The organism is Dyadobacter frigoris (genome assembly GCF_005280585.1).
Taxonomy (GTDB): Bacteria; Bacteroidota; Bacteroidia; order Cytophagales; family Spirosomataceae; genus Dyadobacter; species Dyadobacter frigoris.
Map to the genome: position 1 here is coordinate 1 of NZ_SZVO01000009.1, position 115,343 is coordinate 115,343.

Annotated in this window: 93 protein-coding genes; 45 read left to right on the top strand and 48 right to left on the bottom strand. The window is 39.7% G+C overall.

The features are described 5' to 3' along the window. A partial coding sequence (locus FDK13_RS18910; RefSeq protein ID WP_137341583.1) for a transposase occupies positions 1-216 on the bottom strand: 216 nt, incomplete at its 3' end. A 120-nt stretch (positions 217-336) separates the two neighbouring features. Between FDK13_RS18910 and FDK13_RS18915 the strand changes: the two genes are divergently transcribed. Continuing rightward, positions 337-579: a hypothetical protein gene (locus FDK13_RS18915; protein ID WP_137341584.1), complete on the top strand. Its 243-nt coding sequence runs from the start codon at positions 337-339 to the stop codon at positions 577-579. 42 nt (positions 580-621) lie between these two features. Here the strand turns inward: FDK13_RS18915 and FDK13_RS18920 are convergent, their stop codons facing one another. Then, the gene (locus FDK13_RS18920) at positions 622-1,560 is read right to left on the bottom strand and encodes an SDR family NAD(P)-dependent oxidoreductase (RefSeq protein WP_137341585.1); all 939 of its coding nucleotides are present in this window, start codon (positions 1,558-1,560) and stop codon (positions 622-624) included. A gap of 192 nt (positions 1,561-1,752) precedes the next feature. On the opposite strand from FDK13_RS18920, the gene FDK13_RS18925 reads away from it, so the two are divergent. The 4 genes from FDK13_RS18925 to FDK13_RS18940 all read left to right on the top strand — a co-directional run bounded on the left by FDK13_RS18925 (position 1,753) and on the right by FDK13_RS18940 (position 8,839). Further along, a complete protein-coding gene (locus FDK13_RS18925) occupies positions 1,753-2,670 on the top strand; it encodes an AraC family transcriptional regulator (protein WP_137341586.1) in 918 nt (305 codons plus the stop codon). Between the two features lie 927 nt (positions 2,671-3,597). After that, on the top strand, positions 3,598-6,801 hold the full coding sequence (locus FDK13_RS35485; protein ID WP_170982845.1) for a ligand-binding sensor domain-containing protein: 3,204 nt from the start codon (positions 3,598-3,600) through the stop codon (positions 6,799-6,801). A 56-nt stretch (positions 6,802-6,857) separates the two neighbouring features. After that, positions 6,858-7,754 carry a helix-turn-helix domain-containing protein gene (locus tag FDK13_RS18935; protein WP_137341587.1) on the top strand — a complete coding sequence of 299 codons (897 nt, stop codon included), beginning with the start codon at positions 6,858-6,860 and terminating at the stop codon, positions 7,752-7,754. Between the two features lie 161 nt (positions 7,755-7,915). Next, positions 7,916-8,839, top strand: coding sequence for an oxidoreductase (locus tag FDK13_RS18940; protein WP_137341588.1), 924 nt, complete (start codon positions 7,916-7,918; stop codon positions 8,837-8,839). Positions 8,840-9,214: 375 nt separating this feature from the next. Here the strand turns inward: FDK13_RS18940 and FDK13_RS36425 are convergent, their stop codons facing one another. Next, positions 9,215-9,349, bottom strand: a complete 135-nt coding sequence (locus FDK13_RS36425) for a hypothetical protein (protein ID WP_262711821.1) — start codon at positions 9,347-9,349, stop codon at positions 9,215-9,217. A gap of 318 nt (positions 9,350-9,667) precedes the next feature. Between FDK13_RS36425 and FDK13_RS18950 the strand changes: the two genes are divergently transcribed. After that, on the top strand, positions 9,668-10,024 hold the full coding sequence (locus FDK13_RS18950; protein WP_137341590.1) for a hypothetical protein: 357 nt from the start codon (positions 9,668-9,670) through the stop codon (positions 10,022-10,024). Between the two features lie 498 nt (positions 10,025-10,522). On the opposite strand, the gene FDK13_RS18955 is transcribed toward FDK13_RS18950, so the two are convergent. Further along, the gene (locus tag FDK13_RS18955) at positions 10,523-10,939 is read right to left on the bottom strand and encodes a hypothetical protein (RefSeq protein WP_137341591.1); all 417 of its coding nucleotides are present in this window, start codon (positions 10,937-10,939) and stop codon (positions 10,523-10,525) included. 165 nt (positions 10,940-11,104) lie between these two features. Further along, entirely contained in the window at positions 11,105-13,810 is a 2,706-nt protein-coding gene (gene ligD, locus FDK13_RS18960) for a DNA ligase D (protein WP_137341592.1), read from the bottom strand. A gap of 217 nt (positions 13,811-14,027) precedes the next feature. Here ligD and FDK13_RS18965 point away from each other — a divergent pair, with 217 nt between their 5' ends. After that, complete coding sequence (locus tag FDK13_RS18965; RefSeq protein WP_137341593.1) at positions 14,028-14,633, top strand: alpha-ketoglutarate-dependent dioxygenase AlkB family protein; 606 nt, start codon at positions 14,028-14,030, stop codon at positions 14,631-14,633. A gap of 16 nt (positions 14,634-14,649) precedes the next feature. Next, on the top strand, positions 14,650-15,102 hold the full coding sequence (locus FDK13_RS18970; RefSeq protein ID WP_137341594.1) for an NUDIX hydrolase: 453 nt from the start codon (positions 14,650-14,652) through the stop codon (positions 15,100-15,102). Positions 15,103-15,219: 117 nt separating this feature from the next. Here the strand turns inward: FDK13_RS18970 and FDK13_RS18975 are convergent, their stop codons facing one another. Continuing rightward, positions 15,220-16,230 (bottom strand): alpha/beta fold hydrolase, encoded by a 1,011-nt coding sequence (locus FDK13_RS18975; protein WP_137341595.1) that lies wholly within the window; start codon positions 16,228-16,230, stop codon positions 15,220-15,222. Between the two features lie 48 nt (positions 16,231-16,278). Continuing rightward, positions 16,279-17,064: an alpha/beta hydrolase gene (locus tag FDK13_RS18980; protein ID WP_137341596.1), complete on the bottom strand. Its 786-nt coding sequence runs from the start codon at positions 17,062-17,064 to the stop codon at positions 16,279-16,281. 322 nt (positions 17,065-17,386) lie between these two features. Between FDK13_RS18980 and FDK13_RS18985 the strand changes: the two genes are divergently transcribed. The 3 genes from FDK13_RS18985 (at position 17,387) to FDK13_RS18995 (ending at position 22,761) form a co-directional block, all read left to right on the top strand. Further along, on the top strand, positions 17,387-19,645 hold the full coding sequence (locus FDK13_RS18985; RefSeq protein ID WP_137341597.1) for a tetratricopeptide repeat-containing sensor histidine kinase: 2,259 nt from the start codon (positions 17,387-17,389) through the stop codon (positions 19,643-19,645). A 33-nt stretch (positions 19,646-19,678) separates the two neighbouring features. Further along, positions 19,679-21,631 (top strand): sigma 54-interacting response regulator, encoded by a 1,953-nt coding sequence (locus FDK13_RS18990; protein ID WP_137341598.1) that lies wholly within the window; start codon positions 19,679-19,681, stop codon positions 21,629-21,631. A gap of 218 nt (positions 21,632-21,849) precedes the next feature. Then, positions 21,850-22,761 (top strand): AraC family transcriptional regulator, encoded by a 912-nt coding sequence (locus FDK13_RS18995; protein ID WP_137341599.1) that lies wholly within the window; start codon positions 21,850-21,852, stop codon positions 22,759-22,761. A 39-nt stretch (positions 22,762-22,800) separates the two neighbouring features. Here FDK13_RS18995 and FDK13_RS19000 read toward each other — a convergent pair whose 3' ends face one another. The 3 genes from FDK13_RS19000 to FDK13_RS35845 all read right to left on the bottom strand — a co-directional run bounded on the left by FDK13_RS19000 (position 22,801) and on the right by FDK13_RS35845 (position 27,097). Next, positions 22,801-26,361 carry a PAS domain S-box protein gene (locus FDK13_RS19000; protein WP_137341600.1) on the bottom strand — a complete coding sequence of 1,187 codons (3,561 nt, stop codon included), beginning with the start codon at positions 26,359-26,361 and terminating at the stop codon, positions 22,801-22,803. 161 nt (positions 26,362-26,522) lie between these two features. Then, a complete protein-coding gene (locus tag FDK13_RS35840) occupies positions 26,523-26,681 on the bottom strand; it encodes a hypothetical protein (RefSeq protein WP_220417386.1) in 159 nt (52 codons plus the stop codon). Next, positions 26,663-27,097: an alpha/beta hydrolase fold domain-containing protein gene (locus FDK13_RS35845; protein ID WP_220417387.1), complete on the bottom strand. Its 435-nt coding sequence runs from the start codon at positions 27,095-27,097 to the stop codon at positions 26,663-26,665. Before FDK13_RS35845 ends, FDK13_RS35840 begins: the two co-directional genes overlap by 19 nt. A gap of 256 nt (positions 27,098-27,353) precedes the next feature. Between FDK13_RS35845 and FDK13_RS19010 the strand changes: the two genes are divergently transcribed. The 7 genes from FDK13_RS19010 (at position 27,354) to FDK13_RS19040 (ending at position 40,604) form a co-directional block, all read left to right on the top strand. After that, positions 27,354-27,950: an RNA polymerase sigma factor gene (locus tag FDK13_RS19010; RefSeq protein WP_137341601.1), complete on the top strand. Its 597-nt coding sequence runs from the start codon at positions 27,354-27,356 to the stop codon at positions 27,948-27,950. A 149-nt stretch (positions 27,951-28,099) separates the two neighbouring features. After that, positions 28,100-29,293: a FecR family protein gene (locus FDK13_RS19015; RefSeq protein ID WP_137341602.1), complete on the top strand. Its 1,194-nt coding sequence runs from the start codon at positions 28,100-28,102 to the stop codon at positions 29,291-29,293. A gap of 179 nt (positions 29,294-29,472) precedes the next feature. Then, positions 29,473-32,829, top strand: coding sequence for a TonB-dependent receptor (locus FDK13_RS19020; RefSeq protein ID WP_229216102.1), 3,357 nt, complete (start codon positions 29,473-29,475; stop codon positions 32,827-32,829). An 18-nt stretch (positions 32,830-32,847) separates the two neighbouring features. Next, positions 32,848-34,458, top strand: coding sequence for a RagB/SusD family nutrient uptake outer membrane protein (locus FDK13_RS19025; RefSeq protein ID WP_137341603.1), 1,611 nt, complete (start codon positions 32,848-32,850; stop codon positions 34,456-34,458). 133 nt (positions 34,459-34,591) lie between these two features. Then, a complete protein-coding gene (locus tag FDK13_RS19030; protein WP_137341604.1) occupies positions 34,592-36,841 on the top strand; it encodes an alpha-N-acetylglucosaminidase in 2,250 nt (749 codons plus the stop codon). 4 nt (positions 36,842-36,845) lie between these two features. Further along, positions 36,846-38,000, top strand: a complete 1,155-nt coding sequence (locus FDK13_RS19035) for an acyltransferase family protein (protein ID WP_137341605.1) — start codon at positions 36,846-36,848, stop codon at positions 37,998-38,000. 90 nt (positions 38,001-38,090) lie between these two features. Beyond that, positions 38,091-40,604, top strand: coding sequence for a glycoside hydrolase family 95 protein (locus FDK13_RS19040; RefSeq protein ID WP_137341606.1), 2,514 nt, complete (start codon positions 38,091-38,093; stop codon positions 40,602-40,604). Between the two features lie 228 nt (positions 40,605-40,832). Here the strand turns inward: FDK13_RS19040 and FDK13_RS19045 are convergent, their stop codons facing one another. From FDK13_RS19045 to FDK13_RS19055, 3 genes are all read right to left on the bottom strand, one after another. Next, positions 40,833-41,150 carry a hypothetical protein gene (locus tag FDK13_RS19045; protein WP_137341607.1) on the bottom strand — a complete coding sequence of 106 codons (318 nt, stop codon included), beginning with the start codon at positions 41,148-41,150 and terminating at the stop codon, positions 40,833-40,835. Positions 41,151-41,339: 189 nt separating this feature from the next. Further along, positions 41,340-42,266 carry an NAD-dependent epimerase/dehydratase family protein gene (locus tag FDK13_RS19050; RefSeq protein WP_137341608.1) on the bottom strand — a complete coding sequence of 309 codons (927 nt, stop codon included), beginning with the start codon at positions 42,264-42,266 and terminating at the stop codon, positions 41,340-41,342. Positions 42,267-42,279: 13 nt separating this feature from the next. Then, positions 42,280-43,281 (bottom strand): aldo/keto reductase, encoded by a 1,002-nt coding sequence (locus FDK13_RS19055; protein ID WP_137341609.1) that lies wholly within the window; start codon positions 43,279-43,281, stop codon positions 42,280-42,282. 192 nt (positions 43,282-43,473) lie between these two features. On the opposite strand from FDK13_RS19055, the gene FDK13_RS19060 reads away from it, so the two are divergent. Next, positions 43,474-44,367 (top strand): LysR family transcriptional regulator, encoded by an 894-nt coding sequence (locus FDK13_RS19060; protein ID WP_137341610.1) that lies wholly within the window; start codon positions 43,474-43,476, stop codon positions 44,365-44,367. Between the two features lie 80 nt (positions 44,368-44,447). Beyond that, positions 44,448-45,251 carry a helix-turn-helix domain-containing protein gene (locus FDK13_RS19065; protein ID WP_137341611.1) on the top strand — a complete coding sequence of 268 codons (804 nt, stop codon included), beginning with the start codon at positions 44,448-44,450 and terminating at the stop codon, positions 45,249-45,251. 75 nt (positions 45,252-45,326) lie between these two features. Here FDK13_RS19065 and FDK13_RS19070 read toward each other — a convergent pair whose 3' ends face one another. From FDK13_RS19070 to FDK13_RS36155, 3 genes are all read right to left on the bottom strand, one after another. Then, the gene (locus FDK13_RS19070) at positions 45,327-46,898 is read right to left on the bottom strand and encodes a carbohydrate-binding domain-containing protein (protein ID WP_137341612.1); all 1,572 of its coding nucleotides are present in this window, start codon (positions 46,896-46,898) and stop codon (positions 45,327-45,329) included. A gap of 227 nt (positions 46,899-47,125) precedes the next feature. Continuing rightward, positions 47,126-47,293 carry an ankyrin repeat domain-containing protein gene (locus tag FDK13_RS36150; RefSeq protein WP_374756105.1) on the bottom strand — a complete coding sequence of 56 codons (168 nt, stop codon included), beginning with the start codon at positions 47,291-47,293 and terminating at the stop codon, positions 47,126-47,128. Between the two features lie 32 nt (positions 47,294-47,325). Continuing rightward, the gene (locus FDK13_RS36155) at positions 47,326-47,430 is read right to left on the bottom strand and encodes a hypothetical protein (protein ID WP_310589950.1); all 105 of its coding nucleotides are present in this window, start codon (positions 47,428-47,430) and stop codon (positions 47,326-47,328) included. 207 nt (positions 47,431-47,637) lie between these two features. On the opposite strand from FDK13_RS36155, the gene FDK13_RS19080 reads away from it, so the two are divergent. After that, positions 47,638-49,050 (top strand): glycoside hydrolase 5 family protein, encoded by a 1,413-nt coding sequence (locus tag FDK13_RS19080; RefSeq protein ID WP_137341613.1) that lies wholly within the window; start codon positions 47,638-47,640, stop codon positions 49,048-49,050. A 27-nt stretch (positions 49,051-49,077) separates the two neighbouring features. Here FDK13_RS19080 and FDK13_RS36430 read toward each other — a convergent pair whose 3' ends face one another. Then, positions 49,078-49,200 carry a hypothetical protein gene (locus FDK13_RS36430; RefSeq protein WP_262711822.1) on the bottom strand — a complete coding sequence of 41 codons (123 nt, stop codon included), beginning with the start codon at positions 49,198-49,200 and terminating at the stop codon, positions 49,078-49,080. A 567-nt stretch (positions 49,201-49,767) separates the two neighbouring features. Here FDK13_RS36430 and FDK13_RS19090 point away from each other — a divergent pair. Then, positions 49,768-50,172: a T9SS type A sorting domain-containing protein gene (locus tag FDK13_RS19090; protein WP_137341614.1), complete on the top strand. Its 405-nt coding sequence runs from the start codon at positions 49,768-49,770 to the stop codon at positions 50,170-50,172. A gap of 78 nt (positions 50,173-50,250) precedes the next feature. Here the strand turns inward: FDK13_RS19090 and FDK13_RS19095 are convergent, their stop codons facing one another. From FDK13_RS19095 to FDK13_RS19105, 3 genes are all read right to left on the bottom strand, one after another. Next, positions 50,251-51,195, bottom strand: a complete 945-nt coding sequence (locus tag FDK13_RS19095; RefSeq protein ID WP_137341615.1) for a D-2-hydroxyacid dehydrogenase family protein — start codon at positions 51,193-51,195, stop codon at positions 50,251-50,253. Positions 51,196-51,343: 148 nt separating this feature from the next. Continuing rightward, entirely contained in the window at positions 51,344-51,619 is a 276-nt protein-coding gene (locus FDK13_RS19100) for an ArsR/SmtB family transcription factor (protein WP_170982846.1), read from the bottom strand. Between the two features lie 95 nt (positions 51,620-51,714). Then, positions 51,715-52,092, bottom strand: a complete 378-nt coding sequence (locus FDK13_RS19105; RefSeq protein WP_137341617.1) for a hypothetical protein — start codon at positions 52,090-52,092, stop codon at positions 51,715-51,717. A gap of 342 nt (positions 52,093-52,434) precedes the next feature. Here FDK13_RS19105 and FDK13_RS19110 point away from each other — a divergent pair, with 342 nt between their 5' ends. The 5 genes from FDK13_RS19110 (at position 52,435) to FDK13_RS19130 (ending at position 57,156) form a co-directional block, all read left to right on the top strand. Continuing rightward, complete coding sequence (locus FDK13_RS19110; protein ID WP_137341618.1) at positions 52,435-53,712, top strand: DEAD/DEAH box helicase; 1,278 nt, start codon at positions 52,435-52,437, stop codon at positions 53,710-53,712. Positions 53,713-53,896: 184 nt separating this feature from the next. Continuing rightward, positions 53,897-54,619, top strand: a complete 723-nt coding sequence (locus tag FDK13_RS19115) for a DUF1361 domain-containing protein (protein WP_229216104.1) — start codon at positions 53,897-53,899, stop codon at positions 54,617-54,619. A gap of 97 nt (positions 54,620-54,716) precedes the next feature. After that, complete coding sequence (locus tag FDK13_RS19120) at positions 54,717-55,448, top strand: class I SAM-dependent methyltransferase (RefSeq protein WP_137341619.1); 732 nt, start codon at positions 54,717-54,719, stop codon at positions 55,446-55,448. 26 nt (positions 55,449-55,474) lie between these two features. After that, positions 55,475-56,179, top strand: coding sequence for a pseudouridine synthase (locus FDK13_RS19125; protein ID WP_137341620.1), 705 nt, complete (start codon positions 55,475-55,477; stop codon positions 56,177-56,179). 119 nt (positions 56,180-56,298) lie between these two features. Beyond that, on the top strand, positions 56,299-57,156 hold the full coding sequence (locus FDK13_RS19130) for a hypothetical protein (RefSeq protein ID WP_229216105.1): 858 nt from the start codon (positions 56,299-56,301) through the stop codon (positions 57,154-57,156). Positions 57,157-57,214: 58 nt separating this feature from the next. Here the strand turns inward: FDK13_RS19130 and FDK13_RS19135 are convergent, their stop codons facing one another. Continuing rightward, positions 57,215-57,574, bottom strand: coding sequence for a cupin domain-containing protein (locus FDK13_RS19135; RefSeq protein WP_137341621.1), 360 nt, complete (start codon positions 57,572-57,574; stop codon positions 57,215-57,217). 300 nt (positions 57,575-57,874) lie between these two features. Here FDK13_RS19135 and FDK13_RS19140 point away from each other — a divergent pair, with 300 nt between their 5' ends. After that, positions 57,875-60,943 (top strand): sensor histidine kinase, encoded by a 3,069-nt coding sequence (locus FDK13_RS19140; protein WP_137341622.1) that lies wholly within the window; start codon positions 57,875-57,877, stop codon positions 60,941-60,943. Between the two features lie 294 nt (positions 60,944-61,237). Here FDK13_RS19140 and FDK13_RS19145 read toward each other — a convergent pair whose 3' ends face one another. Then, positions 61,238-61,858: a response regulator transcription factor gene (locus FDK13_RS19145; protein ID WP_137341623.1), complete on the bottom strand. Its 621-nt coding sequence runs from the start codon at positions 61,856-61,858 to the stop codon at positions 61,238-61,240. 375 nt (positions 61,859-62,233) lie between these two features. Between FDK13_RS19145 and FDK13_RS19150 the strand changes: the two genes are divergently transcribed. After that, complete coding sequence (locus FDK13_RS19150; RefSeq protein ID WP_137341624.1) at positions 62,234-62,863, top strand: response regulator transcription factor; 630 nt, start codon at positions 62,234-62,236, stop codon at positions 62,861-62,863. Between the two features lie 83 nt (positions 62,864-62,946). Here the strand turns inward: FDK13_RS19150 and FDK13_RS19155 are convergent, their stop codons facing one another. The 7 genes from FDK13_RS19155 to rimP form a co-directional block, all read right to left on the bottom strand. Continuing rightward, positions 62,947-63,789, bottom strand: coding sequence for a sterol desaturase family protein (locus tag FDK13_RS19155; protein ID WP_137341625.1), 843 nt, complete (start codon positions 63,787-63,789; stop codon positions 62,947-62,949). 172 nt (positions 63,790-63,961) lie between these two features. After that, complete coding sequence (locus tag FDK13_RS19160; RefSeq protein WP_137341626.1) at positions 63,962-64,558, bottom strand: OmpH/Skp family outer membrane protein; 597 nt, start codon at positions 64,556-64,558, stop codon at positions 63,962-63,964. Between the two features lie 288 nt (positions 64,559-64,846). After that, positions 64,847-65,653 (bottom strand): 5'-methylthioadenosine/adenosylhomocysteine nucleosidase, encoded by an 807-nt coding sequence (locus FDK13_RS19165; protein ID WP_137341627.1) that lies wholly within the window; start codon positions 65,651-65,653, stop codon positions 64,847-64,849. 9 nt (positions 65,654-65,662) lie between these two features. Then, on the bottom strand, positions 65,663-66,961 hold the full coding sequence (locus tag FDK13_RS19170) for an NCS2 family permease (RefSeq protein ID WP_137341628.1): 1,299 nt from the start codon (positions 66,959-66,961) through the stop codon (positions 65,663-65,665). Positions 66,962-67,208: 247 nt separating this feature from the next. Further along, positions 67,209-70,433 carry a translation initiation factor IF-2 gene (infB, locus tag FDK13_RS19175; RefSeq protein WP_137341629.1) on the bottom strand — a complete coding sequence of 1,075 codons (3,225 nt, stop codon included), beginning with the start codon at positions 70,431-70,433 and terminating at the stop codon, positions 67,209-67,211. Positions 70,434-70,511: 78 nt separating this feature from the next. After that, the gene (nusA, locus tag FDK13_RS19180; protein ID WP_137341630.1) at positions 70,512-71,753 is read right to left on the bottom strand and encodes a transcription termination factor NusA; all 1,242 of its coding nucleotides are present in this window, start codon (positions 71,751-71,753) and stop codon (positions 70,512-70,514) included. An 82-nt stretch (positions 71,754-71,835) separates the two neighbouring features. Then, positions 71,836-72,324, bottom strand: coding sequence for a ribosome maturation factor RimP (gene rimP / locus FDK13_RS19185; RefSeq protein ID WP_137341631.1), 489 nt, complete (start codon positions 72,322-72,324; stop codon positions 71,836-71,838). Positions 72,325-72,499: 175 nt separating this feature from the next. On the opposite strand from rimP, the gene FDK13_RS19190 reads away from it, so the two are divergent. Next, positions 72,500-73,597 (top strand): endonuclease/exonuclease/phosphatase family protein, encoded by a 1,098-nt coding sequence (locus tag FDK13_RS19190; protein WP_137341632.1) that lies wholly within the window; start codon positions 72,500-72,502, stop codon positions 73,595-73,597. A 94-nt stretch (positions 73,598-73,691) separates the two neighbouring features. Here FDK13_RS19190 and FDK13_RS19195 read toward each other — a convergent pair whose 3' ends face one another. From FDK13_RS19195 to FDK13_RS19205, 3 genes are all read right to left on the bottom strand, one after another. Beyond that, positions 73,692-74,051: a DUF4907 domain-containing protein gene (locus FDK13_RS19195; RefSeq protein WP_137341633.1), complete on the bottom strand. Its 360-nt coding sequence runs from the start codon at positions 74,049-74,051 to the stop codon at positions 73,692-73,694. A 3-nt stretch (positions 74,052-74,054) separates the two neighbouring features. Continuing rightward, positions 74,055-75,092, bottom strand: coding sequence for a Kelch repeat-containing protein (locus tag FDK13_RS19200; RefSeq protein ID WP_137341634.1), 1,038 nt, complete (start codon positions 75,090-75,092; stop codon positions 74,055-74,057). Between the two features lie 161 nt (positions 75,093-75,253). Next, on the bottom strand, positions 75,254-75,982 hold the full coding sequence (locus tag FDK13_RS19205) for a LytR/AlgR family response regulator transcription factor (protein WP_170982847.1): 729 nt from the start codon (positions 75,980-75,982) through the stop codon (positions 75,254-75,256). A gap of 164 nt (positions 75,983-76,146) precedes the next feature. Here FDK13_RS19205 and FDK13_RS19210 point away from each other — a divergent pair, with 164 nt between their 5' ends. Continuing rightward, a complete protein-coding gene (locus FDK13_RS19210) occupies positions 76,147-77,553 on the top strand; it encodes a DUF4270 family protein (RefSeq protein ID WP_137341636.1) in 1,407 nt (468 codons plus the stop codon). Between the two features lie 155 nt (positions 77,554-77,708). Here FDK13_RS19210 and FDK13_RS19215 read toward each other — a convergent pair whose 3' ends face one another. From FDK13_RS19215 to FDK13_RS19225, 3 genes are all read right to left on the bottom strand, one after another. Continuing rightward, positions 77,709-79,865, bottom strand: coding sequence for a T9SS type A sorting domain-containing protein (locus FDK13_RS19215; protein ID WP_137341637.1), 2,157 nt, complete (start codon positions 79,863-79,865; stop codon positions 77,709-77,711). Between the two features lie 40 nt (positions 79,866-79,905). Further along, positions 79,906-80,286: a YchJ family protein gene (locus FDK13_RS19220; RefSeq protein ID WP_137341638.1), complete on the bottom strand. Its 381-nt coding sequence runs from the start codon at positions 80,284-80,286 to the stop codon at positions 79,906-79,908. A 288-nt stretch (positions 80,287-80,574) separates the two neighbouring features. Next, positions 80,575-81,087, bottom strand: coding sequence for a lipocalin-like domain-containing protein (locus FDK13_RS19225; protein ID WP_137341639.1), 513 nt, complete (start codon positions 81,085-81,087; stop codon positions 80,575-80,577). 95 nt (positions 81,088-81,182) lie between these two features. On the opposite strand from FDK13_RS19225, the gene FDK13_RS19230 reads away from it, so the two are divergent. Beyond that, positions 81,183-82,046 (top strand): AraC family transcriptional regulator, encoded by an 864-nt coding sequence (locus FDK13_RS19230; protein ID WP_137341640.1) that lies wholly within the window; start codon positions 81,183-81,185, stop codon positions 82,044-82,046. A 113-nt stretch (positions 82,047-82,159) separates the two neighbouring features. Here FDK13_RS19230 and FDK13_RS19235 read toward each other — a convergent pair whose 3' ends face one another. After that, entirely contained in the window at positions 82,160-84,313 is a 2,154-nt protein-coding gene (locus tag FDK13_RS19235) for a sialate O-acetylesterase (protein WP_137341641.1), read from the bottom strand. Positions 84,314-84,722: 409 nt separating this feature from the next. Then, positions 84,723-85,817 (bottom strand): DKNYY domain-containing protein, encoded by a 1,095-nt coding sequence (locus FDK13_RS19240; protein WP_137341642.1) that lies wholly within the window; start codon positions 85,815-85,817, stop codon positions 84,723-84,725. A 400-nt stretch (positions 85,818-86,217) separates the two neighbouring features. Between FDK13_RS19240 and FDK13_RS19245 the strand changes: the two genes are divergently transcribed. Together FDK13_RS19245 and FDK13_RS19250 are read left to right on the top strand one after the other, a co-directional pair. Further along, entirely contained in the window at positions 86,218-88,593 is a 2,376-nt protein-coding gene (locus tag FDK13_RS19245) for an ABC transporter permease (RefSeq protein ID WP_137341643.1), read from the top strand. A 102-nt stretch (positions 88,594-88,695) separates the two neighbouring features. Then, entirely contained in the window at positions 88,696-91,164 is a 2,469-nt protein-coding gene (locus tag FDK13_RS19250; protein ID WP_137341644.1) for an ABC transporter permease, read from the top strand. 15 nt (positions 91,165-91,179) lie between these two features. On the opposite strand, the gene FDK13_RS19255 is transcribed toward FDK13_RS19250, so the two are convergent. The 5 genes from FDK13_RS19255 to FDK13_RS19275 form a co-directional block, all read right to left on the bottom strand. After that, entirely contained in the window at positions 91,180-91,653 is a 474-nt protein-coding gene (locus tag FDK13_RS19255; protein ID WP_137341645.1) for an RES family NAD+ phosphorylase, read from the bottom strand. A gap of 9 nt (positions 91,654-91,662) precedes the next feature. Further along, complete coding sequence (locus FDK13_RS19260; RefSeq protein WP_137341646.1) at positions 91,663-92,097, bottom strand: Xre family toxin-antitoxin system antitoxin; 435 nt, start codon at positions 92,095-92,097, stop codon at positions 91,663-91,665. A gap of 71 nt (positions 92,098-92,168) precedes the next feature. After that, complete coding sequence (locus FDK13_RS19265; protein ID WP_137341647.1) at positions 92,169-93,071, bottom strand: bestrophin family protein; 903 nt, start codon at positions 93,069-93,071, stop codon at positions 92,169-92,171. Positions 93,072-93,114: 43 nt separating this feature from the next. Further along, the gene (locus tag FDK13_RS19270; RefSeq protein ID WP_137341648.1) at positions 93,115-93,636 is read right to left on the bottom strand and encodes a GNAT family N-acetyltransferase; all 522 of its coding nucleotides are present in this window, start codon (positions 93,634-93,636) and stop codon (positions 93,115-93,117) included. Positions 93,637-93,718: 82 nt separating this feature from the next. Beyond that, a complete protein-coding gene (locus FDK13_RS19275; protein ID WP_137341649.1) occupies positions 93,719-94,342 on the bottom strand; it encodes an NUDIX hydrolase N-terminal domain-containing protein in 624 nt (207 codons plus the stop codon). Between the two features lie 124 nt (positions 94,343-94,466). On the opposite strand from FDK13_RS19275, the gene FDK13_RS19280 reads away from it, so the two are divergent. Beyond that, complete coding sequence (locus FDK13_RS19280) at positions 94,467-94,850, top strand: T9SS type A sorting domain-containing protein (protein ID WP_137341650.1); 384 nt, start codon at positions 94,467-94,469, stop codon at positions 94,848-94,850. A gap of 176 nt (positions 94,851-95,026) precedes the next feature. On the opposite strand, the gene FDK13_RS19285 is transcribed toward FDK13_RS19280, so the two are convergent. Beyond that, complete coding sequence (locus tag FDK13_RS19285; protein WP_229216107.1) at positions 95,027-96,157, bottom strand: serine hydrolase domain-containing protein; 1,131 nt, start codon at positions 96,155-96,157, stop codon at positions 95,027-95,029. Beyond that, positions 96,157-96,609, bottom strand: a complete 453-nt coding sequence (locus FDK13_RS19290) for an Lrp/AsnC family transcriptional regulator (protein WP_137341651.1) — start codon at positions 96,607-96,609, stop codon at positions 96,157-96,159. Before FDK13_RS19290 ends, FDK13_RS19285 begins: the two co-directional genes overlap by 1 nt. 123 nt (positions 96,610-96,732) lie before the next feature. Between FDK13_RS19290 and FDK13_RS19295 the strand changes: the two genes are divergently transcribed. From FDK13_RS19295 to FDK13_RS19305, 3 genes are read left to right on the top strand one after another with little or no spacing between them, the layout of a single operon-like run. Then, the gene (locus FDK13_RS19295; RefSeq protein ID WP_137341652.1) at positions 96,733-97,773 is read left to right on the top strand and encodes an N-acetyltransferase DgcN family protein; all 1,041 of its coding nucleotides are present in this window, start codon (positions 96,733-96,735) and stop codon (positions 97,771-97,773) included. Beyond that, positions 97,770-98,822 (top strand): dipeptide epimerase, encoded by a 1,053-nt coding sequence (locus FDK13_RS19300; RefSeq protein ID WP_137341653.1) that lies wholly within the window; start codon positions 97,770-97,772, stop codon positions 98,820-98,822. Before FDK13_RS19295 ends, FDK13_RS19300 begins: the two co-directional genes overlap by 4 nt. Continuing rightward, positions 98,822-100,159 (top strand): APC family permease, encoded by a 1,338-nt coding sequence (locus tag FDK13_RS19305; RefSeq protein ID WP_137341654.1) that lies wholly within the window; start codon positions 98,822-98,824, stop codon positions 100,157-100,159. The genes FDK13_RS19300 and FDK13_RS19305 overlap by 1 nt, the downstream gene beginning before the upstream one ends. Positions 100,160-100,249: 90 nt before the next feature. Here the strand turns inward: FDK13_RS19305 and FDK13_RS19310 are convergent, their stop codons facing one another. Beyond that, on the bottom strand, positions 100,250-101,155 hold the full coding sequence (locus FDK13_RS19310; protein WP_137341655.1) for a prohibitin family protein: 906 nt from the start codon (positions 101,153-101,155) through the stop codon (positions 100,250-100,252). 278 nt (positions 101,156-101,433) lie between these two features. Here FDK13_RS19310 and FDK13_RS19315 point away from each other — a divergent pair, with 278 nt between their 5' ends. From FDK13_RS19315 to FDK13_RS19325, 3 genes are read left to right on the top strand one after another with little or no spacing between them, the layout of a single operon-like run. Beyond that, entirely contained in the window at positions 101,434-102,741 is a 1,308-nt protein-coding gene (locus FDK13_RS19315; protein ID WP_137341656.1) for an alpha-amylase family protein, read from the top strand. Positions 102,742-102,785: 44 nt separating this feature from the next. Further along, positions 102,786-105,554 (top strand): family 78 glycoside hydrolase catalytic domain, encoded by a 2,769-nt coding sequence (locus tag FDK13_RS19320; protein WP_137341657.1) that lies wholly within the window; start codon positions 102,786-102,788, stop codon positions 105,552-105,554. 53 nt (positions 105,555-105,607) lie between these two features. Further along, positions 105,608-106,870: a Gfo/Idh/MocA family oxidoreductase gene (locus FDK13_RS19325; protein ID WP_137341658.1), complete on the top strand. Its 1,263-nt coding sequence runs from the start codon at positions 105,608-105,610 to the stop codon at positions 106,868-106,870. A gap of 15 nt (positions 106,871-106,885) precedes the next feature. Here FDK13_RS19325 and FDK13_RS19330 read toward each other — a convergent pair whose 3' ends face one another. Next, positions 106,886-108,490 carry a sulfatase family protein gene (locus FDK13_RS19330; protein ID WP_137341659.1) on the bottom strand — a complete coding sequence of 535 codons (1,605 nt, stop codon included), beginning with the start codon at positions 108,488-108,490 and terminating at the stop codon, positions 106,886-106,888. Positions 108,491-108,586: 96 nt separating this feature from the next. Beyond that, complete coding sequence (locus FDK13_RS19335; RefSeq protein WP_137341660.1) at positions 108,587-109,444, bottom strand: MBL fold metallo-hydrolase; 858 nt, start codon at positions 109,442-109,444, stop codon at positions 108,587-108,589. 314 nt (positions 109,445-109,758) lie between these two features. On the opposite strand from FDK13_RS19335, the gene FDK13_RS19340 reads away from it, so the two are divergent. Together FDK13_RS19340 and FDK13_RS19345 are read left to right on the top strand one after the other, a co-directional pair. After that, positions 109,759-110,436 (top strand): response regulator transcription factor, encoded by a 678-nt coding sequence (locus tag FDK13_RS19340; RefSeq protein ID WP_137341661.1) that lies wholly within the window; start codon positions 109,759-109,761, stop codon positions 110,434-110,436. Next, positions 110,433-111,806, top strand: a complete 1,374-nt coding sequence (locus tag FDK13_RS19345; protein WP_137341662.1) for a sensor histidine kinase — start codon at positions 110,433-110,435, stop codon at positions 111,804-111,806. Before FDK13_RS19340 ends, FDK13_RS19345 begins: the two co-directional genes overlap by 4 nt. A gap of 176 nt (positions 111,807-111,982) precedes the next feature. Here FDK13_RS19345 and FDK13_RS19350 read toward each other — a convergent pair whose 3' ends face one another. Then, on the bottom strand, positions 111,983-112,471 hold the full coding sequence (locus FDK13_RS19350; RefSeq protein WP_229216108.1) for a DUF7678 domain-containing protein: 489 nt from the start codon (positions 112,469-112,471) through the stop codon (positions 111,983-111,985). Positions 112,472-113,759: 1,288 nt separating this feature from the next. Between FDK13_RS19350 and FDK13_RS19365 the strand changes: the two genes are divergently transcribed. Continuing rightward, the gene (locus FDK13_RS19365) at positions 113,760-114,569 is read left to right on the top strand and encodes a hypothetical protein (protein WP_137341663.1); all 810 of its coding nucleotides are present in this window, start codon (positions 113,760-113,762) and stop codon (positions 114,567-114,569) included. A 73-nt stretch (positions 114,570-114,642) separates the two neighbouring features. Continuing rightward, entirely contained in the window at positions 114,643-115,335 is a 693-nt protein-coding gene (locus FDK13_RS19370; protein ID WP_137341664.1) for a DUF2461 domain-containing protein, read from the top strand. Positions 115,336-115,343 lie beyond the last annotated feature (8 nt).

Below are 115,343 nucleotides of genomic sequence, written 5' to 3' on the forward strand. Positions count from 1 at the left end.
AATCCCACGTAGTTTAAATTGCCTAAAATGATAGTAAATTGTCTGCCAAGCAGGATATTTGCTATCTATATTCCGCCATTGAACACCAGTTTCATTTAACCATAATATGGCATTTACTATGGTTCGCAAGGAATGTTTTCTTGATCTTTTGTTGTCAATTATTTTTTCTACAAATTGCCATTGAGAGTCAGTCATTTCTGTGAAATTCGTTTTCATTAAAACTTGTTTGAGGTGAGATTCAACAAGTTTAACGACTGGCTCTCATTGTTAGTTTAATACAATCCAAAACATACTCTTAGTTTACCATATTATAGTTTTGGTATCAAAAGTGTAGTTTTGGGTGACAGGCAGTTTGCGCTTATGGCTACTCCTGAAAAAGCCGTTTGTGACAAAATTGTTGCTACTCCCGGGGTGATATTGAGAAGTAAAATTTCGGCTGCCGGGTATCTTTTGGAAGATCTCAGAATGGATGAAAGCCAGTTGAAACAGCTTGATATCAGCATGATGGAGAGCTGGTTAGCGGATTGCCCAAAAAAAGACAGTTTAGCGACGATGATAAAAATGATAAAGGAACTATGATAAAAGATTGGCTTGATTCATACAAACCTGTAAATAGGGACTCTATTCCATAACACCGTCATTAAAGTGCCGTCGTACCGCTTCACAAGCATTATCCTGATAAGCCTCATTCTTTAAATCAGGAAAAATAGTACTTTGATCTACAACCGGCCCAACTAACACATTTTCTTCACTACCGTAAAATACGCCGCTTTTATACAACGGATTGGTTATTCCATCCACCAATCTTTTAGTGCCCGTTTCCAGTGAATGCGACAGACCCATCAGCGGAAAAATGAAGGGCATCAGCAAATTGTTGTAAAAAAACCTGAAAACCGGCGAAAATGTATCCGCCGTCCGGGTGTCTTGTGTGCTTCCCGGGCTCATACTGATCATTTTTATTCCGGGATGTTTTCTTGCCATGGCCGCCAACCACATTTCGCCTATATATTTTACCTGTCCGTAAATAATCATTCCGTCTGCTTTTTTGTCGTCAAAAAAAGAACCGTTCATGATTGTTTCAAATTCTTCCACAGAGGATGATTGCAATGGATGAAGTTTCATTTTCATTTTTGGTATTCCTCGTGACGCTTCGCTGCCAACAAATAGCGCTATCCTTTTTAATTTGTTGTTTTTGATCAGTTCTTCAAGTAAAACGGCATGACCCAGCACATTGGCTGCAAATATCTCCGTGACGCCATCCTTAGTCAAATTCATTGGATTTTTTCCGCCACCGCCGGCATTCATAATGAGTGCGTCTATTGGATTTTTCAAAGATTTTACCGCCAGGCGGACAGATTCCGGATCGGCGACATCCATCATGATAATTTCAAAAGTGCTTTTTCCTGTTTTTTGTTCGAGGTCGCTTTTTGCCTGTCGTGCTTTGTCTTCGTTACGACATGCGAGGTATACTTTTTCGGTTCCATTAAGCATGGCAAGTTGCTTTGCTGTTTCTTTCCCGATACCGGAATTAGCGCCGGTTATCATGATTGATTTATTCATAATTTAGTTTTTGATATATTTTGGCGGATGTAATTTCAGGACAAAATTAAGCAGAGTACATGATTTCGACTTGCCAGAAAATTTATTTTACCTGCTTGATCGTATGAATGTTTTTATTCGAAACTGAAAATTTTCAGGACGATTTGCATTGATAGGTATCGTATATTTGCTCAACCGATTACTATTTTATCAATGGATGCACTGAGCGAAATTCTGGAAATCATAAAACATAAAGGTGTTGTATATGAAAAAATAGATTTCTCGGCACCCTGGGGTATAGCGCTGCCGGATGATAATAATGCGCAGTTTTGGCGGCTGGTAAAGGGAAAGTGCATAGTCACAATTCCCGGTGAATCCATGATTGAAATGAAAGAAGGCGATACCGTTTTAGTACCCAACGGAGCTGCTCACTGGATAGCTGACAGCGCCGATAGTAAACGAATTCCTTCCTCCGAATTCCTGAAAGCGCGGGACAGTGGTAATCATTTATTTTCAGGTGCGGGTGAGAAAACCATTATGATTGGCGGTCATTTTGCGTTTGAAGACAAACCCGGACACCCATTTTTAAAGGATTTGCCAAAAGTGATTCATATTAATAATTTGGAGCCGGGCGTGAATAGCTGGCTCAGGATGACTTGCGACCTGATTTTTAATGAACTTGATCAGGAGCAGCCCGGAAGCAGGAAAATAATCAACAGTCTTGCTGATGCCATATTTATCCATATTATCCGTGCTTACCTGAAACAGTCGGGAGATGGCGGCGGCTTTCTTTCTGCGCTGAACGACGAAAGGATCAGCTCCGTATTAAAAATGATGCAATATGCTCCCGAGAAAAACTGGACGATAGAGCAGTTATCCAGACACGCAGGAATGTCCCGATCTTCCTTTTGCATAGCTTTTAAAAAACTGGTTGGAGAAACGCCTTTGGAGTATTTGACAAACTGGCGAATGATGAAGGCAAAAGAAATCTTGGCACAGGGTAATGAAAAAATCAGTGAAGTGGCCCTGAAAGTAGGTTATCAGTCAGAAGCAGCATTTAGCCGGATATTTAAATTGAAAGTCAATCAAACTCCGTCCTTTTTTAAACAGGAAAAAAAGTCTTTGCATTAGACAGTGCCACGATTTTCTTTGCCATCTGTTATGAGTATTCAGCTAAAATATTGTTCCGGGCGTTAATCTGAAAGCCGACTGCCAACTGCACTACAGCATAATTAGTGATTCGGTCTGATATTTATGATATTTACCAGACATATCAAAACAAGAAAACACCTTCCCGAATCATCAGAAAAGTGTTTTTGATTCAACCCGTACTTACATTGATTCCGTTACTGGTAAGCGTATCTTACGCAGATTGCTGGTTGTGTTCGGGCAAAAGCGTTCATACGGATTTACCGTTTAATAAAATTTAGAAATATTTCTATATCATTTTTGTAGAAATTTTACGGGTATATCGGTAATTGGTCCGTCACCTGAATAAATTGATTTTTAACTTATTTAGTTTGTGCGTTACGTTATGCCGCCTGACCAGGCCTGTTTGGGAGTTATACACGAGGTATAACTCGTTAAAATACCGGGATTGAAAAGTTTTGACTTGTAATATTTTTTTAATCTTAGATCAACTTTTACGTCACAAGTGGCTGTTAGTCGAAAAACACTACGTCAAAAAAAGCAATATCTCCAATGGAATTTATCATTTTACGGGAAATACGGGACAGATAAAACTGAATATTGCGGAAGGAAAAAGTGATCATATTAAAATCATCTTCCCGCGAAATCATTCGCCCCTCGAATCACTGAATACCATTATCGGAGCCGAAGAAATTGTCAGCTTGTTATTTGCTGTATTTTGATAAAGTACATGATAAGAATACTACGGCGCGCAGAACTCAACGTTTCTTAAATAATTAGAGAAAATTCTATGTTTATAGTGACTTTCTACAAAACCTGCGTAGAATATAGGACGGATTTGTAGATGAACTGTCGACTATAAACGTATCCAGATGTTACATACCAGCCTCCTCTAAAAAAAGAAACGTTATGAAAAAAGTTCTGCTTATTCTGATTATCCTCTCGTTTTATCTGCACACGGAGCAGGTAAATGCCCAAAAAAATTACACAGTCACACATTACACAGGTGACAATGGCCTGCCTCAAAACAGTATCAAGAGCATAGCTGCGGATTCCGAAGGTTATATCTGGATGGGTACCGAAGACGGCCTGGTACGGTACGATGGAAATCGGTTTTACACTTTCAACCGTTTTAATCTTGATATTACCAATACGCGTTCCATTTTTATTCAACCTGCGCTGAGAAACAAGAAGCCGGGTCGTGAGAAAGCTGCCTATGTGCATGGAAGAAACGCTGTGAGTTATGTTTATTTTCTAGGTGGTCAAGCTGTTAAAATTGAGAATGGAAAAGCTTCCCGTGATACAACTTATTACAATCAGGATTTAAATCGTTTTAAACCTTTAAGGAACGATACTTCCGATCTGTTTTTATCAACCGGCTTACCGAATTTTATTAATACAATGCACAAGCCTGGCCGATATCTGGTGCGGACGGGGAATGGAGATAATGATTTCTTTATCTGCGATAATAAGAAATTTACTTTTTATTCCGACTGGAAAAAACAGTACAGTTATGATTATCCGGTCAATAATCTTTGGAATTATTTTACGATTGGTGATAATCTTTACTATTTTAATGATGACAGCAAGGGCTTTAAAAGTTTTTCAGAAAATAGAATACTGAACCAGCCGCTTTCCGGAGATATCATCAAGCATCCGTTGTACAAAGGGCAAAAAATACAAATTAAGATTTACTGGAACAATGTGGCGGATCAGGTTTATCTTTATTTAGATAAATATTTATATAGGCTGGATGTAATAAAGGACGGAGGGTTTGGTGGTAAACGGCTAACTACCAAACTTTTGGTCGAAGATTTTGATCTGATTTCGCAAGGGATAGAAGAAGTTTATCAGGATGAGGCAACCGGAAAAATTTTCCTGGGAAGCGGTACAGAAGGCCTTTTTGTATTAAGTAAACATCAGTTTTTAACACTGAATATTAACGGAGATTTCAGGGAAAACGTCTTTTATGCACAACTGCCTTACGGAGAAAATGATATACTGACACCTAACGGAAAAATTGTAGGAAAGAATTTTATAACAGGTAAGGTAACCGAAAAGTCACTGTCTGTGCTATCCAATGCCAATGCTGCGGATAAACTTATTTTGGTGAAAGATAAAGACGGGACGCTGTGGACTAAGCGGGGAAATATATTGATTCATCTGGATGAGAAGAATAAAAAGGTCTTAAATACATGGAATTTTAAATATAACATTCAAACTATTTATCAGGATGGAAGGAATAAATTATGGTTGGGAGCTGACGCAGAAGGATTATTTACTATAAACCTTGATGATCCCAATGCAAGCCCCGTATTATTTCTGGGAAAGCCTTTTTTCAATACTACCGTCATAAAAAATCTCTCGGCTGACCGTTTGGTTGTAGGAACGCCATCCGGATTGTATACCGTTGATATTCATACGAAAAATCAGAAAATGGTGGAGGGAACAAAGGGGGTTCATATAAAGAGTATATATATTGATAAAAAAAAAGATATCTGGTTGACCGCACTTGAAAAGGGGCTCATGCTTTTAACGGAAAGCGGTAAGCTGGTAACATTTCCTCTGGATATAAACCGGTACCTTGCCAGTCCTCACTATATTATTCCTGATAATCTGGGTTATTTTTGGATCCCGACAAACAAAGGCCTTTTTCAGGTTTCCCAAAGGGACTTATTGGCATTTGCACAAGAGGCAATAAGCGATAAGGGGTTGAAAGTCAATCCTGATTATCCGGATACGGAGTTGTTTTACAGTTATCATTCCATGGACGAGGGGTTTAAGACCAATGAATTCAACGGTGGTTGTGAGCCCTGCGCAGTCAAACTTTCCAATCATTATTTTTCTTTACCGTCACTAAACGGATTGGTTTGGTTTCAACCTGAGAAAATCGGTAATGCCGAATCGACGGGACACATACTATTAGACAGGGCTGAGGTAAATAAATCAATATTACCTGTTTCGGGCGATACGATTCGCTTTCCGTTAAATCCTGAACAAATAAAGCTGCATTTTTCGACGGCTTATTTTGGGAATCAGTACAATCTCAAAATTTCATATGCCCTGGTCAGGGAAAATGCTGCGGTAAATCCGGGAGCCTGGATCCCTGTGGATGAAAAAGCTTTCAAAATAGAATTTTCCAATTTAAACTCTGGAAATTACACCTTGATCGTCAGAAAACTAAATGGCTTCGGAATAAATAATTACACGATCAAAAAGGTATATTTTATTGTACCGCTTTTATGGTATCAAACCTGGTGGGCCAATGTTTTGATGGTGATGCTGTTTATTGCAGCCATTTACATTTACTTTATATGGAAGCTTAGAAATGTACAAGTCGAAAATGCCAGATTGGAAGAAGTGGTAACCCGACGCACCACAAGGCTCAACGAGACTTTGAAGGATCTGGAAGAATCTAAAAATGAAATGTCGCAGCAAGTGCACATGCTTTCCCGGTTGTTGACTTCCATGACGCATGATATCCAGTCGCCGCTGAATTTTATAAGGCTTACATCCGGGAATATTCCCAAATTAATAGAAAAAGGCCAATTGAAAGATGTGGCAATGCTGGGTGAAATAATTTCCGATTCTTCCCGAAGTATGAGCAGCTTGCTGAGTGGGCTGCTGGATTATATCAAGGCCCATGTGTATGAAAACAGCCTGCATTTTGAAGAAATAAACCTGAAACTGCTGGTGGATGAAAAGCTGGAAATTTTCAAAAATATGATTACTGAAAACGGTTCGCAATTCAGGAACGAAATCAGTGATGATACCCAGGTTTATTGTGATTATCAAATGCTCGGGATCATGATCCACAACCTGATTGACAATGCCGCAAAGTTTACCCGGAAAGGAGAGATCAGAATTTATTTTAATATCAATAACGAAAATGGAAGAGAACTTGTGATTTCCAATACAACTGTGGGCGTGCCAAAGGAAATACAGGATATGATCAATGCACCGAAAAAGGAAAATGTAACGTTGTCAGCACTTCCCGGACAAACAAGAACAAGCCTGGGACTGCTGATTGTCAAGGAGATTGCGGCGCTTGTTGGTGTCGGTCTGAGAGTAACACAATCCAATGTCACCAGTTTTCATTTGATATTTAAATAATAGTACATTAGATTGTAAGAATATTTTTTGTTGTTTGATTTTCATACTATTGTATTATGAAAATGAAAGAGACAGCGAGCGTTTTTCACCAACGGCTATTACATGATAATTCTGATCCTGGCAAGTTTACGGTTTACAGGACCGAAGACCTTTGTGGCGTAACGCCATTACCTCATAGCCGACGTGATTTTTACAAGATTTCGCTGGTGACTAAGGGAGAAGGGATTCTTTCTTTTGCAGACAAAACTTTTCATCTTAAGGATGGCGTCCTGGTTTTTTTTAATCCGATGATTCCCTATTCCTGGAAGCCGTTATCGACAAACGACAGCGGCTATCATTGTTTGTTTACCGAGGATTTTATAAGCCATCAGCTCAAAGCGGAAAGTCTTTCGAGGTCGCCGCTCTTTCATGCTGAGGGAAACCATGTGTTGGTTGCGGATGAAAAAACCATCAAATTGTTGTCGGGTATTTACCAGCAGATGATCACGGAAATGAATTCCGGTTATGTACATAAATATGAGCTGCTGCGGAGTTACATCCAGATTATCATGCATGAAGCGCTTAAAATTGAGCCGCTGAAGGAGCAAAATTCGGGAAATTCGGCGGCGCGGATCAGCACGCTTTTTATGGATCTTCTGGAAAAACAATTTCCGGTTCTTTCTCCTCAGCATTCCCTCGATATTAAAAATGCCAATGAATTTGCAAACCGTTTGGCCATTCATACCAATCACCTGAACCGTGCGCTCAAAGAAACTACCGGAAATACTACGACCGAAATTATCTCAACAAGAATTATAAAAGAAGCCAAAGATCTGCTCCGGCACAGCAGCTGGGATATCGGAGAAATCGGATACTGTCTGGGTTTTGAGCATGCCTCCAATTTTAATATCTTTTTCAAGAAACAGACAGGGTTGTCTCCCAATCAATTCCGTAAACAATCTGTGCTAATATAGATTGCAGTTTTCTTCATGGTATAGACTGCGAATAATTTCCGGGCATGTTTTGATTTCATAAGTAAGTATTTGAATGGCATAAGTTCTGCGTTCCGGGAGCTGGTAAATTTGTATTGGCAAATAGGGGCTTATAATCCCGGGATTTAAAAAATGCAGAAATCATGAAAAACGAAAACAACCGGACAAACGAAAATAGCACAGATCAATCTGGCAGGACTGTTATAGTAACCGGTGCCAATATCGGTATAGGTTTTGAAACCGCGCGCGCATTATATGAGGCAGGTGCACACGTAATACTGGCTTGCAGAAATCAACAAAATGCGGAAGAAGCATTAGCAAAAATGCAGGAAAAACGCTGTAAAGGTTCTCTTGAAATAAATCTGCTTGATTTGTCGGGCCTGGAATCTGTAAAGGTTTTCGCTGAAAAATTCCTGCAAAATCATGATCGGCTGGATCTGTTAATCAACAATGCCGGTGTAGCAAATCCGCCGGATGCTAAAACGGCGGAAGGTTTTGAACTACAATTTAGCACGAATTTCCTTGGTCATTTTGCGTTGACTGCGTACTTGTATCCAGTACTTTCAACGACTGCCGGCTCACGGATTATTTCACTAAGCAGTATAGCATATCTGCATGGTCAGATTGATTTTGAGAATTTGAAGTCGGAAAAATCGTACGACGCTTCGAGGGAATATTGCCAGAGTAAATTAGCTGCAACGATTTTTGGAATTGAATTGCAGCGAAAATTAACGGCTGCGGGAAGTAATGTATTGTCTTTGATTGCGCAGCCGGGAGCCAACAATACCGGACTGGCAAGGCACATGAGCGAGGAAGCATATGATGCGGCCGTGGAACAAATGGGGCCGCTGATGGAGCCCTGGCAAGGTGCATTGTCGTCGTTATTTGCGGCAACTTCACCGGACGTTATCGCAGGTGGATTTTATCAGCCGGATCAGGACGGAGGATTGAGAGGGTTTCCGGTTCAGGCAGAAATTGATCAGGTTGCTTTAAATGAATCTGTTAACCGGAAATTGTGGTCGCTGGCGGAGCGATTTACCGGGCAACAATTTCCATTGGTTAATTGATAAAAGCGTGAAGTTGTGATCGTGAAATTTCTATAAGTGACGTAGGTTAGTTATCCCTGATGCGATTTGTACTTTTCTCGGCATTATTTCTTAACGTGTTCATGGAAATTTTCGGAAGTTCGGCTTTTTCCTGATTTAAAGCCTCTGATTCTATCCTTTTTTGTTCTGCATAAAAATCATAATTACCACCGTAAACGGTTATTCTCTGTTTGCCAGGCTCGAAAACTTTATGAAGAAGATTCAGCAAAGTTCTGTCATGGCTTACTACTAACAGCGTGTTTGTAGTGGACTTAATATAATCATAAAGAATATTTCTGTCTGCCGTATCTAAATGGTTGTTGGGTTCATCCAGTAAAACAATTTCAGGAGCATGGATCAGGATTCCGGCCAGAAATACTTTTGTCCGCTGTTAAGCGAATCCATTTTCTGATTCAAATCGAAAGATTCCAGATTGCAGTGCATTAACGCTTCTTTTGAACGTTCTTCAATGGCCCAATCGTTATCGGGCAATGCCAGATTTTTTTCTGTTACATTGCCATTTAGAATTTCCCGTAACGCAGTCAGTTTGTCTTCAATAGAAGAGCCTGAGCATAATTTCTTTCTTTTGAGAATGAATAATTATGGCAGCCTTGTAGCGGCGCCGTCTATTTTTCTGAAAGAAATTATATCTTACATTTAGGAATGCGTTTTGGTTGTTATGAATGCAAAGGTAATAAAAATCTCAAAAAAGCAGAAATTACGGCATTGGGAAGTGATCCGGGAAATTGATTTTTTTATTTTACTGCGCGCAAAATTGATATTATTTAATAGGTAGAAAGACAAGAAAATATGATCCGAAAAATTATTAGTATCATCGGTGGTTACGCGACTTTTGTTGTGACATCACTTGCACTTTTCAAACTTTCCGGACAAAAACCTCATGCCGATCCGACGTTGCTTTTTATGATATTTTCAGTGATTTATGGCGCGATTTTTTCATTCACCGCAGGTGTGGTTACTCAACTTATTTCCGGGACAAAAGATGTAAAACTAAATTATATTCTGGCTTTTATCATAGCCGGTTTTGCAGCGTTTTCAATGTTCAAATCTGATGGTAATCATTGGACGCAGATTCTTGCGATGCTGGTTTTTGCGCCTGCTTCGGTTTTGGGTGGTTTGTATTTTACTAAAAAGTATAAGCAGTAATGGTCGGAGGTTATGTCACCACTTCGTGGTTAAAATAATAGGGGCGGTCTGACCTTTCTACAATAATATCAGTCCTTCGGACTTGAAAAGTGGCATATTCGGACATGATAATCCTGAAAGGATGACATTAGTATAGAAATGATATTTGAAATAACTTAGATTAAACCCTGAAAGGGCGATATATTTTGGACATGATAATCCTGAAAGGATGACATTAGTATAGAAATGATGTTTGAAATAACTTCGGCCCAGCCCTGAAAGGGCGATATATTTCGGACATGATAATCCTGAAAGGATGATATTATCATAGAAATGATATTTGAAATAGCTTCGGCCCAGCCCTGAAAGGGCGATATGTTTCGGAGATGATAATCCTGAAAGGATGACATTATTATAGAAATGATGTTTGAAATAACTTAGATTAAACCCTGAAAGGGCGATATATTTGGTCCCAAAGATGCCAAGTTCACTTTATTAATTTCAGTGTTTCAAACAAAATTATTTTATCTTTTTAAAAGTGTAGCCCGGGCCATCTGCGAGGTTATAAATATATAGAAACATTGAACTAGTTGAAATTTGTAAATCCAGATTGCGTAAATACCAGTTATCAGGTCCGGGTTGGGCGTTGGTTTTGAGTTGCAGAGTATTATCGGTTTTTACAATCTCAAAATCAACGTTATCAATTTGTTTGCCGTCTTGCAGAAGTGTTATCTGATTGCCGGAAATAACCATTTGTACGTTCGGTATAGTCTTATTGGGGACTTGATACATTGCTGCGGTGAGCTTCCAGGTACCGTTAATCCATTTTTTTGCTTCTGAAACATTTGTGGTATATTCTCCCTGAGGAGTTACCTTATCATGGCAGCTGCTAATACCGGCCATCATTAATAGTAAATACAATAAAAGATTTTTCATGATTAGGTCTGTTTTTAGAGGAGACTACAACCGGCGCAAAATGGTTGGGATATAGATGTAAATAATATGATCTTTCTTTGGCGTGCAGCAAATTTATTTGATCCTAAAACAAAAATCATGGCCCATTTCTGAACCATGATTTTGTATTATGCCATTATTTCAAAATTACAACTGCTCCGAAATCTCTTCCAGGTCAATACCTTTTTCCAATACCGGTTTGAAAATATCACCTTCTGATTTTATTCTTTCAAGCGCGTTTACAATCGTAAAATCCTTCATTTGCAATCCTTTTTTTACCTCTGTCCAGTGCAGCGGCATAGACACCGTTGCACCGGGTTTTGGCCGTAAAGAATAAGGTGCTGCCAGCGTTGCGGCCGGATGGTTTTGCAGGTAATCGATATATAATTTTCCTTTCCTGTTTTTGGTCATTCTTTCGATGCTTGTAAAATCAGGTAACGTCTCATTGGCACTGGAAGCAACCCATTTGGCAAATAATTGGGATTGATCGTAATCATATTTTGCGCCAAGCGGAATGTAAATATGAATTCCCGTTGAGCCTGAAGTTTTACAGTAGGAGGCAACTTTGACATTATCCAGAATCTCTTTAATGACATTGGCCGTTTCGATTACCTGTTCAAAAGTATTGGTTTTATCAGGATCAAGATCCAGAATGCACCAATCAGGATTGTCTGGTTTCTGCACCGTGCTGCTCCAAGGATTTATTTCAATAGCGCCCATATTGACCATTAGCAGCAAACTGGCTTCATCGTTGCAGAGCATATAATTTTTCTCCTGATCGTCATCATTAGATCGGTAGGGGAATTGTTCAACCCAATCGGGCACTTTTCCGGTTACATCTTTTTGGTAAAAACTCGAACCCGTAATACCATTCGGAAAACGGTTAAGCGATTGTGGTCTGTTTTTCAGATATGGCAAAATGTAGGGTGCAACCTGATAGTAATAATTCAGCATATCGCGTTTCGAAATTTTTTCGTCCGGCCAGAATATTTTGTCAAGATTTGTGAATTTCAGTTCTCTGCCATTCACTTTTTTTGCCTGCGATTTCTCTGTTGGATTTAACAAAGTTTTTCTGTCTGATTTTTCAGGTGTCTTAATGATAGATACCATTTCTTTTTCATTTGCGAAGTTTTTAACCACTTCCTCCGTTGGTACTTCTATTTCTTTTACCACATCTTTTGGATCTTTATCTTCACGCATAGCTACAAATGAAGGATGGCGGAAAACGCCTTCCTCCGTGATTTCTGCAAAATTGATTTCACAAACCAGTTTTGGTTCAAGCCAGGTTGCCGACGCATCCGGCGGATTTGGCCTGAAGCGGGACGGTTTGTTGTAATCCGGAATTTGTTCAAAAGGACTCTTCTTTGTGGTCAGCGGCTTAAATAGTGTAAGGATTTCTTTCTGCTGTTTGTTATTAAATCCTGTCCCGACTTTACCAACATACCGCAATTTTCCATCCTGATAAGCACCCAAAAGTAAAGCGCTGAATAATTTGGAGGTTCCTTTATTGCGGGTATAACCGGCAATGACTACTTCCTGACGCTTTTGAACTTTTATTTTTAACCAGTTTTTTGAGCGGTCGCCTGGATAATATACACTGTCGGAACGTTTGGCAATAATGCCTTCCAGTCCCATTGTTTTGGCAACTTTAAAAAATTCAGCACCTCGGGCATCCATGCTGAATCCACTTTTTATGATGCCGTCTTCCGGAATCAATGTTTGCAGAATTGCCTTCCGTTCTTTGAGCGTCAGCTCCATCAGATTTCTCCCATTTAACCAAAGCACATCAAAAACATAATACAAAAGTTGCCCGTCCGCTTCGCTGCGCCAGTTTTGGAGTGAATTGAAATTGGAAATTCCCTTATCATCAACAACTACAATTTCACCGTCAATAACGGCCTCTATTCCCCAGTTTTTGACAGCATTAAATACCGGATAAAACTTGTCATTAAACGATTTATTATTTCTGGACCGAAGCTCAGTTTCAGATTTATTCAAAAAGGCCAATGCGCGGTATCCATCCCATTTTACTTCATATTCCCAGCCCGGGTCGTCAAAAGGTTTATCAACCAAAGTCGCTAACATGGGCGTAAGGAAGGCTGGGAATTTCTCTTTTTTAGTTCTTTTTAAAACTTTTTCAACGTCGATATCTGCTTCCGGAACCTCTGTACTATCAGGATCAATCTGTTTTTTTAGTTTTTTTTTGACAACCGTTTTTGACTCAGGTTTTTCCTCTTTTTCAGATTCTTTTTCTTCATCCGAACCATAAATGTTTTCACTCGTTGCGGTAATTTTGTCCAGGTCTTTTCCCGAAACTACCGACTTATTCATTTCCGTGATATTTTCGTCGCTGGCAAATTTGTCCAGGTGTTTGATAAGCAGCCAGGAATTGTCAGCCATGCCTTTGGTTTTTACCAGGGCAAATTCTCCTTTCAGTTTTTTGCCATGAAGGATAAATTTCAGTGAGCCGGATTGCAGCTCTTTCAATAATTTTTTTTCCTGATTATCTCGTCCCTTTACAGGTTCAATTGGTTCGTAAGTTCCTTCGTCCCAAACCATAACGGTTCCTGCTCCATAGTTGCCGTCCGGAATTATTCCTTCAAAATCTTTATAGTCGTAGGGGTGATCTTCCACCATCATCGCCAATCTTTTTACAGCCGGATCGGTAGATGGTCCTTTGGGTATGGCCCAGCTTTTTAATACGCCGTCCATTTCCAGACGAAAATCATAATGGAGACGAGAGGCTGCGTGTTTCTGGATTACATAACGCAAGGAAGCAGCTTTCGACTTGCCTCCCGTTGGCTCCGGCGTCTTGTTGAACAATCTCTTTTCTTTATACTTAACTAATGTCATGGTCGGTATATTTAAAGATTCGGATTTGATTCTGACCACATCGCAGAGCCGCTTGGGGAACATTGAATTTGCTGGCCCGGATGGGGTAACTTTTGCTTGAAAACTTTGTTTTTCGATTAAATGTATGTTGATGATTGAAACAAAAAATATGCCTGAGCTAAGAAGTGGAATGACTTTATCAATAAAATTGAAAGGACTAATCGAAAATTAAACCATTATGCAGCAGTTAAGTCTTTTTGATGCGAACGAAAGTCTGAGTTTTCCTGAGGATCTGCTGGAATATTTTCCGGGATTTTTAGCACCTCAGCAAGGTATTTCGCTTATGCATCAGCTCATTAAAGAAGTCCCGTGGCGACAGCAGATAATTCAGATGTTTGGAAAAGAAGTGATCACGCCACGATTGACGGCCTGGTTTGGAGATTCCAATAAATCCTATCAATTTTCAGGCACAAGATTTGACCCAGTACCCTGGACTTTGGCGTTATACAATTTGAAAGAAAAAATCCAGAAAGTAACGGGACTTCCCTTTAATAGTGTTTTATTGAATTTTTACCGGGATGGAAATGACTCGGTTGCCTGGCATAGCGACAATGAAAAGGAACTGGGTATTAATCCCCACATTGCTTCTGTGAGTATCGGACAAGCGCGTCAGTTTGAGTTTCGTCATAAAACGGATCACAGCCGAAAGTATGGACTAAGCCTTGAAAATGGTTCCTTATTGATCATGAAAGGTGATTTGCAGCACAATTGGGAACACCGGATTCCGAAGTCGAAAAAATTAAATAACGAAAGGATCAACCTTACTTTTCGTTCAATTATATAAAAACCAAAAAATCAGAATGGCCAAACAAAGCGCAGGAATCCTGTTATTCAGAATAAAATCAGAACCCGAAGTTTTCCTGGTGCATCCCGGCGGGCCGTTTTTTGCAAAAAAGGATCTCGGTGTCTGGTCTATTCCAAAAGGTGAATTTGATCATACTGAAACAGCTATTGACGCGGCAAAAAGAGAGTTTGAAGAGGAGACCGGGAAAGCACCGGAAGGAGAATTTATTCAGCTGAAACCTATCACACAAAAAAGTGGAAAAGTAGTACATGCCTGGGCTATCGAAGGAGATATTGATGCGGAAAATATTGTGAGTAATACGTTTGAAATGATCTGGCCGCCCAATTCAGGAAAAATGAAAGAATTTCCGGAAAATGATAAAGGGGAATGGTTTACGATTGAAGAAGCAAAATTAAAGATTAATGAACGGCAGATCCTGCTGCTTAATGAGCTTAATACTTTGATATAGTAAATCACTATTTTCTATTAAGAATAAAGCTAAATGATGCATGAAAAAGAGAGGAGCTGTTTCATCTTTAAATTTTTCATGCATCATTTTAGCAATTATCCTGACAAAAAAAGAAGGCTATTTCGCAAGGAAAAAGTCAAGCAAACCTTTTTGAACCTGATCTGTTGCTTCCTGCACAACCCAGTGCCCTGAACCCATAATTTTGACTTCACTTACATTTGTTGCTACCAATAAAGAATGTTCTTTTAAAAATGCAGCTGCGAAATATTCCCCGCCCATCGCGAGCAGAGGCATGGGAAGCTTCTTTTTTGCAAATTCAACATTATCAATCGCATCTTGTTTAAATGCACCAAACCAATGGAAACTTCCTGTTGTACCGCCGGGAACTGCATAGGCGCGTACGAACTCATCTGTTTCCTGTATGGTAAAAGGTTCTTTAACATGACCAACCATCGGCCAGAAATTAGTCAGGAATTCTCTTTCCTTACCATTAACAATACTCCCGGATGCTGGCCATCCAAAAAATCCAAACCACCAGGCGCTTGCGGAAACCTGGCTCCACACCGGTTCAATTCCAGGAAGTAGCGCATCAAGCAAAGCGATTTTTTTTACTTCGGAGGGAAATTGAGCGGCATAAGCGTAGGCTACCATCAAACCTATATCGTGACCAACCAGGTTAATGTTGTTATATCCAAGCTTTTTCATCAGCTCGTGAAGATCGGTTGCCATCGTTTTTTTGTCATAACCGCTTTCCGGCTTGTCGGATTCTCCTACGCCGCGCAAATCCGGTGCGATAACGGTAAAATGTTTGGAAAGTTCGGGTAAAAGCCTGTTCCACATAAACCAGTTTTGGCCGAAACCATGCACCAATAGCAAAGGTTCACCCTTTCCACCAATGACATAATGAATTTTTACACCGTTCACAACGGCTGTCTGATGTTTGAAATTCACTGGCGGATCCGCCGGCTTAGTATCTGCCGGGTTATGTTTATGATCAAAAACGGCTGCCTTGATTTCTTTTTCGGGAATGAAAAAGGTGAAAAAAAAGAAGGTGAAAAGTGAGAGATAAAGGGATGGGAATCTTCTGCCTGGAGCAATGGTTTTCCGGTGAAAGGTGGCTGGTTTCATAAGATGGATTTGATAAATGTGAAATATAATTGGTGCTTAAAAGTTAAGTCAGTTCTGCTTTTGCAACCATTTAAGCGCATAATCAGCAACTTCCTGCCAGCCATCCTGACCCAGCACAAAATGTGTCCTGCCTTCAAATTTTTTATAGTCCGTAACGGAACCGCTGCTTTTATACCGGGTGTAGTTGGCATAATTCAGCGAAGCCGGAATGGTATGATCGGCCGTTCCTGAAATCAGCAGGAGAGGAGCGTGCGGCTTTTCAAAGTCGATTTTGGCAATTTTGGTAATGGTGTCCCGCACAACCATTTTTGATTCAGGAATTGCCAGTTTGTAATATCCTTCTTTTTGAATTTCCATTGATAAGCCATTCGTAAAAGCATATCGCCATTGTCGGAAAGACATCAGAAAACTTTTATTTACGGGTGTGAAAAATCCCAGCGGCCCCCAGCCGGCAATAAGAAATGATAATTGAAATGTAATAATGCCCTGCGGGGGAACGGAATGAATCGCGACCGCCGCAGTTGCCAAATCACGCTGTAACAAGATCTGGCAGATAAGTCCACCGATGGAATGACCTATCAAAATGGGCTTTTCCGGTAAATCGGAAGCAATCTCTGCATAGTATTCTATAAGTTCGGATAGCCGCATGGAGGCTACCAGCGTATCAGGATGGCGGTTACGAAGATCTTCCGCCGTGGCATTTTTATTGGGCCAGGCGGGAGCCAACGTCCGGTATCCCTTATTTTCAAAATAAGTTTTCCATTCATCCCAGCAGACATTGCTGACAAAGGCTCCGGTAATAAACAGAATCGTTTTAGAAGGAAGGACTTTCATATCGGCTAAGTTGATTTGTCAGATAAAGACCAAAATGTATGCCCTGCTGGTAAACGGTTATATTACAGTTAGTTGTCGTGTTTATGTTAAAAAATGCAACGATATATCGTTTTTGATGAAGAAAACAGACGAAATAAAGTTTGACGGCACCAGGTAGTAATTTGAAGGTTGACGTATAATAATAATTTCAATGATTTTATTTAATATTACTATGTCTACATCAGCAAATTAGCACAGATTACAGTGCCGGTTAATAATTCGGACAATTTTTCCTGGTTTTTGGTATACTTTATGATTGAAATGCATAAATACTCTTACCGTTATGCTGAAATTCATTCCTGTTTTTTGCATTTTCTTTCTGTTGACCTGGACAGCGTCTGCGGATGTTCCTAGCTATTACGTTGTCAAAGATGCGGTACCTCTTTTATTACGTTTAAAAAATAGCAAGCCGGATACATCCAAAGTAACACTTCTATTAGAGCTGAGTTATCACTATATCCACCGACTTGAAAGAAGGCCGATTGACCTTGATAGTGCGATTTTTTACGCCAGAGCGGCTGAAAATTTAAGCGGGAAGCTTGGTTATTTCAAAGGGATCGGCCATGCTTATTTACTTTCATCGTGGATTTTTCCTCAAAAAAATAATTTTATTCAGGGCAAAGTATATGCTCTTAAAGCCGTGGATAATTTTCAAAAACATGAAGATGATATCTTAATGGCGGAGAGTTATTTTTCCCTTGCGGGTTTTTACTCAATGTTAAATGAAGAATTAAATGAACGGATCAGACTTGACCAGTTATCGTTGTATTATTTTCGAAAGGCAGGGTTTAAGGAAAAAGAGGGCCACGTTTTGAAAGAAATAGGTGATTTGTATTTGTTAAAGGATGATCTGGCCCAGGCTTTGGGAAGTTTAAAGCATGCTTTGCGAGTTTATAAATCTATTAATTATCCGCATTTGCAAGGGATTTATGATCTTTTGGGACGGGTTTATGCAGATTTGGGATCTCCGCGGGAGGGTTTGAAATATGGTTTGCTGGCGGTTAATACTGCAAAAAAAGTGCACGATACAAGCTTGCAGCAGTGTACCATTTACAATCGTGTAGGAATGACCTATTTTGATTTGGGGGACTTTGAAAAAGCCGAGAGATATTATTCGCATTCGTTGAAAATTGCCGAAGAATTCAAAGATCTGGAATCGATTTATGAAGTAGCTTCCAATAAAGCATTTACATTGATTAGACTTAACAGGCAATCTGAATCCTTGAAACTCTTAAATGATATTGTAAAAAAATATCCTGTCGTAAGTAACAAGGCACGAATGATGGTCGATCCCGTATTTATTTCAACTTTAATACAGCTGAAACAAAATGTGAAGGCGGAAAAGTATTGTGATGATTTACTGGAAATTGCCTCAAAGTCTTCATCCAATCAAGAGATGCTTAACAAAATTTACAGTATCATTATTCCATTTTACCTGGCAGCGCGGGATTATGCAAAATCCGGGAAATATCTGCCGTTGCATTTGGAACTGGCGAAAAAATCGAATAACAGAAAAAGTAAATATGCCAATTTTTTATGGCAATCCAGATTGGACTCAGCCAGAGGGAATTACGTTGCAGCCATGGCAAATTATCAGGAGTACAATTCATTAAAAGATTCTGTTTTTAACCAGACTAAAATACAGGAAATAAGTCAACTTGAAGTAATTTACGATATTGAAAAAAAAGATGAAAATATTGAACTGCTGACCAGGCAATCGCAGCTGCAAACAGGAATGCTTAAACAGGCTTCGCTCGTTCAGAAAATAACGCTGGTCAGTATTGCGATGCTGCTGGTCATACTTTCGCTGCTATACAACAGCTACCGGCTGAATCAGAAGATCAATCACAACATGCAGGTTCAGCAGGAAGAGATCAACCGGAAAAATATTTCGCTGAGTCATTTGGTAATCGAAAAAGAGTGGCTGATCAAGGAAATTCATCATCGGGTGAAAAATAATCTGCATATGGTTGCCGGATTGCTTGATTCTCAGTCTGAATTTTTAAAAACGGATGAAGCAAAAATGGCCATAAGCGATAGTCAGCACAGGATACAATCCATGTCCATGATTCACCAGAAATTGTATCAGACCGAAAATATGTCTACAATTGACATTTCTTCCTATGTACACGAAATGGTTGAATACCTGAAAGATTCTTTCGATTCGAAGCAGTCGATCATATTTAATCTTCAGATCGAGCGTGTTGAAATGAATATCAGCTACTCCATTCCGCTTGGGCTTATTCTTAATGAAGCGATTACGAATGCGATAAAATATGCCTTTCCCGGCGACAGAGGCGGAATTATTACGATCATTCTTGAACAGACAATGCCTGAAAATTTTATTCTCAGCATTTCTGATAATGGCATAGGGATAAATAATGATTTTGATATACAGAAAAACAGCACGTTCGGACTGGCCCTTATTCAGGGACTTTGTGATGACATTGATGGTAAATTGGTTATCAACAGCCAGAAAGGGACAGAGATCAGAATTAGTTTTATATATCAGCCCGAAGCTCATGCAGAATCTATTGCCTGAAAAATACCCAACTCCTAAATCTTAACGGAATAAATGAACCAGAAAATACTCATTGTTGAAGATCAGTTTATTGAGGCAAATCACCTTCGGTTAATGCTGCAAAGAGCCGGTTATGGTGTTTGCGGTATCGCGCGGTCGGTGGATCAGGCGGAAGAACTCGTGGAATCGGAAAAGCCAAATCTGGTTTTGCTGGATATATTTCTGACAGGGAAAAGAACAGGTATTGAACTTGCCGAAAAGCTTCGGGATAGCAATATCCCGTTTATTTATCTTTCCGCAAATTCCAACGAAGAGGTGTTGAACGCAGCAAAAGCAACGCATCCCAACGGATTTCTGGTAAAACCATTTAGAGAAAAAGATTTACTTGTTGCATTGCAAATAGCGGAATATCATCATGAAAACGGGCTTGAATCAAGACTTCGAAAGGAATCCTTTTTTCAAAAACAACTTACCGAAATTAATAGTGAAAAGGCCGGTTGGGAGCAAAAATTATTGAAAGTTGCCCAGGCATTGCAGCCGCTTATTCCTTTTGACTACATGGTGGCCGGTTACTCAGGAGAGGGGAAATTTATGTCTAATAATGCCCTTTTCTTTTTAAGAATTGGTTTTAATGAATACCAGGTTACGGGCATGGAAGGTTTGCAAATGGTTGCGAACCTGAAAATGGACGAGCTGAGCTCTTCACAGACAAAAACGGTTGTTGGTCCCGAAGTGACTTTTTTTAACGGGGCGTCTTTTAAAAAACTTTGCAGTGTACCGTCTATGCGTAAAGTTATTGCCGATACATTTCACATGAATGCGGTGTTGATTTTTCCGCTGCCCGAGATTTCTGATGAAGGAAAAATCTTTTTTTTCTCGTTTTACAGCCGCAGAAATGATACCTATGCGGAAGAGCATGTGGCGCTGTGTAATCGAATACAATCTGTTTTGACAAAGTCTGTGCAAAATATGCTGAAAGTTGAAACGGTGCCACCATCGGAAATTGATATAGCTTTTCCTCCAGAAATCTCGTCTCAAAGTCAGTCAGTCACTATTTTTGATGGGATTGTGGGGCAAAGCCATTTATTGCTGAATGTTTTTGATCTGATCAATCAGGTGGCGCCGGGTGATACTTCGGTTTTAATAACGGGCGAAAGCGGCACCGGAAAGGAAAGGATTGCTGACAGTATTCATGCACTTTCTTCCAGAAAAGGGAAGCCGTTCGTAAAAGTAAACTGTGCTGCGCTTCCTGTCAATTTAATTGAATCCGAGCTTTTTGGCCATGAAAAAGGTGCTTTTACAGGCGCGACAGAAAGAAGGGTCGGACGGTTTGAACAGGCAGATACCGGAACCATTTTCCTGGATGAAATAGGAGATATGCCTTTGGAAATGCAGGTGAAACTTCTGCGTGTTTTGCAGGAGAAAGAAATTGAGCGCATAGGAGGGAAATCTACGATCAAAGTTAATATCCGGATTATCGCGGCTACGAACAGAAATCTGGAAAAGGAAGTCGCAGAAGGCAGATTTCGTCTTGATCTGTATTACCGGTTAAATGTTTTTCCTTTACAACTTCCATCTTTGTCAGAGAGGAAAGAAGATATTCCTTCGCTTGTCGACCATTTTATACGTTATTATAGTCGGAAAACAGGAAGAAAAATTTCCGGTGTTTCGGATCGCGTAATGAAAAATCTGCTGGCTTATGACTGGCCGGGAAATATCCGCGAACTGGAAAATCTAATCGAAAGAAGCGTTTTGCTTGCCAAAGGGCTGGTCATTGAGGACGCTACACTGCCTTTGATGAGAACCAAAAAAACAACCAGTCAGGAAGAAGACGGACGGATGAAGACTATTTTTGAAAATGAGCGTGATCACATTATCGCTGTACTTAAAAAATGTAACGGCCGAATCCGTGGTGCATTTGGAGCCGCTGAAATACTGGATATTCCACCGACAACGTTAGGCTCAAAAATGAAAAAGCTGGGAATCAAAAGAGAATTTGTTTCCTAGAAAAATTTTCAAATTTTTTCGGATAAATGCTACGAGAAATTAAAGGAATTTAAAAAGCAATTTTATTTCGTTTGTTTGTCCGGGAGATAACGAAATATCGTTTTTAAATGATTGCGTTTTTGGTTTAAATATCTGTAAGTAAGTAATTTAAATATGTGGTATGCGCTTTGTCCATTAAATTAAAAGACAAAGCACAATTCCATCATTATTAGAACGTCATGATCACTTCTATTCCCCTAAACCGCCAGGATTACGCAAAATCCGGTAATAATTTCCGGTCAGTTATTCCTGCCAAACAGGAAAGAACTCCGCTTGAAATTCATCCCATTGATTCTGGCAGAAGTAAAATTTGTTCCGAAAATAATATTATGCACCGGCATAATCATTTTGAAATTGTATGGATTACTCAGGGAACAGGCCAGTTTGCTATCGACACAGAAAATTATGACATTTCTGAAAATCTTGTTTTTTGTCTGAACCCCGGGAAAGTGCACCAACTCAAAGGAGATGAAAATCTTAAAGGTTTTGTGTTTTCATTTCAAAAAGAATTTCTTTATACGGGAAGAGACGCTGTTAACGGGAATTTTTTCTACGATGAATCTTTTCGTGGTAACCTGGATTTTTCTGTCATCCGGATCAATTCTGACATGCAGATGGAGATAATGGGAATTGTCAGAAACATGCAGCGGGAACTGGCGAATATTTCATTTTTGCAGCATGACGTACTGAGGGGATTTCTATATATTTTTCTTATTTACCTTACCCGGCAGCGGGACTCTTCTTATACTTCCCCGGCAATGCCGCAAAGCTGCGGCCTGACGAAAAAATTCTTTTCATTGCTGGAAAATACCTATACCATCAATCACAGAGTATCTGATTTTGCGTCTTTGCTTTCCATAACACCAAACTATCTGAATGAAAGAGTCAAAAGGGATTCAGGATATTCGGCCAGTCACAATATACACCAGCGTATTATATTGGAAGCAAAGCGTTTAATTATCTGTAAAAATCTTACACTCAAAGAAACCGCCTATCATCTTGGTTTTGATGATACGGCTTATTTCAGCAAGTTTTTTAAGAAAATATCAGGTTTTAATTTTACAGATTTTAAACTAAAATTAACAAAATAACCTGTTTTTTAATTGCGGCTCATGGTAAGTCGAACAAACTTATTCAGGTAAATAAATAGTAAATACTGCGCCATTCTCCGGCTGGCTCGTGGCCGAAATTGCTCCACCGTGGTTTGACGCTACTTTTTCACAAATGGCAAGACCTATACCAGTTCCTGCAAATTCACTTCTTCCATGAAGGCGCTGGAAAACCTGGAAAATCCTGTCTGCATATTTTTGATCAAAGCCAATTCCGTTATCGGAAACTTTAATCCGGGAATAATTGGCAGCAGCTTTGGCAGGTTTAACATTTGTTGGTAATTGGTAAGCATGGATACTATCCGCGCTTATTTTAATTATCGGAGCAATATTTGGATGTTTGAATTTCAGTGCGTTGCTGATCAGATTTTGAAAAAGCTGACCCAGTTGAGATTCGTCTCCGTTAATGACCGGAAGCTGATTAACCGCAATTGCCGCACCCGTTTCCTCAATTGTTAATTCCAGATCTGAAAGCACTGCATCCACAACTTTTGAAAGGGGAATCCTTTCGGTGTTATCCTGTTTGGTTGAAATTCTGGAAAAAGTTAAAAGATCCTGGATCAGCACCGACATACGGTTTGCGGCAGTTTGCATACGTTCGATCAGGTGAATTCCTTCGCCAAGATCTTTATTGTACCTACTGCTGAGCAAGTTGCCAAAAGACTGGATTTTCCGTAACGGTTCTTGTAAATCGTGCGAAGCGATGTATGCAAACTGCTGAAGATTCTGGTTAGACTGGGTCAGAAGATAATTGGATTCCGCCAGTTCTTCATTGGTTGCCATATATTCTTCATTAATAGCAGCAAGTTCTTCATTGATAACTTCCAGTTCCTCCGTGCGTTCCTGGACCTGTTGTTCCAGACCTATTTGAAGCAATCTTTGTTCAGTAACATCCTGCGCTGTTCCACGCATCAGATAAGCTTTTCCTTCCTGGTTGAAAAACGCTCTTCCGCGTGCCTGTAATATTCTGCGCTGACCTGTGCTCTGGCTGGTTACAACGTATTCTTCCGCATAGTATCCGTCTGAATTATCTGCCAATGCGTCAGTGATACTTTGCTGAACCCTTGATCTGTCTTTTTCATCCATGACATTCATAAATTCCGTCAGCCCGATGTATTGCTTTTCAAATCCAAACCATTTCCCCATACGCTCCGAATACGTTACAGTCATGCTGACAGGATTAAGAAGCCATGTGCCAAGTTCAGCTAATTCGACAGCGTCCCGAAGACTTTCCTCTGCTTCTTCCAGTTTTTGCCTTGCCAGAACTTGATCAGTAACCTCCGTAGCTGTCACAATAATGCCATAACGGTCTCCATTTATATCGGTGAGCGGTTTGTAAATGTGGTTGTAATAACGGGTATAGGGTTTACCGTGTCGGATCAGTTCTATTTTTTCTTCGGGTTCGTGAAAAACATCTCCGGTATGTAAAACATGCAAAAGCCTTTCCATCGTAGGGCTATTGGCAAGTTCAGGAATAGCATCCATAACAACTTTTCCAAGAATGGATGCATCCTTTCCAACCATATCGATCATGACATCGTTGGCTGTTCTTATTCTCATTTCTTCGCCGATAAGTACGAATTTGGCAATTGGAGAATTATCAATAACACTTCGGGCAAACAGTTCGCTGTCTTCCAGTTGCTGCCTTGCCCTTACTGCTTCTGTCACATCGACACTCACATCCAGAATGGCAAAAACTTTTCCGTCCTTATCAAAAAGTGGAGTGTAGGTGAAATCGTATAAATTATGGGTCATTACGCCATGTTTCACAATATCGACCAGGGCAGCATCGCTTTTGTACATTTCACCTGATGTGAAAACCTGATCAAGAATTTTAAGGAATGCCTGATTCTGAAGTTCAGGCATCACTTCACGAAGTGGTTTTCCTGCAATGTCATTACCCTTTCCAATGATATTGATGAAAGCCTGATTGGGCATCTCCACAATCATATCCGCACCTGTAAAAACGACCATTCCGGCAGGTGCAGCTTCAAGGACAGCGCGTAATTTAGATTCACTTTCTTCCAGTGCTTTCCGTGCAAGGACCTCACTGGTTACGTCTGCCGCCATATCCATGACAGCGTAGATTTCACCATTTTTATTCCTTAAAGGTTTGTAGGTGTAATCGTAATAATAAGTGCCGATTTTACCATCAACCTCCAATTGTGCAGGTTCACTTTTGCCTACATAGGTTTCACCGGTTGTGAAAACATGATCCAGGATTTGTAAAAACGGTTGACCAATAAGCTCGGGAACAGCATCTTTTAAAGGTTTGCCCAGTAAAGATTTATCTTTCCCCCAATATTGAATCATTCTCTCATTGGCCACCTCAACAACCAATTCCCGACCGATCAACACGCAAGTTGCAACTGGCGCTTCTTCAATCAGTGAACGGAATTTTGCTTCGCTGGATTCAACTGCTTTTTTTGCAATAACCTGTGCAGTGACCTCGTTGGCCATAATGATAATTCCGGATATGTTATTGGATTTATCCCATAACGGAGTGTAAATGAAATCAAAATATCTATCTTCCGATATGCCGTTAATGATCAGTTTAGCCAAAACGTTAGTCCCGAAAAATGGTTCTCCGGTGTCATAAACGTTATGGAGTAATTGCATAAAACCTTGCTCCTGAATTTCGGGCAGTACTTCCAGAATGGTTTTTCCAATAGCGGATTTATCTTTTCCCCAGATTTCGAAAATTCTGTCGTTCCCAATTTCGAGGATCATATCCCTTCCTCGCAGCAAGCCAATCGCCATCGGAGATTGTTCCACCATTGTTTGAAAACGGGTTTCACTATTTTTCACATCGGTAATATCGCGTGCAATAGCCAGTACACTTTCTATTGAGCCATTTTCGCTAAATTCTGGAATCAGCCTCGAATGAAAAAAAAATTCTCCATGAGACGTGGCGCAGGAATTGTAATATTCCTGCGGTTTTCCAGTTTCGAAAATCTTACTCAAATTATACGGATCCGAAATGAAATCCGGCTTACCCATTTCGCCAATGGTTTTTTCTAAAATAAAATCATTGGAAATGCCTGTTTTTTCTTCGTAAGCGGCATTGGCAAATAACAGTTTTAAATCTTTATCCCAACGTGTTATAATATCCGGCGTGTTGTCAACCAGCGTTCTAATTTTTTCCTCGTTTTCGCGTAACAGCTGCCGGTTCTGTGCATCCTGCGATACATTTTGTGCAGTACCCAGAAATCTTTCCGGTTTTCCGTTTTTATCAAAATATGCTGATCCTTTACAATGCAGCCATCTGGTCTGTCCATCGATATTTGATATTACCCGAAATTCAACATTGTACGGTTTTCTTATATAACCATCCAGGGCCAGTTTTACACCTTCGTCAACCCGTTTTTTATCATCATGATGAATCAGCGACAATACCAGTTCATAAGGAACAATGTCTTCACCGGAAAATCCATATAAAACCTTCGTCCGTTCGCACCAGCGCACAGTATTATTTGATAAATCCAGTTCCCAGGTACCAACAGATGCGGCTTCAAGAGCCAATTCCAGTCTTTCTACTTCGACGTTGCTATTTGGGCTAAAAGGCTTGTTCTGGCCGTTCATTGATAAAAATAAATTATTGGTTACGGAAATAGTTGATCGTAAGGTTTGAATTTTTCGGTACCTGTTTACCGCCAATTATCGGTAAATCAATAAAAAATATTTTGTTATAAATTCCGTTCCAGAGCAGTACTATTCGTTTTCAATCTTATTCTATCGCCGGATTATTTTTTAAAAGCCTTTTTCAATTCATCAGCCGCATAAGCATGAGCTTCCTTTGCCAGGGGAACAATAATAGCCATTCCGAAAAACTCATGTGTTACACCTGAATAATTTTTGGAATCTACTTTATCATCAGCCGCTTTTAATTTATCAGCAAGCAATTGACTATTGCACTTTGCAATGGATCAATTTCATCTGTGATAATGGTTGTGGATGGCAATCCTTTTAGGTTAGCGTTAACAAGACTGATCCTTGGATCTTTCGCTTCTGCCATGTTGTTCAAATAATTTTTCACAAACCATTCCATCATGGGCTTAACCAAAGGTTTGGCCATCGCATTTTTCTGATAAGACTTTGTATTCATATCCGAACCGGCAACACGATCTTTTTTGGTTTTCCCAGCAAGTGAATCCGAAGTCGATCCTTTCTCGGAACCGCTGCCGCATGATGTTAAGAGGAATAAACCCAGCGCCGTGGCAAAAGATAATTTTACTGTTTTAACAAGGTGATTTTTAATTTTTCCGGTTGATGATTTAATAATTATTTTTAGGTTGATGAAAATGTTTTTTCGATACACTTACGCAAACAAGTGAAATAAGGATTAACAATATTATCAAAAATTTGAAATTGAAAAGGATAATGAAATGGTGTTTTGTCACCTGATGGTGAATATTCTCAACGGCTAAACTTGTTTGATATGCCAAAAATAAAATTTTATATAAATCTGCAATTCGTGTTTTTTGTAATAAGTAATTAATATGTTTGTATTATTTGCAAAATAAAATATTGACTCTTCTGAATTTTATTAGGTTTTATATTAATTGTAACCCGCTGTGTTAATTCAGGCTTTACATAACGAAAAAGAATTGCTTGTACTTGCTTCCCAGGCTGACCAGGGTGCATTTACAACACTTTTTCATATGTACAAAAATAAGCTGTATGCTTATGTTTTGAGGTTGACAGAATCAGAAATGCTTGCGGAAGATATTGTTCAGGATGTTTTTATGAAACTCTGGAACGATCATGATTCGTTAATTAATATTGATAATTTCGGCAGTTACCTTTTCAGGATGTCAAAAAATCATGTTATCAACCATTTCAAAAGAATGGCTCACGAAACCCTGATTATGGCTGAGCTATTCCACAAGAATCCCGTTGGGCATAACGAGACTCAGGAAATTCTTGCTTTGAAAGATATAGAAAAAATTCTTGGAGAAATTCTTGAAAAACTTCCTCCCCAACAAAAAGCAGTTTACTATTTAAGCAGGGAAGAGGGCAGATCCCACGATGAAATTGCCAATTTGCTTAAAATATCCCCGAATACCGTCAAAAATCACATTGTTCAGGCAATGTCTACAATTCGTATACAACTGCGAAAACATGCGGATACGATGTTACTTGTAGCCGCTATAATTTCCTTCAAAAAATAATTTTACTTTTTTTTCTCTCCTACTAGTCCCTTCGTCTTTCTTGTTTGTCTTTTATTTGGTGATACTTGATATTGTCTTTATTTATATTGGAGTAATATTGAAAATATCAGAATATTAAATAAGTATTTGACGAGATTCGTATATATATCATGCATTTAAACAGGATTTATTTTCTGACAGAAAAGTTTTTCAGAAATGCATGCAGCGTTGCTGAAAAGCAGGAGCTGGCTGTCTGGATAAAAGAAAATCCTGATGAAGGATTGTCCGGTATTCTGGAAAATGCCTGGGATGATTTTGATAGTCAGGCGAAGATGCCGGACCATGTTTCTGACAGGATACTGAGTACTATTTTCCCAACGGAAGAAAAATCCTTATCATATGAATTTAGCGACGAGAATGATATTTCTTCGTTTCATCTTTGGGCTAAAATAGCCGTCGCCGCAGTTTTGATTATGGCAATCGGTATGTACTGGTGGTCGGGTATCAGGGAGACGAATAAAATGGCAATGAAAAATATTCCGTCGACGCTTGTTGCAGATCTTCCTCCGGGTGGAAACAAAGCGATTTTAACCCTTGGCGACGGATCCAATATTATTCTGGATAGCGCAGGAAATGGAAATCTGGCAAGCCAGGGAAATACAAGTATCACAAAATCGGGAACGGGCGAATTAGTTTATAAATCCAATGATCAGGCTGCCGGGGCTGTGGTGTACAATAAAGTCAGCACACCAAAAGGAGGGCAATACCATATTGTTTTACCGGATGGTTCCAAAGTTTGGCTTAATGCAGCTTCCAGTCTGAGATTCCCAACTGCATTTACGGGTAAGGAACGCCGGGTAGAAATTACAGGAGAAGTGTATTTCGAAGTGGCGCATGACGCTAAAATGCCATTCATCGTAAAGGCCTATGAAGCCGAAGTTGCCGTACTGGGAACACATTTTAATGTGATGGCTTATCCGGACGAAAAGGTAATGAAAACCACGCTTTTGGAAGGATCTGTGAAAGTAAGCAGAGCGGGCAAATCCGCCTTGCTTGGTCCGGGACAGCAGGCAAGGCTTACAAATGCATCTGATAACATCAGAGTTTTGGATGATGTGGATACAGACAAAGAAATGGCCTGGAAAACTGGATATTTTCAGTTTGAGAATGATAATCTGGAAAGTATCATGCGTCAGGTTTCACGCTGGTATGATGTGGATATTACGTATGAAGGAAATGCAAGCCGGGAACATTTTACGGGACGATTACCCAGAAACGCAAATGTTTCCAAAGTATTGAAAATATTATCACTCAGCGGAGTAAAATTCAGGATTGAAGGAAAATCAATTATTGTAACACCATAACCCGGATAAGCTTATGACAAAATAGACACCTTTACATGTAGGAAAACTGGTGTTGTCTCTGAGGCTTTCTATAAAGCAAAAAAAGAACGGGAACGTTGCGACCGCTCCCGATTCTCAAAAGAGTCAGCATTACTTAACAATTATCTCAAACCGTTTAGTACCAACCCAAGAACAAAAGTATGAATCACAACTCTTTTATCCAAAAGAGGCGGGGGCCGTCGTATATAGCCGACAGGTATGCCCGCTTCCTGCCAACCAGAACTATTTTGGTTATGAAACTGATCTTTATTTTTTCGCTGGCTTTTTGTTTGCAGGTAAGCGCCAGCAGCTCTGCCCAGAAAATTACGCTTGTAGCACAAAATGCTTCTTTGGAAAAAGTGCTTAAAAACATTGAAAAGCAAAGCGGATATTCATTCTGGTACAAAACCGAGCTGATGCAAAAGTCGGAAAAAGTTACAATTTCGATCAAGGACAGCAGCCTGGAAGAGGCACTGGCCAAGTGTTTGAAAAACCAGCCTTTTGAATATTCGATCGTAGACCAGACGGTTGTGTTGCAACCCAAAAAAATATCCAAGATCGTGGAACCGGTGAAACAGATTCTGGAAGTGATTAAGGGACAGGTTCTTGGATCGGACGGGAAACCTTTGATTGGAGTAACCGTGGTCGTGAAAGCAAGTAAATTGGGAACAACGACGGATACCGAGGGTACTTTTACAGTGAACGCCACAGATACAGACGTGCTTGTTTTTTCCTATATCGGATTTAATACCAAAGAAGTGCTTGTGGGCAAGCAGAGTAATATTTCGGTTTCCATGACGGAAAGCAATACGACTTTGGGCGAGGTTGCTGTAATTGGATACGGAACGCAATCGCGCAAAACTTTGACCAGTGCCGTAACAACCGTGAAAGCGGAGGAAATGAATAAAGGAGCGATCACGGATGTGGGGCAACTTTTGCAGGGTAAGGTTCCGGGTTTGAATATTACAGCAAGTGGTGATCCGAACAAACCAGCCGCGGTCGTGCTTCGCGGTGCGTCTACTATCAACAGTTCACAAGGTCCCTTTTATGTAATTGACAACATTCCGGGAGCAGATATTTCCACGATTGCGCCAGATGATATCGCCTCCATCGATATTTTGAAAGACGCCGCAGCAACCGCTATTTATGGTAATCGTGCTGCAAACGGGGTAATTATGGTAACCACGAAAAAGGGTAAAAAGGGAGAAATGAAGATTTCATACAATGGTTATGTGGGGATCGAAAAAGTTTCGAACAAACTGGATATGATGAGTGGAGCCCAGCTTCGTGCTTTTCTTGACAAAAACGGAGTAGGTCTTTCCCCAAAAGATGATCTGGGAGCTGATACAGACTGGCAGTCCGCGGTTCAGAAAAAAACGGCGGTTTCAACAAATCATAACCTTTCTTTCAGTGGAGGAACAGAGCACAGTACGTATAGTGCCAGTTTGAATTATGTAAATAAGGAAGGGATTTTATTGAACAGTTCTTTGAAACGATTCATCGGTCGTCTGTCCCTTCAGCAATATGCCTTCAAGGATAAATTGAAGTTTGGATTAACGGTTACAAACTCAAACAGCACTGCGAACGATATTCCTTTCAGGAATACTGTTTTGCTGCAATCGGTTTCTTATCTGCCCGTTTCTCCAATCAAAAATGCAGATGGCAGTTATTTTGAAAATCAGGATCATACAGATTATTACAATCCGGTTTCGATGATCAAAAACAGCCAAAACAGTACAAAAACGAATAATTTGACAGGAAGTTTTACTACGGAAGTGAAGTTGCCTTTCGGGTTGATGTACAATTTGAATCTTTCCTATTTGAACACAACCTCGCTTGGCGGTACTTATTTCAACAAATATTTTACAGATCATTACAACAATATGTATGACAATCCGGAACCGGGTTTGGGATATCATACGCAGCAATCTTTTGGGGCCAACGGTCAGGCAAACAGAAGTTCATACCGTAATTCAAGCAAGATCCTTGAAACATTCCTGACCTGGAATAAAGAATTCGGCGATCATTCTTTGAATGTTGTAGCAGGTTATTCTTGGCAGGATTATATCATCGGTGAAGGTTTTCAGGTGACGACCAGTAATTTACCTGTTGACAATATTTCTTATAACAACCTTGCGCTTAGTAATCCTTACGGTGTTTCCGGTTTTCAGATCGGTTTTGGAGCGGATGGCGTGTATCAGCAAACACGTTTGATCTCTGATTTTGCGAGATTTAACTACAATTTCAAAAACAAATATCTTTTGCAGGGATCTGTGAGAAGAGACGGAAGTTCTGTTTTTGGGAAGAATAATCAATGGGGGTATTTCCCTTCTGTTGGGGCGGCATGGAGAATTACGGAAGAAGGATTTATGGCCGGACAGAAAGTATTCAGCGAACTTAAATTGCGCGGAAGTTATGGCGTGACGGGTAACGCAACAGGTTTTGGTGCATACACAACTCAGTTTTTGTCGGGTAGCTTAGGGACTTATTATTACAACGGAACACTCAATGCAGCACTTGGACCAACACAGGCTGCGAATCCGGATTTGAAATGGGAAAAAACAGCGACCAGCAACTTGGGAATTGACTTTGCAGTTTTGGGTGGAAGGTTGAGCGGTACATTGGAATTGTATAATAAAAATACAACCGGAATGATTTACTCTTACAGCGTAGATCCGATTTTGGTACCGACGGGAAAAATCACAACCAACGGCGGAAGTATCAATAACAAAGGAATTGAGCTAAGTCTGAACGCGGTTGTTTTTGATAAAGGTCCTTTCCGCTGGACAACCGGATTAAATCTTGCACATAATAAAAATACAGTAACAAGTTTGACGAACCCGCTTTTTGCAGGTGGAGACTCGGTACTTTTAGCAAATCCGGAAGGGTTGGGACAATCAAGTCATTCGCTTGAAATTCTGAAAGCGGGAAAACCTTTGGGACAGTTTTTCTCCTTGCAATATGCGGGTAAAAATGCAGATGGAGTTTCTCAGTTTGTAGGTGGTGATGGCCAGTTGACCACTACACCTTCTATCGGGGTTGATTATAAATACATTGGAAATGCACAGCCAAAACTTTTGGCAGGTTGGTCAAACAGCTTCCGTTACAGGAATTTTGACCTGAATATTTTCCTCCGCGGAGCATTCGGAAACAAGATTTTCAACGCGACACGTGCCGATCTTTTCAGACCAAACACAGCACAGTACACCAATATTCTGGTAGATGCCGGAGGAGAATCGATGGCTGATTACAATTCATATCAGTATTCTTCAAGGTTCGTGGAAAGTGGTAGTTACCTGAGATTTGATAATGCGACTTTGGGATATAATTTCAAAAACCTGGGTTCAAGCATCAAAAATCTTCGTGTCTATACTTCGGTTAATAACCTGTTTGTCATCACAAAATACAATGGTGTTGACCCGGAAATTAATCAGGGAGGTCTTGCGCCGGGAGTTGATTCCAACAACTTCTATCCTAAAACAAGAACTTTCCTTTTGGGAGTGAATGTATCATTCTGATTTTAAAACCTAGATATCATGAGAAAGTCATATATAAAAATAATTCTATCAGCAGTATTACTTGGGACGATGGTTTCCTGTCATGATCTTGACGTGCCGGTAACTTCGGAACTTACACCTGATGTTTTTCCAACGGATGCTGCTCAGTTTATCAGTGCCGCTGGACCTGCATATGTTGCTTTGAGAGGAAATATTTCAGTTGAATTTTTTCACCTGCAAACGTTGAGTACTGACGAAGCAATTTTCCCAGCAAAAGGCGGAAACTGGTACAATGGAGCAGAATTTAAGGATTTGCACTTGCATACCTGGACAAAAGATCACAGCACGGTTACTGGAAACTGGACCTGGTTGAGTACGATTATCGGAACGGTGAACCAGTCACTTTCCATTCTGGAAACTAATATGCCAGCCGGGACTTCAAAAACCCAGACATTGGCTGAACTGAAAATGGTGCGTGCGCTGGCTTATTTCTGGATGATGGACAGCTTCGGAAACGTTCCAATTATTACTACTTATGGAGATTATAGCGCACATCCAAATGCAAAACGCGCAGAAGTTTTTACTTTTCTGGAAACGGAAATAAAAGCAGTACTTCCGGATTTGAGTGATGTTGTTGATGTTTCAACTTATGGCCGTCCAACCAAATATCTTGCGCAGGCTTTGCTTGCCAAAATGTATCTGAATGCCGAAGTTTATACAGGTACTGCGCGTAATGCGGACTGTATCTCAGCGTGTGATGCGATTATCAGTTCGGGTAAATTTTCATTGGAACCGGCCGTTTCGTATCTGCAAATGTTTTATCCAAACAACGGTCCTCAGATGAAGGAATTTGTTTTTGCAATTCCTTTTGATGCAACGGCTACCAACAGTTTTCCTTTTAGAGCTACCAACCTTCATTCACGTTATGACGTGCCGAGAGGAATGGTTGCAAAGTTTAAAATGCCTTTTACACCGGATGCTGCGGTAAGTACATTACCTGAATTTTATAAATATTTCAACGATGCCAATGACATCAGAAATAAAGAATGGCTGACGGGTTTGCAGTTTTATGATGACGGGACGCCGGTTACGGTTACTACAACTAAAAAGGGGTATGACCAGTTTTATACCGGTTCTGATCCTTCGACGCCTTACACGTATCAAATCAATATTACACCGGAAGTGACTTTGAGACAAGATGTTGCGTCTTTTGATGTTGGTAATGACGAGCTGGCCTGGAATATGGGATATAGAAATATAAAGTTCCATCCGGATGCTACTTCTTTGAACAGAAACCAGAATAATGATGTGCCGATTTTCCGTTATGCGGATGCGCTTTTGATGAAAGCAGAAGCAATTCAGCGAGGCGGCGCGGCAACTTCGGGTGCAACTGCTTTGTCTCTTGTTAACTCGGTGCGAACTGCAAGATCTGCCGCAGCTTTGACGACGGTTGATCTGGAGGCTATTTATGGAGAAAGAATTCGTGAGTTCGCTTCTGAAATGTGGCACAGAAATGACATGATCCGCTTCGGGAAATTTGAAAATAAATGGGGTTATAAAACCAATGCGGACATTACGAAACGCATTTTCCCAATTCCTAATTCTGCACTTTTACTTAACCCGGCTCTGGTTCAAAATCCCGGTTATTGATTAATTTATTTCTCCGTATCCGTGACCGGATACGGAGAAAATTTTCTTTCGGTCTCTGTTTTTAGAGGCTTTTGAAATTCTACTATCGTTCTGATTCAATCTCAGCAACAGTTTATTTTATCAATATTACAAAATGAAAATCATTCGAAAAGGTTGTTTTTCTCTTCATATCGGAGGGGAGACGGGACGATTCTGCTTTCTGATTTTGCTATTATGTTTTACATTTTCATCAAAAGCACAAGGAATATCTGAAACAGGAAAGGGGCTGATTGGCAGAGTGATTCCTTCACATGCGTCTCATTTTGAAGTTGAGGAACTGGCAGCAAAATCAGGGAAAGACGAATTTGAAATTGAAAGTAAAAACAACAAGATAATTCTACGCGGAACAAGCGGCGTGGCCGTCGCATCCGCGTTGTATCATTACCTGACAGAATACGCACGCTGCCAGATTACATGGAATGGTACAAATCTTGATTTGCCGGAAAAGTTGCCTGTTGTGCCTTCTAAAATCAGAAAAGTGACCGTTTATAATTACCGCTATTATCTCAATTACTGCACCTTCAATTACAGCATGAGCTGGTGGGACTGGGAAAGATGGCAGAAAGAAATTGACTGGATGGCCTTGCATGGAATCAATATGCCGCTTGCGATAACGGGTGAAGAATATACCTGGCTGGAAGTTTATAAAGAGATGGGTTTCAGTGCCAATGATCTTAAAGATTTTTTTAGCGGACCGGCATATTTCGGCTGGTTCTGGATGGGGAATCTGGATGGCTGGGGTGGTCCGTTACCGCAAAAATGGATGGAAGGCCATAAAATTTTACAACAACAAATTGTAAAGCGTGAACGTGAATTAGGGATGAAAACGGTTTTGCCAGCATTTACCGGCCACGTTCCGGCTGCTTTTAAAAAGAAATTTCCGAAAGCTGTTTTAAAGTCGACCAACTGGACAAATGGTTTTGGTGATACCTACATTCTTGATTCCCAGGATCCTCTTTTTGCTGAAATCGGAAAGAAGTTTTTGGCCAAACAGACAGACTTGTACGGTACGGATCATCTTTATTCTGCCGATACGTTTAATGAAAATGAACCGCCAACAGATGATCCGGAATATCTGTCTAAGTTAAGTGAAAGAATTTACGACGGAATGAAACAGGCAGATCCGGAAGCAGTATGGGTCATGCAGGGCTGGCTTTTTTATAGTGACCGGAAATTCTGGAAGGCGCCGCAGATTGAAGCGTTGTTGAAAGCTGTTCCAGATGATAAAATGATTTTGCTGGACCTGGCGGCAGAAATTGAACCCGTATGGAAACGAACCGATGGATTTTACGGCAAACCATGGATTTGGAATATGCTCAATAATTTCGGAGGAAATGTCAATCTTTTTGGCCGAATGGAAGGTGTTGCCAGCGGTCCTTCGGCAGCCTGGAAAGATCTGAATAAAAAACGGCTGGAAGGAATTGGCCTTACGATGGAAGCCATCGAACAAAACCCGGTGATTTATGAACTGATGATGGAACATACCTGGCAAACAGAACCGATCCAGCTGGATGCATGGCTCAAAAAATATACCCGAAACCGATATGGAAACGAAGATGCGGATCTTCTTAATGCCTGGCAGATTTTGAGACAAACCGTTTATAATGGAAAGGAAATACGAGATGGCGCAGAATCCATTATTACAGGAAGACCAACGCTGGATTCGACGACAGTGTGGACAAGAACGAAATTGAATTATGCCCCCAAGGATCTTCTGCCAGCCTGGGACTTATTTATTAAATCTGCAAAAAATGGAAATAAAGCAGATGGTTTTCAATATGATCTGACGGACGTTTCCAGGCAGGTGCTCGCTAATTATGCGTTGGTAATTCAGAAGAAATGGGTGGCTGCATTTAAATCAAAAGATAAAAAGGCTTTCCAGAAATATAGTGCGCAATTTACGGATCTGATCAATGATATGGATTTGTTACTTGCAACCCGGAAAGATTTTTTGTTGGGCCCATGGCTTGCTGACGCGCGGAAATGGGGTTCAAACGCAGAAGAAAAGACATTGTATGAAAAAAATGCAAGAGATCTGATCACACTCTGGGGAGATGCTGATAGTCCGCTGCACGAATATTCGAACCGGCAATGGAGTGGTTTGCTTAATGATTTTTACAAGGTACGCTGGCAGAAATTTTTTGCCATGCTGGATTCGTCCTTGACAAACGGATCAGTTCCTGATTTTAAATCCTTCGAAAAAAATATTTCGCAATGGGAATGGGACTGGGTGAATGAGCAGAAAGTGTTCACGGTTACAGAAAAAGGAAATAGCGTGGAGATAGCATTGAAAATGCATGCAAAGTATCATCAGCAAATTGAAAAAGATTACCACAATAACTGACTACATGAACGATCCACTCAATAAAAATCAGGAATCCCAACGTTTAATTTCCCTTGACGCCTTACGTGGTTTTGATATGTTCTGGATCATTGGCGGTGAGCACATTATTCATGCGCTGGCTGAATTGACTGGTTGGTCTGTCTTAATCTGGATTTCAGCGCAAATGCACCACACTGTCTGGAATGGCTGTACTTTTTACGATATGATTTTCCCGTTATTTCTTTTTATTTCAGGTGTTTCCATGCCTTTCTCTTTTGGGAAAAAACTGATTGCAGCTAACGTAAAAAGTACTTTTGAACTTCCAGGAGATGTAAAAAGAAAGGTTTATGTGGATATGTTGAGAAGAACGATGATTCTCGTTTTCCTGGGATTGATCGTAAACGGACTTTTCAAATTTAACGGATACGAAAATACCAGGTTCGCCAGTGTTTTAGGAAGAATTGGAATTGCCTGGTTCTTCGCCGGGTTGATTTATCTAAACTGCAATCTGAAAAAGCAGGTTATCTGGTTTTGTTTTATTTTGATCGGTTATTGGCTTGCTATGATATTAATCCCTGTTCCCGGTTTTGGTGCAGGGGATCTGACAATGGAAGGCTCATTGGAATCTTATATTGACAGGGTTCTTTTACCCGGAAGACTGCATAGTAAAGTTCATGATCCCGAAGGGGTTTTATCCACAATTCCTGCTGTTGCGACTGGTTTACTGGGGATATTTACCGGTACCTTTATTAAAGAAAAACGCTATAATCCATTAAAAAGCGTGTATTTTTTACTTTTGGCATCTGTCTTACTCATTTTACTAGGTCTTACCTGGGATTGTGTTTTTCCAATCAATAAAAGATTGTGGAGCAGTTCTTTCGTATTATTTGCAGGTGGATATAGTATCGCTTTTTTTGCATTATTCTATCTTATTATCGACGTGTTGGGTTGGAAAAAGTGGACTTTCCCATTTCTGCTGATCGGGATGAATTCTATCGTAATTTATATGGCTGTTGAGGGTGTGCTCAACTTTGGATATACAGCTGATTTTATTTTTGGAGGATTAATAAACTTAGCTGCCGCACCGTTTCATGTTTTATTAAAAGCAATTTCAGTAATTATTATTGAGCTCATATTTCTCTATTTCCTTTATCGAAACAAGCTATTTTTGAAGGTTTAAATTATCTTCAAAAACATTTTTTAACCTTTTTGACAAAGTAGATCATAGCAAACTATGCCTTGTAGTTTGGAATAAATTTGTTCTTTTGGTATGAAATTGAGATTTACATTTAGCATTTTCTTTTTACTTTTTTCCTCTCGGTTGTTTGCTCAGCAGGATTTAAAACTTTGGTATAAACAGCCTGCAAGCAACTGGAATGAAGCCTTACCCATTGGCAACGGCAGAATCGGAGCTATGGTTTTTGGCCGGGTTAATGAGGAATTGATCCAGTTAAACGAAGAATCGCTTTGGTCTGGCGGACCCGTTAATACAAATCCCAATCCTGGTGCGGTTAAATATCTTCCTCAAATCAGAAAAGCCCTGGCCAATGAGGATTTTAAGCTCGCCGAAGCGCTGACAAAAAAGATGCAGGGGCTCTTTACGGAATCTTACGAGCCGTTAGGTGATCTTATTATCAAACAGAATTTTTCTTCAAATCCAACGGATTATAGGCGGGAACTTGATATTTCCAATGCATTGTCGCTGACGAAATTCACGGTTGATGGCGTTGAATACAGTCGCGAAATTTTCATTTCAGCCCCTGATCAGATTATGATCATAAAACTGAAAGCCAGCAAAAAAGGTGCGCTGAATTTTACTGCCTCAACACAAAGTCCCTTGGTTTACAATAACGTGGTCATTGCTCAGGATCAGATAGCTATGAAAGGTCAGGCACCATCGCATACAGATCCGAGTTACATGGAGTCGATGGAGCTTCCGGTGGTTTATAATGACCCGGACAGATGCAAAGGTATGCGGTTCGAACTAAGGGTAAAAGTGAAAGAATCGGATGGGAAGGTGATGGCCGACAGTGCCGGTTTACATATCACTGACGCCAGTGAAGTTGTACTTTTACTTTCGGCAGCAACGAGTTTTAATGGTTTTGATAAATGTCCTGATAAAGACGGGAAAGATGAGGTTGAGCTTGTCGAAAATTATCTAAGACCCGCGCTCACAAAAACATTTGATACACTCAAAGGTGATCATATCTCCGATTATCATCAATATTTTAATCGGGTCAATTTAATTCTCAACGGAAATCCAAAGGTTGATTTGCCGATGGATGAGCGTTTGAAAAACTATACAGATGGAGGAAAAGATCCTGCTCTGGAATCTCTTTATTTCCAGTTTGGGCGTTATCTGCTTATTTCAAGTTCCCGCGCAAACGGTGTTCCTGCCAACTTGCAAGGGATCTGGAATCATCAGGTTCGTCCGCCGTGGAGTAGTAATTTTACTACTAATATTAATGCCCAGATGAATTACTGGATGGTTGAAACCGCTAATCTTTCGGAACTGCATACACCGTTACTGGATATTATTAAACAAATGGAGGTAACGGGCGCCGAAACTGCCAAAAATTTCTATAACGCAAAAGGTTGGGTGGTTCACCATAATTCGGATATCTGGGCAACGTCAAATCCGGTAAGCGGAAGTCCTTCATGGGCCAACTGGCCGATGGGTGGCGCTTGGCTTTGTCAGCATTTATGGGAACATTATCAGTTTACAGGCAATCAGGAATATCTTTCCAAAACGGCTTATCCCTTGATGAAATCGTCTGCATTATTTATGCTGGACTGGTTGATTGAAGATAAAAACGGCAGGCTGGTTACTGCTCCAGCTACTACGCCGGAAAATATTTTTGTTACTGAAACGGGCTTTAAGGGTTCCGTTTCAGTAGCAACAACAATGGATATGTCTATTATCTGGGATTTGTTTACGAATCTGATTGAAGCTTCGGAGCGACTTGGTACCGACTCAGATTTCAGGAAGCTGCTCATTGAAAAGCGGAGCAAATTGTTTCCATTACAAATTGGAAAACGAGGAAATTTGCAGGAATGGTATAAGGATTGGAAAGATGAAGAACCGGAACATCGCCATATTTCTCACTTATTCGGGCTTTTTCCGGGCAGGCAAATTTCGCCTCTGACGACACCTGTTTACGCTGATGCGGCCAGAAAAACGATGGAGATTCGCGGAGATGGCGGAACCGGATGGAGCAAAGGATGGAAAATTAATATCTGGGCGCGTTTGCTGGATGGAAATCATGCTTACAAATTGATTCGTGAACAGTTGAAACTGACCGGTGTTGAAGGGACAAATTATTCACAAGGCGGCGGTACATACCCGAATTTATTCGACGCGCATCCACCTTTTCAAATTGATGGAAACTTTGGAGGAACATCAGGAATTACTGAAATGCTGCTGCAAAGCCACGATGGTTTGATCAATATTCTTCCGGCCGTTCCTGATAACTGGAGAAGCGGAGCGGTAAAAGGTCTTAAAGCTAGAGGTGGATTTGAAACCGATGTTACCTGGGTTAATGGCAAAATCACTCAGTTAACAATCCGGTCTAAACTTGGCGGCAATTGCAGAATTGGAATTCCGAATACTTTGAAATCTGCCGCGAAAATTAGTATTAAAGCCGCCGCAGGAGAAAACCAAAATCCGTTTTATAAATCAATTCAGCAAAAAGGAGAAGGTGCTGTGATGACCAAAAAAGGGACATTTATTTTTGATTTTCTAACAGAAGCCGGAAAAGAATACATTTTTAAAGCAAGCAAATAGTTTTTGTATATCAATCAAGAAAGTAATATCGGTACAGAAGATTTGATAGTCGTATAATTCATATCGTGTTGTTAAATAATACAATCAACCGACTGCCGTAGGTATGGTTTTTTTTGAAAATCATCCTGTTTTCAAAAAAACAATCACTCAGTCCGCAAATAAAAATCCCCAATAACTGCCGCTCTGGCTCGTTATTGGGGATAATTTCTTTTTAATAGCCTAGTTGTTTCAAATAGCAATTTTTTCAGATTGAATAACCCACATCCAGTTGGCGGGCCATGAATTTGAACTGATCCAGTCGTGAGTCACAAGTTCATCATTTACAAACTCATAACCTTTCAAGCTTCCTCCCTCGTTTTCTACATCATGTTTTGCTGTGTGATGTAATTCAATCCACATCTTTTCAGAGATCCCGGAAACTCCGGTCCATCGAAATCCTTCCCACTTTGGGTCCTCAGAGTTGTAGATATAGCGAATTGCAAGATAATGCATGTAGGATTCATTGTTAAATCCGATCACTGACGGGTTTTTTTGAGCACTTTTCATAATTACGAGCCTGGTTTTTCTGTGAGAAATATGAGTAATTATAAAAATAATTCTCAAAAATGTCAAGCTATTTTTAAATAAAAAAGTGGGGACGATGCAGGAAAAATTGATCTCCGCCACTTATTCATTTTTGATAGAATAAAATGGCGGAAATAACCTGGAATTTATATATCGGAATAATTAAATTTCCTATGTAGTAACATGAATCTTGTGGTAAGATCCCGTTTTAATATCTTCCAGTATAGAAGAATGTTTAGGAGTCCAGCCTAACAATTTTCTTGCTTTGTCAGAATTAACAATGCTGTTGGAGGCAAATCCAAAAGCCGAAGCATCCGGTCCCCATTTTTCAATAGCAGTATCCAGACTGATCGATTCAGTTTTTCCTTCAAAACCGAGCATGAAGCTGATGTTTACAGCGATTTCTTTCAACGATGCGCTGCCGTTTTCAGTGTAAAAATATGATCCGGCAGGAGCCTTTTCCAGTGCAAGAACGTACAATTCAGCTAAATCCTCAATATGCACGTTACTCCAGATATTTTCGCCTTTTTCAATATAAACACCAGCCTGTTTTTCCTTTGCAATGTCGATCAGCATAGGAACCTGGATGCTGTCTGGCTTGATTCCAAGACCTTTTCCGTAAACCATCGTCGGAACAAGCACGATACTTCGCACATCATCTTTTGCTGCTGCCAGAATATGATCGTTAATTGCTACCCGGTGAAGTTTTTCAAGCCGGGGCTGTACAGGAATATCTTCAGTATATACAATATTTCCTTTTTCACCTTTTGAATTGTCACCAACTAGGCTCGACCCGGAAGTGAAAATAAAAGTTTTTCCGGTACCTTTTAATTCTTCTAAAAACGTGATTACTGAGAAAAAATCGTCAGCATCTGCCGTGTGAATGACAGCATCTGCGTCAGCTGTTGCTTTTCTGAGAACGGGCATATTATGAATGGCACCTATTACCGGGGTAATCCCCAGTGCACGCAATTTTTCAGCGTCCGCCTCTTTTCTGACCAAAGCAGAAACCTGATAGCCTTTTTGTAGCAACAAATGTGCAACGGAACCTCCGATATATCCGGTCGCGCCGGTGATGAATACTTTGTTTATAGACATGATTTTTAGTTTATTAAGCCAATTGCTGACTGATTAGTGCAAGATTTTCGTTGATGAAATTCAATTCTTCGTCTGATATGCTGATGTTTATTGCGGCTGCATTTTCAATAGCCTGTTTTGCATTTCTGGCGCCGGCGAGTACGATAGCGATTCCTGGTTGAAGTGTAGTCCAACGCAAAACCAGTTGAGATAAAGTAGCATTTTGACTATCTGCAACCGGTTGAATTTTGTTTAAAAAAGCTTCAACCAGTTCAGGATTAAACTGACCAAAATAACCATTCCTGTGATCATCAGATTTCAGTCTGGCATTCTTAAAATATTTGCCGGTCAAAAGTCCTCTTTCCAGCGGACTGTATGCAATTATTGAAATGTCATTGGCTATTGAAAAAGGAACCAGTTCATTTTCAATTCCTCTGTTGAGCATACTGTAAGAAACCTGGTTTGAGGCAAGTTTGATCGTTTCTGCCGCAGTCTGCATTTGCGAAAGATCATAGTTACAAAGACCTGCTGCTTTGATTTTTCCTTGTTGAATCAGTAATTCCATCGCTTCCATCGTTTCTGAAATCGGCGTGGTTGCATCCGGCCAGTGAATTTGTAAAAGATCAATATAGTCCGTTCCCAAACGTTTCAGACTTTCTTCTGCCTCTTTGATAATATTTTCTTTTGAAGCGAATTTGAAAACGGGAACGGGGTTTCCCTGCTCATCCGAGGCGTCAAAAAAGTGCTCGCCTTTTCCATTATTACTTTTATCCCAAACCAGTCCGAATTTGGTAAGGATCTGGATTTTAGAGCGGTCACGGCCTTTTATTGCCTCACCAATTAACTCTTCACTAAGTCCGAAACCGTAAAATGGCGCCGTGTCTATACTGGTTATACCATGATCCAGAGAAGCGTGAATAGCATCAATTGAATCCTGTTTTTCGTTACCTCCCCACATAGAGCCGCCAATCGCAAATGCTCCGTAGGTAATAACAGATAAATTTAAATCGGTTGTTCCTAATTTCCTGTATTCCATTTTACCTTGTTTATAATTCCATTATAGAAATGGAAACTGTTTTTTGTTAAAATTAAACTAACCGGTTACTGCCATTCGACAATTTAAATCAGCAGTTCTTTCCGTAATTGTTTTACAAAGTTGCAGTGAAAAGCATTATCATAAAAATAAGTACTTTTATAGATTGGTATTATTTAACTGATAGATAAGGATATGGTTAATTTAGAGTGGTACAGGACATTTAAAGCAATATATTCAACCGGAACGCTGACCGGAGCGGCCCAGACTTTATTTATTTCACAACCGGGCGTCAGTTTGCATCTGAGCTCTTTGGAAAGTTATGTCGGGTATAAATTGTTTGACCGGACTGCGCGGAAAATGATTCCTACCGAAAGGGGGAAAGTTTTTTATAATGCAATTATTGAGCCACTTATTAAACTGGAAGAGGCTGAAAAGAATTTTCAGAAAAGTACAGAGAAACAAACGCCGACGATCAGCGTGGGTATGTGTTTTGAAACTTTTCAGATTACGCTGGAACAGTACATATCAACCTTGCCATTCAATGTCATTATCCAGTTTGGCCAGTATCCCGAAATGCTGGAAAATCTGGAAAAAGGAATTCTGGACCTGATCATAACGCCGCAAAAAGGGACGAGTTCTGAAATTGATCATGAAGCTTTTTCATCTGAAACTATTGTGATGGTAGGAGGTAATGAAATTGATAATGAGACTTTTAATTCATTATTGGCCGAAGGCGATTTGGACGTTCTGGAAGCGTGGTTGAAACAGCAGAAATGGTATGGAACCACGGGTGATATGGAACATTTGAGAAGATTCTGGCAGCTTAACTTTAATAAATATCCTGATTTCAGGCCAAACTATATTGTACCAAATTTGAATTCCATTGTCCGTTGTCTTAGCAGCGGAAAGGGTTTGGCAATTATTCCGGATTTCCTTTGTAAAAAAGAGGTGGAAAGCGGTTTGGTGAAAATATTATGGAAAGGCAAAATAGAATTAACAAATACGCTGTATTTCGGTACAAAAAAGAAGACAATGTACACCAGCGAAACAGATGTGATCAAGAAATTATTTCGGGACGTGATGTAGATAATTGGAAATTATGAGCTTTACAGCAAAATTGGTGATTAATAAAAAATGTATTTTTGTTTGTTCTTAAAAAGAAAAATATGGTTGAGCCTTCTGAGTTTACATCATCGGGATACTTTTATTCCTGCTATACAGTCGCGAGCCGAGAAACTGAACAATTCTTGCATGACCATGCGTTTTGTCATATTTTTTCGGGAAGCCATGTTTTTTATAAGTCAGGAAACAAGGTTGTTTTCAATGAGGGTGATTCTTATTTTGTTAAAAGAAACCAACTTTTAAGAGTCAATAAATATCCCGGAACTAACGGAGACTGCAAGGCAATCAGTGTCATTTTTGATCAGAAAACCTTGCGGGATTTTAGTATGCAGAATCATATTTTAGCAGAGAAAAATCATTCAGAAGAAGAACTGACTTTATTAAATCGAAATGTACTTTATAATGATTTCGCAGCTTCACTTTTGCCTTATGAAACGGACGGGGAATCGGTTAGTAAACTGCTGACAACATTGAAAGTGCAGGAAGCGATTTTGTTAATGCTTCATCTGGATACCAAACTGAAAAGCTTATTATTCGATTTCAGCGAGCCTGGCAAAATTGATCTGGAAGAATTTATGAATAAACATTTTGAGTTTAATGTTGAAATAAAGCGTTTTGCCTATTTGACAGGACGAAGTCTGGCGACATTTAAAAGGGATTTTGAGAAGATTTTTAATACTTCACCAAGTCGCTGGTTAATGCATAAAAGATTATCCCAGGCTTATTATTTGATCAAAGAAAAAAACAGAAAACCGTCTGATGTATATCTGGAAGTGGGTTTTGAAGATTTGTCCCACTTTTCTTTTGCCTTCAAAAAAGCTTTTGGCGCGGCTCCGACATTGATTTGATATCCTTTTTGAAATAAAAATGCCTTCCTGTTTTGACAAAAAGCGGGAAGGTATTTTATTATAGTACCATTGCTTTTATCGGCCACCACCAGGCCCTGTAGATCCGCCTGCACTTGTGACCATGCTGCTGGTTGTGAAGGTTTTAGAAATAGTGCCGGCTGTGTAGGTTCCATTCGTATATAATCCGTTGAGATTTGTTCCGTTGGCCACGCTGCCTCCGGTATAAACATTATATATAACATTCGATTTAAGCTTCGGGCTGGAAAATAACATCGTCGTAAAATTTTTCGGGATCAAAAATGTCAGTGCTTCGGCACCGTCGGAAGATTCAATATGAATTATTTGGTTAGCCGTTCCGCTGCCCAAAATTACCGATGGCTGTGTACTGACACTGGCAGTTGGAGAGCTCGTCGCGCCGGCAACACCAATTAGAATTCCGCCTGTAATTTTGAAAGTATTCTGGTCACAGTCAAAACCTTCCTCAGGTGATGCCGCGCCTACGGATATAATTTTGCCTCCGGTCACGGTTAGTTTTCCATTTGAATCTATACCGTCATTGGAAGTGCTGTTAACATAAATATTTCCGCCATTGATATAAATAAAAGTGCTGGCGTTCAATCCGTCATCTGATGTTTTGACGGTAAGGGTTCCATTGTTAATCGTCAAAATACTTTTGCTTTCAATGCCTTCTCCTGCGGTTGAAGTCACATTGATGGTGCCTCCGTTAATGACAATATATGGATCAATGGTTGTGTCCGTATCCCAGGAGGCAGAAATTCCTTTGTCTGCAACATTAATTGTAAAGTTGCCATTATTGATCACGATATATCCTTCTTCACATTGAATTCCGTCGCCGGATGCCGTCAGATTAATGGTGCCGCCATCAGCAATAAAAGCGTCATTGGTATGGATTCCGTCGGATTTTGCACTGGTGATCGTGATGGCTCCGCTGATCATTCTCACATATTCATCGCTGCAAATGGCATGTTTGTAATTTCCTTTAACAGTTAGAGCACCAGTTCCTGAAAATATTAATTGTCCTTCGCTGAAAAACGCTGCTTTCATATCTTCCGTACTGGTTACATAAGTAGCGCCGTCGGTTAATGAATTGGTTGTGTTTGCATTCAAGACAACAAAGGCTCTTTTGCCCGACTGAATGTTAATGGCCGGTCCATCCGAATTAGTAATATTGACACCGTTCATCGTCAGCTTGAATTTCTTATCGCTGTAAATCTTGACAGAACCATTTGTAGTTGTTCCTGACAAAATGTATTCAACTTCCGATACGCTGGAAGTAACAATAACGTCGCCGTTGGATTCTGTAACACTAACACCACCAGCTGATAACGGATTAGTGATTTCTACCGTGTTGCCAAAATTTATGGTTACAACAGATGAAAAAACCGAATTGGCAATCAAATCGTCTTCATTATAAGCTACGCTGGTATTTCCTTCCGCCGTTGCCGTTGAAGTGGTAGTACTGTCGATGCTCACCGTGCCACCAGTTTCCGTACCACCTCCGGTGGTAATATCTTCCTCGCCTTTGGAACAGGAAATGATTGAAAAGATTAGAGAAAATCTGACCACAGTCAGCAAAACTGTGCGCAAACTGCAAAATGTTGACAAAGAATGTTTTAATTTTTTCATAAGATAATTGATGTCTGAGTAGTTTTGATCAGATTGAAAAATACCTGATCAAAAACCATTACGCCGGAAAGGCAGATTCTGTTGCCGAATAATAAAGGGTAGAATTCATTTTAAAATATTTCAGTTTTTTTGAAATGTCTAATCTTTAAACTAATTGATAACAGCAAGTTTCGGGATTTTACAATTGGGTAATAAAAGCCTTAAAATGAGATGTTAACAGAATCTTTTCAGGAGATTTGCCGTGCGCGTTCCATAATTTCTATTGCGGCTTCATTCCCCTGTTGAGCGGTGAGGTCAAAAACTGCAAGTCCGCAGATATCAAGTAAGGATATATCGGCACCGTTGTCGACCAATAATTTTACAAGCTCATTTCTGCCAAACATAGCCGCAAACATCAGTGCAGTTCCTCCGTTTCCGTGTTGTAGATTCAGGTTAGTTCTGCAATATCTGAGTAACCTTTAAATGAAACGCCCATCAAAGCGGTATTTCCTCCGTAGTCCTGGGCGTTCACATCCGAGCCTCGTGCAATCACTTCTCTTATAAGGTCAACATTCCCAGACGAGCGGCGTGGATGATTACATTGTCAAAATTTTCTATAAAATTTAACGGTCAGTTTTTTTTGTACTTATGAAAGTGCACTTCTGATGGCACGCAGATTTTAATAGCTTTTATTGTTTTACACATTAGAAAAAATTGTTCCATATTCAAGTGGGATTTACCGGAAAGGATTATTTAATTTATGATTACAAAAAATGAAGAAAATGAGAAGTTGACCTGGATTCAGCTATGCAAAGATTCACCGTATTTTGTTGACGAAAAGGGGGATAACTGGACTCCTATTGGACAAAATGATGCGATTATCTGGCCGGATTTAGAAGGGTTATTCAAAAGGAAAAATATAAAAGCGGTTGAAGGGTATTTTGCTTTTCTAGCCGCTCACGGGGTGAATTGTCTGCGTATTATGCTGGAATATTGCCAGACGGAAAACCGTTATTTTGAACGTCCGGCTGGTCGGTTTCAACCCAATATGGTACAACTTTGGGATGATTTATTTGAATTGTGCGAAAAATATAAACTTCGGATTTTACTTACCCCCTTTGATACTTTCTGGATGGACAAACGCTGGAAATATCATCCTTACAATGTTGCAAATAATGGCCCATGTAAAAGAAAATCGCAATGGCTGACTTCTCCCGAAACGCTGGAAGCGATTAAAAACAGACTGACATTTGTAACTGAAAGATGGGGTAGTAGTGGTGTTTTATTTGCCTGGGATTTATGGAATGAAATCAATCCGGCTCATGCGCTCGGAAAAACGGATGGACTTTATGAATTTGTTACAGAGCTCAGTGTTCATCTCAGCACTCGGGAAAAGCAACTTTATGGCAAAACGCATCCGCAAACTGTTTCCGTTTTTGCGCCACTAATAGAGCGTTATCAGATGAAAGATCTGATTTTTCGGCATCCGGAACTTGACTTTGCCAGTACGCATTTTTACGAGACTGGTACGATCAATAATCCAAAAAATACGATTGATGCAGCAATAAGCACGGGTAAAATGGTTAGAGATGCTCTCTTGAATTTACCACCTGAAAGACCATTTTTCGACAGTGAACATGGCCCTATTGACCATTACAGAAAAAAACAGAATTTACCGGAATCGTTTGATAATCAGTATTTTTTGAATATGCAGTGGGCGCATGTGGCATCTGGCGCAGTTGGAGGAGGAATGCGTTGGCCATACCGCCAGCCTCACGTGCTTTCGTTTGGAATGCGCCGGGCTCAGCAAAATTTGACAGAATTTACACGGTTGATAAACTGGAAAATTTTTAAAAGGAAAAATTTAAATTCGGAGATAAAAGTTTCTGATTCAAAATTTGCAGCATTTGGATGCGGCGACAAAAACCAGGCTATTGTCTGGCTTTTGAAAAAAGAAAAAATTGGCAGAAATAAAATTTTTCAACCCAATTCCATGTTAGTTTCTTTCTCCATTCAGATTCCCGGTCTTGAAGCTGGATTATACAAAATTCACGTTTGGGATACGCTTTTGGGAGAAATTGAAGTAGTAAAAGTGGAAAATGTCATTCAGCTGGAAATCAATTTAAAAATTCGGGTCAATAACATCGCCATTGCAATTGTAAAAACTTCATAAGATTTAATTTTCAAGGTTTTTTGCCGATCATTCATCCCAAATTCCTGTTGTGTTTTCTTGCTTCAAAATGTATTCTCCAATAGCAGTCATCGTAGCGTCCGGAGCCGGTTGCCGAAGATAAGTTGTAAGATCCCGGTGGATGCGTTCCATAGGATTGGGCCGGGAAGTACGATTTCGAGTAGTCCGGCTTCTGAGATCAATTTGAATTCCTGCTCAGGAAAACAGCCTTCATGATCGATATGTGCCGTATTTTGAGCTATTTTTTTGTTTAACTGAGGTGAGAATAAATAATCCATTAATAGCCGGTTGATTGTAATAATTGTCTGAACGCGTTTGATTGGCAAAATATTAATTGCGGACAATTTTCAGTGCCGTATAAGTTTGATACCAATATTATACCCGGGAGAATGCAGATCTGAGATTCGTGTCGGATAAAAGGAAAAACAAAAATTTTGGCAAAGCTGACAAAAGCGGAACGGACGTTAAATACTGACTAAATTATTTTTACATATAACCGCACAGTTTGCAATAAATATGTTCGAATATGAACATATTAAATTTAGGGTAAAAATTAATTTTAAGCTTTAAGTATCTTATTATGAGATAATTGAATTGAAATATCCTCCTGGTATCCATGGTAAATTTAATTTGGTACGACCTTTTTCTATTAAGGTGTAATGATGTGTAATACATTGTTCAACCATAAATAAAATAGCCATGAAAATTTCAAACACTTTAATCCTGCCTTGCGTACTTGCACTGGCTCTTTCCCTAAGTTCGTTTACTTCTGGAACCTCCGATAAAAAGGAACATCCCCAGAAAGAAGAAACAACCAAAAAAGCATTTGATGCTTATTTGGTCAAAGTCCCAAACACCAATAAAGTAAAGCTGTTGGTAGACAGAAACGTGGATGCCAGACTGAGAATACTGCTTACCGGAAAAGATGGGAAAGTTTATTACTCCGAAACAAACGATGATAAGCAATCTAAATACCGCAGACAATTTGATATGAATGATTTGACTGATGGTGTTTACTACTTCGAATTGTATAGCAAAAAACAAACGCTGATTAAGGAAATCAGAATCCAGAGTGCTTCTGAAAAGCTGGTTTCGTTGCTTTAAAATAAAAATGAAGTCCTGCATAATTAAAAATGCGGGACTTCATTTTTATAAATTCTTTTAAATCTGGTTAATGAAATTTTAAATATTGTTTTTCTCAATCCAGTTCTCAATGATTTTTACTGTATCCTCAAAAAATAATTTGTAGGTATCTTCTGTAACATATCCAATGTGTGGCGTGGCCAGCACATTGTCCAACTTTCTGAAAGGATGATCTGTCGGCAGCGGTTCTTTTTCAAAAACATCAAGCGCTGCTCCTGCGATTTTGTTTTCTTTCAATACATCAATCAATGCGCTCTCGTCAATAAGTGGTCCCCGGGATGTGTTGATCAGATAAGCACTTGGCTTCATCAATGCAAGATCCTGGGCACCGATAATTCCCCTGGACCGTTCACTTAACACCAGATGTACGGTAACAAAATCCGCATTTTTAAAAAGATATTCTTTTGAAACTAATTTTGCACCTTTTGCTATGGCTTTTTCTTCCGTCAGGTTTTCACTCCAGGCAATTACGTTCATGTCAAAAACGTGAGCTATGGATGCAATTTTATCTCCAATATTGCCAAGACCAACAATCCCGATTGTCTTACCTTTCAAATCAGTAGCAATCGTGGTTTGCCAGCCACCACTTTTTAACGAAGCATTTTCCTGCGGAATTTTCCGGGCTATCGCCATAAGTAATGCCCAGGTTAATTCGGGTGCACCGCTGCCAATATACCCGGTATTTTCCAGTTGGATGCCAAGCGCACTTACGGCCGCGGAATCAATGGAAGCATTTCGTATTCCTGTTGAAACGATAAGTTTCAGGTTGGGAAGTTTTGAAAGTAACTCGCGGTTAACAGGCGTCCTTTCCCGCATCACACATATAATATCAAAAGGTTTTAAGTGCTCAACGATTTCTTCCTGTTCAAATAAATGATCTTTGAAAACAGTTATTTGCGCAACTTTTTCAAGTGATGACCAGTCTGCCATTTTTAACGCAGCGTCCTGGTAGTCGTCCAGAATAGCAATTTTTATTTTGTCCATTTTTCTCGAATCTGATAATTAGAGTTTAAGCGATTCCTGTCGTATAGAGTAGGATAGAATCAGAACAAAAAAAGAGACAAAATACTTTAAAGTACAATGTCTCTTTTGAAAATTATTTTGACAGTTTGCTCTCGTTCTTAAACCTGATTTATTCCTTAAATGAATTTAGAAAATTAATATAAGAGCTGAAAACATCCTTATTCACGATATATTTTGTGTTGCGTCCATCTTTTTCTGTAATAAGAAGATCGGCATCCGATAATTGCTTCAGGTGGTGAGAAACGGTAGATTGGGCGAGATTGAACATTTCAACAATTGCCGAACATTGAAGCCATGTCTGTTCTTTATTAATCGCTTCCATGATTTTCAAACGGTAAGGATCGCCCAAAGCTTTTGAAATTCTCTCTATTTTTTTTAAATCCATGGTCAAATTTATTTTTGCAAATATATCGATTTTGGACGTGATTTCATAAATTTAACCAGCAGTACCGTGCATCTTTTCAGTTAAAAAATTCTTCTTTATTTCACCTTTATGTATACCAAAATACCGGCAGTACCAATTACTTTTAAAGTATCTCCTGCAAATGTACCGGTGTAATTATAGCCGTCACCCCGGTAAACAACTTTCTTGCTGTCGTAGGTGTATGGGAAAATTATCGGATCTGTTGTAAGCTCCACTTTATCCAATTTGCTTGTAAATTCGACTTCTGACGCTGTTTTAAACGAAAGATAATTATAGAGATCTTTATTGTTTTCCGGAAATTTTGTCAAATACCTTTCCCAGGTAGTTCCTACAAGCTCGTTTGTTGGTACGATAATGGGCTCTTCTGCCTTGTCCTTTTTTGAACAGGACAGAAATATAAAAGTGAAAAGCAAAACGGGAAGTAATTTTTTCATGGCGGTGAGAATTTGTTTAAACAATAATACTAAAAATTTGTAACCGATAAAGGTAATTGCCTACTAATTAATGATTTATATTCATAATCTGAGTCATACTTTTTTCTGTGAGAATTTTACTTTCAACAAAAAGATAAAACTTTTTCAAAAGAAATTATAGTTATATGATTGATATACAGCCGATTGAGCCAATTGCCATTTTTACAACTTTATTGAGTATCTTTGTTTATAATCAAGCGGTTTGCTGACTAGCGAAATTAAAAGTCAGCTTCTTATTTTAAACAACTGTTAAAACTGTAACAAGTGCGAAAACTTGAACGTTTTGACTTAAAAAGCTGAATTTTGAATTTTAACGAATTTGAACTCCACGAAGACGTACTTAACGCCGTGGATTCTATGAACTACCAACAGGCTACCCCGATTCAGGAGCAGGCCATCCCTTATATTTTAGCAGGAAAAGATCTTCTGGCTTGTGCCCAAACAGGTACTGGTAAAACGGCAGCTTATCTTATTCCTATTCTCGATAAAATTGCAACCAGTCCGATGGGGCAAATCGGCGCCCTCGTTTTGGTACCAACGCGTGAGCTGGCCCAGCAAATTGACCAGCAGATTCAAGGGCTTGGTTACTTTGTGGGAGCAACAAGTATTGCTGTTTACGGTGGTAATAAGGGCCCGGAATGGGATCAGCAAAAACGCGCTTTAACGCAGGGAGCTGATATTATTATCGCCACACCAGGCAGGCTCATTGCACATTTGCAGCTCGGTTACGTCAGTTTCGGTTCTATCAGACATCTTGTGCTTGATGAAGCCGACAGAATGCTTGACATGGGTTTTTTGAGTGATATCCTTAAAATCATGAGCTTTTTGCCTGCAAAACGTCAGACTTTGATGTTTTCTGCAACCATGCCTCCTAAGATCGGAGAGTTGGCAAAAAGGATACTTCAGAAACCGGAGGAAGTTCGTCTGGCAGTTTCAAGACCTGCAGAGCGAATTGACCAGCAGTTTTATATGACGACGGATGAGCAAAAATTGCCTTTGCTGGCTCATTTGCTTTCGCAAGTGCAAAATACCAGTATGGTTTTGTTCACTTCACGGAAATCAACCGTGGAACCTATTGTCCGCGCTTTGAGAAAACTGGGTTTGGAAGCAAGGGGGATTTCTTCGGATTCAGATCAGGCAGACAGAGAAATTGTGTTGCGTGATTTTAAAAACAGGACTTTTCCGGTTCTTGTTGCTACGGATGTATTATCACGAGGAATTGATATTGATAATTTAAGTCATGTAGTAAACTACGACGTACCGCGTGATCCGGAAGATTACGTTCACCGTATTGGCCGTACAGCCCGCGCGGAATCAAAAGGAACGGCTATTACCTTTATCAATGAGCACGATCAGAAATATGTTTTGAAGATAGAAAAGCTTTTTGAGAAAGAAGTAGAGAAACGATCGGTGACAGAAGAGTTGGGACTAGGGGAAGCACCCAAGTTTGATCCAGCCAAATTTCGTAATTCAGCTCCCAGGAATAAGAGTTCTCAGGGAACCCGTAACAATCACGGAGGAGCATCAAAAAGCAGGCGACCGAAGCAAAAGAATGACAAAAAAAGTCCTTTGCAAACGTAATCAGCCTTATCTTGCGTTTATAAAACAGGAAATAGACAGATTTTGAGGATGAAATCTTGAAAAAATAGTACGGTTTAGAGGTCATTGAAAGTTTTGACGGTATAATTTTTTTTAAGATTTTTCTTACAACTTCGGGCTATCAGGCCTGTTTGTAGACGTTATGAAAAACTTAAATTAAATACACTTGGAACGTATCCTTCAATGGTGGAAAAATTATCGTTTTAGTATAGCAGATCCCCCCATTATTTCAATGGAAGGGCTTTATCCGCTGCTATTACTTTTGGTTTTAAGTCTGTTAGCGGTCTTTTTTCACCTTGTTCGTATCCTGTTTAATGCTCCGGTTGACTTTTCCATGGACTGGAATCTATTTCTGAGCTGGATACCGTTAATGACTGCATTTTTCATCAATAATATTACGCGTCGGTTTGGACATCTTCATTTTTTAGTCATTCTTTCCAGTCTTTTCTGGCTTGCATTTTTTCCAAATGCGCCCTACATGATCACGGATATTTCACATTTAAGTATCGATTTAACACGTGATCTGACGTGGCACGACACCATCATGTTGTTTTGTTATGCTGAGGTAAGCTTATTTAACGGCCTGGTTTCTCTTTACTGGATTCACCAGACGTGGCGCAGGGTTTTTAGAAAATCGGTTAGTACTACTTTTCTGCTGGCCAGTTTGCCACTGGCGGGTTTTGGCGTTTATCTTGGGCGGGTAAGGCGGATGAACAGCTGGGATATCATTCATGATCCGCGTATTATTCTTGACAATTTATTAAAGAGTATGCTCGACAGGACAGCACTTGTGATCAGCCTTGAAATCGGTCTGCTTTTGGGAATGCTTTATCTGGTACTTTGGGCGATTGTCAGGTTCAGGGTAAGATACAACAAGAAAGATAGCTGAGAAAGTGACGCCATTGTTTTGATTATATTGAGACAATTATGATTTACTTTGTATAATAATTACCGTTGATCCGGAGATACCATAATACGTTTTCAGAATGAATGTATCAGAAAAAGTAAAAGATTCCTATTCTTCCCAGTACGATGAAAAATCCGTAGCCTGGCGCACTATGGGTGCAAAATACAAGGCGCAGAATATCATAGAACTAGCCAAAAATATAAAATTTGAGAATGTACTGGAAGTAGGCGCTGGTGAGGGAAGTATTCTTTACTGGTTGTCGAAATGGAATTTTTCGAAGAATCTGAATTGTGTGGAAATTTCTGAAAGTGGTATTGAAATGATCAAGTCAAAAAATATTGAAAATCTAAAAGATGTTCTTCTTTTTGACGGATATAAAATTCCGTATCCGGACAATCATTTTGACCTCGTAATATGCTCACACGTGATGGAGCATGTAGAGCATGAAAGAATATTACTTAGGGAAATAAAAAGGGTTTCTAAAAACCAGGTTTTTGAGGTGCCCATTGATTTTTCTTTTTATGTCGATAAAAAAATAAAACACTTCCTGGCCTACGGACATATCAATATTTATACTCCAGGTCTCTTTCGTTTTCTTTTATTATCTGAAAATTTTGAGATCCTAAAAGACAAATGTTATCTGTTTCAGGATGATGTTTTAAAACCGCTTTATGAAAATAACAAGGTTGGTTTTTATATCATAAAACTGAAAATGTTTTTTCTGAAAATGTTCCCTTATCTTCTGGGAATAAAGCCGAACGCTTACGTGGTTTTGACTTCGAAAACGGACAAGGATCTTTCCATATTTTAACATTTTTTGTCATAAGCGATCTCATTTTGCCCGTTTCATCACCTGTTCCGCTGGAAATTATTTACAGGGATGCAGACCTTGTAGCTATCAATAAACCTCACGGACTGCTTGTCCACAGATCTTTCATAGCCGCAGATACTTCTGAATTTGCTGTACAGATCCTGCGTGATCAAATTGGTCAGAAAGTTTATCCGGTTCACAGGCTGGATCGTAAGACCTCTGGCGTCCTGCTTTTTGCCCTGAACGACCGCATGAACAGCCTGATGCAAATACAGTTTCAGGAGGGGAAAGTAGAAAAACATTACCGCGCTATTGTTAGAGGATTTACGCCTGATTATCTGGAAATTGATTACCCCCTGAAACGTGATGATGGTGTTGTTCAGGAGGCATTTACGGCGTTTGAAACCTTACAGAAAAAAGAGCTGGATTTGCCTTTTGGAAAGCATCCAACAAGCAGATATTCGCTCGTGGATCTGCACCCGACTACGGGCAGGATGCACCAGTTAAGAAAGCACATGGCGCACATTTTTCATCCGATTATCGGCGACCGGCCTCATGGCTGCAATAAACAAAATAAGTTTTTCAAGGAGTATTTTGAGATGGATTCCATGCTTTTACACGCCAGGGAAATAAAATTTGTACATCCTGATAATCAAAATATTCTTTCAATTTCAGCTAACTATCAGTCAGAATTTGAAAGAATGCTGAACGCCCTTGAATTTCAGATTTGATAAGCTTTTATAAACGCGTTAAGGGAAAATTATAAATCTTCTTTTTAAAGTCACGCAACCTGACAGAAGATTCGCCCGTATTGGCTACAAAACCAATACTTACCCCTAACAAGTTTTATATGAAAGCAAAAAGTTTAATTCGTTCTGTTGTATTGATGGGATGTGTGGCCGTGGCAGGTTGGTCATGCAGTTCCGATGACGATGATTCTCCGGTAGTAGTCGTTCCGCCTGCGCCGACTTTCGACATCGCTCAGAAATCAACGACGTATGGAAATGTGCTTGTGGATCAGAAAGGGAAAACGCTGTACTTTTTCACAAAAGATGTTAACGGAACTTCTGCCTGCACAGGTGGCTGTCTGGATGTGTGGCCAATATTTTCAGCCGCTACTCCGAAACTGGACACGGGACTTGTAGCCACCGATTTTGGTACAATTACAAGAGCTGATGGAAAAACGCAGACTACCTTCAAAGGCTGGCCTTTGTACTATTACACTCCTGATGCTGCTGCGGGTGATGTCAAAGGAGAAAATGTTGGAAACGTATGGGTGGTTGCGAAAAAATCTTACTCGATTATGTTTGCCAACACACAGCTGGTAGGAAATGACGGCAAAAATTACACTGCTGATTCGAAAGAAGGAACTGGTGACACGCAATTTTTCGTAGACGCAACAGGCCGTACTTTATACGCTTTTTCAAAAGACAAAAAGAACAAAAACAATTACACCAAGGCAGATTTCAGCAACGATGCTACCTGGCCTATCTGGGTGACGGATTGGAAAGATGTTCCGTCTGCATTGGATAAAACACTTTTTTCTACTATTGACGTTTTTGGTAAAAAACAGATGACCTACAAAGGTTGGCCGATGTATTATTTTGGTCCTGATAATGCTACACGAGGTTTAACAAAAGGTGTAAGCGTTCCAACACCAGGTATTTGGCCTATTATTCAAAAAACTACGGCTGCTGCTCCGGAATGATCTTCCGGACCTAGCCTGAAACAAAATGGCCGCCGTTTAAGGGCGGCTATTTTGCATTTTATGCTTCGGGTTCAAAACCGTCATCTTCTCCATCTTTTAACACAATATAGGTTCTGGCCCAGCTGTCTTCTCCGAGGATTCGCCATTTATGACCTGTACTGGCCACATCCTGCGCTATCAGCACGTCACCAGGGTTTAAAATGAATGAAGTACCGTCTGTGACAGTGAATTCTATTGTTCCGCGAAGTGTGATTACATATTGCGCTCTTGGTGCCGGATGCCAGTCAAAACTATGCCTTTCGGGTGGATCCTGTTGAAAGAAAAAATAGTCAGCCTGGAGTTGGTTCAAATCTTTTATCTGACCTTTTTGGAAAGCGGAGGCTCCATCAGTTGTTGTAAATAGCCTGTAAGCTTTCATGCAATTGTTTAGTATTTCCTTAAGAATCAATTTTGGTGTTTTAAAAGTTCGGCAGGAGAGTATCAATTTTGCGTATATCCGGATTAGTTTGGGTATATTATCTTGATAAGGTTAGAAAAACTTTCAAACATTTTTCTTGAATTTTTGTATTTTATGCTATTAGTATTTTAAAAAGTACAAAAAAATGGAGGCAACGTATCCAATTATCGTTATATAAATCTAAATTAGCAGTAAGTGTCGCTAACACGATCAGCATTTGCAAAGTTATATTTAGAAATTACGCATACACACAGCGGTACTATGTTTGTCAAAAGATTTATCCTGCTATTTTTCTGTCTGGTACAGATTCCTGAAATGTATGCGCAGGAAATCAAAAATCCTGATTTTTTCGTCATGCATTATACAGATGAAAACGGACTGCCACAAAATAGTATAAAAGCGATCGTGAAAGGTAGGGGGGACTTTGTGTGGCTTGGGACAGAAGACGGCCTGGTTCGATTTGATGGACAGAAATTTTACACTTTTAACAAATCGATAATTCCCATTCTAAGTAACAGGATGGATAGATTTATTCCTTTTATCAAAACTTATAATGTTAAAAACAAAGAATTCGCGGCACTTGGTGAGCGTGGCGAAATTATAAAAATAGTTGCCGGCGGTCATGTCGTTGTAGATTCCAGCGTTTTTAAATTCAATACAGAAAATACACCTTTTATAAAGGGTTTTAAAGGGAAAACAGATATAATACAAAGTTTTCCTTACCGTTTTCCGGTTCCTGCGAATCGCAACCCCTTTTTGATTCCGGCTGGAAACAATACTTATTATGTCTGGTTTTTAGACAAGGTTGAATTTTTTATAAAAAACAAAAAACAGTCAACAGTTAGTGGAAATTTTAAGGAGGTCTTTTTAATAGATTCACATCCCTATGCCCGGCAACAAAATGGTATGTTTGTAAACCTCGGCTCGGGAACGTTTGCTGAAAATATTCACCTGGAAGGTGATATTTTTAATGATGCTTTGTTTTCAGACAAGCGTTCAGACTACAAATTGTTCTGGAACAATATCTCACAAAAGGCTTACCTGTATTTTAACAGGAGATTTTATTTGTTAATAAGGTCAAAAAATAATTCGCTTCTTAGAACCAGCCTGATCCTGGAAGACTTTGATTTTGACGAGTTCAACATTTCAACTTCTTATTATGATGAAGACCTTGGTTATTTATTTCTGGGAAGTTATACGAACGGTTTATACGTACTGAGGCGCAAAAATTTTCGAACAAAGCGATTTGAAGGCAAAGGAAGGGACAATGTTTTTTATGCGCAGAAACCAGTTTCTTACAATGCCGTTCTTTCTTCACAAGGCTTCTTATTTGACAAAAATTCAAATAGTCGGGACATTTTTAATTTGCCGGCTTTTGTGGAGGATGATTCCAGATATTACCTGGCTATGAACAGGGATAGTACGTTCTGGATCGGGAATTCGCTTTCACTGAATAAAATGGATAAAACTGGCAAAGAAAAATTACTGACACACAAATTAGCAGAAAAATTTAAGGCCCTTTATGCAGACAACCATGATACTTTGTGGATCGGTGGCATACGGGATGTTTTACTTTCCTATAATACGATTGATCCAAAATCGGTGCCGACTGTTTTATTTCGGGGATCTTTTGGGGAAATATCATGCATGCAAAGGTTATCTGGGCCGTATTTGCTGCTTGGAACGACGAAGGGACTTTTCAAATTTAGTATCCGGTCAAAATATCTGGAATCCATAAAAGGAATGGAGCAGGCGAATATCAGAAGTCTTTATTATTCGAATGGAGAAACCTGGGTCACTACGTATGGAGACGGTTTATTTCATTTAAAAGAAGACAAAATTACAAAACTTCCGCTTGACAAAAATCGTTTCTTGGCAACTTCGCATTGTATTGTTGAAGATAAAAACGGGTTTTTCTGGATTACGACCAACAAAGGACTTTTTCAGGTATCAAAAACGGATTTGCTGAGTTTTCTGGATAAAAAACAGCAGTTTGTTTTCTATTTATATTATGACAAACGCCATGGTTTTGAAACAAATGAGTTTAACGGAGGTTGCCAGCCCTGTGCTATAACGTTGGCGGACCACACGGTTTCTTTCCCTTCTATGAATGGATTTGTGTGGTTTAATCCCGGGAAGATAAAACCCGAACTTCCGGATAAAAATATTTATATAGACCGGATAGAACTTGAAGGAAATCTTATTAATGAAAAAACCGAAATTGAAATTCCGGATGATTTCAGACAATTGAAAATTTCGCTTGTTACGCCGTATTTCAACAACCGAAACAATCTTAGAATTGAATATTCATTTCAAAATGAAGGAAGGAAGCCTGTGTGGTTACCGGTTTCCAATGATTTTGATATTCAGATTCCGAATACTTCATCGGGTAGACATGACCTTTTAATTAGAAAATATAACGGATTTGGAATCAATAAGTTTTCCGTCAAAACACTGAAAATTTATATCCGGCCGGCATGGTACCAGACACCGGCTTTCCGGTTTTTGCTGACCTTATTCTCCATATTTTTATTCTGGATAATCCTCAGATTAAGAACTTCTTATCTGATTAAAAAGGAAAGAGAAAAAAATCTTTTTAAACAATATCATATCAGCCAACAGATAGTGGCGGCCATCAATCATGATATTCAGACGCCGCTTCACTATATCAGTAATTCCTTTACGCAAATTCAAAATCGGCTGAAAAAGAATAACTCCAGTGATGATTTTATTTCAAGAATGAGTGAAGAAACCGTCAATACGATCAATTATGCGCGTTCTCATACAAGCAATCTTTTAAATTATATTAAAAGCCAGAACAGCAGCAGCCGTGATAATCTGAAAATTGACGAGGTTTTGGTCTATAAAATTATAGAACATTCATCACAGATTCTTTCAGGAACGGCAAATTATAGGGAAATACAAATTATTAATCTGGTGTCTCACGATTTCAAGGTGAAAAGTGATGCACAACTTTTGTCCGTCATTGTCCAGAATTTGCTTGATAATGCTGTAAAACTTAGTCTTTCAACCATCACAATTTCTTCGGTTGCAGAAGGAGATTTTCGAGGGATAGTTATAAGCGATACTGCAACAGGAATGCCGGATGAAATTTCTAAATGGCTGAACAGTACATACAGATCTTACGACGACTGGCTTCGGAATTATGAATATCCAAACCATAAAGGGCTGGGGCTGGTCATTGTAAAAGATCTTGCGATTTTACTAAATATCAGGCTGAGTGTTGAAAATACCAACTCAGGTTCTGTTATCAGGCTTATGTTTGCTGATAAAATAAATGATAGCGGGATTCAGGCAATTCCTCGTTGAATAACATGTATGGATAAGAAAATATTTTCCTCATTCCGTTCCATGACTATTCAGCAAGGTGCTTTTTACTCGTGAGAAATAATTTGTAAAAGTCATTTAAAGGTGTTGGGTAATTTTGGAATTTTGAAAATCGAATCACCCGGCAGAGCCAGGTGATTGAAAAGTTACTCAACGTTTTTATGTAAATATCCTGATAGAAGAATGAAATTGCTGCGCAGAAAACTAAATCAATACTCCTGGTAATACCAGGAGGCTGATGACTTACTCCACAATTTAATTCTCGAAAACGACGGGTTAGGAAAGAATCAGATTCCTTAATTCCACGACGTTTGTCATTTCCAGTTTCTTATAAATACTTAATTTTTGTTTGTTAATCACGGAGATTTTTCGACTGCGGATATTTGCAATTTCATCGCTCGGCAACCCCTGGCAAATCAGTCTTGCTATTATAAGTTCCTCTTCGCTTAATAAAGCAATTCTTTCCTTTTCTATTGCTGCCTTCATGCATTGCTTCAATAATATATCCATTACATCATCGCTCATGTAACGTTTTCCCTGGGTCACCGATTTTAAGCATTTTACAAGCTCGTTCAGGCAACTGTTTTTAACCAGATAGGCACTTGCGCCGGCTACGAGAGAGTACACCGCCATTTCGTAACGAGGTTTCCCATCATAAACTACAACAGGCGTGTCGGGCATTTTTTCCTTTGCAATTCTGACAATTTCCGATTCACAAATGTTTGATTCCTCAGTAAAACCAAGAATAATAAGATCAGGGACCTGATTAGTGAATGACTTTATGAAAGATTCATAACTTTCCGATTCCAGTAAAACAGCACTTTCAAATTGTTCCTGAAGAAATAAACCAAGTCCCTTTCGAATAATAGGATGCCTGTCAATGGAAGCGATTATCATTTTGTTTTATTTATTTTCTAGCCGTATATATTTCCGGACCGTTTCTTTCCGGTGGTAATATGATTTAATAGGAGTGATAAATTGAATTGCAAGGAGATCGACCATCTGTAAGTGACTGTATAATAGCGATTTATTCTGCAATATTTTTCCCTGTGAATTAACTGAAAAGTCGTTTGTTTCCAGATAAGCCTTAATATGGGAAATACCATACAGCTTTATTTCACTGATGTAAAAGTAATCTGGGAAAGCGTTAAAAATGCCAGAGTTAATTTTGTATTCTTGTAAATTATTTCAATAATAAATTTAAAAAATTCACCTAGGTGTAGTTCAAATTCTACATCAAAACCGGCATTAACTAAACACTCTATACCAAACTTGAAAAATATATTAATAGCAGAAGACCATCCACTGCTAATCATTGGAATTGAATCCATGCTGCTGGAATGTATCCCGGAAGCGACGATTTTTAAAGCCGCAGATTTTAACAGGGCATTGAATTTGCTGGAAAAACACACATTTGACTTGCTTGTAATGGACATTAATCTTCCGCACGGCGATAAGGTCGGAATGATTGAGGCTGTCAGATTAAAACAACCGGGGATTTTGATATTGGTTTGTTCAAGTTATGAAGAGCATTTGTATGCACTCCCGTTTCTGAAAGCTGGCGCTAACGGATATATTTCAAAAACTGCATCGAGTGATGAGTTCAAAACTGCCGTAGAACACGTGCTAAACTCGAAAATTTATGCGAGTCCGGCAGTACTTAACAATATGTTTGGTATCCTTTTCAATACAAAAGGAAATGATAGTTCAGCACTTGATAAGCTAACGGTAAAGGAAGTGGAAATTGCCAAGTTGCTGACCAAAGGTTTCTCAACAAAGGAAATTGGAGAGCATATTAATTTATCTGCTTCTTCTATTAGTACTTACAAATCAAAAATATTTGAAAAGTTGGGCGTAAACAATATTATAGAACTGACTACTTATCTGGAATTGAACAGCTGATTCGGATATAGGATAAGCCCAGCTTAAAGTTTGACCCAATTTTTTGGTGGTTTTTAACCTGCCAATAGGAAGAGAAGTTACACTCAGTGATCGCCTACTCTGATATTTTCAATGGCATTCTGAACAGTTTTGGAATCTGAGGTCAAAATATTTTCGTTTTGTTTGATATCTCCCGAGCTGAACAAATCTATAAATCCACGGGAAACGAGTTTAAAAGGATTATTGCTTAAAAAGCCGGACGTCAGGCCGTAATTTACTTTTTCTGTTTCCGGCTGATAAGTTTGAAATATTCTGTCCCAGATGATTAATACACCGCCAAAATTTTTGTCAATATAAATGGGGTTATTTCCATGATGGACGCGGTGGGAAGAAGGCGTATCCATCACTTTCTCAATAACTCCCAACTTTCCTACTGCTTCGGTATGCATAAAAAACTGGTAAGCCAGATTGAGCGCATACGAAATAACAATAAAATCCGATGGCAACCCCAGCAGCGCTGCCGGAATGAAAAACAGCGGACTGACAAGTGCAGAAAACCAGTTGAGGCGGTAGGCAGCTGTCAGGTTCATATGCATCGCCGAGTGGTGAATCAAATGAAATGCCCAAAGTGGTTTCCAAACATGCGAAGCCCGATGAAACCAGTAATAGATAAAATCTGCCACAAAAAAAGTCAGCAGAAAAATCCAGGTGTTATGTGGAAAGGTAAACAAGGAAATACCCGAAAAAAAACTGAGTAAAGCAAGCTGATAACCAGTGAAAATGTATTTTGAAAACTGGAAACCTGCGAAGACAAAAAGGTTTGAGAAAGTTTCCTTTATATCATAAACTTTCTTGTCGTTTTTCCAGCTCCATATAATTTCCACTGTGACAAGCACCGCCAAAAACAGCAATATATACACACGGTAAGGTCCAATTTGATTTTTCATTTTCGGATTCTTTTAATTCTTTATGCATAACATTTCAAAATTGGTTAACAAATCAAAATATGCGGGGATCAAATATGGCGAAGCTAAAAAGCCAGGGTACAAAATTAACGGTTTATTGGCGTCGAATTTGTGAAAATTCAATATAAATTTCTTCAATTGGGCAGTGAGGATGTTATTTCTGTTTAAGCATTTGTGACATTCCGGTTTTTCTGGTGGATGCGGCTGTGCTGTCAACGCCAAGGTTTTTTAGGATATCTCTTGATAAATTTGAAGTTGAATCCCTGGCATATAACACAACCGGCCATATATCACCGCCATCCGGATTTAAATCCATTCTTAAAACGAATGCGTATCCCTGCTGACGCCCCGCAAAAATGACCGCTTCACCTACTTTTTGCCTGATGGGTGTAAACTTTTTGCTGTAATAATTTTGAAGTTCTGTCATCGAGCTGCTTTCAAAATCTTCATACGACTTCTTTAAGTTTTCAAGTTCCATTGCTTTATCCCGCAATATAGTTTGTTCAGATTTGTCGGCTAACAACTTTTCAAATGCAGCCGATTTTGTCTGATACTCCTCAAATTTCCCTTTCAGGATTTTTTCATATTGATGACTTTTTACAGCAATTTCCTGGTTTAGCTTTTTGAATTCGGGTAAATTTTCGATAATAAACTGCTGGTCAACGTACCCGATTTTTTCAGTATTTCCCTGTCCAAAACTCATGGTCACAGTTAGGCCCAAAAATAAAATTAGTACAATCAATTTTTTCATAATGATACGGTTGAAAAGAAAGGTGAAACATAATTTTGGAACGGGATAATTAATGTTTCTATTGTATTAAAAAACGTTAAAAAAACAAGAGTAGTTCTTGCGCGCAAAATGTTTCAGCACGAAGTCCCGGATTGAAATTCCTATTGCAGATGTTTTTGAAGATGCTACTATTTAAAATTTATGACGTATAAAATAAATGATACGGAAAATGAATTTCTCCGTATCATTTAATACGCGACCAAAAGTTTTGAGTGAAGCGCTGATTTATTTGAGAAACAGGTGTCTGATTTAATCTTTCCCAACAACCGCAATGACAAGTATAGCAGCGTTTTCGGCGGCAATATTATAAAAACTCATCATGTCTTTTCCTGCTTTGCTGTTTGCATTATCGCTCAGGCTTCGGATAATCAGGAATGGGACATCCTGTTGGTAACATGTCTGTGCAACGGCAGCGCCTTCCATTTCTGTTGCGGCTGCGTCCAGATCTTTTCTTAATCTTTGCGTTGCAGTTTCGGAAGAAACAAATACGTCGCCTGTCACAATAACACCTTTTGTAATGGTTGGAAAGAAACTTCCGTTTTCTCTTTTTACTTTTGAAAATTTGAGTTTTGGAGCGACTGAAATAGCTTTTTGTATCAAAGCAGAATCACAGATAAAAGTGACAGGATTTTCCTGCATCGTGTACGGATTTCTGGTTGGGCGATAAAGCATACCGCCGTCTTCAATCGCACCGTAGTCATGGTAAGTTACTTTTGTTCCAATAACAATATCTCCCGGGAATAACGCCGGATTAATTCCACCTGCAATGCCTGAAAAGACAATTTCTCTTGGTTTGAAATGTTCAATCATGATCGTAGTGGCAATAGCCGCATTTACTTTTCCAATACCTGTTTGCGCCAGTACGATGGATCTGCCGTTTAATATTCCTTTGGAAAAACTGATTTTTGCAATAATGGTATCTTTTTTGTTTTGCATTTTACTTTTCAGCAGTTCAAGTTCAGGAGGAAATGCACCGAGAATACCGGTAACATCCTGAGCTGTGGAAACGACAATTTGGAAGGCAAAAACCAGAGACAGTAATACAGTTTTTTTCATGAATATGTTTTAAAAAATTAAGGCAAGTATTGCAAAAACGTTAATGATCCAAAGCGCGAGGCTGATTTCTTTTGCTCTTCCGGTCGCAATATGAAGTGCTGTCCAACTTAGAAACCCCCAGATAATTCCTTGGGTAATGGAATAAGTAAATGGAATAAGAACCATCGCTAAAAAAGCCGGAAATGCTTCGTGAAGTTGATCCCAGTTTATTTTCACCACAGGTTTCATCATAAATACGCCAACTAAGACGAGTGCCGGAGCCGTGGCAATCGCCGGTATAGCACTGATAAGTGGGGACAAAAAAAGGAAAGGCAAAAATAATATGGCTCCTACAACGGCCGTCAGGCCGGTTTTTCCACCTTGTTCAATACCAACCGCGGATTCAATATAGGCTGTTCCGGGACTGCTTCCGGTAAGTCCGGCTATGGTAGTCGAAAAAGCATCGACGATTAAGGATTTTCGAATATTTCGTGGCTCGCCGTTTTCATCCAAAAGATTGGCAGCTTCGGCTAGTCCTACAAAAGTGGAGAGGCTGTCAAACATATCCGTGAAAACAAAAGCCAGAATAATAGGGGCAAGGCTCCACTTTAAAGAGTTAACAATATCGAGCTGAAACAATAAACTGAAATCTGGCTTGGCTATAATATCATTGATTGTGACAATAGCGTCGGTTCCTCCCCACCATCTTCCGATTGGCCATGCTAAAATACTGGTTAAAAGAATACCGATAAGAATACCTCCTTTTACTTTTCTGATTAGCAAAATCACAGTGATTATTAGTCCGGCAACGAAGGTTAGTGTAGAGGCATTTAATTGTCCCAAACCAACCATCGTTGCCGGATTTACGACTATGAATTTTGCATTGGCAAAACCGATCAGTGTAATAAAAAGGCCTATACCGGAAGCAATTGCATAACGTAAAGGTTTTGGTATTGCTTTAACAATATAGGAGCGGAGATTGAAAACTGAGAGTAAAAGAAAGAAAATACCTGACCAGAAAACCGTCCCCAGTGCTACCTGCCAGCTAAGTTTATCAGTCATCACCGCAGTAAAGGTGAAAAAAGCATTCAATCCCATTCCCGGCGCAACCAGAATCGGATTGTTTGCATATAAACCCATCATCAGACTACTGAAAAAAGAAACCAGAATCGTCGCTGTAAACACAGCCGAAAATGGCATTCCCGTCTGACTTAAAATGGATGGATTGACGACGATAATATAAGCCGTTGCGAGAAACGAAGATAAACCGGCGAGGATTTCTGTGGATAGGGTAGTATTGTGTTTTTTTAATCCGGAAGCGGAAAACATAGTGTCAGGGTTTAATTCAAATATATTGAATACAGCCCGGTTTTAAAAATCGTTGAAACGTTTTATTAGGGTCATTTACCTGCAAATGAAAATAATTAAGTTTGATGTTTGAATTGTTATCAATGAACAAATAATTAATGTAATTCAGATAGGTATTGAAATTCTCAACTATTTTCTTTTTGGATAAAAAAAAGAAAGCCTGTCTTGATTTCTCAAAACAGGCTTTCTTAATTATATTCTCTATTTATTAAAGTGATCTCTTCACTTCACGCAGTTCGAAACTTTCGATGATATCTCCCACTTCAATATCGTTGAAGTTTTTGATACTCAAACCACACTCATAACCGTTTCTAACTTCCTGAACATCGTCTTTATAACGTTTCAGCGAGTCGATTTCTCCGGTTAAAAGTACGATACCGTCACGAACGATACGGATTTTGTTGCTTCGTTTCACGAAACCATCCGTAACATAACATCCGGCAATTGTACCGATGCGGCTGATCTTGAACACTTCACGAATCTCGATATTACCAGTAATAATTTCTTCGATTGTTGGCGCAAGCATACCTGTCATCGCGTCCTTAATCTCGTCAATCGCGCTGTAAATTACAGAGTAGTGACGAATCTCGATTTGATCCTGTTCTGCCATTTTCTTCGCATTTGAAGAAGGACGAACCTGGAATCCTACGATGATCGCATCCGCAGCAATGGCAAGGTTGACATCCGATTCGGAGATCTGTCCTACTGCTTTATGGATGATATTAACCTGAACTTCATTTGTTGAAAGTTGCAATAACGAATCAGAAAGTGCTTCCACAGATCCATCCACGTCACCTTTAATGATCAGGTTAAGCTCACGGAAACTACCGATCGCCTTACGACGGCCAATTTCTTCCAGTGTAATGTGCTTGCGAGTACGAATTGTTTGTTCACGCTGGATCTGCTCACGTTTCACAGCGATGTCACGTGCATCACGTTCGTTTTCAAATACATTGAAACGATCACCCGCTTGCGGCGCACCATTCAAACCAAGTAACTGAACTGGCATAGATGGTCCGGCAGTTTTCAGCTTACGACCAAGATAATCAGTCATCGCTTTAACCTTACCAAAGTGTGCACCTGCCAAAACTACGTCTCCCACTTTCAGAGTACCTGTTTCAACAAGGATCGTTGTAACGTATCCGCGTCCTTTGTCCAAAGATGCTTCTACTACGCTACCGATCGCACGGCGGTTTGGATTTGCTTTAAGTTCAAGTAATTCTGCTTCCAAAAGTACTTTTTCCAAAAGAAGATCAATACCCAAACCTGATTTTGAAGATATTTCCTGAGTCTGGTATTTACCACCCCATTCTTCTACCAATATATTCATGTTGGCAAGTTCTTCACGAATTTTCTCCGTGTTGGCACCTGCTTTATCTACCTTACTGAATGCAAATACGATTGGTACACCTGCAACCTGTGAGTGATTAATCGCCTCACGTGTTTGCGGCATGATACTATCGTCCGCCGCAATTACGATAATTACAACGTCGGTAACTTTCGCTCCACGGGCACGCATCGCTGTAAAGGCTTCGTGACCCGGTGTATCAAGGAATGTAACCTGTTTGCCTGTTTTTGTTTTTACGCTATATGCACCGATGTGCTGGGTGATACCACCTGCTTCACCACTGGCAACGTTTTCTGAACGGATATAATCCAGAAGAGATGTTTTACCGTGATCGACGTGACCCATGATCGTTACGATCGGAGCTCTTTCTATAAGGCTTTCTTCTGTATCAACTTCTTCAACAACATCATTCTGAACCTCTTCCTCTGCTGAGATAAAGGCAACTTCAAATCCGAATTCATCAGCAATAAATGTGATTGCTTCTGCATCCAGACGCTGGTTGATAGAAACGAACATACCCATGCTCATACAAACCGAAATTACTTCCTGAACCGTAACTTCCATTAAAGAAGCCAGGTCGTTTGCTGATACGAATTCTGTTACGCGAAGTACTTTTGTTTCTTCAAGTCCGTCTGCGTTTGGATCATTCTGATCTGCACGGTCGCGGCGGCGTAATCCTTTTCCACGGGTTGCGGTACGGCTGTTACCTCCGCCCATTCTTGCCATTGTGGCTTTGATGTTGTCAGCAACTTCTTTGTCAGAAACTTCTTCTCTTTTTCCGCCTCTTCTGTTGTTGGTGCGGCCTTTATTTGCTGCTGATCCGGCAGAGCTGTTGGTTGCTCCGGCAGTAGTTCCCGTTGCAGGAGGCGTTGTGCCTGGTGCTCCGGTGGCTGGTCTGCTTGGGCCAGAACCTGTGTTTGTGTTAGCCGGACGTGGATTATTAGGGTTATTTCCCTGATAAGGCGTTCTGGTTCTGTCGCGGTTGTTATTATCTCTGTTTCCGGTTGCGCCAGGAGTCGAAGGTGTTCCGGTTCCTGCGGCAGGCGTAGTTGTTGCACCGGCAACAGCTGGTTTCACTTCCGGCGAAGCGCCGTCACGAATACGTTTTCTTTTCCGGCGACGTTTTTTGTCGGTTGCCGAATCGCTTGATGCAACAGGGTCTTTTTTCTTAACCCTGTCCGAAGGCAGTTCAATTTTCCCAATGACCCGAAGACCACGAAGCTGCTCTCCGCGCGCTTCAATCAATTCGGACTCATTGGATTCAGGAGCAACAGCGTTGCTTTCTGGACCCGTTTTGCTTTCAGCAATAGGAGTGATAGGAGGGGTCGTTTCTTTTACAGGAGTTTCCACCGGTTTTGACTCTTCTTTTAGAGTTGGCGGCTTCACTTCGGCAACAGGTTGTACAACCGGCGGTTTTGGTTCCGGTTTTTCAACTACTACCTCTTTTTCAGCAACTATCTCTTTCTTTGGTTGTTCGATTATTATATTTTCAACCGGCGGGGTTACCACAGGCTGTGTTTCTTGCTTAACTTCCTGCGGCACTTCTTTCACAGGTTCCACCGCTTTCACTTCCGGTTTAGGAGTTTCTGCTACTGGCTGCGGCTGTGGTGCAGGCGGGGTTTCAATCTTAACCTCCTGAACAGTTTCCTTTACTGGTTCCGGTTGGGCGGGAGCAGGTCTTTTATTAGCGTCCAGATCAATCTTTCCTACCACCTTGATCCCGGGTAATCTGTTTTCAAAAGCGGAAGGAGCAGGCTCAGCCTTTTCTTCCACCTGAGGTTTTTCTTCAATAGGTTTAGCGGGTGCATTACGGAAGTACAAAATTCCGTCCACATCACTTTTCAGCTTTTCTTCCTTAATTTCAGCAACAGGTTCTGAAGCATTGCTTCTTGGAGTCCATGAGGCTTTGAGGTCATCAGACTTGAAATCTTTCGCAAGAAAGTCAATTTGATCCGAATTAATTTTGGTATTGGGGTTACTTTCCACCTTGTACCCTTTGGCAGACAGATGATCCACGATCGTAGTAATTCCTACGTTCAGGATCCTTGCCACTTGGCTTAGGCGCATCATTTTATCTTCTGCCATATTAGCAATTTGTAGAAAAAAGTTTTTGCATCCGTGGAAATATAAACACTATGTCAATACCTCCACATATTCTTGTAATTATTCAAACTCTTTACGAAGGATATCCAGAATATCTTCGACGGTATTTTCTTCTAAATCTGTCCGTCGAACAAGTTCTTCTTTGTTAAGCGCTAAAACACTTTTAGCGGTATCCAATCCTATTTTGTGCAGTTCACTGATCATCCATGCATCGATTTCATCAGAGAATTCCGAAAGATCTACATCTTCGTCATTATGCTCTTCGATATCACGGAATACATCAATTTCCATACCAACCAGTTTGCCTGCCAGTTTAATATTCTGGCCGCCTTTTCCGATTGCAAGCGAAACCTGATCGGGTTTCAAAAATACCGATACGCGTTTTGCCTCGCGGTCAATCTGCATCGAACTTACTTTTGCCGGACTCAATGCCCTGCTTATAAGCAGTTCAAGATTTTCAGTATAATTGATAACGTCGATGTTCTCATTACCAAGCTCACGAACGATTGAGTGGATTCTTGAACCTTTCATACCCACACACGCTCCAACCGGATCGATGCGGTCATCGTATGATTCAACAGCCACTTTTGCACGCTCACCTGGTTCACGCACTACTCTTCTCACAGCGATAATCCCATCATAAATTTCAGGAATTTCTACTTCAAACAAGCGTTCAAGGAACACAGGAGAAGTTCTGGATAAAGTAATTTTTGGTGTGCCATTATTCATTTCCACTTTATGGATCACCGATTTTACGGATTCTCCTTTACGGAAACGGTCTTTGGAGATTTGCTCTGTACGTGGAAGAGAAAGTTCATTTCCTTCACCGTCCATAATGATTACTTCATGACGCAACGTTTGGTATACTTCACCTGTAATCATTTCGCCCACCTGATCCTTGTATTTTTCGTACATGATCTCCTTCTCCATATCTTTAATTTTCTGGATAAGGGTCTGGCGTGCTGTCTGAACCAGCCTGCGGCCAAATTCAACCAGCTTCACTTCCTCAGCAACTTCTTCACCTACTTCAAAGTCAGTCTGAATTTTCCTGGCTTCTGCAAGAGGTATTTTGTTGTAATCCCAAATATCTTCTGAGTTGTCGTCGACAATTTCACGGGTGCGCCACATTTCAAGGTCACCACTTTCCGGGTTAATGATTACATCAAAATTATCATCAGTGCCGTATTTTTTACGAATCATGGTACGAAACACTTCTTCCAAAACGCTGATCATCGTAGGACGATCAATGTTTTTAGAGCTTGCAAACTCCGCGAATGACTCAATTAATATTCCGCTATCCATTGTTATGCTTAAGAATATTTGCTGATACTAAGTTATACATAATATATAATTTCCTGCAAACCAGATTAATGATTAATCTGAGTTATAAGTTTTTAAACGAGATTTCTACCATTGCTTTCGAGATTTGATCCGTAGGGATATCCCGTTTCAGCAAAGCTTCATCCAAAGGTATTTTTGATTTTTTCTTAGGCTCCGGCAATTGAAGTTTTATTTCATCTTCTTTTGCTTCAATTAACTGACCCGAAATTATCTCTCCTGTTTTTAAAGTCACCTTTAAATTTCTACCCAGGTTTTTCAAATATTGGCGAAGCAGAACCAGAGGCTGATCCAGGCCGGGAGAAGAAACTTCCAGGGTATATGCCTCAGCGAAAACTTCCAGTTCTTCAAGTTGTTTTGCGAGCCTGCGGCTAATGGATGTACATTCCTGAATTGTAATACCTTCGTCTTTATCAACGAGAATGATTACTTTCTGACTTGTTTTAGAAGCCTTAACCTGAATATCCACCAGAAAATAATTGCCTTCCTCCATAAACGGAGCCAGCAAAACTTCCAAATGTTCTTTTATTGTCATGTAAGATGTACTACAAATAAAAAAGGGGATCAAATACCCCCCTCAATCAACCGATCAAACTCGAATTATTATGCAAATGTAAAACTTTTTTATGATTTGTACAAACTCTGAGTGAAGTGTTCTTTATTCAAAGTGTTCCTCTATTTTTGTAAAAGCACTGAAATCATATTGTATTGTGAAAGGATTGAAAGGTTTTTTTTGGTTTTTGTTTAAGTGTTTCGCCGTTTATAGTTTACTGGTTTATGCTTTAACGTTCTGGGTGCCTTCGTCCCACTGGTTGCCGGGGTTTTTAATGATGTCTTTTCCGGTTACGGTGCTGATCAACATTGGCTTTGTAATTTTCTGGTTATTGGTTGATTCAAAAAAAGCGCTGGCCCCGCTGTTTTTAATTTTCCTGTCCGGTATTTTCCTTGACAGAACTTATCAATTCAAGAAAGATGTTATTGATTTAAGTACGAAAGAGAACAAAAAGAAAGTTTTTAAAGTGCTTAATTATAATGTTTTTGGATTCTGGATCAGGCCGGACCATTCCAGAGCCGACGATGCCGAAACTAACAAAATGAAAAAGTGGATCGTTGATCAGGATGCTGATGTACTTTGTATGCCGGAATTTAATAATGAAGATTACAGATCTGATTTCAGAATCGTTGAATTTCTCAGAAAATCGGGGTATCGATATTCTAACATGCTGGATAATAGAAAGATGAAGGATGGGACAACTTTTAAAACATTGGCCATGTTTTCAAGATATCCCATTATAAATCATAAGGAAAATCCTACCGAGGCACAGAACGGACTTATGTATATTGATATTGCAGTTGGAAAAGATACGCTCAGAGTGGTGGGTGTGCATCTGTATTCGATGTCGTTAAGGCTTTCAAAACTGGTTAGCCAGAAGGAAATGTCCGGTATCAAAAAAGAGACAAGGGGAACGTTATCGCAAATGAAAAAGGGATTTATTGCCAGGGTATCGGAGACGAAAATTCTTGAAAAATGGATTAAAGAATCTCCCTATGCAATAATTTTATGTGGTGATTTTAACGAAACGCCTTATAGTTATGTTTATGGAAAATGCAGGAAATTATTAAATAATGCTTTTGAAACAAGGGGAGAAGGGTTTGGTTTTTCATTCAACCACCTTCCTTATTTTATTCGCATCGATAATCAGTTTTATGATGATAAAAAACTGGACGCACGTGATTTTAAGACTTTTAACAAAATAAAATATTCCGATCACTACCCTTGTCTGGGTACGTACCAGTTCAAAATATAGACTGATAAGCAGAACTTTTAGCAACGTATAAAGAAAGGGGTTGGAGGCCAATATAGCTTCCAACCCCTTTCTTTGTATTTTAAACCTCTTCGGTTCAGTGCTGGAAAGTAATTCCCATGCTATCCAGTTCCTCTGCTGAAACGGCTGGTGGCCAGATACCCTTTTCGAGCTTACTCTTCACCAGTCCCGCAGTTTTCAGCGCCTCTTCTTCTGATTTAAACCCTGCATTGCCTTGCACGCCGGGAATAAACTTTTGCTCGATTACAGGAATTGTATCCTGGTATATCCGATATCCCCATTCCGCTGAATCCAGCGGAATGGCAGCTACCTTGAAATTGCGAAGACCTTCGCTGTCAGAGCTTATTTTATCACCTTTGTGGAAAAATAAATAAGCTGCACCAGCGAAGGCCAAAATGCAAATCAGAGCAATTTTTATGATTGACTTTTTCGTCACGTCTTAGTTAACGTTGTCGTCGTCGTCATTCACAGCAGTTGGGTCAAAACCCCAAAAGTCGTCAAAACGGCTTGAACCGGAAAGGCCTGTACCAAAATAACCAATGTTGTTTACTACAAAACCGGCTGCATAACCACGTGCCGATGGGAAAGGTGTTTTTTCCAACCAGATATCTGTAGTTGGGTCATATTCCCAAACATCTGAGTTACCTGCACCACCTACGATATAACCAAGATTGTTAATAACGAATGTGAATGCACTTGAACGAAAGGTCGGAAATGTACCATTATCATCGTTAAATACAGTTTTCTGAGTCCACAAGCCTTTTCCTCCGTTACCTGCCGGTTCGAACTGGTACAAATCTCTTACGTTTGTTCCTGAGTTATTCGTACCAAAACCTACGTAAGCAATAGCACCAATGGTGAAGGTTGATGCACCTCTTCTTTTGCCACCAAGGAAAGTAGCCATTTCCGTCCATGTATCGGTAGCTGCGTTGTATTTGTATACATCCTGAAAATAACCAGCACTGCTAAAGCCCAGGCCTACATAACCATTATCACCAACCGTGAACGCTGAAGCGTACTGACGTGGAACACCAGGAAAGTCAGCAATTGCTTTCCAGGTATTGGTAGAAGGCGTATATTGATAAAAATCTTTTTTATAACCGTTGTCTATTGTAGTAATACCGTCATATCCTGTTCCGACGTACGCTTTTCCTCCTGAAACGAATGCAACCGCATCATTTCTTGTAGTACCTGTAAATGGGGCAACCTGAGACCAGATTTTCGCTCCAGCGTCAAACGACCAGAAATCTTTTGCTCTTGCAACACTCTCACTTGTATAACCTGTACCAATGTACCCGATGTTGTTGATCAAGAAGCTTACTGCTCCGTTACGCGGCGAACCACCAAAAGAAGGGACACCTTTTTTGTACCAATTTCCTACTTTATCAGGATCGCTGTCGTTGTTACATCCGAATTGAAATAACGCGGTTGAAGCGATTAAAAGGGTTAACGATGACTTTTTTAAGGTATTAAACATGGAAAAAATTCTGGTTTGACTAATTAATACAAATGAATACAAAAATCGAAGTAGACTAACGATAAAAAAAATAATTGCGATGAATTGGCCGATTGTGTAGATGAAGACACGTTTGGACCAAATTTACTGCAAACATAACATCTTGTTATTGCTTAGAGAAATTATATATTTACTTTTTGCCGAAAAGTTTCATAATAGCCATCACTGATCGGTACGGTATTGGCTCCTATTTTGATGCGCTGGCTCCTTATTATGTCTATTTTATCGATGGAAACAATATAAGATTTATGCACCCTGAAGAACTGATTTCCGGGTAATTTCTCTTCCAAAGCCTTCATGGTCATCCTTGTGACGACGGGGTTTATCTGACTGACAAAATAAATTTTCAGGTAATCTTTGAGTCCCTCCACGTACGTCACATCCGAGAGTTTTATTTTTACCAAAGCGTAATCCGAGGTTACAAATAAATATTCCTGACTGGCTGACGGCTCATCCAACGGATAATTTCTCCTGTCACGCAGACTTAAAAGACTGAAAAGCTCATAAGCCTTATCAGCCGCTTTCCTGAAACGTTCCTTGTTTAAGGGCTTCAGCAAATAGTCCAGCACACTCAGGTTAAAAGCTTCTAACGCAAAATGTCCTTCTTTTGTTGTGATAATAACCCGGGTACTGTAAGAAATGCTTTCTAAAAATTTAAGCCCTGAAATACCTGAATTTTCAATGTCTAAAAATAGAAGGTCTACTTTTTGCGTTCTAAGAATATCGACAGCATCCTCTGAGCTTTTGAATGCACCCGAAAGTTCAAAAAAAGGAATGCTGTTAATGTGTTGACTTAAAATTTCTAAATCAGGCTTATTACTATCAATTACAATACAATTAATCTTCCTCATATGTACTTTAAAACGCAATTTCGGATGTAATATATAGCTATACGAGCGAACTGGCAATTTTGTTGCATTTATTTTTGGTCTACACATTTTGCCTGTTTGTCTAATTCCTTTTGTTATTCAGGTTTATATCTGATATTTTTGCATTTTTACTGTTCTTGCGCTAAATGAAATTGATTCGTTATTTTTCTAAAAGGGTTTTCACGCCGGTTTCCACCGTTTTTGCCGGCTTATATTTGTGCATATCAATGTCAGGCTGTCAATGGGGCGACGAAGTCGTTGCTCTTAAGCAGCAGAATCCCGATGATTTCATGGTTTTGTTTTCCGATACCAGTCTTGTGAAGCTGACAACGGTGGCAATGGATTCTGTCATGACGGGGTCTTCATCGCGCATGTTGGTAGGGCGATACGTAGATCCGTATTTTGGTAAAATGCAGGCGGCCGCTTTTTTTCAGCCAGCATTTGTAAGTGCTTTGGGTATTCCTGATCTTGCTGTGTACGATTCACTCGTTTTTAAGGTGCCGTATGATAAATATTATTATGGTGATACAACGAAGGTTTCAAATTTTTCTCTGTATCCGCTAACTCAGGATATAACGCTGACGAGTTCGTTCTCAAATTTTAGTACCACGCCATTTGATGCAACTCCGCTTGGGAAAAAAAGTTTCGCTCCAACCCCGACAAGTGTTACACAGGCTGTAAGATTTAAATTGTCTGATGTTCTGGGGAAAAAGATTTTTGATTTAAGCGTTGCCAATCTTTTGACGTCAAATGAACAGTGGCTAGAGGTACTAAAAGGACTTGTGCTTATGTCAGATGCCAAAGACAACGGTTCGGTAGTAGGGTTCCAAAGTTTTAGTGACAGCACAGTAATAGAACTTCATTATCATACAGAACAACAAGATGGAGTTACCAGAGGCGTTGGGACGTTTAAGGTACAAGCAGAGTATAACCAAATTTTGGGAGATAGATCTGCTACAAATCTTGCGAAATTACCATTACTTAACAGCAGAAATTCATTGCCATCAGAACAGTCCGGAAATCAAGGGTATATACAGGGAGGTACAGGCATAATGCTAAGAGCTGATTTTCCAACTGTAAGAAATCTCAAATATGTTCAATATTCAGTGCCAAACAGGGCATTTTTGAGAGTTACGCCCTTGCAACGTTCTATGGAATATCCGTATGCACCGCCCCAAACCTTGCATGTGTTTCTGGTCGATAAATTCAATCAGTTTTATAGATCCGGAGGATTTCCAATTGGTTTGTCTGATCTTGCGAGCAAAGTTGTTACCGGAACTTTTATCAACGACATGATCAATAACAAGCAATATTACCTTTTTGATGTAAGTGGCCAATTCACTACGATTCTTGCAAGTGCATCAGAAGAAACCAATGGGTTGATGTTTGTGACTTCGGCACTGAATGGTGACCAGGGAAGAAGCTCATCTTTTCCAGAACTTAATAGCGAGTTTTCAAAAGGACTGACGCGTCTTGTAGTGGGAGATCAGCTACATCCAAGTGAGCCAGGTGTTAAGTTGGAATTGTATTACACAACGTACAAGGCGCCATAAAATTGATTTGATTAAGAATATCCAAAAATAAATAAAATTCCAGGTTAAAGTTTTCAGAAATCTGATTCTTTAATCTGGAATTTTTTATTTGGTAATGTATTAAAATTCAGTGTTTTTTTATTTTGTTGAAATACTAAGAGAAAGCTCTTGTTTTTCTATTCCTTCAATACTTTTCTTACAGTTACTTCCCCGTTTTCTCCCGTAATCCTGATAAAATATAAACCTTTTAAATACTTGTTAAAGCTTAATTGGTTAACCAACCCGGCATGCAGGCCCGCTTTGCCGGATTCAAAAACTTTTTTACCGGAAATATTAAAGATTTCCACTTTTTGAGATTCCGGCAGATTAGTCCGGATAAATAATTGATCGCTTACAGGGTTCGGATAAACCGTTACGGCATTTTGCAGATCGTCAAAATTTATACCAGCCATGCGACTGTATGCAAACGAGCCGTCTTTATCAATCATTTTTAACCGGTAAAGATTTTCTCCGTTAACAGGATTTGGATGCAGGTAAGAATAATGCATCACCGTAGTGCTTTCTCCTCTGGCTGCAACAGTACCCAGCACCTGCCAGGTTTTTGCAGCATTATTGCTGTATTGTATTTCAAAACGATCACTTTCTGTCTCCGAAGCGGTACTCCATAAAAGCTGCGCAGCGGGTAATAAGTTATCCGTAATTTTCTTTTTTACCTCAAAACTGATCAGTGTAACCGGAAGTGCCGAGCAGGCTGAACTCACTTCCGAAATTGATGCGCAACCGGCATTGTTATTTTCAATAATCGTATTTTCAGCAGTACTACTTATTAAAAAGGTACAAATTGGCTGTATGGCACAAATTTGCAAAAGCGTGTTATCTGATATATTGAGGTCTCCGGGAATACCCGAGAGTTTGGAAAGAGCACTGATATCTGTAAGTGCTTCATTACTCGAAATAGTTAAATCACCAGAAATAGTTGTCAGATTTTCAAGGCCATTTAAGCTGGTTAATAATGGATTGCCTACGATGCCTATATTCGTTATTCCGGTAGTGAGTTTTTCAATTCCTGTTAAATCAGTTAACGTCACATTTCCTTCAATCAATAGGAAACCGCCTATTGTTGTAAGATTATCAAGACCATTGAGATTTGTGATACCTGAGATTCCGACAAGTGTAAAGTCGCCCCCAACCGTGGTCAATGCTTTTAGGCCTTCCAGCGATGTAAGCGGACTTACAAGTATTGTCATCGCATCTCCAGCTGTAGTCAATTTTGAAAGGCTGCCGATATCGGCCAAAACGGGATTGTATAAAAATGAGATTTTTCCATCGACGGAGGTAAGGTTATCTAATCCATCAACTGAAATTATTGCAGGATTAAAGGTAACGGAAAGGTCTCCTTTTATTTCAGTAACACTGCTCAGGCCATTCAAATCCAGAAGATTTGTATTATTATCGACAAACAAACCATTAATAACAGTAAGCTTGTCCAGGCCGGCGAAATGGAGAAGGTTGTCGTTGTGGGTAATATAAATTTCGTAGGTAACAGCTTCCAGCGCCCCAAGGCCAGTTAAATTAACCAGAGCATTATTCTTGCTGATAGTAAGCACTCTGCCAACCGAGGTAATTTTGGCAAGTCCGGTAAGATCTTGCAAACTGATATTTTCAAGTATAGTCAAATCATCAGAAACCGAAGTAATATTGTGTAGTCCGGCTAATGAAAGTAATGCCGGATTGGTATCAATAATCAAACCGCCGCCGAGCGTCGTGATGCTGCTAAATGCAGAAATGTCTGTTAGTAAAGGATTGGTTGAAACATAAATTCCAAACACAGAGGTTAAAGATGTGATTCCATTCAGGCTTGTTAAGGCTGCGTTATCTGCAATAAGAAAAGTGCCTCCGGTAGAAGCGAGTTTATCCAATCCGGACAAATTTGTAAGCAGTGGATTAGTAACTACACTCAGGCCTTTTCCAACTGTGACAATATTTCCCAGGCCTGTTAAGCTGGTCAAAGCCGGATTCTCTTCAATATCCAGCTCTCCTCCAACGGAAGCGATTTCATTTAGTCCATCCAGGCTTGCAAGTAATGGATTGTCAATTATAGTAAGGTCTCCCGTTATTGTGGCAACAAAGTCCAGCAGTGAAAGATCTGTAATATCGGGACCTTCAATAGTTAAATTGCCTTTTATTTCAGCTGTGACACAAGTACAATTCGCTTCCCGGAAATCTGTTATAGCTTGTTGTGAATTTAGGGTTATATCGCTTTGCAGAACGCATTGACCAGCAGCGGAAAGAGATAAAAAAAGAAATGCAAAGAGCGCGTAAAGTTTTATCATTTGTTGAGTTTATATTATAATTTATTAAAGGTATAAATATTTAAGATTCTCCCGGAAACTCTCCATCCAAATAATACCAGGAATCATTTTCAAACACAAATTCAGATTTCTCATGATGTATCTGATTTTTACCTTTTCTGTCTTTGAAGGACGCCTTAAATTCAACAATAAATTCACCTGAATTGACAATTTCGAGTTGCTGCCAGACATTGGTTTTGGCCCATTCTTCGATTTCTTTTCTTACCAAAGTCTGTCTTTTTGAAGGATGGGTTGTTTCTATGATGTAGTCAATTGCATGAGTAACATAGGCAGAATAGCGTGAGCGCATAAGTTTTTCAGCAGAATCTGCCTTGAGTCCTTTGATGATGGGGCCACAGCAGCCGGAAAATGGTTTGTTGGCTCCGCAAAAGCATTTTTTCATAGTAATTTCTAAAATTTTACGATTGGGTTTTATAGATATAATTTCTCAAAAGTAAGCGTTAAACACTACGGGACCGTCGCAAACTTCTATGTAAACTTAATAGAAGAAAATAATTCTCTCATTTTTAATTAAAAGCAGATACTTGAAAGTAAAAAGCATTATGGATCGGGATTCAGGAATTATTAGCAAACCGCAGATGAAAGTCAGTGTAAATTCCATGGTTTTCAGGCAGGGAATTTACACTGACTTTGTAATAAACAGTGTATTGTTAATTTGTTATTTGTGAATTCAAATCATTTTTTTCCAAATAACAACAGCAGTAATGTCTCCTCCATTGGTAGTATTTCTGACAATGTATTTTAACTCGTTGTTTGATAAAGTGTAAAACCGTTCCTGGACTGTTCCTTCCCAATTGGGGTAAAATGCATTTTCAACATAAAAGGTTATCGTTTTTTCGTCCTTGTTGATTTTGTAGGTGCCAAAGTGGGAATTATTTCCTTTCACGAGTGCTGCATTTTCTTCTGGCGTTGCTTTGTTTTTGTCTCCTGCTTCCACTTTGGGGCGCGATGCTTTTAATATCTGAATAGCATAGTTTCCGCTTTTATCAAAGACGAGCAATCCTTTGGGTGAAATACCATAAGGAAGTGTTTTGCTACCATCCGGATTGATATTTTCGACTGTCACAAGAGTCCACAAACCGGTCAGGTCAGTGCTGTCCGGGGTTGAATTGTTTTGCGGTTTACCTGCAAAGGCATGGATCATTATTGTTAAAAATCCTGTAAGTAAAATAAGCTTTTTCATGTAGCAATTATTTAAATCTGATTTATTTGACTGGCAAAATTATACAAGTAAATGATTGCTACATTTGTACAAACTCTCACTAATTCTGTACAATTATGTCTGTTCAAACCCGGGTGCTTTATCAGCCATTTGAAATTGAATACAGGGAATTGGTCACTTTTTCGTCAAAATATTACCGGAACAATTACTTTACGCTCATTTATATTCTCGATGGTACAGGAATTCAGTTAGTCAATAATCACAGGTTTAATTATCGCAAGGGGAATCTTTTTTTGATTACGCCACAGGACACTTTTTCTTTTGATATCAGCATTCCAACAAAGTTCTTTTTTCTAAGTTTTGACGCTTCTTATATCAAACTGAACAAAGATCATGATTGGGTTGAACGAATGGATTTTATCCTTAATAATGCAAGCCACAGGCCTGGCTGTATTCTGAAAAATAGGGTTGATAAACCATTGATTGCGTCACTGGTTGAGAATATTGTGCAGGAGCAAAACAACCAGCAGCTATATCACAGTAAAATAACAGAGACGATTGTGCAAACGATTATTCTGGTAGTAGCGAGAAATATTGCATTGAAACTCCCCAAAAATATAAAGGAAAATACGGGCGAAGCGGTTTTGGATATATTGCATTATATACAGGAAAATATATTTACACCTGACCGTTTGAAGGTCGGGGAAATGTGTTCAAATCTCGGAATTTCCGTAAGTTATCTGGGGAAATATTTTAAGAAACAAACAGGGGAAACTTTACAGCAATATATAATTAATTACAAGCTAAGACTGGTGGAAATGAGACTTTTGCATAGTGATATGCGGATCAATGAAATTGTATTTGAGCTAAACTATACAGATGAAAGTCATTTAAACCGTTTGTTTAAAAAATATAAGGGAATTAATCCATCAGAATTTCGCAGAGTGCAAAGTGTCGCCAATCAACCAGGGAAAATATAAGAAAACCGGAATAATGTAAATCTTTGATCATGTTTTGGGTGAAAATTAAAAGAGCTGCGCTTACCTGAATTAATTCGGTTAAGCATAGCTCTTTTAATTATAACGCGACAATTTTACAACACAATTATTTGCTTGGATATGTTGATTCCTGCCGCTTTGATGCGTAGTATGTATTTGCCGGACGAAAGGTTATTTACATGTACTTTAACGCGGCTTTTCATGTCCTGGGTTTGAGAGATCATGATTCTTCCGTAAAGGTCATATACTATTATTTCCGCATTTTCAACATCTTCGCGAGATTCCACATAAATATCGTCACGAGCACCTGGATTTGGGTAAACAATAAAATCGGAATCTCCGTCAGTAACAACTTCCAGGTCATTGGAATACGGCGAATAGCAGGTCAGTACATTGTTTCCCAAAGTAAAAGTTTGAAATGCTCTTGCAGCATAAGTGCCTTTAATATTTGTTTTGATTGTGTTGGTTGCAGATGCTTCAAGTATTTCATTATCACGCTTCCAGTTGTAAGATTCATACGTGCCAGTCTCATTAATTGTTGCAGTGGCCGTGAATGGTCCTGATTTAGCAATAACCGGGGTGGGTATTTGCGGACGAATTAACAGAGATGAAGCAGTAGAATTGTCCGATACACAGCCAAGTACGTTTTGTCCGTTTACGAAATAGGTGCCAGCTTCTGTAACATTGATGGCGGATCCTGTCGAAAGTGAATTATTGTTGCCTTGTTTGTACCAGCTATATTGATCAGTTCCCGGATTAATAGAAAAGGTAAATGCAGAATCTGAACATTCCTGCTGTGATCCGGATTGCAGAATGGTTGGTGTTGCAGGTTTTATAGCACCTGTGATGGTAATTTTTTGAGACCGCAGTGTGTTTCCGTAAGCATCTCTAAGTTTGGCATAGTACACGCCTGGGCTGGACACGTTGATGGACCTGCCGCCTTCCGTGCTCGAATTCCCGTTCACCTCCTTGGTCCAGGAATAGTTGAGGTAGCCGTCCGGTAAAGTCAGGTTGACGGAAGTATTGTTGGGTGCACAAACGCTGGTGATTTTGGCTTCATCTGTAATCGCAACCGGCGTAACTGTTGAAAAAAAATTAATAGTCAGCGCGTCATTCCAGGCATTCGCAAGTACTGTCAATGCGTTAGTCCCATAAAAATGGGTGCCATCGGCACGCGTGGCAGGCAAATTGTCCGTAGCCGGGCCTGGATAAGCAATTCCCGGCAAATCATTAATTACCGCATTCTGGGCATCAATGATGGGTTGAAAAACACTGTTGCTTGCATAAGAAGTCCGTGCAATAACCCAGGGAATTTGTTTGTTTACATCTGATGCAAGTTTGGAGATCACAAATTTTAAACGCGATCTGTAATCTTCAAAACTCATTTTGACCGGATCATTATCCGATTCCCCTTGCATCCACAGGATCGTCCGGGCACCATATTGTTTTACGTAATATTGTAACGCCAGTCTCAGATTCCCATAGGGCATCTGGGAAGGCAGAATGAATGTATGATCTGTGTATACCGAATACGTTGGGATATTCTGGCTGCTTTCTACCCAGTTTATAATGGAAGTTCCGCTCCAGGCGGTATTGACAAACATAACCGGAACATTCAATTTTTTGACAAGTAAATCCCCCAAAATTCCCCAGCACCAGCTCCCGTGGCCACGTGGCCCCATTACCTCTTCGGTGCTGTTTAGTTGTTTAAAAGTTGGGTAAGCCAAATCCTGTGTATTATTATTGTCTTCATTGTTATCAGCAACATAGTTGACCCTATCCTCGGATGCTCCTGGTGGCAGCGCGTTAGAATAACCATGATCGATCATCCCCTGCGCGTTGGATTGTCCGGAAATAATAAATACCTCACCAACACCTGTCCGGGAAATTGTCGCGGAATTTCCTATTAAAACTCCGTTTTTAGAGCCTCTTACTTCCAGTTTGTACCAGCCACCAGTTAGCCGGAGTGTGCCGCTGAAAACGCCTCCCGAAGGTTTATCCTGTAAAGTAGTCCAGTTTATTTCTGTTCCCTGATTTGCAGCTACCGGTGTGGCATGCACTTCAATTTTATCCATGGCTAAGGCATAACTGCCGCTGATTGTGACCGTAGCAGAACCATTAAGTTCCCGTTGGTAAACGGAACGTTCGAGGGGTGCGGTCAAACTAATCTGTGCATTGACACATACCGGGGTTAACAAAAAAAACATCCATTTCAATGAAACGCAAAGGGTTTTTAAACTTTTACTCACTTTATCTTGATTTATTGATGTTTACCTCCGTAAAAGGTAAATGATTATTGACAAAAATATCGCGGAGAAATTAATCCTGCAATTTGAATTATTATTTTTTTGCCCGTGAACACGAAATGACCTGCAAATTATTTTTATAAGCTAATCAGAATCTGAAAGGTCTCTACTTAAAGACGGGAAACAGAGAAATTGTAACTAATGCTAACGGATAAATCTTTTGGTCATAAATTTTACAAATATCTGTTAATTTTCTTAAGACTGATGCACCATTTAATTGAAGATTTAAGGATCATGGAATATTTATGTTTTAAGTTAAAAATTGAAATGTATTGCTTTTGTAGTAATTGGTTGATAATGAGGATATTTAAATTGAACACTAATAGTTATTTTTAACTATTATAAGTAAGTGTCATTCTTTGACAATTCTTGCCCCTTCGTGATACTTATAATTTCCATCCTCGGAATCCGCATCACCCATGTCGTGTGGATAAACGCTATAAGTGGCTGGATCGGCATTTTTTACAATACCGGTTTTGTAAAAAACATGCCTATTATCACGTGCATAATTTTCTCCCAATACCATAAAAGAAGATAGATCAGCATCTTTCATTTTTTTATCATCCATGAATACAGCGTGCTTGTCTTTTGCATAGTTTACATCATGACCGAACATTTCGTTTTCCTTGAAAACTTCAAAAGTTTCCGGGGCAGCACCTGCAATTTTTCTCTCCTGGAAGTACACACTGTTTTTGTCTTTTGAATAATCGTCATCCATTATCTGGAATGTTTCGGCGTGGACATCTTTTAGTCTGAATCCAAGAAAAAATACATTGACATTGTCCCGTGAATACCGGTAATCAAGAATCTGAAAAGATTGTCTGTCGCACGGTAAAATACATATATTGTTCTGCCCCTCGCCGGTATAGCCGTAGTAGTAAATATTAGAACTGTCTTTCGCGAAATTGCCATCGATGATCACGAATGTTTTTCCATCGCTTCGGTTGATTGGATGACGGTTCAAATACGCGGACACGTCATCTTTTGCAAAATGATAATCAATACTGACCAGTGAAGAAACATCTTTTACGTCAAAAGGCTGACCTTCAAACCAGGCATTTTTGAGGTCTTTGGCATATCCGTTTTTCAAACTGACAAATGAAGCGGGATCCGCATTTTTGACTTCCAGTATGGTTTGACGTTTTGATAAATAATAATTTTGACCTTCACGATATTCATCGCAGTAATAAGCTTTGTTCTTGTCTTTTGCATAATGGTCGTCCACCGCTTCAAAAGTGGCAACGTCTGCATAGCTGAAAGACCGGCTTTTATAATAAGCATTGGCTGAGTCCCTGGCAAACTGGTTGTTTAGTACAATGAAGTTTTCGTCGGTAATTACCTTTCCGTTAAAAGTGATTTTTTCTTTTTCGTCCGTATTACATCTAAAAAGAAGAGAGCCGATAATGAGGAAAATCGTTTTGAAAATCCATTTTATAAATTGAAACATAACCTGAATTATTTTTTAGTTAAAAAATGTAACTCGGCCCTTCACTATTAAGAACACGACATTTTAATGGTCATGAAAATAGATTCAGAACTGAGTGATGCAAAATTATACAGTGGTTTTCGGACCATTTATTTTATGAGGTATACAAGACGTACACAGGTGGAGAAAGTAAGTATACAAAAGGTGAACAATGTGTTAAAATGTAAGTACAGTCACTTTTTTTGATAAAATAATTAGTGAAGTGCTGCAATTTTTCCATCACAAATCCGAACAAAGCATTGTTCAGATTCGGACATATTGAAAAATAAAAAATACCCTTACGGCTTGGAAATGCATATTTGGTCTATTGGCATAAATTTGTTGAAAACCATGAAATCCGGTCTGTATAAATCCTCTGACAATGCTTCGAAACTATATCAAAATTGCCTGGCGCAACCTTTTAAGAGCAAAGGTTTATGCATTTATTAATATATCCGGCCTTGCCATCGGGATGGCTGCTACTGTTCTGATTTTTTTGTGGGTACAAAGTGAATTTAAATTTGATCGTTTTTATCCGAAAACGGACAGGATTTTTCAGGTTTACAATCAAGATAAAATAAATGGAGAGCCTTTTGTCTGGGGAACAACACCGCCGCCGCTTGCTGCTTCATTAAAACAGGATTATCCTGAAATTGAAGAAGCTGTCCGCTATCGGCCGGGCCAACTTCTTCTTTCAGCCAACGATAAATACTTGAATCCCGAAGGAACTTTTGCAGATCCCGGCTTCCTGAATATTTTCGATTTGCCATTACTATCAGGAAACAGCAAAAGTGCATTAGCGGGAAATAATAATATCGTGATAACCCAGACTCTGGCCAGAAAACTTTTTGGCAGCACGGATGTGATCGGAAAAACAATTCTGGTTGAGCGCAAAGATAATTTTCAGATAACTGGTGTTCTCGCGGATTTACCAGCCAATTCTGGTTTTAAGCAAATTGAATATATTTTGCCCTTTAAGTTTTATGAAGCGCTCGGCTGGTCGAATGATAACTGGAACAATAATAATTATTACACCTATGTACTTCTGGACCCGAAAGCTGACGTTTCCCAAGTGAATGAAAAAATAAAATATGCGACGGCTACACATTTGAAAGGTGTAATTGATGACACATCCAACAGAAGAATTTTTCTTCACTCGGCTAATAACTGGCACTTGTATTCCAAAGAAGAAAACGGAAAACTGGTTGACGGAAAGATTGTTACCGTAAGATTATTTGCCATCATTGCTGCTTTCATTTTGTTTATTGCTTGTGTAAATTTTGTCAACCTGAGTACTGCCAGAAGCGAAAAACGTGCAAAAGAAGTTGGCATACGAAAAGTAGCCGGCGCGCCGAGAATGGCTTTGGTTTTGCAGTTTATTACTGAGTCGGTTATCCTTGCTTTTATTTCCGGAATCGTTGGGCTGATGATTGTATTTGCAAGTATTTCTGAATTTAATACGCTGGTTGATACCCAACTATTGTTAAACATTTATTCTCCTGTTTTCTGGCTTTCCGCGCTTGGCTTTGTCTTATTTACAGGTCTGTTGGCAGGTAGTTATCCTGCCTTTTTTCTGGCTGGTTTTCAGCCAATCAAGATTATGAAAGGTACTTACAAGCCTGCAAATGCCGTTTTTTCTCCACGCAAAATCCTGGTTGTACTTCAATTTACGTTTGCAATCATTTTAATTGTTTCAACGCTTGTCATAAAACAGCAGATCAGTTTCGGACAAAAACGGGAAAGCGGTTACGATAAAAATAACCTGATTTTTACCTATCTGTCAGGCGATCTTCAAAATCATTTTTCTCCCTTACAACAAGAACTTGTTTCCAGCGGTGCTGTTGTTGCCACAAGCAGATCAATTGGGCCAATCACGCAGCTGAACACGCGTCAATGGGGACTTTCATGGCCGGGAAGTACGCAGAAGGATAAAGATCAGGAATTTGTACCCTTCGGCGCTGACATTGATTTTCTGAAAACAAATGGTGTAAAATTACAGGCTGGCCGTGAAATTGATATCCGAAAATACGCAACGGATTCTTTGGCCCTGATGCTGAATGAATCGGCGGTGAAAGCGATGCGACTTGCTGACGCGATTGGAACTACAATTAAGTTCTCAGAAAAAGAGTGGCATGTAGTCGGCGTGGTGAAAGATTTTATTTTTGCATCGCCCTACGAGAAAATAAATCCTGTTGTCATTTATGGTCCGGCGAAACAACTGGACTGGGTTGGGCTGCGTCTTAATCCGGATGTTAATACGGCAGAAAATCTGGAAATAGTCGGTAATATTTTCAAAAAATACAATCCTGAATATCCCTTCGAGTACACATTTGCTGATGAATCTTACAAATTGAAATTTGCAGAGGAACAGCGTACAGCTTCATTTACCAGCGTTTTTACGGGATTAACAATTCTTATTTCCTGTCTTGGACTTTTCGGACTGGCGGCGTATTCTGCTCAGCAAAGAACAAAAGAAATAGGTGTGCGAAAAGTACTGGGTGCTTCTGTTGCCAGCGTGGTAAAACTATTGTCGACTGAATTTATAACGCTGGTACTAATCGCCTTTGTCCTCGCGACCCCGGTTGCCTGGTACGCTATGGACAAATGGCTGGGTGATTTCAGCTATCGGATTTCTCTGAGCATTTCCATATTCGCACTGACACTAGTTGTTACCATTACAATTGTGATGCTGACAGTAAGTTTTCAGGCTGTGAAAGCTGCCCTGATGAACCCGGTTCAATCTCTGAAAAGTGACTAGCAATTGCTGGAAATATTTTTTATATTTAAATATATAAAAGAAAATTATATCTCCAACCCTTCAAGCTAAAAGCCAATCGCTGATAGCTAACCGAGAAAAACTATGTTCGAGAACTATTTCAAAATCGCCCGGCGAAATCTTTGGAGGAGCAAAGGCTTTTCAGCCATTAATATTTTGGGACTTGCAATCGGGATATCAGCCTGTTTTTTTATTTTTCAATATGTAAATTTTGAGTCGGGTTACGACAAGTTTAATACCAATGCCGAAAACCTGTACCGTGTTCCGATTTCCTATTCAGGCAGTATGGATGATGTGCCCACAACGGCTGCTAACCATCCGGCGGTAGGGCCTGCGATGAAGGTAAACTTTCCGGAAGTTGTTGATTTTGTTCGTGTTGTACATGCATCGCTTTTCCTGAATGCTTTTACAATGTCGTACACTCCGCCAGTAGGTGAAACAAAAACTTTCAATGAAAGTAATATTTATATCACGGACGCATCTTTTTTTAACGTTTTCTCTTATCCGTTAATTTCAGGTGATAAGAAAACCTGTCTTTCAGATAAAGGTTCTGTTGTGATTTCAGAATCAGAGGCAAAAAAATATTTTGGCGAGCAAAACCCGATCGGACAGTCTCTAAAACTCAATGGGGTTACACCCATGAAGGTGACCGCTGTTTTTGCAGATGCTCCGGAAAATTCACATTTAAAATTTGATATACTGGTTCCTATTGCTGTTTTCGGACCTAAGTTTGGTGAGGACAACTGGGCCTGGCCGGAATTTTATAATTATATATTGTTGGCTCCGGGAACGGATATTAAAAAACTGGAAGCCAAGTTTCCCGCTTTCATTGAACGTTATCTGGGTGCAAAAATGAAAGAACTTAATTTCAAGTGTTCATTTCAATTGCAGAAGGTTACCGATATTCACCTTACATCAAACTATCTGAAAGAAGCCGAAGCCAATGGAAGTGCAAAAGAAATTTATTTTCTGGCTATTATAGGCGTATTTATTCTATTCATAGCATGGATCAATTACATCAATTTGTCCACCGCCAAATCGATGGAGCGGGCAAAGGAAGTGGGTCTGAGAAAGGTTGTTGGCGCGGAAAAACAACAATTGGTTATTCAGTTTTTGCTTGAATCTTTTATCGTCAATTTCCTGGCGTTGGTGCTGGCGGCAATTATCATTTTGTCTCTGACTTCATCTTTCAATCATTTTATAGGAAGAAATATCAGCACAGGTTTCTTTTCGACCGGTCTTGGAGGGAAACTGTTTTTCTGGGCCGGGGTGTTAGCCGTTTTTATGTCGGGAGCTTTGCTGGTGGGTGCTTATCCTGCTTTTGTTTTGTCATCGTTTTTGCCGGTAAGAGTATTGAAAGGTGCGCCGGTGCAAACAGGAAGTGGAATTTCATTGCGGAAGGTTCTGGTATCTTTTCAATTTGTACTTTCCATTATTCTTATTGCCTCGACTTTTGTAGTTTTCAAGCAGTTTAATTTTATGAGAAATGGAAATCTGGGCTATAAAAAGGATCAGGTTTTGATTGTAAAAGCACCAGCTATCATAGACTCGACGATAGGGAACAAATTCGGCTATTTCAAGGCTGAAATACTGAATACGAGTTCTGTGATTGATGCTTCGGCTACTTCGGATATTCCTGGTAATATGATTCGTTATCGGAATAGTGTCAGAAAAGCAAGCCAGGATAAGCAACATAATTTCACAACTTATCTTATGGAAATAGACGAAAATTTTATCCCAACCTATAACATTAAACTCGTCGCCGGAAAAAACCTGGAAGCTACCGACAGCTCATCAATGGCACCAAATGTATATACAAAAGTGCTGATCAATGAAGAAATCGTTAAAGCATTAGGTTTCAATTCTGCGGAGGAGGCGGTAAATCAGGAAATTAAATTCGTGCTTGGTACTGACGATGTACTTTGTAAAATTTCCGGTGTCGTTAAAAATTTCCATCAGCGTTCATTGAAAGAAAAATTCGATCCGATTTTGTTTTATTATCCTTCTCACCATGGTTGGAAATATATTTCTCTGAATCTTAAAGCTTCTGACGCAGGCCGTAGTATTTCAGATGTGGAGGCACTTTACAAAAAAGCATTTCCGGGAAATGTCTTTGAATACTTTTTTCTTGACGAATATTTTAATCGTCAATATCAGGCAGATGCGCGTTTGGGAAATGTGTTTGGCTTGTTTGCGGTGCTGGCTATCGTGGTTGCCTGTATGGGGCTTTTAGGGCTTTCCAGTTTTGTTATCAAATTGAGAACAAAAGAAATAGGTATCCGGAAAGTTTTGGGTGCTTCGGTAAGCGGACTGCTGGTTTTAATTTCCAGGGATTTTGTGAAGCTTGTTTGCATAGCATCCGTGATCGCGATTCCCGTGATCTATCTGGCCGCGAGTACCTGGCTGGATAATTATGCATTTCACATTGCTCTGGGAATTTCAATATTTATCGTTCCACCTCTGTTGCTGCTTGTTATTACGTTGATAACGATATGTTTACAAAGTTTGAAAGCGGCGCTGACCAATCCGGTGAAGAGTTTGCGGAGTGAGTAGGGGCTGGATATTCTTTTAGTTTTGAGGGTATTTTTTCAAAATATCCTCAATTCTTGCATCAGGAACTAAATGTGTTATTCCGACTAATTTGATTTTTGAGTAATCCTTATGCCTCGTGTTGATTACAAAATTAAACGCCTCAGGCATAACTGCTGATGGGACTTTTAATACGGGAGAGTTTTCATTATTGTACCAATTATCAGCGATTTGCTGGCATTTAGAGTAATCATTTGGATCTCTCCATGATTTGCCCAAACTATTTGCAGATATTGTTTCAATTTTCAGGTTATCCGGAATTTCAATAAACATGATATTAAAATCATCATTGAATCCAACACCCTGGCGCCTGACCATGTTTTCTAAAAAAGCCAGTGGTATAGATTCGGCTGCATACAGTACCTTGTTCCCCTGACTATTCCATCGACCTTTCAAACCCGATGCAAAAAGGCTGTTACTGTATAATTGATGAACGATTCTATAAACAAGCATATTGACTTTTTAGACGGGATAACCTTGGGCGAGTTTTTCAATTTCTTCACTAAGGAAATCTACGCCACCACTTGTATTAAGCCAATCCATAGGCTTCTCTTCTGAATTCCAGAATGGTTTTTTTAGCCAGTAATTGAATTCATCAATACTGCCAAATATTTGTTCACCCTTTTCAAATAAAGTAATCAGTTTGAGAAGATGTTCGCCCTGGACAGGTTCCAACATTTTTTCAGATTCTTTATAATTGCTTATTGTTCTTGATGACAGGTTCATAATAGAAGCCAGACTTTTTTCCGGCATTTTTATAGCTTCGGCAAAATCATAAAAAACTTTTGTTTGTAAACCTTTTCGGGCAGAAACAACAATTGCAAAATTAGTCGCCATGTTAATATTACTGAATCTGCTTTGCAGGCTATTTTTCTTATTGTTTGAAGCGATTTTCATAATACGTTTATTTTATAACTCAAATATAGAGGAAAATTTTCAATTTATAAAAAGAAAATTTTCTCAAAATATTACATAACATACCCATCCTTCGGCAAAATCTTATCCGGAATCAAGTCAGCTTCAATGGTTTGCAGCAGATTTATTTCAATCGTACGTGATAACGATCGCATCGGAATATCGTTGTGGTTTCCTTCAAACGGACTTTGCATAACATATGAAATTCCTTCAACATAAAAGAAAAGGAAGGAAATGACGAAAGTGATCGGAATGGCGATTCTTCCGATGCTGTCAATAAGTCCCATGGGCAAAATCAATGTAAAAATGAAAATGGTCAAATGGACGTAAAAGCTGTACTGCGTAGGGAAAATGGTATTTTTAATCCGTTCGCATCCTCCCATCGAATCGGTCAGGCGCGCCAATGTATTGTCAAGGCTTTGGAATAAAATCGGCGTGATGTAGCCCTTGTCATAGGCTGATGTAATCCTTTTTTCGAGCAGTAGAATAATGGCGTTCGGGATATTTTGGTGCTTGGAAACAAAGTCCAGTTCTTCTGGTTCTAAATGTAAATTGGCGTCAACCAGAACAGTTTCCTGACGCAGACTATTGCATAATGCGTAACACCAGGCAATCTGTAAGTGCGCGATGTTGTCGATGATTTCCTTTTTCTCAAGAGGATCTGTTTTGATAAAAGCGATGGATTGTCTGACCAGCGACCGGCTGTCATTCACGATAGCACCCCATAATCTCCTTGCTTCCCACCATCGGTCGTAGGCGGAATTGGTACGAAAACCGAGCAACAAGGAAAGCGCGGTGCCGACGATTGAGATAATGGAAATAGGGAAAACAAGAAAATGCCAGTTTTCATATTGATAAAGATAAAAGACAAAAGCGGCGTAACTCGTCACCGCAAGAACTCCGACCCATATTCCTTTCAGAAGGCGCCAGATTGAGAAAACTTCCTTAACGTACATTCGGTAAAATTTGATTGATCATATGTAAAGTGAATGTCAATAATTATACCAATATAGATAAATCCAGTTGAAAAAGACTTGAAGTACCGTCTTTATAATGTTCAGGGAGGCCTTTTGTATGACTTAACGCGGTAGTTCCCAAAAAGTCAAATCCACAGCTGATATAGTAATTATTTAATTTATCATTACCACTGCCCGTATCCATACGAATGAATTTCTTATCGTTTTTCAAAGCAAAACCGGTAACCCAGCAAACAATTTGTTTCATAAATCCTTGTCCTCTAAAATCCGGTTTGGTCGCAATTCTGTGCAGGTAAACGGCAGGGTCGTTATTCTTTTCTGACCAGATTAACGGATCACTGAAAGTGGTGCAGAAAATACAGGCGATTTGATCATCAATCGTAATTATCCATTGGTTTTTGCCAGTAATATCATTGACGATCATTTCTTTGTCGAAGCCCTTCCAGTATTTTTTCGCAACGCTTTTTTGATATTCCGTGGCTTGGTGATACAATAAAATAATTTCTTCAAGGTTAGCCAAATTTGCATTCCGGATCGTAGTCATAGTCGTTTTTTATACAAAACTATAACTGGTTTTGGTTTTAAAACAGATGCAAAATTGCGAAATTTTAGCATAACAGATTGTGCTAGTCAAGCGTCGTTTCCTTTTTTGGATCAAATAAGTATTCAAACATTAAATCAATTTGTGAAGGCAACACCCTTTCAAGAGATAATTCCGGCACATTGTTCTGAGCAAAAAAGCCAATATCCATAATGTCAAAAACCTGTGTTTGTTCGCCACCGGTAATTTTACAAAGGATAAAAAGTTTATAAACATAATCCGGTTGTGGCGGATGGGGATGCATACGTTTGTCTAACAGGGCAAGCAGTCGGATTGCTACTGATTCAAAACCGGTTTCTTCTAACACTTCATTGACAGCAACTTCCTTTGGTGACTGTCCGATATCCGCCCAGCCTCCCGGAAGTGACCATTTTCCATCCGCTTTTTCTCTTACTAAAAGGATCTGGTTTTGCTCATTAAAAATTACAGCCCGCACATCCACCTTTGGGGTAATGTATTCTTTTTTATCATTGAAATAAACAGAAATAGTTTCAATAGGTTGCCCGGTCAACAACTCCATCATTTCCAGACTGATTTTTTTCAGCTCTTCGTAGCGTTCCGTGTCATATTCATTATTGGAATAGGTTAGTCCAAGATGTGCGATGGATCTGAGGCGCTTTGTATATTCCAGAATCACAGAGGGTTGCATAATTAATAATTATTTAATGTTTATTTTGAAATTTTTCGGGAAACACCGGCGTTTTGATAACAGGATAATTTAAATATTTTTTTTAACATAACATTTAATAGAGAATTTAAACGCGTAAAGTATCATGAGAACTTCAATCAAAAAAATATTAGTTGCTTTCGCAGTAGTTACATCATTTGCTTTCACAGCCAATGCCGAAGAAAGAGATAATAAAAAATCATCTGCTTTAAATACGGGAGTATACATTAATAAAGAAGGAAAAATCAATGTGCTGGTAGATCAGGCAAATGAAGACGCGGCTACCACGATCTTGATAAAAAATGAAAGCGGCGATGTTGTTTACAGCGAAGTAGTGGAAAAGGGAAATCAAAAATTCGGACGTGTTTTGAATGTAGATAAACTTGAAGACGGTCAGTATGAAATTGAAGTAAGCAGCAAAAACGAGAGCCAGGTTAAAACTTTTCAGGTGTCAGAACCTAAAACTGAACGTGTTATTGAAATTCAGTAATTAAAAGCCCAGAGAGTTCCAATTGTCGGAACCTCAAATTGAACGTGTTATCGCGATCAAATAAATTAAAATGTTTCATTCAAAATGAGGCTGTATCAAAAGTCTAATCTTCGATTTACAAGCGAAAAAATGTTATGTTATCAGATGTAATTTACTTTTTGACACAGCCTCATTTTTTATTCTTCTTCCACAAGAGCTTCCACACTTTTTAAAATTTCAGGCATCTTCGCATGGGCATTATTGCAAAGTAAAATGATGGTTTTATCTGTATCAATATATCTGATAAATTCTGTGGCATAACCCGGATTATCTCCGTCATGCCATACAACTTTTCCCCTTTTTGTTTCCTTGATTTTCCAGCCAAAACCGTAATTTGAAATGGAACCGTTGTTCAGATGAGCAGGTGTAAATGCCTCTTGCAAAGTTTCCGCTTTTATCAGCGTATTGGAATATAAAATCCTGTCCCATTTCAAAAGATCAGCGGAAGTGGAACTCACCCGTCCCGGACCTTTACGATTACCCAGCCAGATAGCATAATTAAATTGCGGAAATGAATCGGCCGGAACGTAACGCTGCTTGTCTTTTACATAAATATGGCCAAGTGCCAGGTTTTTCAATTTCTTTTTCTGATCAAGGGTTCGGATGTCAGTACTTGTCATTTTTAAAGGAACGAAAAACCGTTTTCTACAAAATTCGATAAAATCCTCCCCTGAAACTTTCTCTGTAATACTCGCCAGAAGCATAAAACCGGTGTTACTGTATTCATATTTTGTTCCTGGTTCAAAATGTTTTGCAGGATGATATTGAATAAGGTAAGCGATGTTATCTGCATTGCCGGCAACTTTATTTTTATCCCAATGTTCGTCCATGACCTGTTGATAATCAGGGAGTCCGGATGTGTGTGTGAGTAAATGCCTGATGGTGATGCCGGTATAAGGAAGACCGGGAATGTAACGGCCGACCGGATCATCAAAAGACAATTTTCCGGCTTCTTTCATTTGCATGATGGTCATCGCCGTAAATTGTTTGGAAACCGATGCCAGTTCAAAAATGGTGGTAGTTTCCATCGGTTCTTTGGTTAAAAAACTTTTGTAACCAAAGGCTTTATGGTAAACAGGTTTGCCTTTTTCTGCAACCAGCAAAACGCCGCTAAAATCCGGGACAGAAGCAAAAATCTTATCGAGCTTTGCATCCAGATCCGGTGCTGCCGTGTGCCTGGCATTTTTACAGGAAGTGAAAATCAGAGTCGCAAAAAAGAGAATAAGTAAAGGTTTTAACAAAACGTTTGCCAGGGATAATTTCATCATTATAAAGGTATAGCTGTTTGCTGTTTTACGTCATGAAGCACGATCACGCTGCTTTCCACGTTTACATTTTTGATTTTTGAGATTTCGAGCAATAGCCGGTCGTATTCTTTGATATTTTCTACTACGACTTTCAGCTGATAATCAATAGTACCGGCCAGATGGTAACATTCCAGAACCTGGGGCATTTCGCGGATCGTTTCTTCAAATTCTGCAACGTTTTCGGCTGTATAAACCGGCATTCTGATGTTGATGAAAACGGTTTGTCCGCGTCCGACTTTTTCCTGATCAACCAGCGCGACGTAACCTTTGATCACACCGTCTCTTTCCATTCTTTTGATGCGTTCAAAAATTGGGGTCGTGCTCATTTCTAAAGATTCTGCCAGTTCTTTAATAGTTAGTTTAGCATCTTTTTGCAGGAAATTCAGGATTTTTTTATCGAGTTCGTCTGTCATTCGACTTGGAAGTAAATTTAGAATTGTATCCTTATATTAAATACAATTTAGGAATATTATTACAAAAATGTATTCTTTTGTAGAATTTTAATCTATTTTTACTTGATTTATTTTAATAATCGGATGGAAAAAGCAATAGTATTAACTGCCGGTCTGTTGGATACGGTAGATGCAAAAACCGCTCACGGACTGATCCGTGAGAGCGAGCGTTTTCAAATTGTTGGGATTGTTGACAGCAAACACACAGGCAAAGATGCGGGAGAAGTACTGGACGGGAAATTTCGGAATATTCCTGTTTTTGAAAGTATTGAAAAAGCAAAAGAGGCTGGCCCGACTTATTGCATTATCGGTGTAGCAACAACGGGCGGACGGTTTCCGGATTTTATGCTGAAAATCGTCGAAACAGCCATCAAAAATAAACTTTCTATTGTTAATGGTCTTCATGATTATCTTTCCGCGAGAGAAGATATGGTTGCTCTGGCAGAAACAAATGGCGTAAAATTGCTTGATATCCGTAAGCCAAAGGCATTTAAAGATCTGCATTTCTGGACCGGAGAGATTTTGAATCTTCAAACGCCGGTCATTGCCGTTATGGGAACCGATTGTGCACTTGGAAAAAGAACAACGACCCGGCTGCTTATCAAATCCTGTGAAAAGGCTGGTCTTAAAGCACAAATGATTTATACCGGACAAACTGGTTGGCTGCAAGGTGGAAAATATGGATTTATTTTTGATTCAACATTGAACGATTTCGTATCAGGTGAGCTTGAACATTCGATTTTAAGTTGTGATAAAGAAACAAATCCTGACCTTATTTTCATTGAAGGACAATCCGCACTGAGAAATCCAAGCGGGCCGTGCGGAGCTGAATTTCTGCTTTCGGGTGGGGCTAAAAATGTAATTCTGGTACATTCTCCAAAACGGGAATTCTTTGATATGGAAGAACATTTTGGCAAAATCCCAACGCTGGAATCTGAAATTGAATTGGTGAAATTGTATGGATCAAATGTTATTGCTTTGGCGCTCAACACGGAAAATTGTACAGAAGAGGAGTATTTGTCTTTTCAGGAATCATATCGAAAACGCTTGGGAATTCCTGTACTTCTGCCCATTCAGCAAGGTTGTGACCCTATTGTTGATATGCTTAAATCGCTGATAAAATGAACATTAAATCTGTTAAAGCTTACGCTGAATTAATCCCTCTCAAAAAACCTTACACCATAGCGCGCGAAACCATCAGCGATGCAGAAATCATCTTTTTTGAAATCACTTTATCAAACGGAATCTGCGGAAGAGGTGCTGCCAATCCTGATCCTGAGGTAATAGGAGAGACGGCTTCGCAAACGCTGGAAAATCTAAGCTCGGACAGGGTTTCGGATTATTTAAAGGGAAAACATATCCGGGAATTTCTATCCCATATCGCTTATTTTAGAAAGATTTATGCACGGTTTCCGGCTACGCTTGCGGCTCTTGACATAGCGCTTCATGATGCTTTTGGAAAATGGATTGAATTACCGATTGTTGATTTCTACGGTCGGCATCACGCCAAAATGCTGACGTCTGTGACAATTGGGATCAAAGATGTTGCCGAAACTATTCAGGAAGCCAAAGAATATAAAGAGCAGGGATTTAAGGTTTTAAAAGTGAAAACAGGTTTAAATCCGGAGTTGGATGCCGAACGTGTAACCCGGCTAAATGAGACTTTTGGCGATTATTTCACAATCCGTGTTGACGCCAATGAAGGTTATTCGGCTGATGATCTTGACGTTTTTCTAAAACTAACGTCATCTTCTCCGCTGGAATTAATTGAGCAGCCTTTTCATCCAAAATTTAATACTGAACTGTTAAAATTTCCGGAGGATGTGCGTAGGAAATTAGCTGCCGATGAATCGCTTACCGAAGCAAAGGCAGCTTTCGAGATTGCGCGTGACGGATTGTTTGGCATTTTTAATATCAAACTGATGAAATGCGGCGGGCTCGTTTCTGCTTTTGAAATTGCCAATATTGCCAAACAGGCAAATATTGATCTTTTCTGGGGTTGTAATGACGAAAGTGATCTAAGCATATCGGCCGCATTGCACGCCGCGTTCGCCTGTCCGAATACAAAATACCTGGATTTAGACGGCAGTTTTGATCTTTTGGAAGATTATAAGGAAAGTGGTTTTATATTACAGCAGGGATATCTTTCCATACAGTCAAAACCAGGCTTCTGATGAATGAAAATACTTTAAAGCGATCGATCAAACCACTTTCCGCTGTTTTTCTTGTTGTCAGCGCCATTGTCGGCTCGGGAATTTACAAAAAAGTGGCGCCGATGATGGATCAGCTTCATTCGCCAACGCTGGTACTTCTGTGTTGGACGCTGGCGGGCGTATTAAGTTTGATGGGTGCTTTAAGTAGTGCGGAACTGGCTTCTATGATGCCGGGTTCGGGGGGAGAATACATTTATTTCAATAAAATATACGGCAAGTTTTTCTCTTTTATTTACGGTTGGGCAAGTTTGGCAGTGATGAAAACAGCCACCATTGCTGCATTAGCCTATGTTTTCTCTGAATCGCTGCACGAAATTGTTCCGCAGATTCACAGTTTGGGAGGAGCCAGCATCAAAATTATCGCTTCTTTGCTGATTATCGTTTTAAGTTACGTTAACTATCGCGGTGTTTCTTTTGGCGAAAAACTCAGCCGGTATTTTATTGCCGGAATCGTTCTTTCTATTCTTGCTTTCGTGATTCTTGCCGTTTTTTCAGGAAAGGGAAATACCGAACATTTTACACAAACTGCCATTAGTGCGCCGACGGGATGGCCACTTTTTGCAGCCATGTTTGCCGCTTCGTTAAGTGCTTTTTGGGGATATGAAGGTTGGAACAATATTGGTTTTATTGGAGAAGAAGTCAACAATCCGCAGCGGAATCTGCCGCTCGCGCTTGGCATTGGAACTTTGATCGTAATCGTGCTTTATCTTTTAATTAATACGGTTTATCTTTTTATTCTGGCTCCCGCTCAAATTGAATCGCTGGGAATCAATCAGATCGCAGCGGTTGAAACTTCAAGAGTTTTGGGAGGAAATGTCGGAGCGGTTTTATTATCCGTACTCATTGTGCTGACTACTTTTAACTGTACAAACGGAACAATTCTAATGTCGGCCAGAATCTTTTTCGCGATGGGCCGCGACGGATTATTTCTCAAAAAAGCTGCCATCATTCATCCGGTTTACAATACACCTTCATTTTCTATTTTGATCCAGGCCATTTGGTCTATTGTGCTCGTTTGGTCGGGTAGTTTTGATGCGCTCACCGATCTTCTGGTTTTTGCTTCTTTTTTCTTTTATGGCGCGGCGGCTTTCGGCGTGATTTTGTTCAGGAGGAATAAAATGCCAAGACCGTACAAAGTGCCTTTATGGATTCCGGCCATATTTTCGGCTTTCTGTTTTTTGCTGGTTGTTGTTAGTGCAGTTAATCAGCCGGTTCAGGCACTTACAGGCTTGTTACTTATTTTATCTGGCGTTCCGGTTTATTGGTATTATACCAAAATGGTGAAATCAGATTTATAAATTCATTGTTGTTTTTACCAAAAACAATTATAAGAAAATCACTCTCAGAAAAATCTGAAAGTGATTTTGACAGATTTTTAAACTGAAATTTTAATGATCGTTTAAAATTAACGGCACATTTCCTTTTCCTCCCAAAACAATAATTTTCGCGTTCGGTGATGCCGCCAGTTCTTTTTGCGCTTTAATGCTTTCATATTGAAGCTGGCGGTCTGTCAAACTTAGCGCGATAATGGTCTGATAATCAGAAATACCTCTGGCTTCCACACGTTTCCTTTCTGCTTCCTGTTTTTCTTTTTGCAGGACAAATTCCATTTTCTGAGCGTCCTGTTCGGCGTTGATTTTTGATTCAATGGTTTTCTTAACCGATTCGGGTAAATTGATATTACGAATTAAAAGCTGTTCCAATATCAATCCCCGGCTTTTAAAATCTTTGTCAATCGTCTGGTAAATCCTGCTTTGAAACTCGTCACGCCGTTTGGAATAAAGTGCAACAGCGTCATAATAAACTGCATTATCACGAATTCGCGTGCGGGTTATAGGTCTGACAATCTTGTCTTTATAATCCGGGCCAATTCCTTTATAAATGGCGGGCGCTTTGTCGGGCATGATCTTGTACAATACCGTTAGGTCAATAACTACTTCCAACCCGTCGGCAGACAAAACACGGATCGCATCGTCACCCTGAATCTCACCTTCTGTGGTTTTTAGGGACATGGTGTAATTCTGTGTTTTTGTATCGAAAATCGTTACCTGAGATAGCGGGTTAACAAAATTCAAACCATTTTCCAGTACTTGTGGATCTACTTTTCCAAATAAAGACTGCACACCGATTGTACCCGCATCAATTTGACGGATACTTGCCGAAAGGATTCCCAAAACCGCAATTGCAATTCCTGAAACTTTTAAAATGGAACCGTAACGAAAAATATTCAAGGAGGATTTACTGATCACAAAACCACTGATGGCTATAAGGATTCCCAAGGTTAGAAAGAACATGGCATTCGGATATATTTAAAATGTTAAATTAAACTTACATCTATATACGCGATAAAATTATGCCAATTACTTGGTATTATCTATTATGAATGTTAATAAATTGATTTAAAGATATTTATAATAATTTTTAACCAGGTTAAAATTAACCCGGAATCTATCAAAACGATAAGAATTTATCATTTTGATAGATTCTTAAAACACCGTATTACTAGCCTGAAAATACAATTAACGGGTATAATAGATGTAACCGTTTCTGATTAATCAAGTAGCCGATAGCAATGATGAAGTATTGCCCTTTTTCAATTTTGTCTGACTTTTTCGCACAATGTAGGAATATAATATTCACTCGTTCGGTTGGCTGTATTTTTCTATTGGCGGGAATATTATTGCTGACCAATTTTCAGGCAAATGCGCAAACCCAAAAGGACGAATTTGTTATCGGTATTTTCTGGCCGCCAGTTTGGAAATTTACGAATGATGAGCAATATAAAATTCTGAGCGAATCGCATGTAAACTGTATTCAGAATGTGTCTGGCACAGATTTGAATACGCCGGAAAAGAATTTTAAAATGCTGGATCTGGCCCGGAAATATGGAATGAAAGTGTATGTTTCGGATCCCAGGGTTACTGGTTCTGACAAGGAAATTGAAGAGATGGTAGAGACCTATCGCCATCATCCGGCCACTGCGGGTTATTACATTCGTGATGAACCGGATAGCGCAATGCTGGATTGGGCAATTAAAACCTATCGCAAAATCGCTTATCTGGATAAAAACAAAATTCCTCACGTGAATTTATTCCCGGATTTCGCTGTAAAAAATTATGAAAAAGCCTACGTTGAAAGATGGATAGAAGGTGTTGGGAAAGAAAACCTGAAATATTTATCTTTTGATAATTATCCTTATTTGCGGAAAGGGAAATTTGAAAAATCATATTATAACAATCTGGATATCATCCGCCGCGCCGGATTAAAATACAAAGTGAAAACCTCCTCTTATCTGCAATCTTTTGGCATTGTCAATACATTCAGACGCCCGGGTGAAAATGAAATGCGGCTAAATGTATATTCAAATCTGGCTTACGGAATTAAAAATCCGGTCTGGTTTTGTTATGCTACTCCGACCGGGCAGGGTGATCAGAAATTCATGAATTCGGTCATTGATTCGCTGGGACAAAAAACGGATCTGTACAAACCCTTTCAGCAATTTAATGCAGAAATGACGCAGCTTGGCAAAACGCTGATTCATTTGGATGCTGTCGAAGTTTATCACTCCGGCGACAGTCTTTGGATGGGTACAAAACCAGCTCCCGCCGATTTCCTTTTCAAGCCCGCAGAATCTTCTTCGCAGCTTATTCTTTCTTATTTTAAAGATCAAAACAGTAAACGAGAGTATGTGATGGTTGTCAATAAATCGTTTAAGGAATCCAAAAAATTTACCTTTCAGCTGGCGGGAAGAATTAAAAAAGTACAACAAATTTCCAAGGTTAACGGAGAAGCGCAAAAGACGTTATTTGATAAAAAAGCAAAGCGTTTGACCGAGAACTTTTTACCGGGAGAAGGAAAACTCTACTTCTTGTCCCAGTGATTTATTACCAGCGAATCCTCATCAAGCCAAATTCATCAATTAAAATGAAAAAAATATTTTTCTTATCACTTCTTACAATAGTACTATCTTTTCGGGCGGCTTGTTATGCAGATCTGTTAACCGATAAACTCACCTGCGAATACATTGAAAACCCGCTTGGCATTGATACTGCCATCCCCAGATTAAGCTGGACTTTACTTTCCGACCAAAGAGGCGGCAAACAATCTGCCTATGAAATTGTGGTGAGTGATAATCTGAGCGACATTTCAAGAGGCAAAGGGAGTAGCTGGGAAAGTGGAAAAGTGATTTCAAATCAAAGTCTGCATATTGATTATCAGGGCAAAATACTAAAATCCTTTACCCGCTATTACTGGTCGGTGCGGGTTTATGACCAGAATGGGAAAGCTTCTGTTTGGAGTAAACCGGCCTGGTTTGAAACTGCCATGCTTGACGCTGCGGACTGGCAGGCAAAATGGATCGGGGATGGGAGCAAACAGTTTGAAAGAGATCAGGATTTTTATCAGAAAGATCCTTCGCCTCTGTTTAGAAAACAGTTTAAAATAACGAAGAAAGTTTTGTCGGCGCGGCTTTACATCAGTGGGCTGGGTTATTATGAAGCCTATTTGAATGGGCAAAAAATCGGAGACCATATGCTGGATCCCGGCTGGACGGCTTATCAAAAACAGGCTTTGTATGTGGTTTATGACATTACAGGTTCTGTTAAAAGTGGCGAAAATGCGGCAGGTATAATGCTGGGCAATGGATGGTATGATGCTTTGCCGTTAAGATTTTTTGGAAAATTTAATCTTCGTGATGTACAGTGGACCGGACGTCCGGTTGTAAAATCGCAGATTCGTATTCAATATGCGGACGGAACAGTTGAAACGATTTCGACGGATAAAAGCTGGCAGACAGCGCCGGGACCTGTGGTAAAAAACAGTGTGTATTTGGGTGAAGACTATGACGCACGTTTGGAAAAAAGTAGATGGAGCAATGTTGGCAAAATTTCAACTGACTGGAAAAATGCAGTCGAATCTGATGGTCCTCCGGGTGTATTATCTGCTCAGATGCAGCCTGCAATCAAGATCACAAAAATTGTAAAACCCGTAAAAGTTACAGAAATCAAACCCGGTATTTTCATTTTTGACATGGGACAGAATTTTGCCGGCGTCGCAAGAATTCATGTAGAGGGAGTTGCCGGCACAAAAATTAGTCTGCGTTATGGTGAAGATCTCAATAAAGACGGTTCCCTGAATATTCTTACCACGGTTGCCGGGCAAATCAAACAAAAAGGTACGGGCGGTCCCGGTGCTCCCGATGTTGCCTGGCAGCAGGACAATTATATCTTGAAGGGAGCTGGAAAAGAAACTTGGAATCCACGTTTTACTTTTCATGGTTTCCGGTATGTTGAAGTGAGCGGTTGGCCGGGGAAACCTACTTTAAATGACTTGGAAGGGCTTAGATTAAATTCAGATCTTATGCCTTCTGGTAATTTCAGCAGCTCGAATGCTATGTTTAACCGGGTCAATGAAATGGCGCAGTGGACTTTTCTCAGCAATGTTTTCAGCGTACAATCGGATTGTCCGGCCCGGGAAAAATTTGGTTATGGAGGTGATATTGTCGCCACGGCTGAATCTTTCGCATACAATTTTGATATGGCTAATTTTTACAGAAAAGCCGTGCGTGATTTTGTAAATGACCAAAGGCCGCAAGGCGGAATGACAGAAACCGCGCCATACGTTGGTATCGCCGACAAAGGGCCAGGCGATGACAGCGGGCCTCTGGGTTGGCAGCTTGCTTTTCCTTATATGATCAAACAGCTTTACGATTTTTATGGTGATAAAAAAGTGCTGGAAGAAAACTATGATACTTTTCACAAGCAAATTGAGTTTTTGATCAGTAAAGCCGACGGCAATTTATTTTACCATGATATCAGTGATCACGAATCGCTGGATACAAAACCGGAAGCTTTTTCAGCTTCTTCCTTCTATTTTCATCACCTGAAATTGATGACAGAATTTGCGGGTATTCTCGGTAAATCTTCTGATTCTTTAAAATATGCAAAACTTGCCGACCGGGCTAAAAGAGCGGTTTTTGAGAAATTTTATGTTCCCGGAGCCGGTCGTTTTGATAATGCTACACAGGCCGCCCAAATCTTTGCACTATATTATGATTTTGCCCCGAAAACGGAAACTGATTCGGTTTTCAATGTTCTTGAAAAAGAAATCGCGAGAAAAAACGGACATCTTTCAACAGGTATTTTTTCAACGAAAATGATGTTCGATGTTTTCAGAAATAAAAACCGGAATGAGATAGCTTACCAGATTGCAAACCAGAGGAGTTTCCCGGGCTGGGGGCATATGGTTGAAAATGGGGCAACAACACTTTGGGAAACCTGGGCCTATTCTGACGGCGTTTTTTCACACAATCATCCCATGTTCGGTTCAGTGATTGAATGGTTTTATCGTTCGCTTTTGGGTATCAATTCGCTATCGGCAGGTTTTGAAAAAATAAAGATCAGACCGCAGCCTGCCGGTGATCTTACCTGGGCCAAGGGGAGCTATCATTCTGTGAGAGGTGAGATTGGCAGCAGCTGGAAAATTGAAAACGGACAATTTAAACTGGATGTCAGTATTCCTGCCAATACAACTTCTGAAATCTGGATTCCGGTGGAGAACCCTGATCAGCAGGTTTTGGAAGGTAATAAACCTGTGAAAGAAATGACGGATATCCGTTTTCTGAGATTTGAAAACGGCTCGTTGGTTTATGAAGCGGGCTCTGGGAAATATTCCTTTTCAACCAGATGGAAATAAGCTGATATTAAAAAAAGAAGAACAAATTTATTCTGAAACCATCGATCACGACTATGGAAAGTAATGTATCCCGAAGGAAATTTATAAAAGGCTCGTTAACCGGTCTGGCTGTTTTTTCAATCGTTCCCCGGCATGTGCTGGGAAGGGGATTTATTGCGCCAAGCGACCAGCTGACGAAAGCAATTGTGGGACTTGGCACGATGGGAAGAGCGCATCTAAAACTTGGTGCACCAAAAGTGGTAGCCTTATGTGATGTGGATAAAAACCGCCTTAATAACATCGCTCAAATGGCGGGGAATCAGGTTAAAACTTTTACAGATTACCGTGAGCTGATCCAGCTGCCCGAAGTCGATATCGTACATATTGCCACTCCGCCGCACTGGCATGGCATTATCTCGGCTGAGGCAGCGGCGGCGGGTAAAGACATTTGGTGTGAAAAGCCCATGACGCGTACGATAGGAGAGGGAAAGCGGGTAATAGAAGCGGTTCAGCAGCATGGAAGAATTTTCAGGTTGAATACCTGGTTTCGTTTTAAGGACGATTTTTACGGGATGAAAACGCCTGTGGCACCGATCAAAAAACTGGTTGATTCAGGCATGCTCGGATGGCCTTTGAAAGTGACTATCAGCAAGCATACCGGTTTTGACTGGAAATTTTATTGGGTTGGCAAAACCAACCTTGATCCGCAGCCTGTTCCACCTGAACTGGATTACGACATGTGGCTCGGGCCCGCTCCTTTCAAGCCTTATAACGTACATCGGGTGCATAATAATTTCCGTGGTTACTGGGATTATGACGGTGGTGGACTTGGCGATATGGGCCAGCATTACATGGATCCGGTTCAATATCTGCTTGGAAAAGACGATACAAGTCCCATCAGTATTGAAATTGATGCGCCACAGCAACATACCGATGCCGTAGGTTCCTGGCGAAGAATTGAATATACCTATGCGGATGGATGCAAGATTGTCCTGGATGGAGAAGGAAAAGACAGCAACGTGCCTTTTATTGAAGGGCCGAATGGAAAACTGTATCCACAGATGCGTTCAGATATTTCGGATCTGGCCAAAAAACTGGCCGCATTTCCTGAGCCGGAACCTCAGGTTACGGACTTTCTGGAAGCAGTAAAAACACGCAGTAAATTTGCCCTGAATGAAGAAAATGGCCACCGCTCCTGCACGCTTGTGAACTTGGGTGTTATTGCATTAAGGCTTGGAAGATCTTTGAATTTTGATCCTGTTGCGCAGTTTTTTGTGGGAGACGAAGCTGCAAACCGACTGATCGATCAGCCGATGCGCTCACCATGGACACTTTAAAATATCAGATCTGACTCACTCAATGTTTTTTTTATTTGATAAAATCGAAAGGGCTTCATCATCCTGATACTGGTTGATGAGCCTTTTTAATTTTATTTTCATGTCTTTTACAATCTGCTTGTAATTTTTGTTTTCAAAAACATTAGTAAGCTCGTCCGGATCTTTTTGAAGGTCAAATAATTCCCAAAAATCGGTAGGGCCGTAGAATCTTATCAGTTTATAACGGCTGGTTCTGGTGCCGAAATGTGGCTGAACTTTATGTGGACTTGGATATTCATAATAATGGTAATAGGTTTCACTGCGCCAGTTATCTGGCTTTGCATCTTGTTTTAAAATAGGTAAAATACTCATTCCCTGCATATTTGCGGGTATTTTTACACCGGCAATATCCAGTATACTTGGTGCCCAATCAATATTTACAGCAAGCTGATTTATTTTTGAACCCGGTTTAGTTACACCGGGATAACGCATGAGAAATGGCGTTTTAAGCGACTGCTCATACATAAACCGCTTGTCGAACCAGCCATGCTCGCCAGTATAAAATCCCTGATCGGAAGTATAAATGACCACTGTGTTTTTGGCAAGTCCTGTTTTGTCAAGATAATCCAGAATCTTGCCGATGTTGCGGTCCATTGAATTTGCCGTTGAAAGATAGTCTTTCATGTACCGTTGAAATTTCCAGCGTAAGAGCTCATCTTCTTTTAGTGCCTTAGCATCAAATTCAGCCGTTATTTTATCATAATATTGTTCAAAAATTTTTCTCTGTGGAGGCGTGAAACGATTGTATTCCTGATCGTTATAATCCGCATGAATTTTGAAATCATGTCCCGTTTTCATCGTTTTAGCGATATTCATATCCTGATTGCCAGCTGCAACACGGGTTTTGTAATCATCATAAAATGTTGTTGGAATTGGAAATTCCACATCATCATAAGCTCCGAGATCCTGCAAATCCGGCATCCAGTTCCGGTGCGTTGCCTTTTCCCCAACCACCATCATAAATGGTTTTGACTGATCGCGTTTTGACAACCAATCCAGAGAAAACGTTGTGACAAGATCAGTCAGATAACCTTCATAATGAACCGTATCACCTTTTGAATTGATAAAATCCGGATTGTAATAATCTCCCTGTCCGGGCGGAATTTGCACATAATCAAATCCGCCGGGAACCGTTTCCAGATGCAGTTTTCCAATCCAGGCAGTTTGATAACCGTTTTGCTGCAAAAGCTTTGGGAACATTTGCTGACTGGTATTAAACGGAATTTTTCCATTGGTTTTATAGCCATTCATATGGCTGTATTTCCCTGTCAGAAGCGTTGCCCGGCTTGGTCCGCAGATGGCGTTGGTTACCATCATATTTTGAAATAAAGCGCCTTCCTTCCCAATGCGGTCAATGTTTGGTGTTCGGGCCAGTTTATTTCCATAAGCGCCGATGGCCTGATATGCATGATCATCGGAAAGGATAAAAATAATGTTGGGACGAAGATTTGTACGCGACTTTTCTGAACTGTAATTTTCTACATGCTTACCTGTATTTTTAATTTTCTGCTGTGCAAAAGAAGAAAAGGAGAAACAAATCAAAAAGGAAAAACAGCTCGTTGCAAATGATTTTTTATACATACTAATTTACAATTTCAAAAACCTTAAAAAAGGATGACGCAGCCGCATCATCCTTTTGATTACAATCAATCTTCCTGTTACTATTTATTTTTAATATTATCGCCACTGCATCAACGCTGAATTTAATGCGACCTCAACTCTGTGACGTGGTTTATGGAAATAGCTCAGTCCGTGTCCCGGAATCATGACATCCATATCTACTTTGGCAAATTTTCTTAAAGATTCGGTATAGATTTTCTTGTCAAAATCAATCGAACCACCCCAGCCGAAATCTCCCCCCAGCAGCGTTCCTATAACATCACCGCTGAAAACGATATATTTATTTCCCCATTTTAGACCAAAAGCTGTGCATCCCATGCTATGTCCAGGCAAATGCATGGTGTTGAATTCAATCCCAAAAACAGTAAATTTCTCTCCATCCGAAACCGTTTGGTCTACTTCAAAAGGTGTAAAAGTTTTATGGTATAAATAACCGCAGCAGCGTTCATCTCCCGATAAAACCGCGTCAGCCGTTTCAGGAGACGCGATGAATTTTACGCCTTGTTCTTTGAGCAGATACCCGCCGCCCGCATGATCAAAATGGGCATGTGTCAGGATGCAGTAAGCAATATCTTCCGGGTTTAAGTCCCAGTATTTCATATTCGAAGAAATCTGTTGCAGCGTATCACCACAGCCGCAGTCAATCATAATCAATCCGCTTTCTGTTTTGATGATATACGAATTGCCATCGTTCCATAAAGCGCCCTGCACATCAAAAGTGATTCCGTTAAGATCACCTCCAACCTGATAAATATTTTTTAGAAGCTGCATCTGTTTTTGTCTGATTCCTGAAAAGTTCAGTGGATTATCCTTTACTATACGATGAACTGCTGATGAAAGGCTACTGCGTTTGTGATTGATTTGCAAGGAAAGTAAACCGGAAGAGGCCATTTTCAAAATGATAAAGCCTGTCATTTTGAAATGGTTTTCGGGCTTTTTGAAATTGTTAATTTTAGTATAATTGGTTGATAATTAACTACTTATTATTAAACGTATTAGTTTGGAACAGGATTTTAAAGCTTTTCTTTTTAGATTGAAATGTTGTAAAATAAAATTAAAACCATGACAAAAATACCCGAGCCGGAAGAGGAGGAAGAGAACGAATCTGAGACCGATCACAGATGCGCGCCCGCCATGTGACCCAATGGATATTAATCATTTTTTAATTTTTTATAGATCGTTTTTTAATACCCACACCATAAATTCGCATCCGTACCAAAGTTGTTAAGATGCAGATATTACTGGTGGAAGATGACCCCAAACTAGCCGGATTTATAAGAAAAGGTTTTCTTGGAGAGCAGATTAATCTGGAAATAGCCTACGATGGCCTAATGGGAAAAAGGCTGTGCGAGCAGAGAAAATTTGACGCTATTATTCTGGATGTGAACCTTCCGGGTATCAATGGTTTTGATTTGTGCCGATTCATTAAAGACAACTGGCCTCAGACGCCGGTGATGATGTTGACAGCGTTCGGCATGATTCAGGATAAAGTTTTAGGTTTCAAGGCGGGTGCAGATGATTATCTGACCAAGCCTTTTGAGTTTGAAGAATTGCTGTTGCGGATCAAGGCGCTTGCCCGAAGAAATAATCATTTTTCCAGCCCTGGAAAAATTTTGAAAGTTAGCGATTTGGTACTTGATACAGATAGTCAGCATGTGCGCCGTGGCGATATAGCCATTGAACTTACCAAAAGAGAGTACGAGCTTCTTGAATATTTGATGCACAATAAGGGTAAAATTGTGAGCCGGACTGACATTTTGGAAAGAGTCTGGGATCTTCATTTTGATACAAATACCAATATTCTTGACGTTTATATCAACTATTTGAGAAGAAAAATCGATAAAAATTTCACGGAAAAATTACTTCATACGATCATTGGAAGAGGATATACTTTGCGTGAACCATGAGCATCAAGCAAAATATTACGGTTGCTTTTACGCTGATAGTGGCTACTATTCTGGCACTTTTTTCTGTGTTTGTCTATTATTCTTATGAAGATTACAGAGCGGGACTGATGCAGGAAAGGCTTTCTGCCAGAGCTGAGGCAACCAAAAGAATGCTCAGCAATCCGGAAACTTCCAAAACAGATGTTTTATTTCCACTATCCGAACAGTATGAAGGGGTTTATGATCAGCACAATAACCTCGTTGTTGCCACTTCACAAACCAGTGATTATATTCCGGATCCTGTTTTTCTTGCTTTGGTAAGATCAAAAAAGAAACATGGTTTTACCTATGATTCGCCTTTGTTTGAATTTAAAAAGGAGGGTGTGGGGCTGACTTATCTTAAAAATGGAAAAACCTATCTTGCGCTGGTCACGGCTTATGATGTGCATGGCTACAATATGAGCAGGACGCTCCTGTTTTCATTGTTTTTTGGGAATCTTCTCGCTTTGGTTATTATTGGCATCACCGGATATTTTTTTTCGCGAAGAGCTATGTTGCCATTTGATCATCTGTTAAAACAAATGGATAAAGCGCCTGTTGATGATTTCCGTTTCAGGATCGCTATCGGTGCGCAACAAAATGAAGCGGCTTCTCTGGCCAGTTCATTTAACAGGTTGCTTGAAAAAATAAAAGAGCTTGCAGACAATCAAACAAATTTTATTTCCTACGCTTCTCATGAGCTCCGAACCCCGCTCACCGTCATAAAAGGAGTTTTGCAAACTTCCATGAGCTATGATAATAGCAAGGCAGAATGGAAACAATCTGCAAGCGAGGCAGTTGAGCAGGTAAACCACGCTATTGAACTTTCAAATAATTTATTGTTTCTTGCTGAAATTGAAGGATTACGTTTTACGGCTGATAAACAGCGTATTAACATTATTGATCTGGCGATAGATTCTGTCTCCTACATCAATCAGAAATATCCTTCGCAGCCGGTAAATCTTGAAATTGTTGAGAATGAATTAAATGTAGGAGATTTTCAGGCAGTCACCGAAGGTGTGCCGCATCTTTTGCGGTCGGCTGTAAATAACGTGCTTGATAATGCCTGCAAGTATTCTGAATTGCAGCCTGTTACAATAAGGATTATTGAAGATAAGCAAATGTTGGTCTTAGAGATTTCTGATATGGGGATCGGCATATTACCGGGCGATCTTCAAAATATTTTCCTGCCTATGATGCGAGGACAAAATACAGGTAAGGTTAACGGTTTTGGAATAGGGCTTTCTCTTGTTAAAAAAATCGTTGATTTTCATCTTGGGACCCTTGTCATTGATTCTGTTACCGGCCAGGGGACTACGGTATCAATCGGTTTGCCATTAAAATCTTTCTAATCGCATTTTAATACCAGCCTAAGACGGCTCTTAGACCGCCTCCTGGATTTGACACTGTAATCAAAAACGGTTTCATGATAAAATCTCTTTTTCTGCTGTGTTTGCTTTTCAGGTTTGTTTCCGAGAGGGAGAACAGGTTAAAATCTCGGAAGCTACGTCCTGACTTCAGAACCGGATTATCTGTAAATCCGTTTCTGAACAAATTTATGCATTGAGCTGTCTAGCAGCAGTTTTACTTTGTTATAATAAGGCAGCGCAATTTTGCTCGGACGGATATCCCATCCGCGGTCATAATTTACAATACAGGATTTTATAAAGTTATTTGTACTTTCTCTAAGTACCGGATCCCATATCGCCAGTTTTGAAATTCGACCTTTGTCGATGCCCAGTTTTGTAACGTTATTGAGGATCAGCGCAGAAAACTCATATTGGTCAACAATTCCGGATACCCAAAGCGCACCTGCAATGGTGGGTTCATCCAGTCGTTCTTTGAACTCAGCAACAATATCCGCTTCCTTTGGGGAGGTCAAATCCAGTTTCTGATTTTTGAGATATTCGTCAATAGCTTTGTTTACATGGTCAACCGGATCAGATCCGTCAAGTTCGCTCAACTGCTGTAAGCGCTTGATCTGAAAGTCAGTCAGCCGTACATTTTTGCGAGACATTTTTTGCATAACTATTCCTTTATCGTTCAGCACACATCAAACTTACACACCTTAAAAAAGTATTCAATAGCAAAAAGAATATTTTTAGCTCAAGACGAGAAATTTGGAATTATTCCTATTACAGATACCCCGCTTGATGGAGGCAAAACTCATTTAGGTTGTGTACTTAATGCGTATCTTTTTGCTGGTGAGGTATATAGCTATTCGTTCATTTTGTGCGTCGTTGTTTGCTGATCAATGAGTCCCGATTATTACTAAAGAAAATCTGGTATTGGTTTTATGACGTCTAAACCTTAACAGTTTTTATTTTTTACCAGCCATTTGGGAAGCTTTCCCGTCCATAATTTTTAGCAAGTTACTCTTGCACCTGAAAGGTCGAAGGTAAATCCTGTGTAAAACTGTTCATTGGTGAGACAATTTAGGTGAGAGATCAGTCGCTTCTTCCAGCATTTCGCAGCGTTTCATTGGTATTTTGTCGGTCATTTATTTGACCTGAGCTTTGGGCATTTGCGTCAACAAGCGGGGTTTGGATAACGGCTGGTGCAAGCAGATTGACAGTTATACTATTCTCAGCATATTCTTTTTCCTACACTTTTCCCATCGTGATCATTGCTGCTTTGCTGGCATAATTAGGTAAGCATTCCTGCGTTTCCGTCCTTTCCGGCTAAGGTGTTATGTAAAAAGAATAGCTGCGCAATTCTTTTTATTTATCAAAATTAAAGATTTCAAGATGAATTTGTGTGATTAAAAGGATGTTGTTTTTGAATCTGCATATACTTCAAAAAATGCCTCCAATAGTCCATAGAGCCATTTTTTATTTAAATAAGAGGATATTTTAATAAAATTTAAAAAGTATTTTTGCGTTAGATTAAAGACGGATTTATAAAGACTTTTGTTTACGTATTTAATAGATGAGCCCTGGATTCCGGGGCTCTTTCTATTTTTAGGTATATGCTTTAAAATGTTATCTGGTTAAAAGTTTTTTTCTTCACATATCAGATTGGGACAATTGATAGCTTCGTCGTAAATTGTGGGGATAAATGCCGTAATCACAGCACTATCGCACGAACAACTGGAAGGAGAAAATACGCCGATCGGATTGATTCTTTGTACGGGAAAAAGTGAAGAGCAGTTGAATTGTTACAACTGGATAAAAGCAATATTAGAGTAGCGGATTATCTAACCGTTTTACCTTCACAAAAACTTCTGCGTGAAAAGTTACATAAAGCCGTTGAAATTCCCCGGCAAAAACTTATTCAACAGGATTAGAAAAGTAATTAACCCTTTTATGATGATATCTAAAAACTTCAAATTGTATTTTCTTGTGTTGACAGGAATTTTCCTGCATATGCAGAGTTTCTCCCAATCTGTCACAGAAATCAAGAAATTCAAAGTGGCCGAGGCAAAACAAGCCGTAGCGGTTGATGATCATTTCTTTTACGTGATCAATAACAGCACAATTGGCAAGTTTACAAAAAAAGATGGAAAGCTTGTCACAACCTGGGATGGGACCAGTGAAGGAATTAAACATTTGAACAGCGGTGTTGTCATCAAAGGGAAATTGTATTGTGCCAATTCTAATTACCCCGAAATTCCAATGGCCAGTTCTGTTGAAATTTTTGATGTGAATACGATGAAACATGTTGGAAATCATAGTTTTGGTATCGCTGAGCACGGCTCGCTGACCTGGATTGATCAGAAAGATGGTTTTTGGTGGATCGGTTTTGCACATTATAGCGGCAAAGAGGCGAGTGAAGGCAGAGACGTTCGCTGGACTTCGCTTGTGAAATTTGATCTGGAATGGAGACAAACGGAATCCTGGATATTTCCCAAGAATATTGTTGAGCTTTTCACGCCAAAAAGTAATTCCGGCGGAGCCTGGGGAAATGACGGATTGTTGTATTGCACCGGTCACGACAGGCCTGAGCTTTATGTGATGAAATTGCCAAAATCGGGCTACACACTTGAACATATCCGCACGCTTCCGGCTGAAATTTATGGGCAGGGAATTGCCATTGATCATTCAATAAAAGACAAGCAGATAATTTACGGTCTTAACCGCGCGACGAATACGATTACTTTATCTGAAATCAAATAATTAGTTTTAACATTATGGATCGATTTTATTAACCTTGTTTATTATATAAAATCACCGACGTTAACAGTTCGATATGTCAAAAGAGCAGTCCTATATTCCGGCGTCAAGTCTGGATTTTTTGAAAGTATTGAGAGAAAATAATAACCGTGACTGGTTTAATGAACACAAGGATGAATTTATTGAGCAACAGGCATTCGTAGAGGATTTTGCAGGTTCATTGTTAAATGAGCTCAATAAAGAAGATTTGATTGAAACACCATCAGGTAAAAAAATCCTGCACCGGATTTACCGCGATACCCGTTTTTCAAAAGAAAAAATTCCATACAAAACCAATTGGAGTGGCAGTTACACAAGAGCGACCAAGCAAAGAAGAGGTGGTTATTATTTTCATATTGAGCCGGGAAACAGCTTTGTAGCTGGCGGATTTCAGGGGCCAAATGCGGAAGATCTGAAAAGAATCCGTGATGATATAAGTTTTGATGCGGCACCTTTACGCAAAATTTTAAACAGTAAATCCTTCAAAGATACCTTTGGGACTTTGCAGGGAGAGCAGGTGAGAACTGCGCCAAAAGGTTTTGATAAAAACGATCCGGCTATTGATCTTCTTCGTTTTAAACAGTTTTTATTGATCAAAAGATTTGCTGATGAGGAAGTACTTGGAGCTTCTTTTCTGAAAGAAGCCAGTTCGGCTTTCGAAAATATGCGTCCATTTTTTGATTACATGAGTGAAGTTTTGACAACAGATCTTGACGGTATGAATATATAAAGAAGTCT

Bases quoted from the DNA above. Each gene is read 5' to 3' on its own strand.
- FDK13_RS18920 (WP_137341585.1), bottom strand. From the start codon at position 1,560: ATGAATAAATCAATCATGATAACCGGCGCTAATTCCGGTATCGGGAAA.
- FDK13_RS18925 (WP_137341586.1), top strand. From the start codon at position 1,753: ATGGATGCACTGAGCGAAATTCTGGAAATCATAAAACATAAAGGTGTT.
- FDK13_RS35485 (WP_170982845.1), top strand. From the start codon at position 3,598: ATGAAAAAAGTTCTGCTTATTCTGATTATCCTCTCGTTTTATCTGCAC.
- FDK13_RS18935 (WP_137341587.1), top strand. From the start codon at position 6,858: ATGAAAATGAAAGAGACAGCGAGCGTTTTTCACCAACGGCTATTACAT.
- FDK13_RS18940 (WP_137341588.1), top strand. From the start codon at position 7,916: ATGAAAAACGAAAACAACCGGACAAACGAAAATAGCACAGATCAATCT.
- FDK13_RS18950 (WP_137341590.1), top strand. From the start codon at position 9,668: ATGATCCGAAAAATTATTAGTATCATCGGTGGTTACGCGACTTTTGTT.
- FDK13_RS18955 (WP_137341591.1), bottom strand. From the start codon at position 10,939: ATGAAAAATCTTTTATTGTATTTACTATTAATGATGGCCGGTATTAGC.
- ligD (WP_137341592.1), bottom strand. From the start codon at position 13,810: ATGACATTAGTTAAGTATAAAGAAAAGAGATTGTTCAACAAGACGCCG.
- FDK13_RS18965 (WP_137341593.1), top strand. From the start codon at position 14,028: ATGCAGCAGTTAAGTCTTTTTGATGCGAACGAAAGTCTGAGTTTTCCT.
- FDK13_RS18970 (WP_137341594.1), top strand. From the start codon at position 14,650: ATGGCCAAACAAAGCGCAGGAATCCTGTTATTCAGAATAAAATCAGAA.
- FDK13_RS18975 (WP_137341595.1), bottom strand. From the start codon at position 16,230: ATGAAACCAGCCACCTTTCACCGGAAAACCATTGCTCCAGGCAGAAGA.
- FDK13_RS18980 (WP_137341596.1), bottom strand. From the start codon at position 17,064: ATGAAAGTCCTTCCTTCTAAAACGATTCTGTTTATTACCGGAGCCTTT.
- FDK13_RS18985 (WP_137341597.1), top strand. From the start codon at position 17,387: ATGCTGAAATTCATTCCTGTTTTTTGCATTTTCTTTCTGTTGACCTGG.
- FDK13_RS18990 (WP_137341598.1), top strand. From the start codon at position 19,679: ATGAACCAGAAAATACTCATTGTTGAAGATCAGTTTATTGAGGCAAAT.
- FDK13_RS18995 (WP_137341599.1), top strand. From the start codon at position 21,850: ATGATCACTTCTATTCCCCTAAACCGCCAGGATTACGCAAAATCCGGT.
- FDK13_RS19000 (WP_137341600.1), bottom strand. From the start codon at position 26,361: ATGAACGGCCAGAACAAGCCTTTTAGCCCAAATAGCAACGTCGAAGTA.
- FDK13_RS19015 (WP_137341602.1), top strand. From the start codon at position 28,100: ATGCATTTAAACAGGATTTATTTTCTGACAGAAAAGTTTTTCAGAAAT.
- FDK13_RS19020 (WP_229216102.1), top strand. From the start codon at position 29,473: ATGAATCACAACTCTTTTATCCAAAAGAGGCGGGGGCCGTCGTATATA.
- FDK13_RS19025 (WP_137341603.1), top strand. From the start codon at position 32,848: ATGAGAAAGTCATATATAAAAATAATTCTATCAGCAGTATTACTTGGG.
- FDK13_RS19030 (WP_137341604.1), top strand. From the start codon at position 34,592: ATGAAAATCATTCGAAAAGGTTGTTTTTCTCTTCATATCGGAGGGGAG.
- FDK13_RS19035 (WP_137341605.1), top strand. From the start codon at position 36,846: ATGAACGATCCACTCAATAAAAATCAGGAATCCCAACGTTTAATTTCC.
- FDK13_RS19040 (WP_137341606.1), top strand. From the start codon at position 38,091: ATGAAATTGAGATTTACATTTAGCATTTTCTTTTTACTTTTTTCCTCT.
- FDK13_RS19045 (WP_137341607.1), bottom strand. From the start codon at position 41,150: ATGAAAAGTGCTCAAAAAAACCCGTCAGTGATCGGATTTAACAATGAA.
- FDK13_RS19050 (WP_137341608.1), bottom strand. From the start codon at position 42,266: ATGTCTATAAACAAAGTATTCATCACCGGCGCGACCGGATATATCGGA.
- FDK13_RS19055 (WP_137341609.1), bottom strand. From the start codon at position 43,281: ATGGAATACAGGAAATTAGGAACAACCGATTTAAATTTATCTGTTATT.
- FDK13_RS19060 (WP_137341610.1), top strand. From the start codon at position 43,474: ATGGTTAATTTAGAGTGGTACAGGACATTTAAAGCAATATATTCAACC.
- FDK13_RS19065 (WP_137341611.1), top strand. From the start codon at position 44,448: ATGGTTGAGCCTTCTGAGTTTACATCATCGGGATACTTTTATTCCTGC.
- FDK13_RS19070 (WP_137341612.1), bottom strand. From the start codon at position 46,898: ATGAAAAAATTAAAACATTCTTTGTCAACATTTTGCAGTTTGCGCACA.
- FDK13_RS36150 (WP_374756105.1), bottom strand. From the start codon at position 47,293: ATGTTTGCGGCTATGTTTGGCAGAAATGAGCTTGTAAAATTATTGGTC.
- FDK13_RS19080 (WP_137341613.1), top strand. From the start codon at position 47,638: ATGATTACAAAAAATGAAGAAAATGAGAAGTTGACCTGGATTCAGCTA.
- FDK13_RS36430 (WP_262711822.1), bottom strand. From the start codon at position 49,200: ATGGAACGCATCCACCGGGATCTTACAACTTATCTTCGGCAACCGGCT.
- FDK13_RS19090 (WP_137341614.1), top strand. From the start codon at position 49,768: ATGAAAATTTCAAACACTTTAATCCTGCCTTGCGTACTTGCACTGGCT.
- FDK13_RS19095 (WP_137341615.1), bottom strand. From the start codon at position 51,195: ATGGACAAAATAAAAATTGCTATTCTGGACGACTACCAGGACGCTGCG.
- FDK13_RS19100 (WP_170982846.1), bottom strand. From the start codon at position 51,619: ATGGATTTAAAAAAAATAGAGAGAATTTCAAAAGCTTTGGGCGATCCT.
- FDK13_RS19105 (WP_137341617.1), bottom strand. From the start codon at position 52,092: ATGAAAAAATTACTTCCCGTTTTGCTTTTCACTTTTATATTTCTGTCC.
- FDK13_RS19120 (WP_137341619.1), top strand. From the start codon at position 54,717: ATGAATGTATCAGAAAAAGTAAAAGATTCCTATTCTTCCCAGTACGAT.
- FDK13_RS19130 (WP_229216105.1), top strand. From the start codon at position 56,299: ATGAAAGCAAAAAGTTTAATTCGTTCTGTTGTATTGATGGGATGTGTG.
- FDK13_RS19135 (WP_137341621.1), bottom strand. From the start codon at position 57,574: ATGAAAGCTTACAGGCTATTTACAACAACTGATGGAGCCTCCGCTTTC.
- FDK13_RS19140 (WP_137341622.1), top strand. From the start codon at position 57,875: ATGTTTGTCAAAAGATTTATCCTGCTATTTTTCTGTCTGGTACAGATT.
- FDK13_RS19145 (WP_137341623.1), bottom strand. From the start codon at position 61,858: ATGATAATCGCTTCCATTGACAGGCATCCTATTATTCGAAAGGGACTT.
- FDK13_RS19155 (WP_137341625.1), bottom strand. From the start codon at position 63,789: ATGAAAAATCAAATTGGACCTTACCGTGTGTATATATTGCTGTTTTTG.
- FDK13_RS19160 (WP_137341626.1), bottom strand. From the start codon at position 64,558: ATGAAAAAATTGATTGTACTAATTTTATTTTTGGGCCTAACTGTGACC.
- FDK13_RS19165 (WP_137341627.1), bottom strand. From the start codon at position 65,653: ATGAAAAAAACTGTATTACTGTCTCTGGTTTTTGCCTTCCAAATTGTC.
- FDK13_RS19170 (WP_137341628.1), bottom strand. From the start codon at position 66,961: ATGTTTTCCGCTTCCGGATTAAAAAAACACAATACTACCCTATCCACA.
- infB (WP_137341629.1), bottom strand. From the start codon at position 70,433: ATGGCAGAAGATAAAATGATGCGCCTAAGCCAAGTGGCAAGGATCCTG.
- nusA (WP_137341630.1), bottom strand. From the start codon at position 71,753: ATGGATAGCGGAATATTAATTGAGTCATTCGCGGAGTTTGCAAGCTCT.
- rimP (WP_137341631.1), bottom strand. From the start codon at position 72,324: ATGACAATAAAAGAACATTTGGAAGTTTTGCTGGCTCCGTTTATGGAG.
- FDK13_RS19200 (WP_137341634.1), bottom strand. From the start codon at position 75,092: ATGTTTAATACCTTAAAAAAGTCATCGTTAACCCTTTTAATCGCTTCA.
- FDK13_RS19205 (WP_170982847.1), bottom strand. From the start codon at position 75,982: ATGAGGAAGATTAATTGTATTGTAATTGATAGTAATAAGCCTGATTTA.
- FDK13_RS19210 (WP_137341636.1), top strand. From the start codon at position 76,147: ATGAAATTGATTCGTTATTTTTCTAAAAGGGTTTTCACGCCGGTTTCC.
- FDK13_RS19215 (WP_137341637.1), bottom strand. From the start codon at position 79,865: ATGATAAAACTTTACGCGCTCTTTGCATTTCTTTTTTTATCTCTTTCC.
- FDK13_RS19220 (WP_137341638.1), bottom strand. From the start codon at position 80,286: ATGAAAAAATGCTTTTGCGGAGCCAACAAACCATTTTCCGGCTGCTGT.
- FDK13_RS19225 (WP_137341639.1), bottom strand. From the start codon at position 81,087: ATGAAAAAGCTTATTTTACTTACAGGATTTTTAACAATAATGATCCAT.
- FDK13_RS19230 (WP_137341640.1), top strand. From the start codon at position 81,183: ATGTCTGTTCAAACCCGGGTGCTTTATCAGCCATTTGAAATTGAATAC.
- FDK13_RS19240 (WP_137341642.1), bottom strand. From the start codon at position 85,817: ATGTTTCAATTTATAAAATGGATTTTCAAAACGATTTTCCTCATTATC.
- FDK13_RS19245 (WP_137341643.1), top strand. From the start codon at position 86,218: ATGCTTCGAAACTATATCAAAATTGCCTGGCGCAACCTTTTAAGAGCA.
- FDK13_RS19250 (WP_137341644.1), top strand. From the start codon at position 88,696: ATGTTCGAGAACTATTTCAAAATCGCCCGGCGAAATCTTTGGAGGAGC.
- FDK13_RS19255 (WP_137341645.1), bottom strand. From the start codon at position 91,653: ATGCTTGTTTATAGAATCGTTCATCAATTATACAGTAACAGCCTTTTT.
- FDK13_RS19260 (WP_137341646.1), bottom strand. From the start codon at position 92,097: ATGAAAATCGCTTCAAACAATAAGAAAAATAGCCTGCAAAGCAGATTC.
- FDK13_RS19265 (WP_137341647.1), bottom strand. From the start codon at position 93,071: ATGTACGTTAAGGAAGTTTTCTCAATCTGGCGCCTTCTGAAAGGAATA.
- FDK13_RS19270 (WP_137341648.1), bottom strand. From the start codon at position 93,636: ATGACTACGATCCGGAATGCAAATTTGGCTAACCTTGAAGAAATTATT.
- FDK13_RS19275 (WP_137341649.1), bottom strand. From the start codon at position 94,342: ATGCAACCCTCTGTGATTCTGGAATATACAAAGCGCCTCAGATCCATC.
- FDK13_RS19280 (WP_137341650.1), top strand. From the start codon at position 94,467: ATGAGAACTTCAATCAAAAAAATATTAGTTGCTTTCGCAGTAGTTACA.
- FDK13_RS19285 (WP_229216107.1), bottom strand. From the start codon at position 96,157: ATGATGAAATTATCCCTGGCAAACGTTTTGTTAAAACCTTTACTTATT.
- FDK13_RS19290 (WP_137341651.1), bottom strand. From the start codon at position 96,609: ATGACAGACGAACTCGATAAAAAAATCCTGAATTTCCTGCAAAAAGAT.
- FDK13_RS19295 (WP_137341652.1), top strand. From the start codon at position 96,733: ATGGAAAAAGCAATAGTATTAACTGCCGGTCTGTTGGATACGGTAGAT.
- FDK13_RS19300 (WP_137341653.1), top strand. From the start codon at position 97,770: ATGAACATTAAATCTGTTAAAGCTTACGCTGAATTAATCCCTCTCAAA.
- FDK13_RS19305 (WP_137341654.1), top strand. From the start codon at position 98,822: ATGAATGAAAATACTTTAAAGCGATCGATCAAACCACTTTCCGCTGTT.
- FDK13_RS19310 (WP_137341655.1), bottom strand. From the start codon at position 101,155: ATGTTCTTTCTAACCTTGGGAATCCTTATAGCCATCAGTGGTTTTGTG.
- FDK13_RS19315 (WP_137341656.1), top strand. From the start codon at position 101,434: ATGATGAAGTATTGCCCTTTTTCAATTTTGTCTGACTTTTTCGCACAA.
- FDK13_RS19320 (WP_137341657.1), top strand. From the start codon at position 102,786: ATGAAAAAAATATTTTTCTTATCACTTCTTACAATAGTACTATCTTTT.
- FDK13_RS19325 (WP_137341658.1), top strand. From the start codon at position 105,608: ATGGAAAGTAATGTATCCCGAAGGAAATTTATAAAAGGCTCGTTAACC.
- FDK13_RS19330 (WP_137341659.1), bottom strand. From the start codon at position 108,490: ATGTATAAAAAATCATTTGCAACGAGCTGTTTTTCCTTTTTGATTTGT.
- FDK13_RS19335 (WP_137341660.1), bottom strand. From the start codon at position 109,444: ATGACAGGCTTTATCATTTTGAAAATGGCCTCTTCCGGTTTACTTTCC.
- FDK13_RS19340 (WP_137341661.1), top strand. From the start codon at position 109,759: ATGCAGATATTACTGGTGGAAGATGACCCCAAACTAGCCGGATTTATA.
- FDK13_RS19345 (WP_137341662.1), top strand. From the start codon at position 110,433: ATGAGCATCAAGCAAAATATTACGGTTGCTTTTACGCTGATAGTGGCT.
- FDK13_RS19350 (WP_229216108.1), bottom strand. From the start codon at position 112,471: ATGTCTCGCAAAAATGTACGGCTGACTGACTTTCAGATCAAGCGCTTA.
- FDK13_RS19365 (WP_137341663.1), top strand. From the start codon at position 113,760: ATGATGATATCTAAAAACTTCAAATTGTATTTTCTTGTGTTGACAGGA.
- FDK13_RS19370 (WP_137341664.1), top strand. From the start codon at position 114,643: ATGTCAAAAGAGCAGTCCTATATTCCGGCGTCAAGTCTGGATTTTTTG.